Origin of the sequence: Ochrobactrum sp. SFR4, from assembly GCF_019730395.1 — a bacterium.
GTDB lineage: Bacteria > Pseudomonadota > Alphaproteobacteria > Rhizobiales > Rhizobiaceae > Pseudochrobactrum.
On record NZ_JAAPBB010000011.1, the window covers coordinates 1 to 107,734 of the forward strand.

General features: G+C 51.8%; 94 protein-coding genes, 1 tRNA gene, 1 pseudogene and 2 riboswitches. Of the genes and pseudogenes, 59 read left to right on the top strand and 37 right to left on the bottom strand.

The window, feature by feature from the left end; genetic code table 11:
- The first annotated feature begins 345 nt into the window (after window positions 1-345).
- The 3 genes from HBA93_RS13315 (at window position 346) to HBA93_RS13325 (ending at window position 3,973) form a co-directional block, all read left to right on the top strand.
- Window positions 346-489 carry a hypothetical protein gene (locus HBA93_RS13315; RefSeq protein WP_221723589.1) on the top strand — a complete coding sequence of 48 codons (144 nt, stop codon included), beginning with the start codon at window positions 346-348 and terminating at the stop codon, window positions 487-489.
- 1 nt (window position 490) lies between these two features.
- The gene (gene pcaF / locus HBA93_RS13320; RefSeq protein WP_221723590.1) at window positions 491-1,693 is read left to right on the top strand and encodes a 3-oxoadipyl-CoA thiolase; all 1,203 of its coding nucleotides are present in this window, start codon (window positions 491-493) and stop codon (window positions 1,691-1,693) included.
- A gap of 471 nt (window positions 1,694-2,164) precedes the next feature.
- The gene (locus HBA93_RS13325; protein WP_221723591.1) at window positions 2,165-3,973 is read left to right on the top strand and encodes an ABC transporter ATP-binding protein; all 1,809 of its coding nucleotides are present in this window, start codon (window positions 2,165-2,167) and stop codon (window positions 3,971-3,973) included.
- Between the two features lie 68 nt (window positions 3,974-4,041).
- Here the strand turns inward: HBA93_RS13325 and HBA93_RS13330 are convergent, their stop codons facing one another.
- Window positions 4,042-4,887, bottom strand: coding sequence for an IclR family transcriptional regulator (locus tag HBA93_RS13330; protein ID WP_286201928.1), 846 nt, complete (start codon window positions 4,885-4,887; stop codon window positions 4,042-4,044).
- Between the two features lie 305 nt (window positions 4,888-5,192).
- Between HBA93_RS13330 and HBA93_RS13335 the strand changes: the two genes are divergently transcribed.
- From HBA93_RS13335 to HBA93_RS13375, 9 genes are all read left to right on the top strand, one after another.
- The gene (locus HBA93_RS13335; protein ID WP_221723592.1) at window positions 5,193-6,110 is read left to right on the top strand and encodes an ABC transporter permease; all 918 of its coding nucleotides are present in this window, start codon (window positions 5,193-5,195) and stop codon (window positions 6,108-6,110) included.
- Window positions 6,107-7,006, top strand: a complete 900-nt coding sequence (locus tag HBA93_RS13340) for an ABC transporter permease (RefSeq protein ID WP_116088472.1) — start codon at window positions 6,107-6,109, stop codon at window positions 7,004-7,006. Before HBA93_RS13335 ends, HBA93_RS13340 begins: the two co-directional genes overlap by 4 nt.
- 11 nt (window positions 7,007-7,017) lie before the next feature.
- On the top strand, window positions 7,018-8,016 hold the full coding sequence (locus HBA93_RS13345; protein WP_221723593.1) for an ABC transporter ATP-binding protein: 999 nt from the start codon (window positions 7,018-7,020) through the stop codon (window positions 8,014-8,016).
- Entirely contained in the window at window positions 8,013-8,987 is a 975-nt protein-coding gene (locus tag HBA93_RS13350) for an ABC transporter ATP-binding protein (protein WP_221723594.1), read from the top strand. The genes HBA93_RS13345 and HBA93_RS13350 overlap by 4 nt, the downstream gene beginning before the upstream one ends.
- An 18-nt stretch (window positions 8,988-9,005) precedes the next feature.
- Window positions 9,006-10,589 carry a gamma-glutamyltransferase family protein gene (locus HBA93_RS13355; protein ID WP_221723595.1) on the top strand — a complete coding sequence of 528 codons (1,584 nt, stop codon included), beginning with the start codon at window positions 9,006-9,008 and terminating at the stop codon, window positions 10,587-10,589.
- On the top strand, window positions 10,576-11,976 hold the full coding sequence (locus tag HBA93_RS13360; RefSeq protein WP_221723596.1) for a M20 family metallopeptidase: 1,401 nt from the start codon (window positions 10,576-10,578) through the stop codon (window positions 11,974-11,976). The genes HBA93_RS13355 and HBA93_RS13360 overlap by 14 nt, the downstream gene beginning before the upstream one ends.
- A 51-nt stretch (window positions 11,977-12,027) precedes the next feature.
- Entirely contained in the window at window positions 12,028-13,557 is a 1,530-nt protein-coding gene (locus HBA93_RS13365) for an ABC transporter substrate-binding protein (protein WP_221723597.1), read from the top strand.
- Between the two features lie 80 nt (window positions 13,558-13,637).
- Window positions 13,638-14,774, top strand: coding sequence for an o-succinylbenzoate synthase (gene menC, locus HBA93_RS13370; protein WP_221723598.1), 1,137 nt, complete (start codon window positions 13,638-13,640; stop codon window positions 14,772-14,774).
- 261 nt (window positions 14,775-15,035) lie between these two features.
- Window positions 15,036-16,205: a porin gene (locus tag HBA93_RS13375; protein WP_221723599.1), complete on the top strand. Its 1,170-nt coding sequence runs from the start codon at window positions 15,036-15,038 to the stop codon at window positions 16,203-16,205.
- A gap of 31 nt (window positions 16,206-16,236) precedes the next feature.
- On the opposite strand, the gene hutC is transcribed toward HBA93_RS13375, so the two are convergent.
- Window positions 16,237-16,977 (bottom strand): histidine utilization transcriptional repressor HutC, encoded by a 741-nt coding sequence (gene hutC / locus HBA93_RS13380; protein WP_122093188.1) that lies wholly within the window; start codon window positions 16,975-16,977, stop codon window positions 16,237-16,239.
- A gap of 37 nt (window positions 16,978-17,014) precedes the next feature.
- Window positions 17,015-18,388, bottom strand: coding sequence for a formimidoylglutamate deiminase (locus tag HBA93_RS13385; RefSeq protein ID WP_353619361.1), 1,374 nt, complete (start codon window positions 18,386-18,388; stop codon window positions 17,015-17,017).
- 119 nt (window positions 18,389-18,507) lie between these two features.
- Here HBA93_RS13385 and hutI point away from each other — a divergent pair, with 119 nt between their 5' ends.
- The 6 genes from hutI to HBA93_RS13415 all read left to right on the top strand — a co-directional run bounded on the left by hutI (window position 18,508) and on the right by HBA93_RS13415 (window position 25,853).
- Entirely contained in the window at window positions 18,508-19,734 is a 1,227-nt protein-coding gene (gene hutI, locus HBA93_RS13390; RefSeq protein ID WP_221723601.1) for an imidazolonepropionase, read from the top strand.
- Window positions 19,735-19,789: 55 nt separating this feature from the next.
- Window positions 19,790-21,325 carry a histidine ammonia-lyase gene (hutH, locus tag HBA93_RS13395; protein ID WP_121993230.1) on the top strand — a complete coding sequence of 512 codons (1,536 nt, stop codon included), beginning with the start codon at window positions 19,790-19,792 and terminating at the stop codon, window positions 21,323-21,325.
- The gene (gene hutG, locus HBA93_RS13400) at window positions 21,326-22,129 is read left to right on the top strand and encodes an N-formylglutamate deformylase (RefSeq protein ID WP_221723602.1); all 804 of its coding nucleotides are present in this window, start codon (window positions 21,326-21,328) and stop codon (window positions 22,127-22,129) included.
- An 11-nt stretch (window positions 22,130-22,140) separates the two neighbouring features.
- Window positions 22,141-23,814, top strand: coding sequence for a urocanate hydratase (gene hutU, locus HBA93_RS13405; RefSeq protein ID WP_221723603.1), 1,674 nt, complete (start codon window positions 22,141-22,143; stop codon window positions 23,812-23,814).
- 146 nt (window positions 23,815-23,960) lie between these two features.
- Window positions 23,961-25,289, top strand: coding sequence for a YjiH family protein (locus tag HBA93_RS13410; RefSeq protein ID WP_221723604.1), 1,329 nt, complete (start codon window positions 23,961-23,963; stop codon window positions 25,287-25,289).
- Window positions 25,290-25,853 (top strand): HutD/Ves family protein, encoded by a 564-nt coding sequence (locus tag HBA93_RS13415; protein WP_286201929.1) that lies wholly within the window; start codon window positions 25,290-25,292, stop codon window positions 25,851-25,853.
- Here HBA93_RS13415 and HBA93_RS13420 read toward each other — a convergent pair.
- The 5 genes from HBA93_RS13420 to HBA93_RS13440 all read right to left on the bottom strand — a co-directional run bounded on the left by HBA93_RS13420 (window position 25,802) and on the right by HBA93_RS13440 (window position 30,758).
- Window positions 25,802-26,338, bottom strand: a complete 537-nt coding sequence (locus HBA93_RS13420; RefSeq protein ID WP_353619362.1) for a gluconokinase — start codon at window positions 26,336-26,338, stop codon at window positions 25,802-25,804. The two genes, HBA93_RS13415 and HBA93_RS13420, sit on opposite strands and share 52 nt — an antisense overlap.
- Before the next feature lie 30 nt (window positions 26,339-26,368).
- Entirely contained in the window at window positions 26,369-27,385 is a 1,017-nt protein-coding gene (locus HBA93_RS13425; protein WP_221723605.1) for an ABC transporter substrate-binding protein, read from the bottom strand.
- A 97-nt stretch (window positions 27,386-27,482) separates the two neighbouring features.
- Complete coding sequence (locus HBA93_RS13430; protein WP_221723606.1) at window positions 27,483-28,247, bottom strand: ABC transporter ATP-binding protein; 765 nt, start codon at window positions 28,245-28,247, stop codon at window positions 27,483-27,485.
- Window positions 28,247-29,065: an ABC transporter permease gene (locus HBA93_RS13435; protein ID WP_221723607.1), complete on the bottom strand. Its 819-nt coding sequence runs from the start codon at window positions 29,063-29,065 to the stop codon at window positions 28,247-28,249. The genes HBA93_RS13430 and HBA93_RS13435 overlap by 1 nt, the downstream gene beginning before the upstream one ends.
- Before the next feature lie 322 nt (window positions 29,066-29,387).
- Window positions 29,388-30,758, bottom strand: coding sequence for an aspartate aminotransferase family protein (locus HBA93_RS13440; protein WP_121993238.1), 1,371 nt, complete (start codon window positions 30,756-30,758; stop codon window positions 29,388-29,390).
- Between the two features lie 393 nt (window positions 30,759-31,151).
- Here HBA93_RS13440 and HBA93_RS13445 point away from each other — a divergent pair, with 393 nt between their 5' ends.
- From HBA93_RS13445 to HBA93_RS13465, 5 genes are all read left to right on the top strand, one after another.
- A complete protein-coding gene (locus tag HBA93_RS13445) occupies window positions 31,152-31,829 on the top strand; it encodes a GntR family transcriptional regulator (RefSeq protein WP_121993240.1) in 678 nt (225 codons plus the stop codon).
- A 309-nt stretch (window positions 31,830-32,138) separates the two neighbouring features.
- Entirely contained in the window at window positions 32,139-33,599 is a 1,461-nt protein-coding gene (locus HBA93_RS13450; protein ID WP_221723608.1) for an efflux transporter outer membrane subunit, read from the top strand.
- Window positions 33,600-33,627: 28 nt separating this feature from the next.
- Entirely contained in the window at window positions 33,628-34,857 is a 1,230-nt protein-coding gene (locus HBA93_RS13455; RefSeq protein ID WP_221723609.1) for an efflux RND transporter periplasmic adaptor subunit, read from the top strand.
- Window positions 34,858-34,859: 2 nt separating this feature from the next.
- Window positions 34,860-36,836, top strand: coding sequence for a MacB family efflux pump subunit (locus HBA93_RS13460; protein ID WP_221723610.1), 1,977 nt, complete (start codon window positions 34,860-34,862; stop codon window positions 36,834-36,836).
- 295 nt (window positions 36,837-37,131) lie between these two features.
- On the top strand, window positions 37,132-37,827 hold the full coding sequence (locus HBA93_RS13465; protein ID WP_221723611.1) for an outer membrane protein: 696 nt from the start codon (window positions 37,132-37,134) through the stop codon (window positions 37,825-37,827).
- Window positions 37,828-37,906: 79 nt separating this feature from the next.
- Here HBA93_RS13465 and HBA93_RS13470 read toward each other — a convergent pair whose 3' ends face one another.
- From HBA93_RS13470 to HBA93_RS13480, 3 genes are read right to left on the bottom strand one after another with little or no spacing between them, the layout of a single operon-like run.
- Complete coding sequence (locus tag HBA93_RS13470) at window positions 37,907-39,010, bottom strand: ABC transporter substrate-binding protein (RefSeq protein WP_221723612.1); 1,104 nt, start codon at window positions 39,008-39,010, stop codon at window positions 37,907-37,909.
- The gene (locus HBA93_RS13475; RefSeq protein WP_221723613.1) at window positions 39,010-40,392 is read right to left on the bottom strand and encodes a sensor histidine kinase; all 1,383 of its coding nucleotides are present in this window, start codon (window positions 40,390-40,392) and stop codon (window positions 39,010-39,012) included. The genes HBA93_RS13470 and HBA93_RS13475 overlap by 1 nt, the downstream gene beginning before the upstream one ends.
- Window positions 40,382-41,056 carry a response regulator transcription factor gene (locus HBA93_RS13480; RefSeq protein WP_121993247.1) on the bottom strand — a complete coding sequence of 225 codons (675 nt, stop codon included), beginning with the start codon at window positions 41,054-41,056 and terminating at the stop codon, window positions 40,382-40,384. The genes HBA93_RS13475 and HBA93_RS13480 overlap by 11 nt, the downstream gene beginning before the upstream one ends.
- Window positions 41,057-41,278: 222 nt before the next feature.
- Here HBA93_RS13480 and HBA93_RS13485 point away from each other — a divergent pair, with 222 nt between their 5' ends.
- The 5 genes from HBA93_RS13485 (at window position 41,279) to HBA93_RS13505 (ending at window position 45,323) form a co-directional block, all read left to right on the top strand.
- On the top strand, window positions 41,279-42,250 hold the full coding sequence (locus HBA93_RS13485; protein ID WP_221723614.1) for a Bug family tripartite tricarboxylate transporter substrate binding protein: 972 nt from the start codon (window positions 41,279-41,281) through the stop codon (window positions 42,248-42,250).
- Window positions 42,251-42,470: 220 nt separating this feature from the next.
- Complete coding sequence (locus HBA93_RS13490; RefSeq protein ID WP_221723615.1) at window positions 42,471-42,929, top strand: tripartite tricarboxylate transporter TctB family protein; 459 nt, start codon at window positions 42,471-42,473, stop codon at window positions 42,927-42,929.
- Window positions 42,930-42,976: 47 nt separating this feature from the next.
- Window positions 42,977-44,488: a tripartite tricarboxylate transporter permease gene (locus tag HBA93_RS13495; RefSeq protein ID WP_221723616.1), complete on the top strand. Its 1,512-nt coding sequence runs from the start codon at window positions 42,977-42,979 to the stop codon at window positions 44,486-44,488.
- A 129-nt stretch (window positions 44,489-44,617) separates the two neighbouring features.
- Window positions 44,618-44,773 (top strand): hypothetical protein, encoded by a 156-nt coding sequence (locus HBA93_RS13500; protein ID WP_221723617.1) that lies wholly within the window; start codon window positions 44,618-44,620, stop codon window positions 44,771-44,773.
- A 49-nt stretch (window positions 44,774-44,822) separates the two neighbouring features.
- Window positions 44,823-45,323, top strand: a complete 501-nt coding sequence (locus HBA93_RS13505) for a hypothetical protein (RefSeq protein ID WP_221723618.1) — start codon at window positions 44,823-44,825, stop codon at window positions 45,321-45,323.
- A 61-nt stretch (window positions 45,324-45,384) separates the two neighbouring features.
- Here the strand turns inward: HBA93_RS13505 and HBA93_RS13510 are convergent, their stop codons facing one another.
- From HBA93_RS13510 to HBA93_RS13525, 4 genes are all read right to left on the bottom strand, one after another.
- Window positions 45,385-45,750, bottom strand: coding sequence for a hypothetical protein (locus HBA93_RS13510; protein ID WP_221723619.1), 366 nt, complete (start codon window positions 45,748-45,750; stop codon window positions 45,385-45,387).
- Between the two features lie 89 nt (window positions 45,751-45,839).
- Entirely contained in the window at window positions 45,840-46,241 is a 402-nt protein-coding gene (locus HBA93_RS13515) for a hypothetical protein (protein ID WP_286201930.1), read from the bottom strand.
- A gap of 250 nt (window positions 46,242-46,491) precedes the next feature.
- Window positions 46,492-46,567: transfer RNA gene (locus HBA93_RS13520), tRNA-Phe, on the bottom strand.
- A 127-nt stretch (window positions 46,568-46,694) separates the two neighbouring features.
- Window positions 46,695-46,928: a hypothetical protein gene (locus tag HBA93_RS13525; protein WP_121993253.1), complete on the bottom strand. Its 234-nt coding sequence runs from the start codon at window positions 46,926-46,928 to the stop codon at window positions 46,695-46,697.
- Window positions 46,929-47,032: 104 nt separating this feature from the next.
- A riboswitch (glycine riboswitch) is annotated at window positions 47,033-47,118 on the top strand.
- A gap of 147 nt (window positions 47,119-47,265) precedes the next feature.
- On the opposite strand from HBA93_RS13525, the gene gcvT reads away from it, so the two are divergent.
- The 4 genes from gcvT (at window position 47,266) to HBA93_RS13545 (ending at window position 53,211) form a co-directional block, all read left to right on the top strand.
- On the top strand, window positions 47,266-48,381 hold the full coding sequence (gene gcvT / locus HBA93_RS13530) for a glycine cleavage system aminomethyltransferase GcvT (RefSeq protein WP_221723620.1): 1,116 nt from the start codon (window positions 47,266-47,268) through the stop codon (window positions 48,379-48,381).
- Between the two features lie 4 nt (window positions 48,382-48,385).
- Window positions 48,386-48,754, top strand: coding sequence for a glycine cleavage system protein GcvH (gene gcvH / locus HBA93_RS13535; protein ID WP_075656842.1), 369 nt, complete (start codon window positions 48,386-48,388; stop codon window positions 48,752-48,754).
- 3 nt (window positions 48,755-48,757) lie between these two features.
- On the top strand, window positions 48,758-51,562 hold the full coding sequence (gcvP, locus tag HBA93_RS13540; protein WP_221723621.1) for an aminomethyl-transferring glycine dehydrogenase: 2,805 nt from the start codon (window positions 48,758-48,760) through the stop codon (window positions 51,560-51,562).
- 257 nt (window positions 51,563-51,819) lie between these two features.
- Entirely contained in the window at window positions 51,820-53,211 is a 1,392-nt protein-coding gene (locus tag HBA93_RS13545; protein ID WP_221723622.1) for an amino acid permease, read from the top strand.
- A 37-nt stretch (window positions 53,212-53,248) separates the two neighbouring features.
- Here HBA93_RS13545 and HBA93_RS13550 read toward each other — a convergent pair whose 3' ends face one another.
- Window positions 53,249-53,962 carry an LrgB family protein gene (locus HBA93_RS13550; RefSeq protein WP_286201931.1) on the bottom strand — a complete coding sequence of 238 codons (714 nt, stop codon included), beginning with the start codon at window positions 53,960-53,962 and terminating at the stop codon, window positions 53,249-53,251.
- A 10-nt stretch (window positions 53,963-53,972) separates the two neighbouring features.
- On the bottom strand, window positions 53,973-54,377 hold the full coding sequence (locus HBA93_RS13555) for a CidA/LrgA family protein (protein WP_221723623.1): 405 nt from the start codon (window positions 54,375-54,377) through the stop codon (window positions 53,973-53,975).
- A 107-nt stretch (window positions 54,378-54,484) separates the two neighbouring features.
- On the opposite strand from HBA93_RS13555, the gene HBA93_RS13560 reads away from it, so the two are divergent.
- From HBA93_RS13560 to HBA93_RS13590, 7 genes are all read left to right on the top strand, one after another.
- On the top strand, window positions 54,485-55,363 hold the full coding sequence (locus HBA93_RS13560) for a LysR family transcriptional regulator (protein WP_221723624.1): 879 nt from the start codon (window positions 54,485-54,487) through the stop codon (window positions 55,361-55,363).
- A gap of 197 nt (window positions 55,364-55,560) precedes the next feature.
- Window positions 55,561-56,739 carry an acyl-CoA dehydrogenase gene (locus tag HBA93_RS13565; RefSeq protein WP_370637861.1) on the top strand — a complete coding sequence of 393 codons (1,179 nt, stop codon included), beginning with the start codon at window positions 55,561-55,563 and terminating at the stop codon, window positions 56,737-56,739.
- Between the two features lie 99 nt (window positions 56,740-56,838).
- Window positions 56,839-57,984, top strand: a complete 1,146-nt coding sequence (locus HBA93_RS13570) for a CaiB/BaiF CoA transferase family protein (RefSeq protein ID WP_502910115.1) — start codon at window positions 56,839-56,841, stop codon at window positions 57,982-57,984.
- 466 nt (window positions 57,985-58,450) lie between these two features.
- Window positions 58,451-60,043, top strand: coding sequence for a peptide ABC transporter substrate-binding protein (locus tag HBA93_RS13575; RefSeq protein ID WP_221723625.1), 1,593 nt, complete (start codon window positions 58,451-58,453; stop codon window positions 60,041-60,043).
- Between the two features lie 110 nt (window positions 60,044-60,153).
- Window positions 60,154-61,077: an ABC transporter permease subunit gene (locus HBA93_RS13580; protein ID WP_122007586.1), complete on the top strand. Its 924-nt coding sequence runs from the start codon at window positions 60,154-60,156 to the stop codon at window positions 61,075-61,077.
- Entirely contained in the window at window positions 61,070-62,221 is a 1,152-nt protein-coding gene (locus HBA93_RS13585) for an ABC transporter permease (protein ID WP_221723626.1), read from the top strand. Before HBA93_RS13580 ends, HBA93_RS13585 begins: the two co-directional genes overlap by 8 nt.
- Window position 62,222: 1 nt before the next feature.
- A complete protein-coding gene (locus tag HBA93_RS13590) occupies window positions 62,223-63,824 on the top strand; it encodes an ABC transporter ATP-binding protein (protein ID WP_221723627.1) in 1,602 nt (533 codons plus the stop codon).
- A 41-nt stretch (window positions 63,825-63,865) separates the two neighbouring features.
- Here the strand turns inward: HBA93_RS13590 and HBA93_RS13595 are convergent, their stop codons facing one another.
- Window positions 63,866-65,257: an FAD-binding oxidoreductase gene (locus tag HBA93_RS13595; protein ID WP_221723628.1), complete on the bottom strand. Its 1,392-nt coding sequence runs from the start codon at window positions 65,255-65,257 to the stop codon at window positions 63,866-63,868.
- Between the two features lie 166 nt (window positions 65,258-65,423).
- On the opposite strand from HBA93_RS13595, the gene HBA93_RS13600 reads away from it, so the two are divergent.
- Window positions 65,424-66,938 (top strand): aq_1923 C-terminal domain, encoded by a 1,515-nt coding sequence (locus HBA93_RS13600; protein WP_121993264.1) that lies wholly within the window; start codon window positions 65,424-65,426, stop codon window positions 66,936-66,938.
- 63 nt (window positions 66,939-67,001) lie between these two features.
- Here HBA93_RS13600 and HBA93_RS13605 read toward each other — a convergent pair whose 3' ends face one another.
- Together HBA93_RS13605 and HBA93_RS13610 are read right to left on the bottom strand one after the other, a co-directional pair.
- Window positions 67,002-70,499: an ATP-binding protein gene (locus tag HBA93_RS13605; protein WP_221723629.1), complete on the bottom strand. Its 3,498-nt coding sequence runs from the start codon at window positions 70,497-70,499 to the stop codon at window positions 67,002-67,004.
- Window positions 70,499-71,800 carry a metallophosphoesterase family protein gene (locus HBA93_RS13610; RefSeq protein ID WP_221723630.1) on the bottom strand — a complete coding sequence of 434 codons (1,302 nt, stop codon included), beginning with the start codon at window positions 71,798-71,800 and terminating at the stop codon, window positions 70,499-70,501. Before HBA93_RS13610 ends, HBA93_RS13605 begins: the two co-directional genes overlap by 1 nt.
- Window positions 71,801-72,017: 217 nt before the next feature.
- On the opposite strand from HBA93_RS13610, the gene HBA93_RS13615 reads away from it, so the two are divergent.
- The 5 genes from HBA93_RS13615 (at window position 72,018) to HBA93_RS13635 (ending at window position 75,344) form a co-directional block, all read left to right on the top strand.
- Window positions 72,018-73,067: a Tim44 domain-containing protein gene (locus HBA93_RS13615; protein WP_221723631.1), complete on the top strand. Its 1,050-nt coding sequence runs from the start codon at window positions 72,018-72,020 to the stop codon at window positions 73,065-73,067.
- A 189-nt stretch (window positions 73,068-73,256) separates the two neighbouring features.
- A complete protein-coding gene (locus tag HBA93_RS13620; RefSeq protein ID WP_221723632.1) occupies window positions 73,257-74,135 on the top strand; it encodes an MBL fold metallo-hydrolase in 879 nt (292 codons plus the stop codon).
- 3 nt (window positions 74,136-74,138) lie between these two features.
- The gene (locus tag HBA93_RS13625) at window positions 74,139-74,492 is read left to right on the top strand and encodes an ArsR/SmtB family transcription factor (RefSeq protein WP_286201932.1); all 354 of its coding nucleotides are present in this window, start codon (window positions 74,139-74,141) and stop codon (window positions 74,490-74,492) included.
- Between the two features lie 4 nt (window positions 74,493-74,496).
- Window positions 74,497-74,922, top strand: a complete 426-nt coding sequence (locus HBA93_RS13630) for a YeeE/YedE family protein (RefSeq protein WP_221723633.1) — start codon at window positions 74,497-74,499, stop codon at window positions 74,920-74,922.
- A gap of 11 nt (window positions 74,923-74,933) precedes the next feature.
- Window positions 74,934-75,344, top strand: a complete 411-nt coding sequence (locus tag HBA93_RS13635) for a DUF6691 family protein (RefSeq protein WP_221723634.1) — start codon at window positions 74,934-74,936, stop codon at window positions 75,342-75,344.
- Between the two features lie 69 nt (window positions 75,345-75,413).
- Here HBA93_RS13635 and thiD read toward each other — a convergent pair whose 3' ends face one another.
- From thiD to HBA93_RS13680, 10 genes and pseudogenes are all read right to left on the bottom strand, one after another.
- The gene (gene thiD, locus HBA93_RS13640) at window positions 75,414-76,253 is read right to left on the bottom strand and encodes a bifunctional hydroxymethylpyrimidine kinase/phosphomethylpyrimidine kinase (protein ID WP_221723635.1); all 840 of its coding nucleotides are present in this window, start codon (window positions 76,251-76,253) and stop codon (window positions 75,414-75,416) included.
- Between the two features lie 3 nt (window positions 76,254-76,256).
- Window positions 76,257-76,901: a thiamine phosphate synthase gene (gene thiE / locus HBA93_RS13645; protein ID WP_221723636.1), complete on the bottom strand. Its 645-nt coding sequence runs from the start codon at window positions 76,899-76,901 to the stop codon at window positions 76,257-76,259.
- Complete coding sequence (gene thiM, locus HBA93_RS13650) at window positions 76,888-77,700, bottom strand: hydroxyethylthiazole kinase (RefSeq protein WP_221723637.1); 813 nt, start codon at window positions 77,698-77,700, stop codon at window positions 76,888-76,890. Before thiM ends, thiE begins: the two co-directional genes overlap by 14 nt.
- Before the next feature lie 60 nt (window positions 77,701-77,760).
- Window positions 77,761-77,856, bottom strand: a riboswitch (TPP riboswitch).
- Between the two features lie 44 nt (window positions 77,857-77,900).
- The gene (locus HBA93_RS24195; RefSeq protein ID WP_286201934.1) at window positions 77,901-79,184 is read right to left on the bottom strand and encodes a glycerate kinase type-2 family protein; all 1,284 of its coding nucleotides are present in this window, start codon (window positions 79,182-79,184) and stop codon (window positions 77,901-77,903) included.
- 180 nt (window positions 79,185-79,364) lie between these two features.
- Window positions 79,365-80,360: pseudogene (locus tag HBA93_RS24530) on the bottom strand (NAD(P)-dependent oxidoreductase); the annotation flags it as partial.
- 23 nt (window positions 80,361-80,383) lie between these two features.
- Complete coding sequence (locus HBA93_RS13660; protein WP_353619363.1) at window positions 80,384-80,974, bottom strand: RES family NAD+ phosphorylase; 591 nt, start codon at window positions 80,972-80,974, stop codon at window positions 80,384-80,386.
- On the bottom strand, window positions 80,971-81,525 hold the full coding sequence (locus tag HBA93_RS13665) for a hypothetical protein (protein ID WP_122093160.1): 555 nt from the start codon (window positions 81,523-81,525) through the stop codon (window positions 80,971-80,973). The genes HBA93_RS13660 and HBA93_RS13665 overlap by 4 nt, the downstream gene beginning before the upstream one ends.
- A gap of 83 nt (window positions 81,526-81,608) precedes the next feature.
- Window positions 81,609-82,850: an NAD(P)/FAD-dependent oxidoreductase gene (locus HBA93_RS13670; RefSeq protein ID WP_221723639.1), complete on the bottom strand. Its 1,242-nt coding sequence runs from the start codon at window positions 82,848-82,850 to the stop codon at window positions 81,609-81,611.
- Between the two features lie 134 nt (window positions 82,851-82,984).
- Window positions 82,985-83,746 (bottom strand): ABC transporter substrate-binding protein, encoded by a 762-nt coding sequence (locus HBA93_RS13675; RefSeq protein WP_121993277.1) that lies wholly within the window; start codon window positions 83,744-83,746, stop codon window positions 82,985-82,987.
- Window positions 83,747-83,886: 140 nt separating this feature from the next.
- Window positions 83,887-84,960 carry a saccharopine dehydrogenase family protein gene (locus tag HBA93_RS13680; RefSeq protein WP_121993278.1) on the bottom strand — a complete coding sequence of 358 codons (1,074 nt, stop codon included), beginning with the start codon at window positions 84,958-84,960 and terminating at the stop codon, window positions 83,887-83,889.
- A gap of 214 nt (window positions 84,961-85,174) precedes the next feature.
- Between HBA93_RS13680 and HBA93_RS13685 the strand changes: the two genes are divergently transcribed.
- Both HBA93_RS13685 and HBA93_RS13690 read left to right on the top strand, forming a co-directional pair.
- Window positions 85,175-85,603, top strand: coding sequence for an Lrp/AsnC family transcriptional regulator (locus HBA93_RS13685; RefSeq protein ID WP_121993279.1), 429 nt, complete (start codon window positions 85,175-85,177; stop codon window positions 85,601-85,603).
- A gap of 305 nt (window positions 85,604-85,908) precedes the next feature.
- Window positions 85,909-86,055, top strand: coding sequence for a DUF1127 domain-containing protein (locus HBA93_RS13690; protein WP_075656864.1), 147 nt, complete (start codon window positions 85,909-85,911; stop codon window positions 86,053-86,055).
- A 168-nt stretch (window positions 86,056-86,223) separates the two neighbouring features.
- Here HBA93_RS13690 and HBA93_RS13695 read toward each other — a convergent pair whose 3' ends face one another.
- From HBA93_RS13695 to dsbD, 3 genes are all read right to left on the bottom strand, one after another.
- Window positions 86,224-86,661 carry a DsrE family protein gene (locus HBA93_RS13695; RefSeq protein ID WP_286201933.1) on the bottom strand — a complete coding sequence of 146 codons (438 nt, stop codon included), beginning with the start codon at window positions 86,659-86,661 and terminating at the stop codon, window positions 86,224-86,226.
- Window positions 86,662-86,782: 121 nt separating this feature from the next.
- Entirely contained in the window at window positions 86,783-87,415 is a 633-nt protein-coding gene (locus HBA93_RS13700) for a DsbA family protein (RefSeq protein ID WP_221723641.1), read from the bottom strand.
- A gap of 43 nt (window positions 87,416-87,458) precedes the next feature.
- Window positions 87,459-89,348 (bottom strand): protein-disulfide reductase DsbD, encoded by a 1,890-nt coding sequence (gene dsbD / locus HBA93_RS13705; RefSeq protein ID WP_221723642.1) that lies wholly within the window; start codon window positions 89,346-89,348, stop codon window positions 87,459-87,461.
- A 328-nt stretch (window positions 89,349-89,676) separates the two neighbouring features.
- On the opposite strand from dsbD, the gene HBA93_RS13710 reads away from it, so the two are divergent.
- The 6 genes from HBA93_RS13710 (at window position 89,677) to HBA93_RS13735 (ending at window position 96,681) form a co-directional block, all read left to right on the top strand.
- Window positions 89,677-90,336, top strand: a complete 660-nt coding sequence (locus HBA93_RS13710; protein ID WP_022711559.1) for a response regulator — start codon at window positions 89,677-89,679, stop codon at window positions 90,334-90,336.
- Window positions 90,336-91,661 carry an ATP-binding protein gene (locus tag HBA93_RS13715; protein ID WP_221723643.1) on the top strand — a complete coding sequence of 442 codons (1,326 nt, stop codon included), beginning with the start codon at window positions 90,336-90,338 and terminating at the stop codon, window positions 91,659-91,661. The genes HBA93_RS13710 and HBA93_RS13715 overlap by 1 nt, the downstream gene beginning before the upstream one ends.
- A gap of 253 nt (window positions 91,662-91,914) precedes the next feature.
- A complete protein-coding gene (locus tag HBA93_RS13720; protein ID WP_221723644.1) occupies window positions 91,915-92,655 on the top strand; it encodes a hypothetical protein in 741 nt (246 codons plus the stop codon).
- A 45-nt stretch (window positions 92,656-92,700) separates the two neighbouring features.
- Window positions 92,701-93,189 carry a hypothetical protein gene (locus HBA93_RS13725; RefSeq protein ID WP_221723645.1) on the top strand — a complete coding sequence of 163 codons (489 nt, stop codon included), beginning with the start codon at window positions 92,701-92,703 and terminating at the stop codon, window positions 93,187-93,189.
- Window positions 93,190-93,411: 222 nt separating this feature from the next.
- Window positions 93,412-94,659 carry an O-antigen ligase family protein gene (locus tag HBA93_RS24535; protein ID WP_121993286.1) on the top strand — a complete coding sequence of 416 codons (1,248 nt, stop codon included), beginning with the start codon at window positions 93,412-93,414 and terminating at the stop codon, window positions 94,657-94,659.
- 333 nt (window positions 94,660-94,992) lie between these two features.
- Window positions 94,993-96,681, top strand: coding sequence for a thiamine pyrophosphate-binding protein (locus tag HBA93_RS13735; RefSeq protein ID WP_221723646.1), 1,689 nt, complete (start codon window positions 94,993-94,995; stop codon window positions 96,679-96,681).
- A gap of 316 nt (window positions 96,682-96,997) precedes the next feature.
- Here HBA93_RS13735 and HBA93_RS13740 read toward each other — a convergent pair whose 3' ends face one another.
- Window positions 96,998-99,034: an NADH:flavin oxidoreductase gene (locus HBA93_RS13740; RefSeq protein WP_221723647.1), complete on the bottom strand. Its 2,037-nt coding sequence runs from the start codon at window positions 99,032-99,034 to the stop codon at window positions 96,998-97,000.
- Window positions 99,035-99,190: 156 nt separating this feature from the next.
- Here HBA93_RS13740 and HBA93_RS13745 point away from each other — a divergent pair, with 156 nt between their 5' ends.
- The 6 genes from HBA93_RS13745 to HBA93_RS13770 all read left to right on the top strand — a co-directional run bounded on the left by HBA93_RS13745 (window position 99,191) and on the right by HBA93_RS13770 (window position 105,816).
- Window positions 99,191-99,829 (top strand): TetR/AcrR family transcriptional regulator, encoded by a 639-nt coding sequence (locus HBA93_RS13745; protein WP_122093169.1) that lies wholly within the window; start codon window positions 99,191-99,193, stop codon window positions 99,827-99,829.
- Window positions 99,830-99,938: 109 nt separating this feature from the next.
- A complete protein-coding gene (locus HBA93_RS13750; RefSeq protein WP_221723648.1) occupies window positions 99,939-100,541 on the top strand; it encodes an IMPACT family protein in 603 nt (200 codons plus the stop codon).
- Window positions 100,542-101,021: 480 nt separating this feature from the next.
- On the top strand, window positions 101,022-102,260 hold the full coding sequence (repA, locus tag HBA93_RS13755) for a plasmid partitioning protein RepA (protein ID WP_286201937.1): 1,239 nt from the start codon (window positions 101,022-101,024) through the stop codon (window positions 102,258-102,260).
- A complete protein-coding gene (repB, locus tag HBA93_RS13760) occupies window positions 102,257-103,342 on the top strand; it encodes a plasmid partitioning protein RepB (RefSeq protein WP_221723649.1) in 1,086 nt (361 codons plus the stop codon). The genes repA and repB overlap by 4 nt, the downstream gene beginning before the upstream one ends.
- Window positions 103,343-103,672: 330 nt before the next feature.
- On the top strand, window positions 103,673-104,911 hold the full coding sequence (gene repC, locus HBA93_RS13765) for a plasmid replication protein RepC (protein ID WP_221723650.1): 1,239 nt from the start codon (window positions 103,673-103,675) through the stop codon (window positions 104,909-104,911).
- 146 nt (window positions 104,912-105,057) lie between these two features.
- A complete protein-coding gene (locus HBA93_RS13770) occupies window positions 105,058-105,816 on the top strand; it encodes an SURF1 family protein (RefSeq protein ID WP_221723651.1) in 759 nt (252 codons plus the stop codon).
- Between the two features lie 77 nt (window positions 105,817-105,893).
- Here the strand turns inward: HBA93_RS13770 and HBA93_RS13775 are convergent, their stop codons facing one another.
- From HBA93_RS13775 to HBA93_RS13785, 3 genes are read right to left on the bottom strand one after another with little or no spacing between them, the layout of a single operon-like run.
- Window positions 105,894-106,724 carry a substrate-binding periplasmic protein gene (locus HBA93_RS13775; RefSeq protein ID WP_221723652.1) on the bottom strand — a complete coding sequence of 277 codons (831 nt, stop codon included), beginning with the start codon at window positions 106,722-106,724 and terminating at the stop codon, window positions 105,894-105,896.
- A 23-nt stretch (window positions 106,725-106,747) separates the two neighbouring features.
- Window positions 106,748-107,401, bottom strand: coding sequence for an amino acid ABC transporter permease (locus HBA93_RS13780; RefSeq protein ID WP_221723653.1), 654 nt, complete (start codon window positions 107,399-107,401; stop codon window positions 106,748-106,750).
- Window positions 107,398-107,649 (bottom strand): ABC transporter permease subunit, encoded by a 252-nt coding sequence (locus HBA93_RS13785; RefSeq protein WP_286201938.1) that lies wholly within the window; start codon window positions 107,647-107,649, stop codon window positions 107,398-107,400. Before HBA93_RS13785 ends, HBA93_RS13780 begins: the two co-directional genes overlap by 4 nt.
- Window positions 107,650-107,734 lie beyond the last annotated feature (85 nt).

The following is a 107,734-nucleotide window of genomic DNA, read 5'->3' on the forward strand; positions in this document are numbered from 1 at the left end:
GGGGGGGGGGGGGGGGGGGGGGGGGGGGGGGGGGGGGGGGGGGGGGGGGGGGGGGGGGGGGGGGGGGGGGGCGGGGGTGGGGGGGGGGGGGGGGGTGGCGGGGCAGGACGCGAGCGTCGGGCGGCAACGCGCAACCCTGATGAGCCTTATTGCAAGATTCCCGACCGCCTTTGCGAGGCAGGCCGTTTCGGGCAAAAGAGCGGTAGAGGCTGGTATATTTATACCGATGGCAAGCGACAAACCGATCCGGATGTCACCGCGATTATCGAAGCGGCACGGCTTGAGAAAAACATTACGCCGCGCCCCTTCACACCGGATGAAATCATCCGCCAGCTTTTAAAGGCAATGGCCAATGAAGGTGAACAATTGTTGCGCGAGGGCATTGCAACGCGTAGCGGCGATATCGATCTGGTGCTGATTAACGGCTATGGCTTTCCCGCGCATAAAGGCGGGCCGATGTTTGCTGCACAAAATCATAAGGAACACTAATATGAGCGAAGCCTATATTATCGGCGGTGTGCGCACGCCAATCGGCCGTTATGGCGGCGCACTCTCAGCAGTGCGGCCTGATGATATGGCAGCGCATACTATCCGTGAGGCGCTCGCGCATTTTCCGTCTTTGAGCGCAGAGATAATTGATGAAGTGGTGTTCGGCTGCGCCAATCAGGCTGGTGAGGACAGCCGCAATGTCGCACGGATGGCAGTCTTGCTGTCCGGTCTTGGTGAAACGGTACCTGCAACAACGATTAACCGTCTTTGCGGCTCCGGTCTTGATGCCGTGGGCTATGCGGCGCGCGCCATTAAACTCGGCGAGGCCGATATTATCATCGCTGGCGGTGTTGAGAGCATGTCGCGTGCGCCATTCGTAATGCCCAAGGCCGATGCCGCGTTTCAACGGCAGAATGCGGTCTATGACACGACTATCGGCTGGCGTTTTATCAATCCGCAGCTCGACAAAAATTACGGCAGTGAATCCATGCCGGAAACCGCAGAAAATCTCAGCGCTGATTATAATATCAGCCGCACAGATCAGGATGCATTTGCACTGCTGAGCCAGCAACGCGCGGCAGCAGCCATGCAAAGCGGACGTCTGGCACAGGAAATTGCACCTTACACAATCGCAGGGCGCAAAGGCACCAGCACAATTGTTGCTCAGGATGAGCAGCCGCGTGAAACTTCCTTGGAAAAACTGGCCGCGCTTGATACGCCGTTTCGACGCGGCGGCACGATCACCGCAGGCAATGCCTCAAGCGTAAATGACGGTGCGGCAGCGGTTGTTATCGCCTCCAAACAAGCGGTTGAGCGCTACGGCCTGACACCGCTGGCACGGATCAGCGGCATGGCGACCGCCGGTGTTGCACCGCGCATTATGGGCATCGGTCCTGTGCCTGCCACACAAAAACTGCTGCATCGCCACGGACTTACCATGACCGATATCGGTCTGGTTGAGCTGAATGAGGCTTTTGCCGCGCAGGCTCTGGCCTGCATGCGCCAGCTCGGGCTGGATGATGATGCAGCGCATGTCAACCCGAATGGCGGTGCAATTGCGCTTGGTCATCCGCTGGGCATGTCCGGTGCAAGGCTAACCTTAACATCTGCTATTGAACTGCACGCACGAGGTACAAAGCACGCTCTGGCAACCATGTGTGTGGGTGTCGGTCAGGGCATCTCCATGCTGCTCAGCCAGCCCTGACAGTTTTATTACAACCTGACTGGTCATTTCCGGCAGCCTGATAATATTCCGAAGCCTGTGTGAGGCAAAATCTGTTAAAATTTCAAAACAGAACTTTTTTGCCACACTCAGGACTTTGTGAAACAAATTATACATTTTTGCACTTGGCAAAACCGATTGCTCATTTATTGTGCCAACATCTGAAACACTGGCAAGAGGTATGAGATGCGTGTCTATCCATTTCCGTCGGTGCCCGGTGTTCGCGCGGGTGCTCCCAGACTTTAAGTCTTTGGCCCGTGCTACAGGCCAAGGCCTGTCCGCCCTCCCTGAAAGGGCGCTTTCCTAAAATTTTCCGCTTTGCCGCAACACTTAGCTGTTGTTTGTTTTGTCTTCGTTTTCACACATTGTCCGACGCAGAGCCGCTTCGTACTTTTGCTGGAAATGCTTTTAAAGGAACCAGAATCCGACTCTGCGCGGTCTGGTATGATTCATATGACCCGGTTTCGCATTAATTTCCGTGGGCCTGCCTTCCGCAATGTCCTCGGCTACACTTTCAGCCACTGGCGAAGTCAGCCTCTGCGGCTGACACTGATGATAATCGGTATGCTGCTTGCAACAGCCGCAGATGTTTTGACGCCGCTCTATTCCGGACGGCTGGTTGACGCGCTTTCTCTGGGTGGCGACAGCGCATGGTCTGCCGCAGTTCAAGCACTTATCGTCCTGCTCGCACTTGGTGCACTGGCACTGATTACACGTCAGCTGACCTTCTATGTCATCACCGATTTCACGCTGAAAATCATGAGTGACATGGCGGCCAGTTCGTTCCGCAAACTGCAACGCTTCTCCACCGACTGGCACGCCAATGCCTTTGCCGGATCGACTGTGCGCAAAGTCTCGCGTGCAATGTGGGCAATGGATCTGCTGAACGATACGCTGATTATCGCATTGCTGCCATCGCTGCTGATGCTGGTCGGTTCGGTTGCGCTGTTGGCCTGGTACTGGCCGCTCATGGGTGTACTGGTTGCAATCGGCTCTGTGCTGTTCATTGTCTGCACGATTGTGATTTCGCTCGGTTTTGTCGCGCCTGCTGCAACATTGGCTAATAGCTGGGATACGCGCATGGGCGGCGCGCTGGCCGATGCCATTTCGTGCAATGCTGTTGTGAAAGCCTTTGGTGCTGAAAAGCGTGAGGATGCACGACTTGCAAAAGTTGTCACCAAATGGCGCAGCCGTACACGTCGCACATGGCTGATCGGAACTCTGAACGGTTTCATTCAGGGGGCTAATCTGCTGATTATGCGCGGTGTTGTCATTGCTTTTGCGCTTTACTTGTGGAGCCAGGGCAAAGCAACGGCCGGTGATATCACCTTTGTTCTGACAGCGTTCTTCATGCTGCAGGGTTATTTGCGTGATGTCGGCATGCATATCCGCAATCTGCAACGCTCGGTAAATGATATGGAGGAACTGGTACAGATTGAGGCAGAACCTTATGGTATCGCCGACAAGCCGAATGCGCCGGCCATTCAGATCAGCAATGGTGAAATCCGCTTTGACAAGGTGACTTTCCATTACGGCAATCATGAAGCGGCACTCTACCGCGATTTCTCGGTGAAGATTGAAGCCGGTGAACGGGTTGGTCTGGTCGGACATTCCGGTTCGGGTAAGACGACTTTCGTCAAGCTGATCCAGCGTCTCTATGATGTCAGCGGCGGTGCCATTAAGATTGACGGGCAGAATATTGCTCATGTCACGCAGGCATCGCTGCGTTCGCAGATCGCCATTGTGCAGCAGGAACCGATCCTGTTTCACCGGACACTGGCCGAGAATATCGCCTATGCCCGCCCCGGTGCGACACAGGCGGAAGTTGAGGAAGCAGCACGTCTTGCCAGCGCCCATGACTTTATCAACCGTCTGCCAAAAGGCTATGCGACCCTTGTTGGTGAGCGTGGTGTGAAACTCTCCGGCGGTGAGCGTCAACGTGTGGCGATTGCCCGTGCGTTTCTGGCCAATGCACCGATCCTTATTCTGGATGAGGCAACTTCTAGCCTCGACTCAGAATCGGAAGTGCTGATCCAGCAGGCAATGGAACGGTTAATGATTGGCCGTACAACACTGGTCATTGCACACCGGCTTTCAACGGTGCGTGCACTGGACAGATTGCTGGTCTTTGACAAAGGCAAGGTTCTTGAGGAAGGCGATCATGATGCGCTTATCCGCAAACCGGGCGGCATTTACCGCCGGTTGTTTGAACGGCAGGCACTGGAACTGACCAAAGGGCTGGAAGATGTCCTTCCTGAATAAGAAAGCGGGGCCTGACGGCCCCGTTTTCATATGCATCATATAGCTATGCAGCTCAAATATGCGGCAGGCTATTCTTCTGCCCGCGGATCAAAAAATGTTCGCGCTGTATCGACCAGCAATGGCGCGATTTCTTTGCGGACACGATCAACCGACCAGTCAGCCATCGAAACAGAACAGTGAATTGCTGCGCGCGCTTTACCGCTGGACGACTTTATCGGTGCGGCGATACCAATTTCATTGAGCAGGATTTCCTCAACAGAGACAGCAAAACCATCCTGTCGCGCCTGTTCAACAAGGTCTGAAATTTCCCCGCGGTTAACTGTTGTGCGTGGGGTATATTCCGTCACCGGCCAGTTTTTTACAGCATCTTGACGTGCAGCCGCATCCCATGTGGAGAGAATGGCACGGCCACCCGATGTATTCAGCGCCGGATGGGTACGCCCGACCAATGTACCTTCAAAATTGGTACGTTGCACCGGAAGGCGCACCGAGTAAATAATTGATGTGTCACATATTTCTGCCAGATTGAATGATTGCCCGATTTGCTGCTGCAAAGCGAAAAGACGCGGCATAACCTGCGACGTCAGCGGCTCTGCAATGTAATGGGCATAGGCCATATGCAGCCATTGATTTGATAGCCGATAGCGGCGGCTATGATTATCACGGTTCAGCATGCCTTCCGCATAAAGCGTGGCGAGGATGCGCTGAACACTGCTTTTCTCAATGCCCGTTATGCGTACAAGATCAGAAATACCCAAAACAGCATTTCCCTCCCCGAAGGCTTTCAACAGGGTCATCGCTTTTATTAGCGAGCTGATAATTAAAGGATTTCTTTCGCTTTCACTCAATGGGGCACACTCCAGTCGCAAAAAACTCTTGACGCAGAAGGGAAAACTATGGTTCGATATTAACATGCGATCACAAGTATTGCAATACAATACAAAAGGGGAATGCCAATGAAAAATCAAAAAATCTTTGCCGTGGTTTTCAGCACGCCAAATAAGCAGGTAGCCGATATTTTTTAATTCAGCTTTGGCAATGAACGGCTGAAGAATATTTCCGGTTTGCACGGTACCGCGTCTGCATCATTTCGCTTTGATGACGGCATAAGCCGGCAATCCGTTAACAGGTGAAATCCGGCAGTACCCAGCTGATGCGTTCTGCACTGTCACCTCCGGCCACCCCCTCATATCCTAAAACGATTTTGACGGAGCAAAACTTGCTTGGTTTCATCCTCAAGCGGCTCGGCCTTGCCTTACTGGTTGCGCTGACCGTGTCTTTTATCAGTTTCTGTCTGCTCTATCTGAGCGGCGACCCTGCGACGGCTATCGCCGGAGAAGGCGCCAGTGCGCAGGACATTCAGACAATCCGTGAATTCTACGGTTTTGACCGGCCGATGCTTGTCCAATACGCGGACTGGTTGTGGAATGCAGCGCATTTCAACTTCGGACAGAGTTATTATTTTAAACTTCCGGTTGCAGACCTCATTTCCAGCCGGCTTGGCGTGACGATGCGCCTTGGCCTGACTGCTATCGTTTTTGCTCTGTTGGTTGCTGTACCGCTTGGTGTGCTTGCTGCCAAACGCCCGAACTCGCTGACCGACAAGCTGGCGTTGTTTATCTCTGTCGCCGGACAGGCAATGCCGAGCTTCTGGTTTGCCCTTGTACTGATCTCGGTTTTCTCCATTGATCTCGGCTGGCTGCCTGCTTCAGGCGCAAAAACATGGCAACATTTCATTCTGCCGACTGTAGTGCTCGGCTATTATGCCATGCCTGCAATTATGCGCCTCACCCGCGCCGGTATGCTGGAAGTTCTCTCATCCGATTATATCCGCACCGCCCGTGCCAAAGGCTCATCGGAATGGCGGGTGCTGTTCACCCATGCGTTGCGCAATGCTATTATCCCTGTTGTGTCGCTGTCAGCCGTGCAGATGGGTTTCATGCTCGGCGGTTCAATTGTTGTTGAATCCGTCTTTGCCCTGCCGGGTGCCGGACTGCTCGCATGGGAGTCAATCACTCGCAATGATCTGCCGACCGTTCAGGCACTGATCCTGCTTTTCTCCATGTTTTACATCGTCTTCACACTGCTCGCCGACATCATGAATGCCTGGCTTGATCCACGCATGAGGACCTCATGACCACGTTTTCTTCCATACCGACCGCAGAACAAATTCTGGAACCGTCTCCGTCTGCGATTTTGCGCCGCCGTATTTTCGGTCATAGCGGTTTCATGATCGGCACAATCATCGTGGCAGTGATTGCACTTGTTGCAATCTTTGCTCCGATGCTCCTCAAATATGATCCTTATACGCAGGATCTGGTGAACCGTATGGTGCCACCGGAATTCTTAGGCGGTAAGTCCGATCACGTTCTGGGGACTGACCAGCTTGGCCGCGATTATCTCGCCCGTCTGCTGCATGGTGCGCGCGTCTCATTATTTATCGGCCTGTCGGCAGCTCTGATCTCCGGCATTATCGGCACGGCTATGGGCATTGCAGCCGGTTATTTTGGCGGCCGTGTGGATGCGGTCGTAACATTTCTGATCAATGTGCGTCTCGCAATGCCGGTTGTTCTGGTCGCACTGGCCGTTGTCGCCTTGTTTGGCGGCTCATTGACTGTTGTTGCAACCGTGCTCGGCCTGTTACTGTGGGATCGCTATGCGGTGGTCATGCGCGCATCAACATTACAGATCGCGCGACGGGAATATGTCGCTGCATCCTATGCCATCGGCACATCCACGCCGCGCATTCTAATCTCCGAAATCCTGCCTAATCTGATGAACAATCTGATTGTCGTTGCCACACTGGAAATGGCGCATGCCATTTTGCTGGAAGCCGCCTTGTCCTTCTTAGGTCTTGGTGTGCAGCCGCCGACAGCCAGCTGGGGTCTGATGATCTCCGAGGGCAAAGACATGATGCTGTTCGAGCCATGGCTTGTGATGATCCCCGGTGTTGCGCTGTTTGTGCTCGTACTGGCGATCAATCTCATGGGCGACGGCCTGCGCGACATTACCGCGCCGGGCGGACGGAACTGAGGGAAAAACCAATGACTGCTCCTATTCTTAAAGTTCAGGGCCTGACACTGGACATCCCCACCGCCGCGGGCACCCTTCATGCCGTGCGCAACATCAATCTCGAGGTTAAACCGGGCGAGACACTCTGCATTGTCGGTGAAAGCGGCTCCGGAAAATCGCTGACCTCGCTTGCGGTGATGGGGCTTTTGTCATCGGGCATTCAGCGCAATGCGGCTGAAATGAGCTTTGACGGCATTGACCTGCAAAAAGCCACAGCACGGGAAATGCGTGCGCTGCGCGGTAACCGCATGGCGATGATATTTCAAGAGCCGATGACCAGCCTGAACCCTGCCTATACGATCGGCAGCCAGCTGGCAGAAGCATTACGCCTGCATAAATCTGTCAGCAAAGCTGAAGCACTGAAACGCGCCGCAGATCTTCTGCGTATGGTCGGGATAACCTCCGCAGAAAGCCGTCTCAACCAATATCCGCATCAGCTTTCCGGTGGTTTGCGCCAGCGCATCATGATTGCGATGGCGCTGATGTGTGAGCCGGAACTGCTGATTGCCGATGAGCCGACAACCGCGCTGGACGTAACCATTCAGGCACAGATCTTGCGTCTTCTCAAAGACCTGCAGCAGAAAATGGGCATGGCGATGATCCTGATCACCCATGATCTCGGTGTCGTTGCGCGTATCGCTGACAAGGTAGCCGTGATGTATGCCGGTGAACTGGTTGAGGCCGGATCTGTCAGCGAAATCTTCCGCAATCCTGCACATCCTTATACGCGCGGCTTGCTGGACTGCATTCCGATACCGGGGCGCATCAAGCGCGGAGAACGGCTGGGCACAATTCCGGGCATCGTGCCAAATCTGGTCGGCCGTCATACCGGTTGCATCTTCCGCGACCGCTGCCCTGAAGCGATTGAAGCCTGCACCGGCACCATTCCCCAGCGTGATCTCTCCGCTCATCATAAATTACAGTGCGTCCATGCAAACGGCATGCGTCAGCCTGCGGAGACTTTGCTATGAACCAGCCAGTTTTACAACTTCACAATGTCTCTAAGATCTATCAGGTGCGGCAGGGCTTTTTCTCCGGCAAAAAGCCGCTGGCAGCAGTCAGTGATGTTTCGCTGACAGTAGAGCGCGGCTCGGTTCTTGGCCTTGTCGGTGAATCCGGTTGCGGAAAATCAACGCTGGCTAAAATCCTGCTTGGGCTGGAAAAACCAACCCGTGGACGTGTCGAGATCAACGGTGAAGACATCACCAAGCAAAACCGTTTTGAACTGTCCCGCCGTATTCAGCCAATTTTTCAGGACCCTTATTCCTCGCTCAATCCGCGCAAAACCATCCGTCAGATCATTATGGCGCCGCTCGTGGTGCATAGTGTCGGGGATCAGGCATCGCGCGAAAAGAAGGTGAAGGAAATCATGGATGTGGTCGGGCTGCCTTCGCGTATGCTCAACGCTTATCCGAACCAGATGTCCGGCGGCCAGCGCCAGCGTGTCGCTATTGCCCGCGCGCTGATTATGAAACCGGAAATTGTTATCTGCGACGAACCGACATCGGCACTCGATGTTTCCGTGCAGAGCCAGATCCTTAATTTGTTGGGCGATCTGCAGCGTGAGCTCGGTCTGACCTATCTGTTCATCAGCCATAATCTGGCGGTTGTTGAATATCTCGCGACCCGCGTTGCGGTGATGTATCTCGGCCGCATTGTTGAAGAGCGCGAAACTGAAGATATTTTCCGCAATGCCCGCCACCCTTATTCACGGGCGTTGCTGGATTCTGTGCTGACACCGGAACCGGAACTCGGCGTGCCGGACACACAGCTCGGCACAGAATATCCCAATCCGATCAATCCGCCTGCAGGTTGTGCCTTCCATCCGCGCTGCCCTGACCGCTTTACCCCCTGCGATCAGTCCCGCCCTGTCTTGCGGGAAAACGGTAGCGGCTGTGTCGCCTGCCACCTTTATACCAATGCCACTGCATTGCCTGCCTGAACTGATTAAGGAACTGAAATGCAAACCAGTCTTTCCCGTACACAAGTTACTCGCAAGAATGTCATCCGCACCAAAGGTGGTGTCGTAGCCGCACAAAACAGCCGCGCAGCACAAATCGGTGCGGCAGTACTTGCAGCAGGCGGCAATGCGATGGATGCCGCAACCGCCGTTTCTTTCGCCATTGGTGTGCTTGAGCCGTGGATGTCTGGCCCTGCCGGTGGCGGCGCGATGATGGTTTGGGATGCAGCTTCCGGCAAAGCCCATGCCGTGACCTATGCCATGCGTGCACCTGTGGAGCTGAACCCTGCCGATTATCCGCTCTCCGGTGCCGGTAAAAACTCCGATCTTTTCCCGTGGGAAGCCGTGGTCGATGACCGCAATATTATGGGCGCAACTGCCGTTGCAGTACCGGGTGTGGTCGACGGCATCGGTCAGGCACATGCACGCTGGGGCACCATGCCCTGGGCGGAACTGCTGGCTCCGGCAATTAAACTCGCAAAAGAAGGCCTGCCGGTTGACTGGTATGCGGCGCTTGTTATCGCAGGGGCAACCCGTGAACTGGCCAAAGATCCGGATGCAGCAGCACTGTTTCTGGAAGACGGCCAGTGGCCGATGATCAATGGCTGGACAAGCCTGTCCGACAAGCGCGTTGATATGTCCGGTTATGCACCCTCCCTGACCGAACTGGCAGAACAGGGCTATCGCACATTTTATGAAGGCGATCTGGCACAGGCACTGGTCAAAGATGTCCGCGCTAAAGGCGGCTCATTATCCATGCAGGATTTGCGTGATTACCGTGCAACCATTGCTGATCCGCTCAGCTTTAAACGCAGCGATGCGACATTCTATGTCACACCGCATCTGACCGCCGGCCCGACCATGAGACAAGCCTTTGAAGCCTTACCGGAAATCGGCAAAGGTCAGCCGGACTCTCATGCCTATACCGGCTACGCCAAAGCGCTGCGCCATGCCTATCAGCAGCGGCTCGAGAATATGGGTGATGACGGCGAAGTGCCAAAAGCACCGGGCTGCACAACCCATTTTTCCGTCGTGGATCGCCACGGCAATATGGTCTCAATGACACAGACTTTGCTGTCACTGTTCGGCTCAAAAGTCGTTTCGCCTTCCACCGGCTTTTTGCTCAATAACGGCATTATGTGGTTTGATCCGGTACAGGGCAAACCAAACTCCCTGCAACCGGGACGCCAGTGCCTGATGAATGTCTGCCCTGCACTTGGTGAGCAAGGCGAACGCCGCTTCGCCATTGGTGCATCGGGCGGGCGTAAGATTGTCTCGGCCGTTGCCCAGCTTTCCTCTTTCATCGTCGATTCCGGCATGGATATTGAAGGTGCTTTCCATCAGCCGCGTCTCGATATGTCTGCCGCCGATGTCATCATCGCCGATGACAGCCTGCCAGCGGATACAATTGCGGAACTGAATAAAGTCGCGCGCACCGTTACCACCCGCCGCACTGTCTGGCCTTTTGCCTTTGCCTGCCCTGCCGGTGTGATGCGTGAAGGCGATCTGAACTCCGGCTGCACCGAGATTATGTCGCCATGGGGTGATGCAGTAACCGAGGAGGACAGCCATGACTTTGCGTGAGACTGTTATCAGCCGGATCGACACCTATTTCGACAACGGCACGATGAAATCCGAACTGGCCGCTTTGGTGAACTATCCGACAGAAAGTCAGGTACCGGAGAGAAAACCTGTACTGGCAGATTATCTGAACACAGCCATTACGCCGCGTTTGCAAGCCGCAGGATTTGAGATCAAAATCTATGACAATCCGGTGGCTGAAGGCGGCCCGCTGATGATCGCCCATCGCATAGAAGACGCCGCCCTGCCGACTGTGCTGATCTATGGCCATGGTGATGTCATTCATGCGCAGACCGAACAATGGCGCGAAGGCCTGTTACCCTTTGTTTTGACCGAAGAAGGTGATCGTTGGTACGGACGCGGCACAGCCGATAATAAAGTGCAGCATCTAATCAATATCGCTGCTCTTGAAGCCCTGATTGCCGTGCATGGCAAGCTCGGCTTTAACGCCACTATTCTGCTGGAAATGGCTGAGGAAAACGGCTCTCCGGGTTTGCAGGCCTTCTGCGCATCACACAAACAGGAACTCGCTGCCGATGTGCTGATTGCCTCCGACGGTCCGCGACTGCAACCGGACAGGGCGACTGTTTTCATGGGCGCACGCGGCGCAGTCACGGTTGATCTGATTGTTGAAAAGCGCGATGGCGCGCATCATTCCGGCAACTGGGGCGGCTTGCTTGCCGATCCGGCGATGCGGCTTGTACAGGCGCTTGCGACAATCACCGATGAATGCGGCCAGATCCGCATTCCTGAATGGCGACCAACCAGCCTGACCGATAATATCCGCGCGGCACTCCGTGATTTGCCGGTGGATATGGAAACCGGCCCGAGCATTGATAAAGACTGGGGTGAAGCCAGTCTGACCCCAGCCGAGCGGGTCTATGGCTGGAACAGTTTTGCCATTCTCGCCATGACATCCGGCGTGCCGGAGGCACCGGTCAATGCCATCTCCGGCAAGGCACGGGCAACCTGCCAGCTGCGTTATGTTGTCGGCACTGATGCAAACGACATTATACCCGCGCTACGCCGTCATCTTGATCAGCATGGTTATACGGATGTCAAAATCGCCCGTCGCGAGGATGATGATTTTACGGCGACCCGCCTTGATCCGGACCATCCGTGGGCACGCTTTGTCGCGCAATCACTGACAGATACTTCCGGCAACCCACCACATATTCTGCCTAATCTCGGCGGCTCGCTGCCCAATGAGTGTTTTTCGGAAACGCTTGGCCTGCCGACCGTCTGGGTGCCGCATTCCTACCGCGCCTGTTCACAACATGCGCCGGATGAACATGTTCTGAAAACAACCTGCCGTGATGCATTGCGCTGCATGGCAGGGATATTTGCCGATATTGCTGAGGGCAAAAGCCCGCAGCCTTCAACCCGATAACAACAAAAAAATGCCTGACCTTTTTAACCTTGCGTCGAAGTGGAGCGACACATGAGCTTTCATAAGAATTTTGCAATTCTGGCTACCCTTACCGCCAGCCTGTATCTGGGCGTATCCGGTGCGGCACTGGCCGATAAATCGGACGACACCGTCAATATCGCCTTTGCCAAAGAGCTGGACAATCCGAACACCTATTTCAGTTCAGCCCGCGAAAGCACCATTTTCGGCTATGCCGTGTGGGACACACTGGTTGAACGCGACCCGAAAACCCGCGAATGGGTCGGCAATCTGGCTGAGAGCTTCAAATGGGTTGATGATCTGACCCTTGAATTCAAACTGCGTCAGGGCGTGAAATTCCATAACGGCGATGCTTTCGGCGCGGATGATGTTGTGTTCACGCTGAACCATTTCTCCGATCCGAGAACTCCGGTTGCCATGCCGAATACAGTGGCATGGATCAAAAATGCAGAGAAGGTTGATGACCAGACTGTTCTCGTGCATCTGAAAGCACCATTCCCTGCTGCGCTCGATTTCCTTGAAAGCGCCATTCAGATTTATCCGGCAAAATATTATCAGGAAGTCGGCGATGCAGGCTTTTCCAAACAACCAATCGGCACCGGCCCTTATATGGTCGACAAGATCGAGCCGGGCAGCGGCTATACGCTGAAGGCTTTCCCTGACTATCATGACGGTGGCCCGCGCCAGAAACCACAAATCAAAAATGTGGAAGTCCGCAGCATTCCGGATACCAATACGCAGATCGCGGAAATGATGTCCGGTTCCGTGGACTTTATCTGGCAGGTGCCGGAAGATCTGACCCAGAAGCTCAAAACCCGTGACAGTTTCAACGTGGTTCAGGGCGAAACCCTGCGCTTCGGTTACATTTCTATGGATGTTTCTGGTCGTTCCAGCGCCGACACTCCGCTGAAAGATGTGCGCGTGCGTCAGGCAATCAATCATGCGATTGACCGTAAAGCCGTGCGTGATGCTTTCTTCGCGCCTTCCTCGCAGATCATCAATTCCATCTGCAGCCCGTTGCAATTTGGTTGTGAACAGGATGTGACATCCTACAACTTTGACCCTGCCAAGGCCAAAGAACTGCTGAAAGAAGCAGGCTATGAAAACGGCTTTACCACCACGATGTATTTCTATCGTGATAAAGCAGCCACCGAAGCTATGGCGCAGATGCTGGGCAATGTTGGCGTAAAGGTTGATCTGCAGATGCTGAAATATGCAGCACTCGCGGACAAACAGCTCAAAGGTGAGATCCCGATGGGCTTTGTCACATGGGGATCCGGTTCGGTGGCTGATGCCTCTGCCTCGACATCCAAATTCTTTGACGGCTCCGATATTGATGATGTCAAAAATGCGGAGCTAACAGCAACACTCAAGCAGGCAGACACCACCACCGATCCGGAAAAGCGCAAAGAATCTTACAGCAAAGCCCTGCGCCAGATCGCTGATCAGGCCTATTGGGTACCGCTCTGGACCTACACAACCAATTATGTGATGGCAAAAGACCTGAACTTCACTCCGACACCGGATGAGTTCGTGCGCTTTTACGACATGAGCTGGAACTAAGCCTTATGAGGTCGCAGCCTGTGCTGCGACCTCACCGGCACTTTTCGTTTTCCCGCATACAGAAATTACAGAGATCAATCATGTTACTCCAGCCCTCGTCACAACTTCGTCCGAAGATCCGGATCGACAGCGCAGAATTACGTATTGTAGAGCTGAAACTCCTCAACCCGTTTCGCATTTCTACCGGCGTGGCAACCAAAAAAACCTTCCCGCTTTTGATCCTGCGCAGCGGCAATATCGAAGGCTATGCGGAAGGTGTCTGTGATACCCTGCCTGATTATCTGCCGGAAACCACGGTGTCATCCATGATGATGATGCGGGATGTTTTTCTGCCACAGATTATCGGCAAAGAATTCTCGACACCTTATGAGTTAACCCAGATGATGCGGCACTGGCGCGATCACCAGATGGCCAAAGCCTGTGTGGAAATGGCCTATTGGGATTTATGGTCTAAAACCCTCGGTCTGTCGCTGTCCCACGCCCTTGGCGGCACCCGCAAAGATGTTGAAGTCGGTGTATCACTGGGCATTAAGGAAATTCCGGATACGCTCATGGATGTTGAGCGTCATGTTCAGCAGGGCTATCGCCGCATTAAACTGAAAGTCATGCCGGGTCATGATCTGAAGCTTCTGGAAAAAGTGCGCAACCGTTTCCCTGATATTCACCTGACGGTTGATGCCAACTGCGCCTATACGCTGGCTGACCTCGCTTTGCTACGCCAGTTCGATGATTTTGATCTGGATTATATTGAGCAACCTTTGGCATGGGATGATCTGCAGGATCACGCAAAACTTCAATCCATGATGCGTACAGCCATTTGTCTGGACGAATGTATCCGCACACCGGAACTCTGCCGCAAAGCACTGGCCATTGATGCCGGCCGCGTGATCAATATAAAAGTCGGTCGTGTCGGCGGCCATGCCAATGCGCGTCAGATTCACGATATTTGTCAGGCACATGATGTACCGGTCTGGTGTGGCGGCATGCTGGAATCCGGTATCGGCCGTGCCCATAATATTCATCTCTCGACGCTGGAACAGTTCAAGCGTCCGGGCGATACATCCTCTTCTTCGCGTTATTTCGAGCGCGATATTGTGAGTGAAAAACTAGAAACCGAAAACGGCATTATGCCGGTTCCGTCAAACGGTGCGGGTATCGGTGTCACTCTGGACTATGATTTCCTTGAGACCGTGACATTATCAAAAGAAGCATTTTAAGAAGAACCTGATCCGGAGAAGCAAAAATCGTTTTTACTTCTCCGGTATGTTGCAAAACGCTGGCATCGCATAGTTGCTCACACATGCAGGAAGCTGTTTTCTGCCTCTTGTATAAAGTTTTGAGCGTGAAATATCCGGCAATTAATTGCCTTGATACAATTATACAACATATTGATTTTTATAGAAGAAGCCCCCTATTTCTGCGTTGGGAACATAAGCGGTTTCGATGAATATCTTCAGGGTCTAGTTCTGGAGATAAAAATGAAAACAAAATTAATTTTACTTAGTTCCGCCGCAGCTCTGCTCACAGGATCGGCAGCATTTGCCGCGGATCCGGTTGTCGCACCGGAACCTGAAGCCGTTGAATATGTCCGTGTTTGTGATGCTTACGGACAAGGCTATTTCTACATTCCGGGTACTGAAACCTGCCTGCGCATTCACGGCTATGTCCGCTATGATCTCACGGGCGGCGACGATGTTTACGGACGCGGTTTTGAAGCTCGTGACGGCAAACTCTTTGCAAAGAACAACAAGCGTGACACTTATGAAGGTCTGGCTCGGTTCGCCCTGAAATTCAGTACCGCTTCTGAGACCGAGCTTGGCACGCTGAAAACCTATGCGGAAGCACGGTTTCAATGGAAAGACGGTAAGGATGATAAATCTTCCGGCACATTACGCTTCGGCTATATAGAGCTTGGCGGCCTTCGGGTCGGTTTGGATGAGTCCGCTTTTGTTACCTTCCCCGGCTATCTCGGTAATGTCATGAATGATGATGTGATCCTTGCCGGTGGCTACCGTACCGGTTTGATTAGTTATACTGTCACCGGTGAAAATGGTTTGTCAGCCATTCTCTCCGTAGAACAGGGCGGGAATAGCGATATTGATGACGTACCATCCGATTGGGCCGGTGAAAAATGGGGCGCCACAATTCAAGACTACACGCCGCATGTCGTTGGTGGTCTGCGTTATGCACAAGGCTGGGGTTCGCTCACTGCTGTCGCCGCCTATGATGCCCGTAATAAAGAATGGGCAGGAAAAGTCCGCGGCGATCTGAATGTCACCGATCAGTTTTCCGTCTGGGCAATGGGTGGTTATAAGTCCAACAAGGATAATTATATCAATGTTCTGAATGATGATAATCAGGTCATCGGCCAGATTCGCGCCGTCAGCAGCTTCTACGGCACATGGGGCGGAGACTGGGCAGTATGGGGTGGTGCAGCCTATAAGCTGACCCCGCAGGCAGTCCTGAATGCCCAGCTTGCCTATGATGCTTCCAAAACATTCGCCGCATCAGCAAATGTATCATACGAATTGGTGCCCGGATTTGCGATCACACCGGAAGTTTCCTACACCAAATGGAAAGATGAAAAATCCATCCAGAACGGCAAAAATGCAGTTCAGGGTATGATCCGTTTCCAGCGCAGTTTCTGATAATTGACGGCGGGCGCAATCCCGCCGTTTTCTACCCTTGGGATGGTGCAAAGCGGGCAACCAATGCATGGCTGTCACCACTATAGGTCAGGCGTACATAGGTCACGGGTTGTCCGGCATTCCATGTCTGGCGCTCGATCACCAGACAGGCCGCACCTGCCGGAATACCCAGAATTGCTGCTACATTTTCATCAGCAGCCACTGCGCGGATTGCGTGTTGCGCATTGCTCCACGGCACACAGGCCACCAGCCACGGGCTTGGCGATTGTTTGGAAAAATCCGTTTGAGCTGCATCCGGCACTGCCAGCAGATTAATGATGCGCTCTTCCAGCGCAAAAACCCGCTTGCCGGCATAATGACGGCAGGTCAGCTCAATCAGCGGAGTATTGCGTTCAATCTCGAGTTTCTTGCCGTCAGCTGCCGTGCTTTTACGGCTCACGGATTTCTGCAATTCGTAGCGATAAGGCAGATCCAACTGCTCGACTTCATCACGGATATCATGAATTTCCAGCACCGCCGCCTGCGACTGCGGTTTGGACACAAAACTGCCGGAACGGCGCTTGCGCTCGATCATTCCGGCTTTTGCCAATTGTGTCAGCGCTTTATTTACGGTCATGCGGGAGCAGGAATATTGCTCGGTCAGTTCGTGTTCAAAAGGAATACGATAACCGGGCTGCCATTCACCGGAAAGAATCCGGTTTTCAATATCATCCAGAATCCGCTGATGCAGGGATAAAGCCTGTTCACTGTCTCCGGATGAGATATCCTGCATACTTTGTTTTACCCGCTTTTCGTCAATATTGACTGGCTCAGTTTTCCAGAAGTTCATGTAAAACTTTACGGAAACCGCTCTCTGCCTTTTCATGCAGGTGATGACGGCCGTTTTCAACCTGTTTTACACCGCGCACCCAGACATGCGCCGGTTTGGCGCGGCCTGCAAAGATCATACCATCCAGCACCATATCCCCTTTCGCATGGGGAAGGCGGCTGACATCCAGTGCTACAAAATCTGCTGACGCACCGGTTTTCAGCCCCTGCCCGCGCACACCCATAGCGATATTGCCACCTTCAAGCGCACCGTCAAACAGCGCACGACCGGTTGAACCTTCCGCAACTGCCATCACATTACGTGCGCGATGTTTTAGGCGCTGCGAATATTCAAGCTGGCGCAATTCATCACCCAAACCAATCAGCACATTGGAGTCTGAACCAATACCGAATTTGCCGCCTGCCTGCGTGAAGACTCCGGCATTAAACGTGCCGTCACCGAGATTGGCCTCAGTCACAGGGCACAGACCGGCGATCGCACCGACTTTTGCCATGCCTGTTGTCTCGTCATCGGTCATGTGGGTGGCGTGGATCAGACACCAGCGATCGCTCAAATCTGCACTATCCAGCAGCCATTCAACCGGACGCTTGCCGGACCATGCAATGCAATCTTCAACTTCTTTAACCTGCTCGGCCACATGAATATGCACCGGTGTTTCCGGCAACATTTGTGTAACGATTTTCAGCTCATCCGGCGTCACAGCACGCAGGCTGTGTGGCGCAACACCCAAAACCGCGCCGCCCATATTTTTCAGTGCAGTGTCGCAGCCGTCCAGCAGGCGCTGATATTGGTCTATACTATTGATAAACCGGCGCTGGCCTTCATTTGGAACTGCACCGCCAAAAGTTGAATGAGCATAGAAGACCGGCAACAGTGTGAGGCCGATGCCGCTTTTATTGGCCGCTGATGCAATACGTTTGCCCATTTCGGCCACATCCGCATAAGGCGCACCGTCACGGTCGTGATACAAATAATGAAACTCACCTACGCGGGTGAAGCCATTTTCCAGCATATCCACATAGAGGCGTAGTGCCACGGCTTCCGCCTGTTCCGGTGACATAGTCAGGGCAAAGCGATACATCACATCGCGCCAGCTCCAGAAACTATCGGCAGAAGGCCCGCGCTTTTCAGCGAGTCCGGCCATTCCATACTGGAAAGCATGGCTGTGCAGATTTGGCATCCCCGCGATGATCACCCCATGGCGCTCATCGCCCGATTGCGCCTGCGCGCCGCTTTCAATGCTTGTAAATTTTCCGGCTTCAACCGTCAGGCGGACATTCTCAGCCCAGCCGCTTTCCGACCCGTTATTCAACAGAGCCTGTTGCGCATGGATGACATATTTTTGCTGAAGCACGGTTCTCTCCTCCTGAATCCGGTTTCTGCAAACAATGCAGAACCTGTGCAAAAATTTCCTTTGCCATTTTTTAATATGTATATACATTATAGCCGGAGAGGGGAAGTGGGAAAACACTCATGACAAAAGATACGCTTAACAATAGCGGCCATATTTTCACCCGTGCGCGTGTTGCGACGCTGATTGAAAATGCGGATGGTCTCGGCCTGATTGAAGATGCGGCAATAGTGGTTGAACAGGGCAAAATTGCCTATGTCGGCCCGCAATCCGAAATGCCTGCGCTCTATGCGGATTATCCGGCAACCAATTGCGAAAACCGGTTGATTACCCCCGGTCTGATCGACTGCCACACACATCTGATTCACGCAGGCAACCGCGCCCATGAATTTGAGCTGCGCCTCGAAGGCGCATCCTATGAGGAAGTTGCCAAAGCTGGCGGCGGTATTGTTTCTTCCGTAAAAGCGCTGCGTGCGGCCAGTGAAGATGATCTGGTACGTGAGAGCCTGCCGCGCCTCGATGCCCTGATTGCTGAAGGCGCAACAACCGTTGAGGTTAAATCCGGTTACGGTCTCGATACGGAAAATGAAATCAAATCGCTGAAAGCAGCCAGACGTCTGGCACTGGAACGTGATGTTGCGATCCGCACTACTTTCCTCGGTGCTCATGCGCTGCCGCCGGAAATGAACGGCGACAAGTCAGCCTATATTGATGTGATTATCAATGAGATGCTACCTGCCATCGCCGCTGAGAAGCTCGCCGATGCAGTCGATGGTTTCTGTGAAGGGATCGCCTTTCTGCCGGATGAAATCGCCCGTGTTTTTGATGCTGCAAAGGTGCATGACCTGCCGGTCAAACTCCATGCAGATCAGCTTTCCAACCTGCATGGTGCCAAATTAGCCGCCTCCTATAATGCGCTTTCTGCCGATCATGTGGAATATACTGATGCGCAAGGTGCGCAGGCGATGGCCAAGGCCGGTACTGTCGCAGTGCTGTTGCCCGGCGCCTATTATTTCATCCGCGAAACCCAAAAACCACCGGTTGAAGCCTTCCGCCGGGCGGGTACAAAAATGGCATTGGCTACCGATAATAATCCCGGTACATCCCCGCTGACCTCCCTGCTTTTGACCATGAATATGGGCGCAACCCTGTTCCGCCTCACTGTCGATGAATGCATTGCCGGTGTGACCCGTGAAGCTGCCCGTGCGCTCGGCATTCTGGCTGAAACCGGCACGATTGAAGTCGGCAAACATGCTGATCTGGCGATCTGGGATGTGCAGCGCCCTGCAGAACTTGTCTATCGCATTGGCTTTAACCCGCTCTGGAAGCGGGTTTTCCGCGGCAACTGAAAATTTATCCGAACACTCACACGTCATTCACATACACCTGAAGAAAGTATCCTCCATGAGCATTATTCTTAAACCAGGTTCCGTCCCGCTTGCCACGCTCGAAGATATTTACCGCAACGGCACCATTGCCCGTCTTGATCCGTCTTTTCATGCGGGCATTGCCAAATCCGCAGCCCGCATTGCGGAAATCGCCGCCGGTGATGCGCCGGTCTACGGCATCAATACCGGCTTCGGTAAACTGGCTTCCATCCGTATCGCCCCTGAAGATGTGGCCACACTCCAGCGCAATCTGATCCTGTCCCATTGCTGCGGTGTAGGCGCGCCTCTGGCTGAAAATATTGTGCGCCTCGTCATGTCGCTCAAACTGATTTCGCTTGGTCGCGGTGCATCCGGCGTACGTCCTGAGATCATCGCGCTCATCGAAGCCATGCTTGAAAAGGGTGTCATTCCGGTTATTCCGGAAAAAGGTTCCGTCGGTGCGTCCGGCGATCTGGCACCGCTGGCACATATGGCTGCGGCCATGATCGGCGAAGGTGAGGTTTTCTATCAGGGTGCACGTGTTTCCGCTGCTTCCGCATTGAGCAAAGCCGGTCTGACGCCGGTTGTTCTGGCCGCCAAAGAAGGTCTCGCCCTGATCAACGGCACGCAGACTTCTACCGCTCTGGCACTGGCCGGTCTGTTCCGCGCCCATACAGCCTTGCAGGCAGCTCTGATTACCGGCGCTCTGTCGACCGATGCTGCCATGGGCTCCACCGCACCGTTCCACGCAGATATTCATAGCTTGCGCGGTCATAAAGGCCAGATCGATACCGGCGCGGCTCTGCGCAAATTACTTGAAGGCTCGATTATCCGTGACAGCCATCTGGAAGGCGATCAGCGCGTGCAGGATCCGTATTGCATCCGCTGCCAGCCACAGGTCGATGGTGCCTGTCTAGATCTGCTGCGTCAGGTCGCGGTTACGCTTGAAATTGAAGCCAATGCGGTCACCGATAATCCGCTGGTGCTTTCCGATGATACAGTGGTCTCCGGCGGTAACTTTCATGCCGAACCGGTGGCTTTTGCCGCCGACCAGATTGCGCTGGCAATTTGTGAAATCGGTGCCATTGCCCAGCGTCGTATTGCACTGCTGGTTGACCCTGCCCTCTCCTTCGGTCTGCCTGCGTTTTTGGCGAAAAAGCCGGGTCTCAATTCCGGTCTGATGATTGCCGAAGTCACTTCCGCAGCTCTGATGTCGGAAAACAAACAAATGTCCCATCCGGCCTCGGTCGATTCAACACCGACTTCCGCCAATCAGGAAGACCATGTGTCGATGGCCTGCCACGGCGCCCGCCGTCTGCTGCAAATGACCGACAATCTTAATGCAATTATCGGCATTGAAGCCCTGACCGGTGCCCTTGGCGTAGAACTGCGCGGCCCGCTGGAAACCAGCCCTGAACTGAAAGCGGCAATCGCCGTGCTGCGCACCAAAGTGCCGACGCTCGAGGTTGACCGTTATATGGCTGATGATCTGGCTGCCGCTGCGGAAATCGTGGCTGACGGCTCGCTGAATGCAGCTATCACGAGCGGTATTCTCCCTGCACTGGAGGCCTAAATGAGCGCGTTTGAAGTTCATCAGGGAACCTCGCCGGTCATTCTCGGTCTGCCCCATACCGGCACGGAAGTGCCGGAGGATATTTGGGCGCGCCTCAATGACAATGGCCGCATTCTTGCCGATACGGACTGGCATATTCACAAGCTCTATGACGGGCTGCTGGATAATGTGACGACAGTGCGCGCCACTTTCCACCGCTATTGCATTGATGCCAATCGTGATCCGGCGGGTGTGAGCCTCTATCCGGGGCAGAACACAACGACTCTGATACCGGAAACGGATTTTGATGGTCTGGCGATCTGGAAGGACGGTGAGCAACCGGCTGAAGCCGATATTGCAGATCGCATCAGCCGTTTTCACAAGCCTTATCATGAAGCACTGGCGGCTGAAATCGAGCGTGTAAAGGCCATTCACGGCATAGCCATTCTCTATGACTGCCACTCGATCCGCTCGCATATTCCGTTTCTGTTTGAAGGCACTCTGCCGGATTTCAACATCGGAACGGATAATGGCAAGACCTGCGCGCCGGTCATTGAAGCAGCAGTCTTCGGTGTAGCGAAACAGGCTGAAGGTTACACGTCCATCCTCAACGGCCGTTTCAAAGGCGGCTGGACAACGCGCCATTACGGCCAGCCGGAAACGGGCATGCATGCCATTCAAATGGAACTCGCGCAATCGACACATCTGGCAACTGAAGCCGTGCCATTTACCTATGACGAGGCCAAGGCAGCCGGATTGCGCAGCCATCTCAAAAACATTTTGCTGCAGCTTGAAACCGCCGCTGCCAATCTCAAATCTAAATAAGGGAACATTCGATGAATAATCCGCGTCACAATGAACGTGAAATCCGTCCTGCAACCGGCACGGAAATCACCGCCAAAAGCTGGCTCACCGAAGCGCCGATGCGCATGTTGATGAACAATCTGCATCCCGATGTTGCCGAGCGCCCGCATGAGCTGGTGGTCTATGGTGGTATCGGTCGCGCCGCCCGTACATGGGCAGATTTTGACAAGATTGTTGCCAGCCTGAAAGATCTGGAAGGCGATGAAACATTACTGGTACAGTCCGGCAAGCCGGTCGGTATTTTCCGCACCCATAAAGATGCGCCGCGCGTTCTGATCGCCAATTCCAATCTGGTGCCGCATTGGGCAAACTGGGATCATTTCAACGAACTGGATAAAAAGGGACTGGCTATGTATGGCCAGATGACCGCCGGTTCGTGGATTTATATCGGTGCGCAGGGCATTGTGCAGGGTACCTATGAAACCTTTGTCGAAGCCGGTCGTCAGCATTTCGGTGGCAATCTCAAAGGCAAATGGATTCTCACCGGCGGCTTAGGCGGTATGGGCGGCGCGCAGCCGCTGGCGGCTGTGATGGCCGGTGCCTGCTGTCTTGCAGTTGAGTGCGATGAAACCCGTGCGGATTTCCGTCTGCGTACCCGCTATGTCGATGAAAAAACCCACAGCCTTGATGAAGCGCTGGCACGTATTGATGCGTGGACAAAAGCCGGTGAAGCCAAGTCGATTGCGCTGATCGGCAATGCGGCAGAGATTTTCCCTGAACTGGTGAAGCGCGGCGTTAAGCCGGATATCGTCACTGACCAGACTTCTGCGCATGATCCGGTACATGGCTATCTGCCGATCGGCTGGAGCGTTGCTGAATGGCGTGCAAAACAGGAAAGCGACCCGAAAGGCGTTGCAAAGGCAGCGCGCGCCTCGATGAAAATTCAGGTCGCCGCGATGGTTGATTTCTGGAATATGGGCATTCCGACCCTCGATTACGGCAATAATATCCGTCAGATGGCGCTGGAAGAAGGTCTGGAAGACGCATTTGCCTTCCCGGGCTTTGTGCCTGCCTATATCCGCCCTCTGTTCTGCCGTGGTATCGGCCCGTTCCGTTGGGCAGCACTCTCCGGCGATCCGGAAGATATTTACAAGACCGATGCCAAGGTCAAGGAACTGCTGCCGGATAATAAGCATCTGCATAACTGGTTAGATATGGCGCGTGAGCGCATTGAATTTCAGGGTCTGCCTGCCCGTATTTGCTGGGTTGGCCTTGGTGACCGCCACCGTCTCGGCCTTGCCTTTAATGAAATGGTCAAAAACGGCGAACTGAAAGCACCGGTTGTGATCGGCCGCGACCATCTGGATTCCGGTTCTGTGGCTTCGCCAAACCGCGAAACAGAAGCGATGAAAGACGGCTCTGATGCTGTATCCGACTGGCCGCTGCTCAATGCCCTGCTCAACACCGCATCCGGTGCCACATGGGTATCGCTGCATCACGGCGGCGGCGTTGGCATGGGCTTCAGCCAGCATGCAGGCATGGTGATCTGTGCTGACGGTACCGATGATGCTGCCCGCCGCCTTGAGCGCGTGCTGTGGAATGACCCTGCAACCGGTGTGATGCGTCATGCCGATGCCGGTTATGACATTGCAGTCGACTGCGCCAGGGAACAGGGTCTGCGTCTGCCGGGCATTCTCGGCAATTAAAATCTGATTACAAAGGCAGCCTGCGAGGAGGCTGCCTTTCTTTTTCACATTTCCGGCTTTGGGAGAGGCCGTAACAGACAAGGGCAAAACAGCTTCTGAGATTACGGAATCTCCTTCTGCATGAATAACAATAATCAGGGGTCATCATGTCAGATATAACTGTTGGCAGCAGCGGCGGTTCGCGCGGCTCAGCTGCATTCAAACTGATCTTTTTCAGTTTTCTCGGTATCTTTTTCTTCTTCGTTCCGGTCACCATCGGCGGAAAATCCACAATCCTGCTCGACCATGCTGCGACAGCAGTTGCGGTGCAATTGCGTCCTGTCGCACTGACCTTCGTCTGTCTTTTGATTGCCTATGGTGCGCTCAGCCCGTTTATCCGTGGCACATGGAACAAAAACCTGACGGAAAGCATTTTCTCCGTGCTGCGTGTGCTGGGGTTGGTACTCACCGGCATGTATCTCGCCGGTGTCGGGCCGGAACTGCTGTTCACACCGGATATGCTGCCGTTTCTCTTTGACAAGCTTGTCCTCTCCGTCGGCCTGATCGTGCCGATTGGCGCCTTGGCGCTGGCGTTTCTGATCGGTTACGGATTGCTGGAATTTACCGGCGTCATCGTACAGCCGGTAATGCGTCCGATCTGGCGTACACCGGGCTGGTCAGCCATTGATGCGGTGGCTTCTTTTGTTGGCAGCTATTCGCTGGCACTGCTGATTACCGACCGTGTATATCGCGAAGGCAAATATACCGCGCGTGAAGCGGCAATTATTGCCACCGGCTTCTCGACGGTTTCAGCAACTTTTATGATTATCGTCGCCAAAACGCTTAATCTGATGGATGCGTGGAACCTGTATTTCTGGACAACCTTCTTTGTGACCTTCATCGTTTCCGCAATTGCTGCGCGTCTCTGGCCGCTGGCACAAATGGACCATCCGGAAACCCGCGACACACCGCTACCGGAAGGTAAGTCCCGCTTGGCAACCGCGATCAATGTCGGTCTCGAACAGGCTGAAAAAGCGCCGCACATTCTGCCGATGCTGCGTGCAACTTTTATCGATGGTCTGCGCATGGCTTCGATGATCCTGCCAAGCATTATGGCCGTTGGCCTGCTGGGTCTGCTCGCCTCGAAATATACGCCGCTCTTCGACGTGCTGGGGCTGGCGCTTTATCCTTTCACATGGCTGGCACAATTGTCGGAGCCAATGCTGGCAGCGAAATCCGTGGCAGCCGGTCTTGCTGAAATGTTCCTGCCTGCCATCCTGCTGAAAGATGCCGATGTGGCGCTCAAATTCGTAGCTGCAGTGGTTTCTGTCTCGCAGGTACTGTTTCTCTCGGCATCCATTCCTTGTGTGCTGGCAACTTCAATTCCGCTCAAATTCCGTGATCTGATTGTGATCTGGTATATCCGCACAGCGCTCAGCATTCTGCTGACAGCGCCGGTGGCGCTCTGGGCGGTTTCCAACGGCTGGTTACAATAAATGCAGCTTCTCAAAAATCATCAGCACCGCCGGATGCCGTGGAAAAACGGCGGCGGTGTTACCGTTGAAATTGCGGTTTTTCCAGAGGATGCGTCAGTCGATAATTTCGACTGGCGTATCAGCACCGCAACGGTAGCCGGTGACGGGCCGTTTTCGGTCTTTACCGGCATCGACCGCACTTTATCCGTGCTTGAAGGCGACGGGATTACCCTGTCCGTCGAAGGTCTGGCAGATCAGGAACTGAAAGGTGAAACACCGCCTTTCTCCTTCCCTGCCGACAGTCCGACCAGTGCGAAATTGCTCGGCTCAGCCATCACCGATCTGAATGTGATGACACGGCGCGGGCGCTTTACGCATCAGGTCAGCCGTTATGGGGTTACAAAACCTGTCAGTCTGTCTTTGAGCGGAACAACCGTGCTGGTCTTCTGCAGCAAAGGTACTGTGCAAGCCGGAGGTACACAGCTTGAGGCCAATGATTGTCTGCGGTTTGAGCACTGCAACAATACAGAACTTCAGCTTTCCGGCAATGGCACAGTCTTTGTGATTGTGCTCAATCCGGCCTGATCTTCCAGCCATGTTTTGCAGGTTGCAAGCATCGTGTTCACGGGCTGGTCGCAGGACAGTAGCAATGTCACCGGTTCACCTTGCGGGATTTCAAAACTGGCCAGTTGCGAAATGAGTAAAGATGCGGGCATGAAATGCCCGTGTCTCGCCTGCATTCTCGCAGCAATAATGTCAGGGTCGCAGATCAGACAGATGAAATATAACGGCTCACCGGTCTGCTCACGCAGCAAATCCCGATAAGACTTTTTAAGCGCGGAACAACTCGCCACCGCGCCCTCTGACTGGTTTGAAAGAGCCGCTGCAATGGCTTGCAGCCAAGGCAGGCGATCCGCATCATTGAGTGGCTGACCGGCCTGCATTTTCGCAATATTGCTTTGCGGATGCAGATCATCCCCCTCAATAAAGGACAATCCCAGAACCTGCGCCAAAGCTGAAGCCAGTGTTGATTTGCCGGAACCGGAAACGCCCATCACTATAATTCGCACCGGTTCCGCCTCTCTGCTCAAATGCTTGTATTAAGGCAGGAAATCATTGGTAAAATAGCTCGAAAAGTCCGGTTTTTCCTGCAACACGGCACCTTCTTTATCATAGAGAATGCCTGCCTTAAACAGGAACTCACCCAAGGCCAGCATGGTTTCCGGTCGCATTTTACCGATTGTACCGTTACTATCGCGCAGGAAATGCCCGTCATTCAGAGCTTTCAGCGAGGCGCGGATGAGCTTGTCATCGGTCAGCACATCCTGATTACCGCGAATGAGAATATCGGCTGCTTCATCGGGATGATCCGCTGCAAAAGCAAATCCGCGTTGCGTGGCACTTAAAAATTCCTTTGCCGTTTCCGGATTGTCTTTGAGATATGTGCCGGAGGAAACCAGAAGGGTGGTATGCTGATCCGGTATACCGTAATCCGAATAGCGGAACGCCCGCTGCTTCACACCTTCCAGCTCGTTTTTCACCCCTTCCCATGTGGCGATTTCCAGCGTGAAATCCACGGCACCATTGGCCAGCGCCTCATAGGCCGAGGTGCCCAGTGTCACAATTTCAAACTCACCTTTGCCACCATCGGCACGGATCAGGGTTTCAATCAGCTTGCGCTCCCAATTGGAGCCGAAACCGGCATAGGTTTTGCCGTCGAGATCTTTCGGCGACTGAATATCCTGCCGGTCATCCATAAACACCAGGCGACCGGTTTCGTGCTGCACCACGGCATAGGTGCCGACAAGATCAGCACCCGCAGTGCGCTGCGCAAACAGGCCGGTAGAGCCGACAATACCGAAATCCGCCGCACCATTGGCAACCAGCAATCCGGCCGATGTGTCGGAATAAGGCAGGATCGTTACATCCAGTCCGGCGTCTTTGTAAAAGCCCTGATCGCGGGCAATGAACATGCCGATATGATTGGTATTCACCGTCCAGTCGAGGGCGACAGTCACCTTCGCCGGATCTTTGGCAAATGCAGTTATTGGTAAAACGCTCATCGCGCCAGACAGAGCCAGTGCGGAAAGCAGGCGACGACGGTTCAAAATTGCCATGGTCATATCCTTATGAATAAAGCATTTCCAGCAAAAGTGGAAACCGGTTTTGCGTAGGATAATTCGTAAAAACAAACAGTTAGAGCGGTTTCAACATTTAAGTCATAGCTGGAACCGCTCTTAGTAGGAGTTCAAGAATTTCAGCTTCCAGTGCGGCAGCTTTTTCCAATGCGGTTTTGTGCAGTGAACCCCGTCTGGGGCGCGGCAGATCGACGGTCACCTCATGCACAACCCTGCTTGGTCGCGCCGACAACACATAAATTCGGTCTGAGAGATACACCGCTTCGCGCACATCATGGGTGATCAGCAAAGCCGTCCAACGATAGCTCTGCCACATGCTTTCCAGCCAGTGCTGCATTGAAGCACGGGTCAAGGCATCAAGCGCACCAAATGGTTCATCCAGCAGCAGCATTTTACGTTGCTGAATAACGGTTCGCAGCAAGGCTGCCCGCTGGCGCATACCGCCCGATAATTCCGCCGGATAAGCCTGCTCGAAACCGGCAAGGCCGAATTCCTTAAACAGCGGTTCGGCTAATTTGCGGGCATCCTTGCGGCTCATGCCCTGCACTTCCAGCCCCGGCGTGGCATTATCAATCATCCGCCGCCACGGCATCAAAGCATCACGCTGCGGCATGAACGCAAAGGCATCGCCTGATTGTGCTAATGGCGCGCCGTCAAAGATGATGCGCCCCTGCGAGAGCTGTTCCGCACCCGTCAACAGATTGAAAATTGTAGTTTTTCCGGCTCCTGACGGCCCCAGAACCGAGACAAACTCGCCCTCCGCCACATGCAGCGAAATATCCCGTAGCACCTCCAGCGAGCCGAAAGATTTAGCGACAGATTGCAATTGCAGACGTGTCATTACTCTGCACCCCGCTCTGTTTTCAGCCACGGGGCGATCCATTTTTGTATCAGAAAAGTCAGACCAAACAGGCTTAATGTCAGCGTCGCGCTGATGAATACCGCTGCCAGCACCAGATCAGGCCGGAAATTGTTTTTAGCATTAAGAATATAAATGCCTAAGCCTTTGAAAGCACCCGCATATTCAGCAAATATCGCACCAACGACTGCATAGGTAATTGAAATGCGTAGGCCTGCGAAAAAATAAGGCAAAGCTGACGGAATGCGCGCTAACCGGAAGATCGTCCATCTGCCTGCACCCATTGATGACAGCAAATGCTCTATCTCTTTATCTGTCGAGGCATAGCCCTGCACCAGTGCCACCAGCATAGGGAAAAAGGTGACTAGAGAGACCAGCAGAATTTTCGGCAACAGACCAAAGCCAAACCACAGTACAATCAGTGGTGCAATGGCGATCAGCGGCAGGGTCTGGCTAATGATGAAAACCGGAAACAGCGCTCGCCGCAGCCAGATATAGCGGTCAATCAAAACGGAGAGCAGACAAGCGGTAATCACGGAACAGCTGAACCCAATCAGCGAGGCACGGATTGTCGGCAGGGTATTATCCCATAAAGCCTGACGATGCAGAAACATCTGCTGCAAAATCCGGCTCGGTGCCGGCAATACGGACGGTGCAATACCGGACAGCGCAACATAGCTTTCCCAGAACAAAAAGACTGCACCGACAGACAAGATTGCAGGAAGAACTCTGAACAGATGAGCCGATGACTTGCGTACAGATTGCGGGCAATCTGCAGCGGCAGTTTGATAAACAGACATGATAAAATTCCGGTGACAAGAATACGGGTGAAACTTGCAAAGAAATTCTTCAGGTCAGCCGGAAATACGCCGCCGGAATTACAGTGACAAAAGAAGTGGAAATTTGTGCGCCAGAAATCATGGTCCGCCTCGCTCCGCTAGTATTACCCAGATCAGCTTTAGAGTCCGCCAGTTTGACACTAGCATCTCAGCCCCGGCACTACGGAGCCCCCCTGTGGATGCGCGAGATTAAGCACATATTGCAGTCGTTTGAAAGAGCATAAATTAAAACGGCGCATGTGATTGCTCACATGCGCCGTTTCATGAGATCTGTCAGAACAGATTATTTCTTCACTTCAGCAGCCACTGTATCCAGTGCCTTGGCAAAAGCGCCGACCATTTCATCAACCTGTTTTTCATTGATGATCAGCGGCGGGCAGAACGCAACAGTGTCCAGCATGTTGCGGCAGATAACACCGTTGTTGAGCAGCGCATTATTTGCCATCAAACCGAGATTACCGGCTTTTTCAAGCGGTTCTTTGGTCTGCTTGTCAGCAACAAGTTCAACCGCTGCGATCAGGCCTTTACCGCGGACTTCACCCACCAACGGATGATCAGCCAGTTCACGCAGACGCTTCTGCATATGTGCACCGACGTTGCGGGCATTATCGACCAGATTATTTTCTTCAATAATCTTGATATTTTCATTGGCAACAGCAGCAGCCACCGGATGTGCACCGCCGGTATAACCATGGCCGAAAGTACCGATACGGTTGCTTTCATCAGCCAGAGGTTCAAACACCTTATCATTCACCAATAGTGCCGAAATCGGCAAGTAAGAAGAAGATAGCTGCTTGGAGAACACCATAATATCCGGCTGCATTTTGAAGGTTTCTGTACCGAACATATTGCCGGTACGGCCGAAACCGCAGATTACTTCATCCGCAATCAGCAGAATGTCGTATTTCTTCAGAACAGCCTGAATTTTACCCCAATAGCTGTCCGGCGGCACAACAACACCACCGGCACCCATGATCGGCTCACCGATGAATGCGGCAATCGTTTCAGGGCCTTCTGCAAGGATCATCGCTTCCAGATCAGCAGCCATACGGTCTGTGAACTGCTCTTCCGTTTCGCCCGGCAGCGCTTCACGCCAGTAATGCGGGCAGGATGTGTGCAGAATATTAGCAATCGGCAGATCAAAGGACATCTGGTTTGCAGGCAGACCGGTAAGGCTTGCTGCAGCAATGGTCACACCATGATAGCCGCGCTTACGGCTGATGATCTTTTTGCGCTGCGGCTGACCGAGTGCATTGGAGCGGTACCACAGCATTTTAATCGCGGTATCATTGGCCTCGGAGCCGGAATTGGTGAAGAACGCCTTGCTCATCGGCACCGGTGCCATGGTCACCAGCTTTTCTGCCAGATCGATCACCGGACCATGCGATTTATGGCCGAAATTGTGATAATAAGGCAGTTTCTGCATCTGTTTGGTGGCAGCATCAACAAGACGCTGTTCCGAGAAGCCGACACCTACGCTCCACAGACCGGCCAGACCTTCAATATAGCGCTTGCCATTGTTGTCCTCGACATAGATCCCGTCACCTTTTTCAAGGATCATCGGTCCGATTTCCTGATGACGACGCGCATTCGTGTAAGAATGAAGGTGATACTGAATGTCACGCGCTTCAGGTGAATTCGGCTGCTTATCCATAGTTCCCTACCTGGTTTTACTCCAGAACGGCCTGATCTCCCGAACAGGATACCGTTCATCGCTTTGCTCGGCGCAGCTTTTCACACAAAAACATTGCTGTTTTTTGCTTAAAACTACTCTGAAATTTCTCCGTTGAAGCGATGATCTGAAATAAAATCCCGCCTCCCATTTGATGCATCATGTTTTTTATATAATAGTTTGTCAAGCATATCGCCGCGTCCAATTTATTGTTGCGACAGGCCTGATAAACAGCGTAATCAATAACACTGCCGTGATTATATTCATGGTTATGATGAGTCATTTTATTCAGAACATTTCCGGCAAAACAGGGCCGGATTTGGAGTGAGATCATAAAAACAGAACAGTTCGCTCACTGCGGGGGACATATCTTGCATGAATGGCATTTCAGAACTTCAGACGCTTGAACACCATAATCTCGGCGAAATCGTCTATCGCAAACTCTCTCAGGCGCTGATGCGCGGACAATTTGCACCCGATACGCGGCTGACCATTCGTGAACTGGCAGCATCACTGGGAACCAGTGTCACGCCGGTGCGCGACGCATTGCTGCGACTTATTCAGGACGAAGCGCTGATTCAGAAAACACCGCGGGATATCCGCGTACCGGTGCTGGATCAGAAAAAATATGAAGAAATCCGTTCCATCCGCGTGCGTCTTGAAGGACTGGCCGCCAGACAGGCCGCACAACAGGCAGGTAAAAAGGACATCGCCCGCCTGTGGAAACTGGTCGAAGATAATGACAAGGCAATGAAAAAACAGCTCTGGGGCGATGCCTTGGCGATGAACCATATTTTTCATTCGGCCCTGGTGGAAGTCGCGGCCATGCCGGTGCTCAATTCCATCATCAACCGGCTGTGGCTGCAAATGGGGCCACTGATTGCCGATGCCTATAAACATGGCGGACGTGCAATGATTGATGACCATTATAAAATTGTGCAGGCAATAGAAAATCGTGATGCAGATGCAGCGGAAGCAGCAATCGCCCATGATATTCTGACAGCCAGTGACCTGATTATCAGTCGCATCCGTTTACACAGTCCGGACAGCTGATCCACAGTCTTATCAGGCATAACGATTTGCCCCGGCAAAATCCTGACAATTCATTTGCCGGTTATGCACAATCAGCGGATTTATTATTACAAATCGTTAAGCTTGGTAAAAAAATGGTTTTCTTGCTTTTTTTCATCGCCAAGCTGTGACAAGACTGCAAACACGGCATGACAGCCGGTGTTTGTCAGGAGCGTATCTATCTCTCCGGTGTCTTGATTTTATCGCATTGTTGCGCACATCCGGTAAAAATACCGGGCGGGTGCGGCAATGCTCCGGCTGTTATTTATATTTCAGGGATATTGCCATTTCATGACTGTGCTGTTTTTGCGTCTGGCAACGTTGAGCATAACGCTTCCGGCTCTCGCGTCCTGTGTCGCTGTCGGCCCCGACTATCAGACTCCGTCCACTTTATTGCCTGCTTCATGGAGCGGACAAAAATCTGCACCAGCCAAACCGGCGCAGCTTGCACAATGGTGGAAACGCTTCAATGATCCGGTGCTGGACAATCTCATCGGACAGGCTGTGCAAGGCAATAATGATGTTGCACTGGCAAAAGCCAAAATCCGCGAAGCTCGTGCATCCTATCAACAAGCAGGCGGCGCGTTATACCCTGTGCTTGACGGCTCAGGCAGTGCGAAACGTTCCAAGAGCGGCGACAGCGGTGAAAGCACCGGTCTCACTGCCGGTCTGAACACCAGCTGGGAGCTTGATCTTTTCGGTGCAAATCTCCGCTCCGTTGAAGCCGCACGCTATGGTCTGGATGCTGAGCAGGAAAATATGCATGCGGTTCTGGTTACCATGATCGGTGACATTGCCAGCAACTATGCGGAATTGCGCGGATTGCAGGCACGCATTGCGCTGACTGAACGCACCGTAAAATCTCAGCGTAAAACCGCTGAACTGACCCGTGCACGGTTTAATGCCGGTGATATTTCTGAAGTTGATCTGGCTAATGCAGAAGGCCAGACCAGCAGCACGGAAGCGCAAATTCCGGAACTGAAAACCGCCTATGCCAAGAGCCTGCATCGCCTGTCGGTACTGACCGGTCAAGCGCCGACTGCGCTGACCGCTACGCTTGAGAAACCGAAACCGGTTCCTGCGGTTCCGGCGATCGTGACAGCCGGTATTCCCGCTGATCTGCTGCTAAACCGCCCTGACTTACGCGTTGCAGAGCGTAATTATGCGCGCTCCACAGCTGTGATCGGTCAGAGACAGGCAGCGCTCTATCCGAGTGTCAGCCTCACCGGTAATATCAGCACCGCGGGTGCGCGGATCGGCGATCTCGGAAAAGGCTCGACAATCAGCTGGGGTTTTGGCCCGAGCCTGACCGTTCCGCTGTTTAAAGGCGGGCAACTCAATGCCGCGGTCGATGCTGCGAAAGCCAGTCGCGATCAGGCCTTTATCAGCTATCGCAAGGCCATTCTTACCGCTTTGGAAGAAGTGGAAAATGCCAGTGTGTCACTTAATCAGCGGCGTATTCAATATGCCAAGACACAAAAAGCCGTGCAATCTTACCGGCGGGCAACGGAGCTTTCCCGTGCGCTCTACCAGAGCGGCTCAACAAGTTTCCTTGATCTGCTGACATCCGAGCGTTCACTCTATTCGAATGAAGGCAGCCTGATTCAACTCAGGGTCAGCCTGTTGCAGGACTATATCAACCTGCAAAAAGCACTGGGTGGCGGCTGGGACGGAACCATTATAACGGACAAAGCTGAAATTCAGGACGGCTATACAGGGCCGCATCTCGTAACCCAAAAAAGAATACCCTGATATGAAGATTCAGGCTGATGAGGTATAGATGAACGGTAGTTCCAAAAAGAAACGCGGTTTTGCTAAAAAATGGCTCTTCTGGTTGCTTGCAATCGCAGGACTGGCTGCTGTTCTCTATTACTTCACTGCGGATTATTTCAAAACTGAAACCCCGCAGATCATGACTTATACAGTGCGCAAGGGTGATATTGAAACCACAGTCCTTGCCACCGGCATTCTCAAACCTGCACGACTGGTGGCAGTGGGTGCACAGGCTTCCGGCCGTGTGCTGAGCCTCAATGTTAAAGCCGGACAGCTGGTGAAAAAAGACAACCTGATTGCCCAGATTGATGCCACCACCCAGCAGAATGATCTGCGGAAGGCGAAAGCGGAAGAAGTCCGCAATCAGGCAGACCGCGAAGATAAAATCGCCCAGCTGGAGCTAACCAAACAAGATCTGACCCGCCAACAGCAGATGGTGTCGCGCAATGCAATTTCGCGCGCCGATTATGACAAGGCCGTCAAAGCCGTTAAATCTGCCGAAGCGCAGATCGCATTAAGCGATGCGCAGATTGTAGTCTCGAAAATTGCCGTTGAAACGGCTGAAGCCAATCTCGGCTATACGCAAATCCGTGCGCCGATTGACGGCACAATTCTGGCAACTGTTGTGCAGGAAGGCCAGACGGTTAATGCTGTGCAATCAGCACCGACCATTGCTATTATCGGCCAGCTCGACACCATGACTGTTGAGGCCGATATTTCTGAAGCCGATGTTGTAAATGTCAAAGAAGGACAGGATCTTTACTTTACGATACCCGGCCAGAGTAACAAGCGTTACACAGCTAAATTGCAAATTCTGGAACCCGCGCCGCAATCCATCGTCAGCGACAAGAGCTTTGGCGGTACCAGTGCGGCCAGCAGCAGCACCAGCACAGCCTCGGCCATTTATTACAAGGGCATTTTTGACATTGCCAATCCTGACGGCGTGCTGAAAACCTATATGACCGCTGAAATTCATATTATTCTGGGGCAGGCTGATAATGTTTTGCTGATCCCTTCCACCGCGCTTTCCGAACCGGATGAAAAAGGCAAAATCACGGTGCGGGTGATGGAGCCGAACGGAACTATCAGCGAAAAACCGGTCGAAACCGGCCTGAATGACAAGGTGATGGTTGAGATCATCTCCGGTCTGAAAGAAGGTGAGAAAATCGTAACCGGAGATGGTGCCGGCGGACCTGCAGTTCCGCGCAGCCGTCGTGGCCGCTCCATAAGGTTCTGATGATGGATAAGCCGTTAATTACCTTAGAGCATCTTTATCGCCATTATCCTTCAGGGGACGGTTTCACCACTGTGCTGAAAGATGTCAATCTGACAATCGGCCATGGTGAAATGGTGGCGATTGTCGGTGCTTCCGGCTCCGGCAAGTCCACTCTGATGAATATTCTGGGCTGTCTCGACAGACCTTCTGAAGGCAAATATTTCATCTCGGGACGAGAAACTTCCGACCTTGATGCCGATGAACTCGCCCAGCTGCGGCGCGAGCATTTCGGCTTCATTTTTCAGCGCTATCATCTGCTTAATGAGCTGAGTGCTGTCGGCAATGTTGAAATTCCCGCAATCTATGCCGGTCAAAACCGTGAAGACCGGCAGGAGCAGGCCGTTCACATACTCGACCGGCTCGGCATGGGAGACAGGACTCATCACCGCCCCGGCCAGCTTTCAGGCGGTCAGCAGCAACGCGTTTCTATCGCCCGTGCGCTGATCAATAATGCCGATGTTATTCTGGCCGATGAGCCGACCGGTGCTCTGGACAGCCACAGCGGTGAAGAAGTTCTCAAAATTCTTGAGGAGCTGCATCGCGAAGGCAAAACGATCATTATTGTGACTCATGACCGTAATGTCGCCGCACGCGCGCAGCGAGTTATTGAAATCAGTGACGGGGAAATTATCTCCGACACCACCCGTGATGACAAGGCTGCAACCGCGCAGGCACCTGAGAGCGATATTGCGACTACTACGAGTGCAGGCAAAGGCGGACACTCATCGCTGGGCACATTGGCCGACCGTTTCAGCGAAGCTTTTTTAATGGCACTGCGCTCGATGAATGCGCACCGGCTGCGCACTTTTCTGACAATGCTTGGTATTATTATCGGGATTGCTTCGGTTGTTTGTGTTGTGGCACTCGGCAAAGGCTCACAAAAGCAGGTGCTCGACCAGATCAGCAGTCTCGGCACCAATACGCTGGAAATTTTCCCCGGACGCGGATTTGGCGACCGTATGTCTGCCCGCATTACCACTTTGACGATTGATGATGCAAACCAGCTTGCCAAACAACCCTATATTATGGCTGCAACGCCAACGGTTTCCACACCGGCAACAGCGCGTTTTGGCGGCGTGGAAGCAAATGCCCTGATTAACGGCGTCAGCGACCAGTATTTTGTCACCCGTGGCAGTAAGATTGCTGAAGGGCGCTTTTTTGACGAGCAAAGCGTTCAGGATATCGCGCTGGATGCGGTAATTGACGAGAATACGCGCAAAACTCTGTTTGCAAATTTCCACGGCAGTCCGGTCGGTCAGATTGTCATTCTTAAAAATGTGCCGGTCAGAATTGTCGGTATCATGCAGCCGGAACAGGGCGGTTTTGGCTCCAGTGAAAACCTGTCCATCTATCTGCCCTATACCACAGTGCAGACCCGTATGACCGGCTCACGCGTTTTGCGCAGCCTCACACTGCGCATCAGCGATGACACATCTCCTGAGCTGGCAGAAAAGGCTGTCACGGCTTTTCTGATCCAGCGACATGGCGAAGAGGATTTCACGATCCTGAACACCAATGATATCCGCAAAACTATCACCAGCACCACACAGGCACTCACATTGCTGGTCTCAGCCATCGCGCTGATTTCATTGCTGGTTGGCGGTATCGGCGTGATGAATATTATGCTGGTTTCCGTGTCAGAGCGGATCAATGAAATCGGTGTGCGGATGGCTGTCGGCGCAAGGCGCAGCGATATATTGCAGCAGTTTCTGATCGAAGCTGTGCTTGTATGCCTGATCGGCGGTTTTCTGGGCATCATGGTAGCTATGGGCTTCGGCTGGTTGTTCAGACAATTCAATACGCCGTTTGAGCTGATCTATTCGCCATTCTCAATCATCGCCGCATTTATCTGCTCAAGTCTGATCGGTATTTGTTTCGGCTTCCTGCCCGCGCGCAATGCCTCCAAGCTTGATCCGGTGGCCGCTCTTGCCCGCGACTGATTTTCCGCGATCACCTTTGCTTGCAAAGGTGATCCTGCAATCATCATTCGCCGATCATCACTTCAAAAAATGAAAATTTCACAAGATTTTTTATATAATAAAAAATCAAGATCCCAAAATATGTAAATATAATTATTCTGGTAAAAATATATATTCTATATTTTTACCATGAATTTAAATCTTATCGTCTGGAAATAAACAAAATAAATCAATGGTTTGAGTTGTATTTTTACTACATTATTTTGATTGAATTGAAAATATATTTAAATCTCATGCTTTCAAAAGGAGACATTGCGTGAAAAATAAATTTTTACTTTTAACTGCTGCGATTTTCATTTCCAATATCCATATTTCTCATGCAGCCGATGTCGTTTACAATAGTCCTGAAGCCCCCGCCTATGATGAAGCCTCCATCTGGGGCGGCGCCTATATCGGCGGTCAGGTCGGTTATAATTGGGCAAAATCCAAAGTCAGCTTTGATAATAACGATAGCTCAATAAATGCCAGCCCTGCCGGTTTTATCGGCGGTATTTATGCCGGTTATAACTGGGAATTTTCCAATGCTTATCTGTTTGGTATTGAAGGCGATATTAATTATGCGGATTTAAGCAAGACAACTGTGTTAACCGGCCCCAATAATGAAATTACTTTTACGCCGCGGGTTGAGTTCGAGGGGGCTGTTCGTGCCCGTTTCGGTGTCAATTATGAGCGCTGGCTGCCTTATATTGCCGGTGGTCTGAGTGTGGCAAGAGTAAAGGATACATTTACCATTCAGGATGCAAGAGTACGCGATTCTCTTGAACAGACTGATACCCGTATCGGTTTTACAATCGGCGCAGGTGTTGATTATGCACTGACCAATAATTTGTTGTTACGTGCTGAATATCGCTACGCAGATTACGGTAAAAGAACGCTTGGCGATGATGATGACGGCGTCCGGGGCAAGCTGACAACCAACAATGTTCGTCTTGGTATAGCCTATAAATTCTGAGAATTAGCCCCGGAATCTTCGCAAGAAGATTCCGGGGCTTTAATCCGGTGCTGTCATGGAATTAAAGCTGACGCAGAGGTCAAGGCTCCGGTGAAGATGGCAACATTGTATCACGCCAGTCACCGATAAAACGCTGCCTGCGCATCTGATCCTGCGCCGCGAGCAAGGAAGGTCCGATCCGTATCGGCCTGCCAATACCCGATGTCAGCAAAGAAGCCGGCGCATCAATATCAGGTGGCGGCACGCCATCCCACGGAAAAGAGATACCTTCCTGTAAGGCAACAGCTTTTCCTTGCGGTGAAAGCAGATAATCGAGAAAGTCTTCTCCGAGACGGTAGTTTTTTGCATAACGCGGCAACAAGACACCCCTGCTGAGAATATGTGTATAATCCCGCATCATTGTAATACGCAATTTGGGGTTCCGCTTTTGCGCGGCATAGGCATAAGAGCCCAGAATATTATAGCCGATATAAAGCTCGCCCTTTTCCAATCTGCTGAGCACATCATTATTGCAACAATATAATGCGCTCTCTGTCCGACTCATACTTTCCAGCAACCGCCCGTAGGTCGCTGATGCCTGCTGCGCATCAAGAAAAGCAAGCAAATAGCCTATGCCGGATGTCCGCAAATCATAGGTACCGACACGGCGGAAATAATAATCATTTTTCCTGCGCAGCAGATCGGCAAGTTCGCCATGTGTTTCGGCCATCTCATCCGGCGCAACATAATCGCTGTTATAAACCAGAACCGCCGGTTCAAAAGTGAAACCATAAACTTCATTGCGCCACTCAGTCCACTCAGGAACATTGATCGTATATTGTGACTGATAGGATCGGGCACATCCGTCATTGGCGAGTTTCACCAGATGATCGACCGAAGATGATAAAATAACATCCGCAAAGGATGTCTTAGCCATGCAGGCCGCATCCGCATCTTCGTAAAGATCATTGGTTACACGATCATTATAGGCCACAGCTATATCCGGTCTTTGCCTTTGAAAATCCCTGATTAAAGGCGCAATCGCCGCTGTATCCATTGCTCCGCTGATTTGCAGGCGCTCTGTTTCCGGTTTTAGCGCAGGAAACAGACTGAATGTCCCCTCGGAAGCACTGACAGGAGATGCAACACTTGTCACAAACCAAACGGCCAGCACAAATAATCTCAAGGCCTGATATTTGCTCATCATGTGTCCTGCCCCAGCGGAATATCCAGAATGACACAGAAATTGCTATGCGCGGTTTTCTCCCTGAAGCGGATCAGACCGCTATGGGCGGTTGCAACTTCCGAAGCGATGGCAAAGCCCAGACCGGAATTACCCTCATGCGGTTTCGACGTCATGAAGCGCTCAACAACATGATGCCATTTTTCAGGCGGGATACCATCCCCGTCATCAGAGACTTCCACCAGAGCACGGCCGTTTTCTGCGGCAACCCTGACCGCAAGTTCGGCCTTACTGCCATGGCGCAGGGCATTATCGATAATATTGGCAATTGCCTCGCGCAGACTGACAATATCCCCCGCTACCGGCACTTGCTTTTGCGCAGCCTCGAATGACACCACAATATCAGGATTAACTGTCACCGGCACCGCCATGCGGAAAGCCTGTCTGGCAACAATGACCAGATCTGTCTTTTCCAGATGCACTGTCCCTGCCCTGTGAATGACCATGGCATGGTTGAGTAATTGTCCTGTCAGTCTTGATAATTCCGCGATGCGAACGCGCATACGTTGCAGGGAATGTTGCGCATTTGCCGGCAGAGTTTCGGTTTCCAGCATATCCGCCTGTGCAGCCAGAGCTGTCAGCGGCGTGCGTATCTGATGTGCCGCATCGGCAATAAAGCGCTGCAGAAGTATCACCCTTTGGTCAAGCCGGTTCATAAAATGATTGATCGAACCGATAAACGGCTTCATCTCGGTCGGTATATCAAGATCAAGCGGGGTCAGATCCTGCGGATCACGTTTATGCAGCGCGCTGCCAAGCGCCGCCACGGGTTGCAGCGAATAGCGTATTGCCAGAATTCCGGCGATCAGCGCCAGAAAACTCATCAGAATAACGAGCAAAATAGCACGGCTGGTAATTTCCTGTGTCAGCACATTTCTGGCTTCAGTCGTTTGCGCCACCAGCACATATGCCCATCCGGATAAAGGCGGATCCGACAAAACACGGGAGACAACCACCAGACGCACAGGCGTGTCGCGATAAACATCATTGAGAAAAACAGGCCCCGTCCGCGCCGCAGTATAATCAATATAACCGGCCAGATCGCGATAACCCGTCAGAGTTTGCCCTTCCGTATCAATCAGGCGGTAAAAGATACGGTCTTCCTGTGAAAATCCCAGCAATTCAAAGGCCGAAACCGGAAGACTTGCATTCAGCTTGCCATCCTCGATGGACAGGCTGCCGGCCATTTGCAAAGCAGCACCGAGCAGCAGCCGGTCATAGGTCTGGCTGGCAGCACTGCGCCCGTAATACCGTGCAGCGGTGATAAGCAATGCCGCGCCGATAATCAGAATAATCGTGACCCGCAGAACCAGCCTGCCAAAAAGCGAATGCTCACGTGCCATTATCTGCGACCATCTGGTAGCCGATGCCCCGCTGCGTAATGATCCTGACGCGCGCTCCCTCAATCTTTTTTCTCAGACGGCTGATATAAAGCTCAACAGCATTGCTGTTCACCTCTTCATCAAAACCGTAGAGATGATCCATCAACTCACCCTTACTGAATAACCGCCCGGGTCTTGAGAGCAGCAATTCCAGTATTGCGATTTCACGCCTTTTCAGCTGAATTTCTTTTGTACCAACCGAGACCGAACGGCTTTGCCGGTCAAGAATAAGGTCGCCGCAGGTGATAAGATTTGTGGCACCACCGTTTTTGCGACGTAACAGCACCCTGATACGGGCTTCAAGCTCACGAAAATCAAAGGGCTTCACCAGATAATCATCCGCGCCGATATCCAGCGCACCAACACGGTCTTCAACCTCGGAACGCGCCGTCAAAATCAGCACCGGCGTCATATTACCGGTCTTACGGATATGTTTCAGTATCTCGAAACCGTTCATGCCTGGCAGCATAACGTCGAGAATAACCAGATCATATTCGGTAAAGCCGAGAATTTCAGCAGCCGCAGCGCCGTCTGTTTGCCAGTCAATCAGGTGACCGGTTTTTTGCAGACGCTGGCTGATTGCCTCCCCGACATCAGTTGTGTCTTCCACCAAAAGAATACGCATGATGCCGAGTTAACATGAGAAAAGCGCAGTACACAAGAACACGAAAATCTATTTTCGGTGACAGTCTCATGACAGGTTCATATGGAAGTTTCGCCCGATCACAGACTGGGAGGAATGTCTGTGATGCCGGTTACTGCGGTCTCCGCACCGCGATGTAAAATTGCCGGTTGTCGTTCAGATGTTGCGAGGAGCCGCCAGGAGAGCGGATGAGAGGGAGCGCATATGAAATATCTGTTTATTGGTGCACTGGCCGTTACCGGAGTGGCTTTCACTGCGGGCGCAGGTGCTCAGGCTGAACCGTCAAAGCCGGAATGTCTCGCGGGGGCGAAGCCAGGCGGCGGCTTTGATCTGACCTGCCGTCTGGCAGCAAATGCACTGCTGGCAACAAAAACAATCAATAAACCAATGGCTGTCACCTATATGGAAGGCGGCGTCGGTGCGGTTGCTTATAATCATGTCATCAGCAAACGCGCAGCCGATAATAATATGATCGCAGCAGCCTCCACCGGCTCGGCACTGCTGATCGCACAGGGCAAATTCGGCAAATATGATGAAAGTTCAGTCCGCTGGCTTGGTGCTCTCGGCACAGATTACGGTGTGCTGGTTGTGGCAGCAGATTCCCCTTATAAAAACCTTCAGGAGCTGATTGCCGCCTATAAAGAGAACCCTTCTGACTTTGCCATTGCTGGCGGCGGTGCTGTCGGCTCGCAGGACTGGATGAAAGGTTCGCTGCTGGCTAAAAATGCAGGTCAGGATCCGAAACAAATGCGCTATGTCGCGCTTGAGGGTGGCGGCGCGGTACTGACTGCTCTGGAAGGCGGTCATGTCAAAGTCGGCGCCGGTGATGCTGCAGAAATGTCGAAGCATCATGCCGCAGGTAAAGTGCGCATTCTTGCGGTGATGGCACCGGAGCGTCTGCCGGGTGATCTCAAAGATGTTGCAACGGCTCGCGAACAGGGCGTTGAAATCGACTGGCCGGTCTGGCGCGGTTATTATGTCGGCAAGGATGTTTCTGACGCCGATTATAAATGGTGGGTCGATGCTTTTGCCAAAATGGCAGAAACACCGGAATTTGCGCAGGAGCGTGAAGCGCGCGGCCTTTATGCCTATACTCAGATCGGGCAGGCTTTTGACGATCAGGTTAAAGCTGATGTAGCACGCTTTAAAACACTGGCCAAAGAAGCAGGTATGTAAGCGCAGCTTTGCAGGTGGCGCGACCTCCATTCCGTGCCGCCTGCATGGTGCTCTCGGCCCTGACTAATCCCGCATTCTGTGCTTTTGCCAGTATAGCAGGATCAATCCGTTTCACTTCTACACTTTTCTGGCTGTGTCCGGATATGCATCAGCATCTTCGCAAAGCCATAAGCAAATTATGCGGCAACCGCCTCACCGGCGGCGATGCAGGAGGCAGTTTATGTCCGAAAACTCAGTAAATTCAAAACGTACAGGGCTTATTTATGCGGCCTGTTTTCTGGTGCTGGCCGTGGTTTACGGAATTGGCGGCAGCCGCATTGACTATGCTTTTGCTTCAGATCCTCTCGGGCCACGGGTAGTGCCGGTCATACTGGCAGTCATTCTCGGACTGTTATGTTTCTTTTATCTCAGAAATCCGGGCGAGGCGGAAGATTTTCCGCGCGGAGCCACATTGCTGCGGGTGCTGGCTGTGCCTCTGACACTGGTTGTGGCCGTACTGCTGCTTGAAATCGCAGGTTTTCTGCTGACTGTTTTCTTCATCGTCACCGTGATTGCCGCCCTGTTTGGCGCACCGCTGAAATTTGCACTGGCAGGTGGCGCCCTGCAAGCCCTGCTCTGGTGGTTTGTGTTTTCCTATTTGCTCGAAGTCTATCTGCCCAAGGGCATTGTTTTTGGCTGATTGGCCGTATCTCAGCCGGCCATTTTTCCGCCGAAAGGAATTTTCACATGAATCTTGATTATCTCTGGAACGGTTTTGCCGTTGCCCTGACAACCCAAAATCTTCTCATCGGCCTGATCGGCGCTTTTATCGGCACCATGGTCGGTGCCCTGCCCGCCATCGGTCCCATTAACGGCATCGCTCTGCTGCTGCCGATTGCCTATACAATGGGTCTGCCGCCGGAAAGTACAATGATCCTGCTGGCAGCCATTTATTGCGGCGCAGAATATGGTGGTCGTATTTCCTCCATCCTCCTCAATGTACCGGGTGATGCCGGTGCAGTGATGACTGCGCTGGACGGAAATCCGATGGCGCGTCAGGGACGTGCCGGTGAAGCGCTTATGCTGTCCGGACTGTCCTCATTCGTAGGCGGTATGATCGGCGCAACAGGGCTGGCACTTTTTGCACCACTGCTATCCGGTATTGCGATCGGCTTTGGTCCGGCCGAATATTTTGTACTGATGGTATTTGCCTTTGCCACACTCGGTTCCATGGTCGGTTCACAACCTGCCAAAACATTGATCGGCTGTGTGCTCGGCCTGATGCTGGCAACTGTCGGTCTCGATGCAACCTCCGGCGCCTATCGCTTCACCTTCAACGAGCCGGAACTCGGCGATGGTATTGAATTTGTGGTGCTGGTAATTGGTCTTTTCTCGATCTCGGAAGCATTGCTCATTCTGGAAAATCAAGCCAGGGGCCACACTGTCATCCGCAATATGGGACGTATGTTTGTCCGCTGGAGCGATGTTGTGCGCTCAACCGGCGCAACATTGCGCGGTTCTTTCATCGGCTTCATCGTCGGCGTTTTACCAGGCACCGGCGCATCCGTTTCCAGTGCTGTTTCCTATACAACTGAAAAACGTATCTCCGACACGGAGGGTACTTTCGGGAAAGGCGATGTCCGTGGCCTTGCAGCTCCGGAAGCGGCGAATAATGCAACAGCCTGCGGTGCCTTTGTGCCAATGCTGACGCTGGGTGTACCGGGATCAGGCACGACTGCCGTTATGCTCGGTGCGTTGATGCTGTATAATATTCAGCCGGGCCCGATGCTGATTGCCGAACGTCCTGAAATTGTGGGTGGTCTGATTGCCTCCCTGTTCATCGGCAATATTCTGTTGCTGTTACTCAACCTGCCGCTCGTCAATATATTTGCGCGTCTTCTGACTCTGCCGAACTGGATTCTGGTACCCGGTATCCTCATCCTCTCGATTATCGGCGTCTATTCCAGTCATGCATCTGTCTTTGCTGTGCTGCTGATGCTTGCAATCGGCATGGTCGGCTGGCTGCTGCGTAAAGCGGGCTTTGATATGGCGCCGATTATTCTGGGTTTTGTGCTTGGCAATATGATGGAAGTGAACCTGCGCAATGCACTGGCCATTAGCGGCGGAGATATCTCCATCCTGTTCCAGAGCAAAATCTCGCTGATCCTCTGGATACTGGCCGCCGCCGTGGCAGTTGTTCCCGCCGTTCTCGCCCGCAGGGCACGCCAGAAAAAACGTCTTGCTGCCGAAACAGCCTGATTACGCAGTTTCAGAACAACAAGAGGGGGAGCAGATTTGCTCCCCCTCTTCATTTTCATAAGGCTTTGTCATTTTTTTATGTTACGGATTACTGGCTCCGGCAATTACAAATCCTTTGAAGAGAGTTTCATGTCACTGACTGATATTGTGTTTATCGTTATTCCGATTGTTGTCGCGATGCTTATTGCCCTGTCAGTCAGTACAGGAAAATTGCGCAGAGAATATTATTGGGCGGTTATTCCTCTGGCTGCTGTTGCGATGACAACCCTGCTGATGACGGCATAAATTATTACTGCCGGCTCGAACACATCAGCAGGATATTTTCGGATAAGTGATGCTCTCAATATTCTCTGTCATCGTTCTGGGGACATTATATTTCTCGGTTCCTAAACCACCAGCACCGGAAGTGTGCAGTGCAGAAGACGGGGACCGTGCTTTATCTGAAACACAGATAGAAGCATGGACGCTGCAGACCGCAAAATGCTCCTGCTTTATCTCTCTGCCAGGCACCGAGCAGAGTGAATTTTCAATGGTGGTTGTCAAAGCGACACCAGACCAGACGGTGCCGCTGTTATCTACCATGCTATCCGTTGCTGAAGAATTTCCGGACAATACCGGGAATTGGCCGGTGCAGATCAATGATATGCCGGTAAATGCAGAAGCCGCGCCTCTGGCCGGCACCCTGACCGTTGAGCTGAACGGGGAAACGGACTGGATCACCAGACTATCAAAAGCGAAAAGCCTCAAAATCGGCCCATATCATTTTGCATCTGATAAATCGGCAGCAGCAATGGCCGCACTGAGAGCCTGTTACTCTTCCCTGAAGGGCAAGTAAAACAGAGCAGACTTAAAATCTGCCCCGTTTTCGTATCGTAACTATGCAAAACAGACAGGAATTACTGTTTTGTCAGGGCTTCGTATTGTGCGCAATGGGCTGCAATTGTTGAGCCTGTGGCGGTCGCAATCTGTTCAATTGAAACAGGTTCAGTGCCGTCATAGCTGTTGCCATTGGCGCCTTCCGCTTCGTACTTATCGCTTTCAGCTGAATCTGCAGCAACCGGCAGGGCTGCAATGATTTTCTCATAACCGGCCGTCGCATCAGCGGAAATATGACCGTTTGCAACGCAATATTTGATCAGGCCAAGCTGGTTGCGTGCAGAATTATAGAGCTTGTCGCTGTCAGCATCAGCAAGTACAGCTGAAGACAGGACCGGCAATTGAATTATTGCAGCAGTGAAAACGGCTAAAAGTTTTGTATTCATAAGAGAACCTGTTTCGTTTGTTTCATATAACGGAAAGGATCAGAGAAAACCTGTGGCATCCTGGGCCACGGACAGAATTAGTGGCAAACTTACTGGCCGCTTTTCCGTTTTGCCATCATTTTACCCAAAGTGACCTGCCCTTTATATTGATCACAAACAGCCGCAACATCGACATTGTTTGCAGCAGCAAGGTCATCGAGTGACTGTTCGTCACCCTGAAGATAAGAAATGCCGTCACGGCCTTTCTGCTCATGAAGCTCTGCTTCATCTGAACTTGGCAGTTCGCCGTAAATTTCATCAATGCCGACTTTGAAGTATTTTTCAGAATCAGCCTCCAGCAGACCTTTACCGCTGCAATAGGCAATGATTCCAAGATCATTGCGCTTTTCCAGATAGGACGGATCGCTGTTGTCCTGCGCATAAACTACGCTGCTGGCGATTGAGGCAAGCAGTGAAAAAGCTAAGATAGCAAAAATACGGTGCCGGTTCATGATCGACCTTTGTTTGCATATAAATTTAGCATAACCTTAAGTAAAGAAAGAAGATAATCTTAAGAATATACTTTCTATTCGCTCTTTGCGCTTTATCTGTAATAAAAGTCAATGCGATTTTATACTGAGAATCGCAGGATATTGGTTGATTTGAAGAATTTTTGCTGATGATAAAAACAAAACAGCACCGAAGATGCAAAAACGAAGCCGCTTTGTGCGTTTATCTGTCATCAATTTTTTGAAAAAATAGTGGTGCCCGGAGACGGATTTGAACCGCCGACACGCGGATTTTCAATCCGCTGCTCTACCAACTGAGCTATCCGGGCATCCCTGCAAGCCTGTCCGGCCAGCGTGACGGTGTTGGTGTCCGTCTGATGTGAGCGCTTTATAGCATTAAAATTTTGCCTGTCCAGCACCCTGAACAGAAATTATGCAGCGAACAGGTAATTATTTTCAAAAAGCCCGATTTTCCTTGATTTTTAAAGGATATTTTCTTTTGAAAACTCCCGCACTCAACTCAAAATCGCACAAATCCGCTGCCTCGCAGTTGAAAAACAGATGTGAATCACCCGAATCCGCATGTTGAAAATTCTCACCCGCGGTTTTGACAGCGCAGAAAATTCCATACGTCTTATATTGTGCATTCTGTGTCGCTGCCGAAACCGCGTTTTTCAAAAGACGCGACATTCAATCACTGCGCAAAGAGCCGCATTATAATAATTCCAGATGACTTCACCAGTCAGCTGCGATAAAAGGCACGCATGTCGAGGAGAGGATCATATCCTGATTCCTGTTTGTCTGCGGGAGAGTGCCGGTAACGGCCACCGAAGGGGAAATCGCCCGAAATCTCTCAGGTACCAAGAACCGCAGAAAAGCAAGGCAACTCTGGAAAGTCGGGGGAAACCCCGCGCCGAAGGTGTAAGTAAGCCTCAACAGGCTTGCGAGTCTCTCAGGCTTCCGACAGAGGGGTACATCATGGCTTTCCGCTTTTGCGGAAGGCGGACGTGTGTCTCTGGAGTGAAAAATGGGCGATACATCTTCTTTAAAAACGCTTCCGCTGGAAGAATTACATATTGCATCCGGTGCCCGTTTCGGTGGCTTTGCCGGTTGGAACATGCCGCTGACTTATCCGCTTGGCGTGATGAAAGAGCATGTTCATACACGTGAACAGGCTGGTCTGTTCGACATCTCACATATGAAACTCATTGAAGTTTCAGGCAGCGATGCTGCCGCTTTGTTTGCAAAGCTGTGCCCGATTGATGTCACCAAACTCAATGAAGGCCAGTCGAAATATACGTTCCTGATGAATAATGACGCAGGCATCATTGATGACCTGATCGTGACCCGTCTGGGTGACGAACGTTTCATGATCGTCGCCAATGCCGGTAATGCTACCATTGATATTGCGCATTTCCAAAAAGGTGCTGCAGGTCTCAACTGCACCGTTACGCCGCTTGACCGCGTTCTGCTGGCCATTCAGGGCCCGCAGGCTGCGGATGTTATGAAGAGCATCGCATCTGATCTCGGTTTCAGCGTTGAAGAGCTGAAATTCATGCACGGGTTTGAGCCAAAACAGGGCTGGTTCGTTACCCGCTCCGGTTACACCGGTGAAGATGGTTTTGAAATTGCCGCGCCGCTCAACGATGCACCGGCACTGGCGAAATCTCTGCTGGGCGATGCCCGCGTTGCATGGATCGGCCTTGCCGCCCGCGACAGCCTGCGTCTCGAAGCCGGTCTCTGCCTGCATGGTCAGGACATCACTGAGACCATTGATCCGGTTTCTGCCGGTCTGACATGGGCAATCACCAAAGCTGTGCGCGAAACAGCAGCCTTCCCTGCCGCCGCTAAAGTTCTGGAACTGATTGCTAACGGTCCTGAAAAGCGCCGCGTCGGTATCAAGCCGGAAGGCCGTCAGCCGGTTCGCGCCGGTACCAAACTGTTTGATGAAGCCGGTAGTGAAGTCGGTGAAATCACTTCCGGCGGCTTCGGCCCTTCAGCCGGTTTCCCTGTTGCCATGGGTTATGTCAGAGCCGATCTGAAAGAACCGGGCACACGTCTTTTTGCGGAAGTCCGCGGCAATAAAGTGCCTGTAGACGTCCATACACTTCCATTTACCCAACCTCGCTATCACAAAGGATAATCGCATGCCTAAAATCTTTTTTACCGAAGATCATGAATGGCTCAGCGTTGAAGGCGACATTGCAACTGTCGGCATCACCAACCACGCTCAGGAACAGCTCGGCGACCTCGTTTTCGTAGAACTGCCTGAAGTTGAACGCGTTGTGGAAAAAGGCGAAGCCATTGTTGTGGTTGAGTCTGTAAAAGCTGCATCTGATGTGTATGCACCGCTTAACGGTGAAGTCATTGAAATCAATGAAGAACTGAACGGCAACCCTGCGCTCGTCAACAGCGCGGCAGAAGGCGAAGGCTGGCTGTGGAAGATGAAAATCTCCGACGCAGGTCAGCTCGAAGGTCTGCTCGACGCTGCCGGTTATCAGGCACTGGTTGGCTAAATCATGGCATCATCATCTCTTCCTTTTGTAGAGCGCCATATCGGCCCTCGCGCCAGTGAACAGCAGGAAATGCTGTCGGCGCTTGGTCTGCCGTCGCTGGACGCTCTCATCAGTCAGGCAGTGCCGCAGTCAATTCGTCTTGACCGCGCACTCAACCTGCCTGCTCCGCTTGATGAAGCCGCAGCTCTCAGTGAACTGTCCGGCATTATGGGTCGTAACGTGGTTGCCAAAAGCTTCTACGGTGCGGGCTATCACGGCACCCATGTGCCGCCGGTTATTCAGCGCAACCTGTTTGAAAATCCGGCATGGTACACAGCCTATACACCGTATCAGGCTGAAATCAGTCAGGGTCGCCTTGAACTGCTGTTCAACTTCCAGACACTGGTGACAGAACTGACCGGTCTGCCGGTTGCCTGTGCATCGCTGCTGGATGAAGCAACTGCTGTTGCTGAAGCTGTTGGCATTGCCTATCGCCATCACCGCGAAAAACGTCCGAAAATGGTGATTGCCGGTGAATTGCACCCGCAGACACTGGATGTTTTGAACACCCGTGCAGAACCGCATGGCATGATCATTGAAGTTGGCGGCGAAGTGGATACCACAACCGCTGCGGTGATCATTCCCTGGCCGGACACACGCGGCGTTTACGGCGATTTCACCCGTATTATCGCCAGCGCCAAACAGACCGGTGCTCTGGTTGTGGCCGTTGCCGATCCTCTGGCACTGACCATCACCCAGTCTCCGGGCTCATGGGGTGCCGATATTGCTGTCGGTTCCATGCAGCGCTACGGCGTGCCAATGGGCAATGGTGGTCCTCACGCTGCTTATCTCGGTGTGAAAGAAAACCTCACCCGTATCATTCCGGGCCGTATCGTCGGTCAGTCGCTCGATGCGCATGGTCGCCCTAGCTATCGTCTGGCGCTGCAGACCCGCGAACAGCATATTCGCCGCGATAAAGCGACATCGAATATCTGTACCGCTCAGGCACTGCTGGCCAATATGGCTGCATCTTATGCAATCTGGCACGGCCCGAAAGGCCTGCAGGCTATTGCTGATGCTGTTCATGCGATCACCGCCCGCTTTGCAGCCTCGCTGAAAGCTGCCGGTTTTGAACTCGCCGGTGAGCAGCTGTTTGATACAGTGACTGTAACGGTTAAAGGCAAAGCACAGGATTATGCTGACAAGGCTCTGGCAGGCGACCGCCTGATCCGCGTCATTGATGCTGATACTGTGTCTGTCACTTTCGATGAAACCTCGCTGGAAGATGATTATCTGGCTCTGGTTGCATTGTTTGGTGCGAAGCCTGTTGAAAAAGCAGCCCGTCTGTTGCCGGATGCGCCGCGTGACGAACATTTCCTGACACAGGCTGCATTCCACAGCTATCGTTCAGAAACCGAAATGATGCGTTTCCTGCGTAAGCTGGCAGACAAAGACTTGGCGCTTGACCGTGCGATGATCCCGCTCGGCTCCTGCACGATGAAGCTGAATGCTGCTGCCGAAATGATGCCGGTCTCATGGCCGACCGTCGGTGGTCTGCATCCTTTTGCACCACAGGCGCATCTGGAAGGCTACAAAGTTCTGACCGACAATCTCGAAGCCTGGCTTTGCGAAGTGACCGGTTTTGACGCTGTATCCCTGCAGCCGAATGCCGGTAGTCAGGGCGAATATGCCGGTCTTCTGGCAATCCGCCGCTATCACCGCGCCAATGGCGATGAAAACCGTAATATCTGCCTTATCCCGTCTTCCGCACATGGTACCAATCCGGCCAGTGCGCAGATGGCAGGCATGAAAGTGGTTGTTGTCAACTGTCTCGAAGACGGTGACATTGATGTGGCCGATCTGAAAGCCAAGGCAGAACAGCATCGCGATACGCTGTCGGCGCTGATGATCACCTATCCGTCCACACACGGTGTGTTTGAAGAAACCATCCGTGAAATCTGCACAATCATTCACGCGAATGGCGGTCAGGTTTATTTCGACGGTGCGAACCTCAATGCGCTCGTTGGTCTGGCTCGTCCGGCCGATATCGGTGCTGACGTTTGCCACATGAACCTGCATAAAACTTTCTGCATTCCGCATGGCGGCGGCGGCCCGGGCATTGGTCCGATCGGCGTTGGCGCACATCTGGCACCATTCCTGCCGGGTCATGTGAATGCAGGCAGCGACAATGCGGTTTCCGCTGCACCATTCGGCAGTGCGTCTATCCTCGTTATCACATGGATGTATATCCGTATGATGGGCGGCGCCGGTCTGAAAAATGCAACGGAAGTGGCCATTCTCAATGCGAACTACATTGCTGAGCGCCTGAAGGATCATTATCCGATCCTTTATACCGGTGCGAACAATCGCGTTGCGCATGAGTGCATCGTTGACACCCGCGTGTTGAAAGACAAAGCCGGTGTGACCGTTGAAGATGTTGCCAAGCGTCTGATCGATTACGGCTTTCACGCGCCGACCATGTCATGGCCGGTTGCCGGTACGCTGATGGTTGAACCGACTGAATCCGAATCCAAGGCTGAAGTGGATCGTCTTTGCGACGCTATGATCTCCATCGCTAAGGAAGCGGCTAAGGTCGAAGCCGGTGAGTGGCCGCAGAATGACAATCCGCTGGCGAATGCACCGCATACCGTTGCAGACACCATGCTCGACGACTGGAAGCATCCGTATTCCCGCAAGGAAGCAGCCTTCCCTGCGAAAAATATGGATCCGGCTTCCAAATACTGGGCTCCGGTATCACGCATCGACAACGTAGGCGGCGACCGCAATCTGGTTTGCTCCTGCCCGCCGATGGATGCATACACAGACTAAAACAATCAAAAAGGCCCTGATGAAAATCAGGGCCTTTTTCTTTTACCGACACGTCATAGCACCGCCCTATGCGACATTAGTCTAACCTCATGCAAATTTTGCTTTCCCTTGAAAGCACACAGGAGTAATCGCTCAGGGTGTTTGCCAGCGCTGCGGAATCAGCGCGCGCCGGCAAAGCATGCAGAAAACAAAAACAGAATATTTTCTTGGATTTAGGAGGGAAAATATTCTGGCAGATGAATTGTGAGGCATACTGAATGGATACTGCATCGGGGCAGCCGCATTCCCGCGAGGAAGAACCGCACCTAGCCCGTAATCTGAAAAACCGTCATTTACAGCTGATCGCCATCGGCGGCGCTATCGGTACCGGCCTTTTCATGGGCTCCGGAAAAACAATTTCACTCGCAGGACCTTCGATCCTGCTGGTCTATGCGATTATCGGCTTCATGCTGTTTTTCGTCATGCGCGCTTTGGGCGAGCTGTTATTGTCCAATCTGAATTATCGCTCTTTCGCCGATTTCGCCGGTGATTATCTCGGATCATGGGCGCAGTTTTTTACCGGCTGGACCTATTGGCTGTGCTGGATTGTAACCGGTATTGCCGATGTGGTTGCCGTTGCCGGCTATATGTCGTTCTGGTTCCCTGAACTGGCATTATGGGTGCCGGCTCTTGGTCTGATCGTCGTTCTGGTCGCGTTGAACCTGCCAAATGTGCGCAATTTCGGTGAAATCGAATTTTGGTTCGCACTCATCAAGATCGTAGCAATCGTCGCGCTGATTATTACCGGTGTTGTCATGCTGACATCCGGCTATACATCACCAAACGGTACAGCAGCTTCTGTTACCCATTTGTGGGATCAGGGCGGCTTCTTCCCGAATGGTTTCTTCGGCTTTGTCGCCGGTTTCCAGATCGCGGTTTTCGCTTTTGTCGGTATTGAACTTGTTGGTACAGCAGCCGCAGAAACTGAAAATCCGGAGCGCAATCTGCCAAAGGCGATCAACTCGATCCCTGTGCGTATTGTTCTGTTCTATCTCGGCTCGCTCTTCGTCATCATGACTGTGATGCCGTGGAATCAGGTTGACCCGTCAAGCAGCCCGTTTGTGGCCATGTTCTCGCTCGCAGGCCTCGGCATTGCCGCGCATGTGGTGAACTTCGTGGTGCTGACCTCTGCGGCTTCCAGTGCGAATTCCGGAATTTATTCGACATCGCGTATGATTTTCGGTCTCGCAAGCTATGCGCTGGCACCAAAAGCTCTCGGCAAACTGAACCATCGTAAAGTGCCGGTCAATGCGTTGTTCTTCTCCTGCATATTCCTGCTTGCAGGTGTTGTACTGCTATATGCAGGTCAGAGCATTATTGAAGCTTTCACAATTGTGACCACAATCTCGGCACTGCTGTTTATCTTTGTCTGGTCGATCATTCTAGCATCTTACGTGCAATATCGCCGTAAGCGCCCTGATCTCCATGCAAAATCAAACTTCAAAATGCCGGGCGGTTATGCTGCCATCATTATGGTATTTGCGTTTTTCGCCTTCATTCTCTGGGCACTGGCACAGCAGGCTGACACGGCGCAAGCGCTGCTGATCACACCGGTCTGGTTTGTCCTGCTCGGCGTGATTTATTTCCTCATGCGCAAGAAAAGCGTATAAAAGCATTAAAAACCCGCCTTAACCGGCGGGTTTTTTATTACAGCAAAATCCAGCGGATCATCGGTGCGGCGAAAACATTGACGAGGCCGACCAACACCATCACCAATCCGGCAATGGTGCCTTCTTCCTGACCGATCTGCTGTGCTTTGGCCACGCCTGCGCCATGGGCACCCATACCAAACAATGCACCACGGGCAAGCCCCGATTTCAACGGCAGGAAGCGTAATAAAGTATCACCGAGTGCTGCACCGATCACACCGGTAACAACCACAAACAAAGCTGTCAGATTCGGAATACCGCCGATATCTTCCGACAAGGCCATCGCAAAAGGTGATGTCACCGAGCGCGGCAGCAGGCTGAGGCGCAGACTGCCATCAAGGCTAAGCAGACTTGCCAGGCCCCATGCCGAGAAAATAGCCACAGAACTGCCAACCAGAACGCCAAACATCAGCACCGGCCAATATTGCCGGATTGTCGCTCTCTGCTCATAAATCGGCACCGCAAAAGCAACCGTTGCTGGTCCCAACAGCATCACAAGCCAATGGGTGGCACTGTTATATTCGGCATAGGACGTGCGGAACAGTAAGACAGCAGCGATCAGCAAAACCGGCGCGGCAATGAGTGGTGAGAACCAGACTCGCGGCCAGCGGCGATAGAGCTTCTTCGCCAGCACATAGAACAGGATTGTTGCTGCTGACCAAAGCATCATCATCCACAGTGCAGGTGTTAAATAACCTTCTAACCCGCTCATGATGAATGCCTCATTTTCGCAAATGACGGCTCAGACGCAAACCTGCTTCAACGGCCAATGCGGTAGAAATCATCACGATAACAGTACCAAGCAGAATAACAGCCAGAATTTTCAAGCCCAGCAGCCCGAAAAACTCATGGTGATCGAGCACGGCAAGAACTGCAGGGATAAAGAACAGCAACATTTCTGCCAGATACCATTGCGCACCGCGGCGTACAGTCAGCAGATTCATGCCGCCGGTCATCAGCAATATAAATAACAAGAACAGACCAACCACACTGCCGGGCACCGGCATATGCGTTACTCTGACAATACCCTCACCCAAAGCCCAGAAACCGGCGATCAATGCGATCTGGCCGATCCGGCTGCTTTGCACCCAATGACGGACTCCTCCCGACAGTTGAGCTGGAGACATTTTATGGCACTCTTTTCATGCAAAATTACTTTCCTCCCTTATACGCGAAGATCAATCATGATAAAAATGAATTGATTGAATAGAATTAAGTCCTAAAAGGAATAGTGATGGAACTGCGCACGTTACGGATATTTACGGAGGTTGTCCGGCAAGGCGGTTTCACGCAGGCCGCTAAAACGGTCTTTCTGACCCAATCTGCCGTCAGCAAAGCCGTGCGCCAGCTTGAGGATGAACTGGGCTTAACCCTGCTCGACCGTAACGGCCATAAATCGGTGATGACTGATACCGGAGAAGTGGTATTCCAGCGCGCTCTGCGTATGCTGGCAGAGCAGGACGATCTGAAAACCGAACTGGCGGAACTGCAGGGACTGACCAAAGGCGTGCTACGGCTTGGGCTGCCGCCGATCGGCAGTGACGCACTATTTGCACCAATGTTTGCAATTTACCGTCGTCTTTATCCCGGCATTGATATTCATCTTGTTGAACATGGCAGTAAAAAACTCGAAGATATGGTGCGCGACGGTGAAGTGGATCTCGGTGCATCCCTCTTGCCTGCGCCGGATGAATTTGACTGGCAAAATGTCCGCAAAGAGCCGATTGATGTGCTGATCCCTGCTTCGCACCCGCTGGCCGATCAACCGATTATTCCCTTGAAACAATTACAGGATATGCCGTTTATCCTGTTTGACAGTGCCTTTGCGCTCAATCCGATCATTCTCAATGCCTGCCGTAGTCAGGGTTTCACACCATCCATTGCCGCACGTTCCAGCCAGATTAATTTTATCATCGAGCTGGTTTATGCAGGGCTTGGTATCGGCTTTCTTCCGCGCCTGATTGCCGAGCAGCGGGTGCGCGACGGTGTCCGCCATATCACCCTCACCGAACCGGACCTTTCATGGGATATGGCATGGGTGTGGCGGCGCGGCGCTTATCTGCCTCATGCGGCGCGTGCATGGCTGGAACTGGCCGCGCGTTTTCAGCACTGATAAAGGCTGACAGGCATTTTCATCAGGAAATTCAGGCTCGTTTCTTCCGAACCTCCTGATAAAACTGAACTTACCCAAGGTGTGTATTACCGAGTTGATGCGCAGAATTCATGACTAAAGTGCAAATAAGGGTTTGCAGTTTTAGGGTAGTCGTCTGAGAATGAGCCAAATTTATCGGGAGATAGTAAATGAGTGACATGACAAAATTTTCATGGAGCGATCCGTTCCTGCTCGATGATCAGTTGTCTGATGATGAACGCATGATCCGCGATTCCGCTGCGGCTTTTGCCAAGAGCGAATTGCTGCCGCGCATTGAAGAAGCCTATCTGGAAGAAGCTGTACAGCCTGAGCTGTTCCGCCTGATGGGGCAGGCCGGTCTGCTCGGCGTGACATTGCCGGAAAAATACGGTGCGGCTGAGGCCAATTATGTTTCCTACGGTCTCGTTGCCCGTGAAGTTGAGCGTATCGACTCCGGCTATCGTTCGATGATGAGTGTACAGTCCTCACTCGTGATCTACCCGATCTTTGCCTATGGTTCAGAAGAGCAGAAAGACAAATATCTGCCGGGCCTGGTCTCCGGCGAACTGATTGGCTGCTTTGGCCTGACCGAACCGGATGCCGGTTCCGATCCTGCAGGCATGAAAACCCGCGCAGAGAAAACCGCGACCGGCTACAAGCTGCACGGTTCGAAAATGTGGATTTCCAACTCCCCGATCGCCGATGTATTCGTGGTCTGGGCAAAGTCGGTTGCCCATGACAACCAGATCCGTGGTTTCGTGCTTGAAAAAGGCATGAAAGGTCTGAGCGCGCCGAAGATCGGCGGCAAACTTTCGCTACGTGCATCCGTCACCGGTGAAATCGTTATGGATGGCGTGGAAGTCGGCGAAGATGCGCTGCTGCCAAATGTGTCCGGCCTTAAAGGCCCGTTCGGCTGTCTTAACCGCGCCCGCTACGGCATTTCATGGGGCGTGCTGGGTGCGGCGGAAGATTGCTGGCACCGTGCGCTGCAATATGGTCTGGATCGCAAGCAGTTCAACCGTCCGCTGGCGCAAACACAGCTTTTCCAGAAGAAGCTGGCTGACATGCAGACAGAAATCACGCTCGGCCTTCAGGGCTCGCTGCGTGTTGGCCGTCTGATGGACGATCATAAATTTGCACCGGAAATGATTTCGCTGATGAAGCGCAACAATTGCGGTAAAGCGCTCGACATCGCCCGTCAGGCACGTGACATGCATGGTGGTAACGGTATTCAGATCGAATATCACGTGATGCGCCATTCACAGAATCTGGAAACAGTGAATACCTATGAAGGTACCCATGACGTTCACGCGCTGATCCTCGGCCGTGCGCAGACCGGTCTTCAGGCATTCTTTTAATAACTGATAATCGCCCGCTTTCTCAGCCTGTACCGGTACGGATTATTTGTCCGGTACAGGCGCGATGGAAGCGGGTTTTTCATATCCGGAGCAAATCTGATGCAGGCGCCGCTGGAAGGCATTAAAGTCGTTGAACTGGCACGTATTCTTGCAGGGCCGTGGATCGGCCAGACATTGGCGGATCTCGGCGCCGATGTCATTAAGGTAGAAAGCCCTGAGGGCGATGATACCCGCCAATGGGGGCCGCCTTATATTGACGACGGTGCAGAACAATCTGCAGCCTATTATCATGCCTGCAACCGTGGAAAACGCTCGATCACCTGCGATTTTCGTGAAGATGCGGGGCGTGAAACCGTTATCAAACTCATCAAAGACGCCGATATTGTCATCGAGAATTTCAAACTTGGCGGTTTGCAGAAATACGGCCTTGATTATGACTCTCTGAAAGCAATCAATCCCCGCCTGATCTATTGCTCAGTCACGGGTTTCGGCCATGACGGACCTTATGCAGCCCGCGCCGGTTATGATTTCATGATTCAGGGCATGAGCGGCATTATGGATATTACCGGCGATCCGAAAGGTGAGCCGCAGAAAATCGGCGTGGCACTGGTTGATATTATCACCGGTCTTTACGGCGTTATCGGTATCCAGTCGGCACTGTTACATCGACAGGCCACCGGTCTCGGACAACATATTGATATGTCGCTGTTTGATTGCATGACCGGCGTTCTCGCCAATCAGGCAATGAATTTCCTCGCCTCCGGTGTAGCACCAAAACGTCTCGGTAATGCCCATCCGAATATCGCGCCTTATCAGACATTGCCGGTGAAAGACGGCTATTTCATTATTGCCTGCGGTAATGACGGGCAGTTTGCCAAGCTCGCCGGTGCTCTCGGACTGTCTGAACTGGCCGTCGATGAGAAATTCCGCACCAATGCCGCGCGTGTTCGCAATCGTGATGAACTGACAGCACTGCTAGAAGCAAAGACCAGTCTCTGGCTGCGGGATGATCTGCTTGCGGCACTGGAAAAGCTCGCAGTACCGGCAGGACCGATCAATACGATTGCCGATGTGTTCAGCGATCCGCAATTTATCGCCCGTCAGATGCGGGTGGATAATCAGGGCGTTCCGGGGCTGCGCACGCCGCTGAAATTCTCCAATGCAGAGCTGAAAACAGGTCTGCGCTCCCCGCGTTTAGGTGAGCATACAGAGGAAATTCTGGCGGAATTAAACGCTCAAAAATAAGCCAAAAACAGTACTTCAGAAGGCCGCTTTCAGCGGCCTTTTTATTGACTGATCATCCGGCAGAACAGGCGATGACATGTTACCGTTACAAAACTGACTCGTGATTTGGTTGATTTGCCTGCAGAATGAAGGTCTTGTCCGCTGAAATGACAGGGTTTTTATCCACATAAAGACAGATTTTTTTCATCAGCCACATTTATTGTATTTTACTTAAGTTACCAATGTTGATAAAATATTTTATCCTATTGAATAATATGATTTTCTGGCATTTTGTTTTAGTTTCGTTCTTTGTAATAAAATTTTAGAATTAGCCAATAATATTGCTAGAAATAACAAAGTTTCTCTTTTGTTTTAAAATAATCTCCTTCAACTAAAGGCGTAAGGCTGAGAACTGAAAATAGATATTTGACTCTGCCTGAAAAACACATACTAGAATCCGGCTCTGTACTTTAACAGGGAGGGTTATATGTATCGTAAAATTTTGCTCGCAGGTGTCTGCGCACTCACACTGACCGGCGCTTTTGCCGGTGCTGCTGCCGCTGAAGTCGTTCTGAACCGTGGTAACGACACCGATCCGGCAACACTGGATCATCACCGCACATCCACCGTTTCCGAAGGCCGCATCATGGCCGATCTCTATGACGGTCTTGTCCGTCAGAGCGCCAAGGGCGGTGCTATTGCTGCAACGGCAAAATCCTGGGACATTTCCGAAGACGGCCTGATTTATACTTTCCATCTGCGTGACGATGCCAAATGGTCAAACGGCGATCAGGTAACAGCCAAAGACTTCCTGTTCACATTCCGTCGTATTATGGATCCTAAAACCGCTGCCGGTTATGCCAGCATGTTATTCCCGATCAAAAATGCCGAAGATGTCGTTGCCGGCAAAAAACCGCTTGAAGATCTGGGCGTTGAAGCGGTCGATGATCTGACCCTCAAAATCACCCTGAAAGGCCCGACACCGTATTTCCTTGAACTGCTGACCCACCAGACCGGCCTGCCAATGCATCAAAAAAGCGTTGAAGAAAACGGCGATAAATTCACAACACCGGGCAAAATGGTCACCAATGGTGCCTATCAGCTGGTCAGCTTTACGCCAAACGACAAAATCGTCATGAAAAAGAATCCGAACTTCTATGACGCCGATCAGGTCAAGATCGATGTTGTTAACTGGATTCCTTTCGAAGACCGCGCCAGCTGCATGCGCCGCTTTGAGGCCAAAGAAGTGCAGATCTGCTCCGACGTGCCATCCGAACAGATGGATTATGTGAAGAGCAAACTAGCTAAAGAATTCCGTATTGCTCCATATCTCGGCTCCTATTATCTGCCGGTTAAAGGCAAGGTTGCCGACAGCAAGCTGAAAGACCCGCGTGTTCGTGAAGCCATCTCCATGGCGATTGACCGTGAATTCATGGCAGAGCAGGTTTGGCAGGGCACTATGCTTCCGGCCTATTCTGTGGTTCCTCCGGGCATTGCCAATTATGTTGAAGGCGGCGTGAAGGCTGAATATGCCGATAAAGACATGCTGGAGCGTGAAGATAAAGCCAAAGAGCTTTTGAAAGAAGCCGGTGTTGAGCCGGGTAGCCTATCAATCGAACTGCTCTATAACACATCCGAAAACCACAAAAATACAATGGCTGCGATTGCGGATATGCTGAGCAATATCGGCATCAAAGCAACACTCAATGAAACTGAGGGCGCAACCTATTTCAACTTCCTGCGTGAAGATGGTCCTTTTGACATTGCCCGCGCAGGCTGGATCGGCGATTATAATGATCCGCAGAACTTCCTGTTCCTGACCCAGAGCGATGTCAGCTTTAACTATTCCAAGTGGAAGAACAAAGACTACGATGCTCTGATGGCTAAAGCTGAAGCCACAACAGACCTGAAGGCTCGCGCAGAAGTTCTCGCCGATGCAGAACGCCTGTTGCTGAAAGAAACAGGCGTTATTCCTGTGCTGTATTATTCATCACGTTCATTGGTCTCCGAGAATATCGAAGGCTGGTATGACAATCTGCTGGATGCACACGCAACCCGCTGGCTGTCACTCAAACAGTAAGTATTTTTACTGGCAGGCTGCATAATCACCTATGCAGCCTGTTGCATATCAAACTATTTTAACTTTGCCGCAGCCATTGTTTTTATGAAGGCTGCAGTCAGGAAAATTATATGTTGAGCTATACGCTGCGGCGGCTGGCCAGCGCGATCCCGACGATATTTATCATCATCACGCTGACCTTCTTCATGATCCGGCTTGTTCCGGGCGGCCCGTTTGACCTTGAGCGCCCGATTGACCCGCTGATCCTCGAAAACCTGAAAAAAGCCTATAATATGGATGCGCCTTTATGGCAGCAATATCTGATTTATTTAGGCAATCTGCTCAAAGGCGATCTGGGGCCAAGTTTTGCCCGTCGTGACTTTACGGTCAATGATCTGTTTGCATCAGGTTTACCGGTTTCCATTCTGCTCGGTGGTCTTGCACTTACACTGGCAGCCATCCTCGGCACTCTGCTCGGTGCGCTTGCAGCACTGCGCCAGAATTCATGGCTCGATTATACGATTGTTGCTGTAGCAACATTCGGCATTACCACCCCCAATTTCGTTGTCGCACCGCTGCTTAGCCTGTTCTTCGGTGTTATTCTCGGCTGGGTACCTGCCGGTGGCTGGTCATCAGCCAATATGCTGTATTGGATATTGCCGATCACCACACTGGCACTGCCGCAGGTCGCAGTGATTGCCCGCTTAGTGCGTGGCTCCACCATTGAAGCTTTACGTGCCAACCATGTGCGCACAGCCCGTGCCTATGGTCTGCCTGCCCGTATTGTCGTTGGTGTTCATGCATTACGTGCGGCCCTTCTGCCTGCCGTTTCCTATCTTGGGCCGACAGCCGCAGCTCTTCTCACCGGTTCGGTGGTAGTGGAAACCATTTTCGGTATTCCGGGCATCGGCCGTTATTTCGTGCAAGGCGCATTGGGGCGCGACTATACACTGGTGATGGGCACTGTTGTGGTCATCTCGGTCTTTGTCGTGCTGTTCAACTTAATTGTTGACCTGATCTATGCTTATCTTGATCCGCGGGTGCGCTATGACTGATATCTCAACCAATCTGCCGTCTCACGGCGCACCGGAAGGCAACACTGCTGTTGCCGGCCGCTCACTCTGGCAAGATGCATGGATCAGACTGCGCCGTAACCGCGCTGCCGTGGCCAGTGCTGTTGTCCTGATTTTCCTGTCGCTGATCGGGATTTTCGGGCCGATGGTCAGCCCGCATCCTTATGAGAAAATCTATCCGCAATTTGTACGTGTGGCACCAAGCATTGAAGCTTACCCGCGTGCGGATACCATTATTCCCGGCCTTGAGCGGGAAATGGCGCGCGCCCGTCTTAAAGGCGGAGAACCGGAACTATCCGGTTCAAAACTGACTGTTGATGTCACCTCAAGCGCAGGTCGCGAGCTGGATGAGCGATTACTGCGCTATTTCGAACGTTCCGATCTGTTCAGCAATCCGAAACTGGAACTGGCAACCGACAAGCTGAGCGGCAAACTCTCACTTGATGTGGCACGGAATTATTTCTTCTTCGGCACCGACAATCTCGGCCGCGATATGATGACCCGCACCTTTATCGGTGTGCGTATTTCTCTCGCGATCGGCCTGCTGGCTTCCGTGATGGCACTGGTTCTCGGCGTCAGCTATGGCGCGATTTCCGGTTATCTCGGCGGCCGTGCCGACAATATCATGATGCGTATTGTCGATATTCTCTATTCCCTGCCCTTCATCTTTTTCGTTATTCTGATGCTGGTGTTCTTCGGGCGGTCGATTATCATCATCTTCATTGCCATCGGTGCAACGGAATGGCTGGATATGGCCCGTATTGTACGTGGTCAGACCCTCAGTCTTAAACGGCAGGAATTTGTGCAGGCGGCAGAAGCTCTTGGAGCTACGCGACGAGGCATTATCACCCGTCACATCATTCCGAATGCGCTGGGGCCGGTGATTGTTTTCGTTACCCTGCTGGTACCGAAAGCCATTCTGCTCGAAAGCTTGCTGTCCTTCCTCGGCCTTGGTGTTCAGGATCCGATGACATCGCTCGGCCTGCTGATCTCTGAAGGGGCGCAGAATATGCGTGGCGCTTCATGGCAGCTGATTTTCCCTGCAGTCACCCTGACACTCATTCTCTTTGCGCTGAACTTCCTGGGCGACGGCCTGCGTGACAGCCTTGATCCGAAGGACCGTTAAGATGGCAGAAACAGTACTCTCTGTACGCGATCTGCGCGTGACATTTGAAACCAATGACGGGCCGGTTCATGCGGTACGCGGTATCAGCCTTGATGTGAAATCCGGTGAAACCGTCGCGATTGTCGGTGAATCCGGCTCCGGCAAAAGTCAGACGACCATGGCGATCATGGGATTGCTATCCTCAAATGGTAAAGCGACCGGTCAGGCACTCTATCGTGGTCAGGATCTGGTCGGCATGTCCGACAAAGAGCTGAATAAAATCCGTGGTGCCAAAATCACCATGATTTTTCAGGAACCGATGACTTCGCTTGATCCGCTGTATAAAATCGGCGACCAGCTGGCCGAGCCTTTGCGTTTTCACCGTGGTATGAACAAAGCGCAGGCACGTCCGCGTATTCTGGAATTGCTGAAACTGGTTGGTATTCCTGAGCCGGAACGTCGTATCGACAGCTATCCTTATGAACTATCCGGTGGCCAGCGCCAGCGCGTCATGATTGCCATGGCACTGGCGAATGATCCGGATATTCTGATTGCGGATGAACCAACCACCGCTCTGGATGTGACCATTCAGGCGCAAATTCTGGAGCTGCTGGCCGATTTACAGAAGCGTCTCGGCATGGCCATCGTTTTCATTACCCATGATCTGGGAATTGTGAAGCGCTTTGCCGATCAGGTTTGCGTCATGCGCTCCGGTGAAGTGGTAGAAAGCGGCACAACGGAGAAAATCTTCTCTGCGCCTGAGCATGCCTATACGAAAATGCTGCTGGATGCAGAGCCGGAAGGTACCAAGGCAGCACCTCCCGCAACTGCACCCTTGCTGATTGAAGCAGATGATGTATCTGTCACCTTTAATCTGGCAAAAGGCTGGCTGAAACCGCAAACCTATTTGCGGGCTGTGGACGGCATTTCACTCAATCTCAGACAGGGACAGACGATCGGTATTGTAGGGGAATCCGGCTCCGGAAAGTCCACCCTTGGCCGTGCTATTCTGCGCCTGCTGAAATCAGACGGACGTATTGCCTATCTCGGCAAAGAACTGCCGACAGACCAGCAGGAAATGCGCCCGAAACGGCGCGAATTGCAGCTGGTATTTCAGGATCCGTTCGGCTCGCTCAGCCCGCGTATGACAGTAGGGCGGATTATCACCGAAGGGCTGCTGATCCACGAGCCGGAACTTTCAGCCAAAGAGCGCGATCAGCGTGCCGGTGAAGCACTGAAAGAGGTTGGCCTTGAGCCTTCGATGCGCAATCGCTATCCGCACGAATTCTCCGGTGGTCAGCGTCAGCGTATTGCGATTGCACGTACGATGATCCTGAAACCGAAAGTGATTGTGCTGGATGAGCCGACCAGTGCACTTGACCGCTCAGTGCAAAAACAAGTCGTCACTTTGCTGCGTGATCTGCAGGAAAAATACGGCCTGTCCTATCTGTTTATCAGCCATGATCTTGCGGTTGTCCGCGCCCTCTCCGACTATATTCTGGTGATGAAAACCGGAAAAGTGGTTGAAGAAGGCCAGACCGAGCAGATTTTTGATGCACCGCGTGAGGATTACACTAAAGCGCTGATGCAGGCCTCGATGAGTGAGAAACGCTTCGGAGCGTAAAATTTTAAAGGCCGGAGTTGAAGCTCCGGCCTTTTCCATTATCAGTCCAGAACTTTACTCGGATTGAGAATATTATTCGGATCAAGCGCCGCTTTCAGTGTCTTCAAAACCTGTAATTCGGCAGCGCTCCGGCTGTAATGCAACCAGGGTTTTTTATGCAGGCCAATACCATGTTCAGCTGAAACCGAGCCTTTGAATGAACGGATAATGTCATAGACAATATCTTCAACCGCGCGGTCATTCTCAGTAAAATCCGTATATTTCGTAATATCAATATGGAAATTACAATCACCGACATGGCCGAAAAACAGACTGGTTATGCCCGGATAACGGTTCTGCAGTGCTGCCTGAATGGCATCAACGGCTGCGCCAATCTGCGTTTGCGGTACAGATACGTCAAAGCCGATACACGGGCCTTCATGGGTCATGATTTCTGCAATCGCATCACGCATTGTCCAGAATTCTTCGGCCTCACGATGGGACTGTGCAATGGCGGCATCGGCAATCCAGCCCTCTTCCAATGCGTGCTCCAGAACAGACTGAAATAGTTCGGCCTCGGTATCAGGCTCTGCGCCCTGCATATCCATCAGCACATAAAGCGGGTAGCCCTGCTCCAGTGGTGCGCGGGCATATTTTGCAGCAGTTTTATAATAATCACCCCACATCGCTTCAAAAGCACTGACACGGCCGGAAAGACGCTTTTGCGCATAATTCAGCAAATTCAGGGCATTCTCAAAATTCTCAAGCGCAACAACCGCCGCATTGGCACCACCCACACCCGGACGCAACCGCAATACCGCACGGGTCACAACGCCCATTGTACCTTCCGCACCGATAAACAAATGTTTCATGTCCAGCGCGGCATTGTTCTTCGGCATTTCATTCATCATGCTGAGAATTGTGCCGTCTGCCAGTACCGCTTCCAAACCCAGCACCAGATCACGGGTCATGCCATAGCGGATCACCCGATTGCCGCCCGCATTGGTGGAAATATTGCCGCCGATCTGGCAGGAACCGCGCGCGCCCAGATCCAGCGCAAAATTCATACCTGCATTGCGCGCTGCTTCCTGAATATTCTGCAAAATTACACCGGCCTCAACAATCATAGTTCCGGCCTGCGCATTAATTGTCTCAATGCGGTTCATATTGCGTAAGGATAACAGCACACAATCCTGAACCGGCACCGCACCACCGGCAAGGCCGGTCAGTCCGCCCTGCGGAACAACTGCGATACGGTGTTCATTACAGAGTTTCAGAATTTCAGAAACAGTTTGTGTATCCCGCGGCAAAACCAGAGCCAGCGGTGTACCGCCCTGCTCGTCGCTCCAGTCACTCAGATGCGAAATATCAAGATCAGAACCAATTTGAATGTCTTTACCGAGAAGACCGGATAGTTTTTCCAGCAGTAACTGCCGGACAGAAGCGCTTTGCATTTCATTCCCCTTGATTTGTGAGATTATGTTTATTGGAATTGGCTCTGAATTGTTATAGGGATTTACAAAATTATTACGCTTCAGGTCGTTCTGTTTTTTAATAAGTTCGGCAGCAATCATCCTGCGGTCAAAATTAATATTGCCCGTCTTTTTACTGAGGTTACTCATGCCATTGAATATGTCCCGCTCTGCTTTTGCCAAAACTTTCGTTCTGACTGCTGTGATCGCGCCGCTTTGGGCAGGCACTGCACTGGCATGGACGGGTGATGATGTTGCAAAGCGCCTGCAGGCTCTGCTCAAAGAACAAATGGTGGAGCTGACATTCTCCAAAGCAGAAACCGATGGCAAAAATGTCATTCTGCATGATGCAAAAGCACAGCTTGCTCTGCCTAAAACTTCGACTGATGAAACAGAAGAAGTGGAAAAGGACGAGAAAGACAATGCCCCTGTTAATCTCGGCAAGATTACGCTGAGCAATATTACCGAGGGTGAAGGCGATGTTTATCTCGTTGAAAAAGCTGCATTTGATGATGTCAAAATCGTTGAAGACAACAGCGTTTTCACCACCTCTGATATCCGCTTCAACAATGTTAAACTGACCAAAGATCCAAAAACCGATCTGCTCGGCCGTATGCAATATGCCGAAAGCTTTCATGTCGGTGCCATTAGTGTCACAGTGGAAGGCAAGCCGGTTTTTGAAATGAACGGCGTACATTTCGCGCAGGAACCTTTCAGCAAAGAAAAAGCCAGCAATTACAGCTGGGGCATTGAAGCGCTGAAAGTTGACCTTGAAGAAGCGAACCGCATCGATCAGGAAAAGAAGAAAAAAGAAGCCGCTGAGTTTCAGAAATCTGTAGAGGAAGCCGCGAAAGCGGCAGAAGAAGCTGCGCAAGAAGCAGCAGATGCTGCAGAAGCGGCCACTGAAAATGCTGCTCCGGCAACCGATGATGCAACACCTGCTGATAAAGCAGATGCTGCAGTTGAAGCCGATACAAATACAGATATTGCAACAGACAATACTGACGAGACTGTTGAAGAAAGCAGCACCGCGGAAGAACTGGCAGAAGATACCGGTGACATGGATATGGAAGCAATCCGTGCGCTCGGACTGGAAAAAATTCATCTGACCATGAATGGTAAGGGCACCTGGTCACCTTATAGCGGCGAATATACTGTCGATCAGATGACCCTGAGCGGTCAGAATATCGGTACTTATAATTATAAGCTCGCTATGGGCGGTTATAACCTGAAATTCATCAAAGCCGTGCAGGATCTGCTGACCAGTGTGATGGAAGACGGTGGCGACAACACTTCCATGCAAATTGCAGCCGTGGGCATGTTGCAGAACCTGTCTATCAGCAATATGGAATTGCGCTACGATGATGCAAATTTCTTCGGTAAGGTGCTGGATTATCAGGCAAAAGAACGCGGTATTACCCGTGAAGCTCTCGTGCAGGAAATGAAAGACCAGCTGCAGATCGGCGTTGCTTATTTTGAAAATGAGCCGCTCGTTGTTGAGGCCGCTAAGGCTATGGGCGAATATCTGGATGCGCCGAAATCAATCAGCTTTAAAATCCAGCCTGAAAATCCGGTGACCTTCGGTATTCTGACAGCGGTTGGTATGGCTGAGCCGAAAAAACTATGGTCTGTGCTTGGCGTTAAAGTCGAAGCCAACAAATAAAATACAAATCAAACAAAAAGCCTGCATCTCCGGATGCAGGCTTTTTTGTATCTTCATTGCGTATCAGAGCTGATGCAGACGCACATCCGGATACACATCCTGCGCAATCTCGCATAAATGCTGGTGATGGGTCAGATAAATCACCTGCCCCTGACCGGCCATTTGTGTGAACAGCCGGAAAGTTTCCCGCGCGCGGTCATCGTCAAATGTTTCCATAATATCATCGGCGATAAACGGCATCGGACGGCGCGACACAAATTCATAATAACCGGCGATACGCAAAGCCAGATAAAGCTGAAACCGCGTGCCCTTAGACAGTTGATCCGCCGTTTTTGAACTGCCATCAGCAGCCACAGCAATCAGAATTTCACTGTCCTTGTCGGTCTGCGTTGTCAGCTGGCGATAACTGCCCTGACTGATCGCGGCAAAAGCCGCCGAGGCCTGCGCCATCATGGATGAGCGATGCTGGTCGCGATAAAGGCGCAAAGCCTGTTCCGCCGCACTGATGCCAAAGCGCAGACGTAGATATTGTTTCGATTTCTCTTCAATCTCCAGCAATAAGGTACGGCGCTTTTCATCCAGCTTTGCAGCACTGTCATCACCGGCCTGCGCCTCACGCAAAAGCTGCTCAGCCTGCATTTTCAGGCGGTATTGCTCCTGTTTATGCCGGTCCTGTGCCTCATCCTGTTCACGCAGACCCAGCAATTGCTCTTTGAGCGCAGCACTATCGGCTTGCGCCAGCAGGTCTTCGGCTACTGCCGGATGTGCAAGTTTCAGCAAATGAGTAATCGTTTGCTCTTCATCCGTCAGCATTTGTTCCAGCTGCGCTTTTTTAGCACCGGCCTGAATTTTAAAACCGGCATCTTCCAGCGTATCCGCCTGCAATTGCGTGAGCATTGCCTGCTTTCTGGCATTCAGCTCACTGGCTTTCTGGTTCAGTTGCAGCCTGAGCTGTTCCGCTTCCGCCAGACGACCTTGCAGCTCTTGCAGTTTTTTGTGTTCTTCCTCTGCTTTACGAATGCGCTGCGCGCTATGCATAGCAAGCTCAGCGACCGGAATACCCTCACCCGCCGATGTCTGCACAGGCAGACCAAGACGCTTCGCCAAAGCTTCCGTCTCACGGCGATAGGCTGTCTGATCGTCGTGCATCGCATGGATACGTTGCGCCAGATCATGACTGCGCTCCAGTGCCGGTGTCAGTTCTGCCGTCAAGTTCAGAATTTCCCGCACTTCATCCAGCGCCGGAACTGCATCCGCCTGCCCCAGCCATGTGGCCTGACAAGTGCTTGCCCAATCATTCTGCCACTGCGTATCCTGCGCCTGAACCTCATCAGCATTTTTAAGGCGAAGGCGCAATTCCTGCTCCCGCTCCGCCAATTCGGTCTGCAAACCGGCATAAAGCTGAAAACTGTCATGCAGAGTGACGGCCTGCGTCTGAAGTGCACTCAAACCAGTTTCCGCAACAGCCACACCCGTTTGTTGTAATGCAGTGGTCAGATCAGCTTCCGCCTGCCTGATCTGTGCCAGTTTTTCATCACGCAACCGGCAGGCACGTAAAAACAACTGACGCTTCTGCAGTAACGCCTCACGCTTTTCCATCCAGCGCAATAAACTGCCTGCGGATAGGTTCTCTTTGCAGGCCGGTACAAGCTGTTGCTGCCACATGGCGAGACGTGCTTCTGCCGCCTGCAATTCGGCCTGCGCCGCGGCACCGGAATTTTGAAGATGCAGATTCTGTGCCTCAAGCACAGCAAGCCGTTCCCGTAATTGCATGGCGCGGGCAAATTCTGCAGCCTGTGTCAGCCTGTTATGCACGGCCTGATCGTCTTGCGTCAGATATTGCTCAAACGCATCTGCACTTTCACTGCTCAGCATTTTACGATGCTGCTGCCATGCGGCATTGCGATTTTGGCGCAGTTCCGCGGCCTGTTCCTGCGTAATCACCAGACTATTTTGCTGCACAGCTTGTAATTGCGCGCGCAATTGCACCATTTCATCAGTGTTTTTGACCTGATTATCCTGTGCCTGTTGCCAGCGGTTGTGCAGAGCCTGCATCTCCCGCCCTGCTGCTTCCACTTCTGCACCATCCGGCACTGCCAAGGCGGCAAGTAGTTGCAGATCAGTCTCAAAATCATGCTGACGGTAAGGCAGCGCCTGCCAGATTTCCCGTAATTGCGCTTCTTCTTCGCGTGCAGCCTGATCAGCCAGCCGCAAGGAACTACTCAAGTCCTCACCGCGCAAACGGTTCAGCAGATCATGCAGGTAGCGCATTGATGCAGGATCGTAATGTGCCTGCGTGATGCCGCTTTGCTTCAACTTATCCTGCGCAAGTTTCAGCCGTTCTTCCGCAGCAGCCAATTCCTTGCCGGTCATTTGCAAGGCCGCCATAATACCGGAGCGTTGTTCAATCAGACTGCGCAATGCTGTTTCTGTCTGAATTTTAATGAGCAATGTGCGGGGATCAGCCTTGATATCCCGCCCCAGACGGATCAGCAGCACCTCAATTTTATTCTGCTCAGCACGCAACGCAGCTTCCCGCTCCGGCAAATCCTTCTCTGCCGTCACAAATCGTGCCTGCAAATCCTGTAACTGTCCGGCAGTGCCGGCGAGGTTCAGCGCATTTTCATCAGGATGGATTTCCGCAATTTCCCGTTCCAGTCGCGCTATCTCTGCCGAGTGATTTTCAACACGAACGCGCAGTTCCGCATCATCAATCATCAATCGCGGCAACTCATCGGCAAAACCGGCAGGCACCGCCGGAATATCTGTAAAAGCGGCCAGTTCTTCACGCAGCCGATGCAGCCGGTGATAATGCGGCAATGCATTGAGCATGGCCTCAATCTCAGCAATACGGCCTCTTATTTGCCCATGCGCAGTCAGAGCCTGCTGATATTCAGCCTCAGCCTGCCGGAAACTGTCGCTCAATTTGCCATAGCTTTGCGCCGAGCTTTTCGCATCCAGCTCGGCTTTTGCAGCTTCAAGCTCTTTCAATTGTGCATTGAGATCAACCAGCCCGCCGCTGCGCGCACCGGAACGATAAAACTGATCAGCGCGGCTGCGCAGCAAATTGAGATTCTGACTGATACCCGCGAGACCGGCACTGGCCGAAAACAGCAACTCACCAAGATTACCCTTGCTGGCAAGGATCGCATCGCCGCCTTCTTCCAATGTGTCATCGTCCAGCGAGAACATCATACGATAGGCATTGCGATCAATATCACCTAATTCGTCAGAAATCAGTGTATCCGGTAAAGCGCGGCCTGCATCATCCTGCAGGCTGTTGACACGAGCCTTGGTGCGCACCAGTTCCTGCGTGATACCCTGTAACTGCAGGGAAGCCCCGATTTTCATCGCTGAATAGGAATGCAGAAAATCATAACGGCTCTTATGCTCAATACCGAAGAGCAGATCGAGCAGCGCCGAAAACGTGGTTGATTTTCCTGCTTCATTCGGCCCGTAAATAATATGCAAATCGGGTTTGCCCTGATCTGCCGCACCAAAATCCAGCACATGGTCGGTAAAGCGGCCATAGCGGGTGAGATCCAGACGATTAATCCGCATTATGCCTGTTCCTCTGCCTGCGCGGCCGCACTCAATTCTGCCAGCACATCCTCGCTGCCCTTTTGTAATAAGAGAGCAATCAGTGCCTGCGCCTGCGTTTCATCTCCGCCGAACATATTGCGGATTTCCGCAGGTAATTTTTTCACCAACGCATCCATTTGCTCTGCGAGGCCGCTCTGAAACTGAACATTGGCAGCCAGTTCATCGCTGATCAGCCTGCCCAGTTCATGCAGCGGATCAGCTGTAAGAATGGCATTTTGCTGGTGAGCTTTACGCGGCGGGGTACATTCAATCTCCAGCTTTTCAATCCAGCAATCGCCGGTTTGTGCTGCTTTGTCTTCTGCTTCCGTCAGCAGCAGATCATGATCACGACGCATTTGCCATGCCAGAGCTGTCGAACCGGTCAGATGCAGACGGGCAACCAGATGTTCACTGGCCGTCGCTTCACGCTTGGCTTCCAGCGCCTCATGCACTGCCTGAACAAGTGCGCGCCAGTCCTCACACTCTGTGACATCGACATGCACACGCTCAAATTGCGCTATTGACGTCAGCCGCTCTTCCGTATGAACGATGCCGCTATCATCAATAGTCACAAGTGTTACGGATTTCACTCCGGCCTCATTAATATCCCGCCCCTGCGGATTACCGGCCATCACGACTGTACTGTTATACGCACTTGTCGGCACATAAACCGCCCGCTTGTGGATGTGCCCCAAAGCCCAGTAATGGAAACCGTGCGATTGCAGATCAGCCACGCTGACCGGTGCATAAAGATCATGCCCTTCGGCACCGTTGAGGCTGGTATGCATCAGCCCGATATTGACGGCACCGCTGACCGGCAATCCGTAATTGGGCAACAAGCTGTCCGGCGCATGGGATTTGGCAAAACTCAGACCATGAAACACCACCGGCTGCTCATGATCCGGTGCAGTTACTGTAATCACACGGGCCTTGCGGTCGAAAATCTGCACCCGTTCCGGCAGGATCAGCTCTTTGGTAATTTTCGACAGCGCATCGTGATTGCCGCGGATAATAAAAACATCAATACCTGCCTGATCCAGACGCCGCAGCTGCTCTGCCAGAAAACGTGCGGTTTTCATTGAAGTCTGATCACCGTCATAAAGATCACCGGCAATCAACAGCGCATTCACGCGCTCGCTGAGTGCCAGATCGATAATGCGCTCAAAAGCACGACGGGTCGCATTACCGATCAGCGTCGCAAGTTCCTGATTACGCAAAGCCAGTGAGCGCAGCGGTGAATCCAGATGGATATCTGCCGCATGAATGAAACGGTAGGTCAAATCAGCTCCTGAAAAATCAGGTTAAAGTCGTTGCGCTGACTATGCGACGGGCCGGTTACAAAAATCAATGCAATGGCGCATTTTATAAGTGCATAGCGCAGTATGTTCATCTGACAGAATAAATTCTTGTAAATCATAGGATTTTCTTGCCGAAAACACTTACAATTGAAAAATCCCGTTCCTATATGCAGACAAAGCACTTTTTCAGGAGACACATATGTTGCGTGCCACCTCTCGTTTAGGCCAGTTCACAATCGCATTGGGACTGGCGCTCGTTGTATCGCTTTCGGCGATGGATATTGCCGATGCCAGACGGGCGGGCGGTGGCGGCTTTGGCAGCCGTGGCAGCAAGACCTATCAGGCGCCTGCGCCAACCCGCACAGCACCAAACACTGCAGCACCGATTGAGCGTTCGATGACGCCAAATACCGGTGCGCAGACACGTCCGGCACAGGGTGCTGCGGCAGCGAATGCGGCAAAGCCTGGCTTCTTCAATAATTTCGGTCGTTCCATGCTCGGCGGTCTGCTGGTCGGTGGTCTGATCGGTATGCTGCTTGGCAATGGTCTCGGCGGTATGGCCGGTTTCCTCGGCCTGATCCTGCAGGTTGCTCTCTTCGCCGGTCTGGCGATGCTGGCTATGCGCTTCTTTGCGAACCGCAATAAAACTGCAACGGCTGCTGCCGGTGCCGGTTCTGCACGAACAGCACAGAATTTTGGCAATCAGTTCGGCAAGCGTGATGCGCAGGCACAGAACACCAATGCGCGCTCATCCACATCTGTTCCGTCAGCCGGCTTCGGTGCGGGAGCAAGTGCTGCTGCCGCAAACATGATGCAGCCTGCTGTGGAAGAGAAGCCACTGACTGTCTCACAGGAAGATCTCGAGCATTTCGAAAAAATGCTGACCGAAGTTCAGACAGCCTATGGTCAGGAAAATTACGGTACCCTGCGCCAGCTCGCAACACCGGAAGCTATGTCCTACCTCGCCGAAGAACTCGGTGAAAACGCCACCAACGGTCTGCGTAACCATGTCAGCGAAGTGAAATTGCTGCAGGGTGACGTTTCAGAAGGCTGGAGCGAAGAAGGCAAAGACTACGCCACCGTTGCCATGCGGTATGAAAGCGTTGACTACATGGCAGACCGTGACACCGGCGAATTGGCCGAGGGCGAAAGCACTGATATTTCGGAAAGCGTTGAAGTCTGGACATTCGTACGCCCTGCCAATGGTCGTATCGAAGACTGGAAACTCTCGGCAATTCAGGCTGCATAAGCATCTGACATTACTTCTTATTTCGTATAGAAAAGCCGCCTTGATCTTCAGGGCGGCTTTTTTCATAGGGAACTTATGGTTCCTATGAAGCGTTACGGGTTTGAAAATCAATATTACAAATAAATTTTTATGATTGCATTTTTTTGCAATCAATTATACTTAATTAAAAATATAGAAAGCAGGTATGACATGCAAAAACCAGACATTGCCACATTTTATGATCAGCGCACCGGCTCCATGCAATATGTTGTCGCCGATCCTGAAACACTGGATTGCGTGATTATTGATCCGGTGCTGGAATATGATGAAAAATCCGGTCAGACGGCCACTCATCACGCCGATGAGATGCTGGATTATATCGCACGCCGCAGCTACCGGCTGGTACATATTCTCGACACGCATCCTCATGCTGATCATCTTTCTGCCGCTCATTATCTGCATACCCGCACCGGCGCGCCGACAGCAATTGGCGCGGAAGTGAAAAAAGTCCAGAAAATCTGGTCTGAGCTGTATAACTGGCCGGACCTTGCCTGTGACGGCTCGCAATGGGATCATCTGTTTGAAGACGGTGAGACATTCAAAGTCGGCAATCTTGATGCACGGGTTATTCACTCTCCGGGGCATACGCTGGCTTCGATTACCTATGTCATCGGCGATGCAGCCTTCATCCACGACACATTATTCATGCCGGACGGCGGCACCGCACGCGCCGACTTCCCCGGTGGCGATGCAACCGCACTATGGAACAGTATCCAGACCATTCTGCAACTGCCGGAAGATACCCGCCTTTTCACCGGTCATGACTACCGGCCGAACGGTCGTGAAGTGCGTTGGGAATCCCGTATTGGTGAGCAGTTACAGGATAATATCCATCTCAGCCGCTATCGTGATGAGGACAGTTTTGTCACGGCACGTCAGGCGCGGGATGCAACTTTACCAATTCCGAAACTGATGCTCCATGCCTTGCAGGTGAATATTCGCGGTGGGCGTCTGCCTGAGCCTGAAAGCAACGGACAGCGTTATCTCAAAATTCCTCTCGGCCGTTTTGACGGCGCACCTTGGGAATAAGCCATGAGCACTCTTATCGATGACACCGACCTGACGATGGCCACGGCTCCCGATGCCGCTGAACTGCGCGAACAGGTCAACGAAGCCTCGGCCTTCCTGAAAAAGCTGTCCAATCCGGACCGCTTGCAGGTGGCTTGTGCATTGGTTGAAGGTGAAAAATCCGTGCGGGAACTGGAGGATATGCTGGGTATTCGTCAACCCGGCCTTTCCCAACAACTCGCAGAGCTACGCACAGCCGGTTTTGTCAGCGCCCGCAAGGAAGGCAAAGCCGTATTTTATTCTCTTGCAGATGAACGGGTGAAAATCTTCATCCGTACAATGCATCAGCTGTTTTGCGCTCCGGATATAAGGACATAACATCATGGAAAATTTCACCCCATGGTCTGCTCTTGGCGGCGGATTGCTGATCGGGCTTTCGGCCGTCTTGCTGATGTTTTTTGAAGGGCGAATTGCCGGTATCAGCGGTATTGTCAGTCGGCTTTTCCCGCCCTATGGCGATAATCGCTTTTTATCCCGCGCAGGCTTTGTACTGGGGTTGCTGATTGCCCCTTTCCTTTACTTGCTCTTCAGCGGTCACACACCGGTCATCAGTGTTTCTTCTGATCCGGTGCTGATGATTGTTGCCGGTTTACTGGTTGGTTTCGGCGCGGTTCTGGGTAGCGGTTGCACATCCGGTCATGGCGTATGCGGAATTTCACGGCTATCCCCGCGCTCCCTCCTCGCAACTGCACTGTTCATGGCAACCGGTTTCATCACCGTCTACATCATGCGCCATCTGATCGGGTAAAGGGGATAGCAATGTCATTTCTGATCAATCTTATTATTGGCCTGATCTTCGGGCTTGGACTGGTGATCTCAGGTCTTGCCAATCCTGAAAAAGTACTGAATTTTCTGGATATTACCGGTAATTGGGATCCGTCATTAGCTCTCGTCATGGGCGCAGCAGTTGTCACCACATTCATTGGCTTTCGCATGGCTTTTACCCGCAAGAAACCGGTCTGCGCTATAAATTTTGATGTGCCTGCCAACCGCAAACCGGACAGATCACTGGTTATTGGTGCTATTTTGTTCGGTATCGGCTGGGGATTTGGCGGCATTTGCCCGGGGCCAGCGATTACCACAGTCGGTTTGGCTGCAACCGGCACATTGATCTTTGTTCCGGCGATGATTGCCGGCATGCTAATTGCCCGTAAAGTCAAGGCTTCCTGAAAAATCAGGAAGCCTTCATTCGTCGGCACTTTTAAAGTGTCAGAGCGACCTTTGTGAGCCAAATATGATTCACAGCGCTCTGATTTGGTCAATAGCGTGAAATACGGGGCCATGGCCGAGTGAGCGGCCGGTCTCATCTTTCATACCCACTTCAAGTCGGTGTGCGGCACTGATTGCCCGCAACAGATAGGCTTTCGCCTCGCGCACCGCATCCGGCAATGAATTGCCTTTCGCTAATTCAGCAGCCAAAGCACTGGAAAGCGTGCAGCCTGTGCCATGCGTATCGGGCGTTTCAACACGCGGCGCTTCAAACCACAGATTATATTCCGCGCTTAGAAGCAGATCAGGGCAATGCTCTCCCGTCATATGCCCGCCTTTCATCAGCACAGCCTTACAACCTTTAGCCAGCAAAGCCTGACCCTGACGCTCCATATCCTCACGGTTTTCAGCTACAGGCACGCCAAGAATAGCGGCTGCTTCCGGCAAGTTGGGCGTCAATAAGGTTGCCAGCGGCAGTAGTTTTTGCGTGAGGCTTTCCACCGCCTGCGGGTCGAGCAACGCCGCCCCGCCTTTGGCAATCATCACAGGATCAAGCACAATCTGCAAATCCGGCTGTTTAATCAGCTGCTCCTGCAAAATCTGCGCCACACAATCGGAAATCTGCGCATTCACAATCATGCCGATTTTAACCGCATCAACCCGCACATCGCTGAAAATCATTATGAGCTGCTGCGCCACAAAATCTGCCGGCACAGCAAAAACACCGGAAACGCCCTGCGTATTCTGTGCTGTCAGTGCGGTTAATGCCGCCATGCCATACGTATCGCGGGCAGCGAATGTTTTCAGATCAGCCTGAATTCCGGCTCCGCCCGACGGGTCAGAACCGGCAAGGGAAAGAACATTTTTCATTGCCTATCCCTTTGCAGCACGAAAACCGGCGATTGCCGCATGGAATGCACGTGCTTCCAGTTCAGGATCATCCTGACCACAAATTGCTGAAACAACAGCCAGACCATTAACACCGGTTGCCAGCACATCATCCACATGCGGCAGTTTAATGCCACCAATGGCGACCGCAGGCAGTCCATTATGGGAGTAAACCCGCTTCAATCCGTCAAAACCAATGGAAGGCGCGCAATTCTTTTTGGTTGCTGTCGGGAAAACAGGACCAATGCCGAGATAATCCACCACAACACTATCCGCTTTGGTGGCCATTTCTGCAGTCTGTACAGACAGACCAAGGATCATATCCGGCCCGATTTTAGCACGCACCTGCTCCGGCGAACCGTCATGCTGGCCGATATGTAAACCATCAGCGCCGACAACAATCGCAACCTCAACATTGTCATTGATAATCAGCTTGGCATTGGTACCTTCAAGCGCTGTTTTTAGCGCTTTGGCCGTTTCAAGCATCTCCTGCTGGCTGGCATCTTTGTCACGCAACTGCACCATTGTGGCACCGCCACGCACAGCTGCAATTACGGTTTCCACCATGCCAAAACTGCCGCAAAGCTCACGGTCGAGAACGAGATAGAGCGACAAATCAAACTGTTTCATAGAATCGTACCTTTGCCTGAGACTGGAATTGTGCGGGTGTGAGCGCATAAAGCGCATCGATAAAGTGAATTTGGAAACTGGCTGGCCCCTGCGCCTGCAATGCCGCCTGTTCTCCGGCCACCGCATACATGGCCAGAGCGGCTGCGGTCGCTTCCAAAGCGGAAGCCTTATGAGAAGCAACGAACGCACCGGTCAGGCAGGTCAGCGCACAGCCAAGTGCTGTCACTTGCGGCATCAGCGCTGAGCCGCCGTCAATACGCAAAGTGCTGTGGCCGTCGGTCAACAGATCATAAGCGCCGGTCACTGCAACAGTGCATTGATACTGCTGTGCCAGTTGTTGTGCCGCATGATGCGCACTACCGGCATCATCGCCGCTGTCTGCCCCTTTGCCCCGTGCGGAAAAACCTGCAAGGGTCAGAATTTCAGACGCATTACCGCGAATAATTGTTGGTTTCAGCGCCAACAGGGTCTGCGCCGCTTCTCTGCGGAAAGTGGAAGCAAAATGAGCTACGGGATCAAAAACCCACGGAATATTATGCGCATTAGCGGATGTGATCGCCGCAATCATCCCCTGCACCCAAAGCGGAGAGAGCGTGCCGATATTAATCGTGACCGCACCGCAGAGTTTGGCAAATTCTCCGGCTTCTTCCTGCGCATGCAGCATGGCAGGAGAAGCACCGGCAGCCAGAACCACATTGGCGGCCGTATTCATCGCTACGAAATTTGTGATGCATTGTATGAGAGGTTTCTGGCGTCGCATGGTTTCCAGCACAATGCCGAAATCCGGTAGATCTTTCATATCAGCCCTCCGCCACGGTGAGGGTCTGATACAGGGTGCCACTATTTCGCCTTGCGATAAGCGCCCTTTAATCTGACTCCCTCCGCCGGCATTATCCGGTTCAGGTTCAAAGGGTACTTCTCAGCCGGTATCATCCGGGCGCCCCTGTCTTTGATCGCTATTATGGCAGAGCAGGCACTACCTGTCCACCACCTGAAAGATTAGCTGATTAATATGGCACGGAAATCATTGACATTTGTACCGGTCGGCCCTGTCACAAACAGATCGCCACTTGCATGGAATGCGCTCCAGCTGTCATGCCCTGCAAGATATTGCTTCGCATCCAGCCCCAGCTCTGTCATGCGTTGAATTGTGCCTCCATCCGCGAAAGCACCGGCATTATTTTCCGAACCGTCTATGCCATCAGTATCCGCAGCCAAAGCGTGAATATTCTCAGAGCCAGCAATATTCAGCGCCAATGCCAGCATGAATTCACTGTTGCGCCCGCCTTTACCGGCTTTAGCACCGGAACCGAGCGTTACCGTTGTTTCGCCGCCGGACAACAACAACAAAGGTTGTCCTGCCTGACGATTACGCGCCTGATATTGTGCCATTGCCCCATGCATCAGTGCGATGTCTTTTGCTTCACCTTCAATCGCATCGGAGAGAATGAGTGTTTCAACGCTCTGTTCTTCAGCCAATCTTGCTGCGGCAGCCAGTGACTGTGCTGCACTGGCGATAATATGGTGGCTGTGGCGGGCAAATATTGCATCATCCAGCTGCGGTGCATCGGCTGCAGCGCTTTGTAAATGTGCCATGACCGTTTCCGGTAATTGCATCTTGTAATGGTCAATATATTTCAGCGCATCATGACGGGTTGCGCGATCGGCAATCGTCGGCCCTGAAGCGATCAGCGCCGGATCATCCCCCGGAATATCAGAGACAATCAGGCTGACCATACGGGCAGGCCCTGCAAGAGCAGCAAGCCTGCCACCTTTAATCGTAGAGACATGCTTACGGATAGCATTCATCACGCTGATCGGCGCACCGCTGGCAAGCAAAGCGGCATTGACTGCCTGCTCATCCGCCAGTGTCAGTCCCTCCGGTGGCGCAGGCAACAGAGCCGAGCCGCCGCCGCAGATCAATGCCACCACCAGATCGTCTTCATGCAAGTCTTTCAACGCAGCTTTCAACTGTTTTGCTGCTTCCAGTCCCGCTTCATCCGGCACCGGATGTGCGGCTTCCAGCACTTTAATAAAACCGCATTCCGCTCCATAGCCATAGCGAGTAACAACCACGCCCCGTGGCGCAGGATTTCCGGCCTCAACCCATAAAGTCTCAAAGGCTTGCGCCATTTGTGCAGAGCCCTTACCGGCGCCGATGACGATGGTTCTGCCCTTTGGCGCTTGTGGTAAATAGGGTTTGAGACAATGCAGCGGATCAGCCGCCTGAACCGCAGTGTCAAACAGGGATTGCAGGAATTGCCGTTCCTGCCCCTGTTTCAGTTTAATCTGTGCCCGTCCGATGCCCTGCGGCAACTGGCTGCCGCCATCGCTGTAACCGGCAGGTATTGCCCCCGCCGCATTGATGACACGGCGCTCGGTAATCGCTGCGAATATCTGATCAACCGCCTGTTTAGCCCCTGCAAGTCGTGACGGGTGGTCGGTATCTGCCGCCGCATGTGGCAGTAACAACATGGCTTCCGGATATTTTTTAGCCAGCGGTAAGTAAGGCGCTAGCGGCCCTGACAGCACGCCGTTTTTTTCAAACAGGTCAGCATCCACCGCAACATTGCGGATATAACCGCTCTGCATCAGACGATCCAAAGCCACAATATCTACGAGCTCACCACGGTCATAATTGATAACCATAGCACCCTCATTCATTGCAGACAGTACCGTATGGCTGACCAGTCCCTGATTGCTGTAGCGCCCTGTCTCCTTGTTCAGCGCGCCAAGCCCCAGATGCACACTCAGCACATCAGCATTTTGCGCAGCGGTTTCGGGTGTTGATGCATAGGCATAGCCCTGACTTTCAATCCACTGACGATGATGTTCGCGGGCATAAATAGTGACATGCATAGCAAAGGCTTTCGCCAGTTTTGCCACTTCCATGCCAATATTACCGCTGCCGAGAATGGCAATCTTGCGGCCTTCAAGTCCGAAGCTCGGGAAACGCGCCAAATCGCGGCCGGTATCAAAGCTACCTTCCAGTACCTGTTTATATAGAGTGGCGGTGTCCAGATCGGGACGAAACTGTAGAAGCGCTTTCAGCACCATTTGCGCGGTAATACGGCTGTTGATGCCCGGTGTATTCATCAAAGGGGATTTGCCGGAAACCCATGATTGTGATTGCATGTTGCCGGTGCCTGCACCAATGCGTACTCCACCCTCAACAAACAGGCATTGCGGCGGAATGCGGGTGGCAGCAGCAATAACCGCATCATATTGCCCCTGTCCCGCAGCCGCGATCAGCTCTTCTTCAGTGCTGAGATCAGGGCAATAGAAAAAATGTAATTTTCCGGCTGTGAGTGCCGAGACTGCCTGCAAAGCATGATCGTGAAAGACCGCGCCTTTGTCTTCGATGTAGCGGCGAATTTCATTCCATTGATGCTTGCCATGTGCATCAAGACGCAACTCCAGATGATTCGTGATGAGGATTTTGGCAGTTTTGTCCGGCATGGCTTCAGTTCCCTTATAATTATTCAGTACGGGGCAATACCCAGATTATAATGATTGGCAATCTGCCAGAACCAGTCTTTGTCGAGATCTTCCTGTCTCTTTTGGATTGTTAGGTGTTCTGCACAATGATCGAACAGAGCATAACAAAGCTGCTCGTCATCATGGCGGGCATAATAAGCAATGCCATCGATATTTTCCGGATGATCATGCAGCGCCTTTGACCAGTGTTGCGCAGTGTCATAGGGCAAACCGCTATGCAGAATCTCTGCCGTTGCACCAAGAATGGCAAGCCCGCGTCCTGCAAGTTTGGCCAGTTTCAACGAAGCCATCAGCTCCAGCACTACATGTGCTTTCTTTTGCAGAATCTGTAAATCAATCAAACTCCGCCCGGGTTCGCGTAAGAATGTTTCGGCAAAAGCACCCTCGCGTGCAGCGGCTGTATATAGCACGCCATAGGATGCATCCGGCGCGTTGAGCCTGCCCATTCTTGAACGATCAAAATAAACAGGCTCAAAGGCAGCAGTATAGAAACGATAAAGCTTACTTCCCGCAGCCAGAGTGATCAGCTCAGGCTGTCGGGAAGCCAGATTATGTGGTGGCTGCGGCCCGCTCACGCGCCTTGCAAACCATTGAGCCGTGCAGCTTCCAGCACCGCTTCTGTTTCACCGCGACGCAGCAACTCAATCGGTTTTTTGCCGTTGAGGCGTTCATCAGGCCTGCTCAGAAAGTTCAGCAAAAACCAAGGACTGGCACTGCCAAGCGCCTGACGCACAGCTTTCAGTCCGGCAACAATGCTGCCATCATTGAGAAACTGGATTGTCGGATAGGCACGGCGGTTACCGGGTCCCGGAACTGCAAGCAATGAACCATCCTGTACGCGTTTATCCACGGCCTGACGGGAAATACCCTGTAATAACAGGCGTACCTGTTCCAGCGTATAGGCACCGCCCGCCGCCCGCAGATCCTGCTGAGCGATCTCAACACCACGCAGCAAGGCCAGAGCACGAGCATCCGGCTGGTATGCGTCTTTGGCAACCGCTTTACCTGCAGTTAACGGCACAGTCTGACGCTTCGCGCGACTTGTCGTAGCGCGTGACTTTGCTTTTGCTGCAGGAGATTGCCGTGCTCTCTCAGTCTTCGGTGTATTCTGCGTTGTCTGTACCATTTTCATCTCCTGAACTTAAAGATGATACTGCACAGGCTGGTTGTCAAGCTTGCTGTTGTTGTCAAGGTTGACAAGGTTGCATCTTACATGAAACGACTTGCAGAATATGACTCTGCCGGAATGAACGGTTTTTCTCCCGTCATCAGCTCTGCCAGCAACCGGCCGGATGCTGGCCCCAGTGTCAGACCATGATGGGCATGGCCAAAATTCATCCACAATCCCGGCTTGTTTGGCACCTGACCGATAACCGGACGCATATCCGGCATACAAGGACGCAGGCCCAGCCATGGCTGTGCCTCAACCGGTTTGCCTAATGACGGTAATACTTTACGCGCGCGCTTCTCGGCGCGATCCAGCAGGATACGATTGGCCGGTGCATCCGGCGCAGCAAATTCAATTCCGGTTGTCAGGCGCATACCCTGACGCATCGGCGCCATGACATAACCGCCTTCAACCTCAACAACCGAGTGATTGAGAGTCGTATCATCTTCCATCGAAAAATGCAGATGCGTGCCGCGCTTAACCGCCATTGGCAGTTTGATGCCAGCCTGCTGGTAGATCAGATGTGACTGCGGCCCCAAAGCTACGACAACATTGCGTGCTGTGACCTGCTCAGATGCACGGACAGACCAGCCATCACTCTGCTGCTGCAAAGTTGCAGCATCGCCATGCAGAAACACGCCGCCGCGCTGTGTAAACAAAGCTGCATAGGCCTTGACCAGCCCCGCTGGATCGCTCACCGTTTTCGGGTCGAGCCAATGAACAGCACCGGCAATATTGCGCATGGATGGTTCTGTTGCTGCAAAACCGGTACTGTCGAGCACTTTATAATTCAGACCAAAGCGATCCAGCGATGGCAGGTTTTTCACAAAAGCATCGAAAACCTGCTCACTGCAAAACGCCTCCAGCCAGCCTTTGTCCTGCACCAGATTCTGACAACCAGCCTGTTCAATCAGAAAATCATGTTCAGTCACGCTGGCTTCCACAAGCGGCAGCATGTCAGCCGTTGCTTTTGCCAGGCCGGCCGGTGAAGAATGACGCCAGAACTGAAACAGCCATGGTGCCAGCTTCGGCATATAGGCCAGATCATAACGCACATCTGTACGGTTATTCAGCCCGTATTTAATCAGATTGGCGAGCCCGCGCGGAAATGAATAAGGAATAACACTGGAGCGTTCAATCAAACCGGCATTGCCATAACTCGTCCCCTCACCTGGGTCTTTTTTGTCAATCAGACAAACGGCATGTCCGCGAGCCTGCAAGTGGAGGGCAGTGCTGACACCAATAATGCCTGCACCCAGAATGATTGTATCGAATTTACGCATGTTATGGCCGGATAATACGGGTCATGACTACAGGCCGGAACGTTTCGACCAACAGCTTGCCACGAAGGAACAGGATTAAGACAATGAGCGCGCAAGGCTGCGCGCTCATCAAATGGTTTTAACAACCGCTGCAATCAATAAATATCGAAGTCGAAATACTTCTTCATAATCTTGTCATAGGTACCATTTTTGCGGATACCGTCAATTGCCGCATTGAACTGGGCTTTTAGATCATCATTACCCTGCTTCAAAGCAATGCCGGTTTCTGTTTGTGTGCCCGGCACATCTTCCAGAATATGGCAGCAGCTTCCGGCTTCAGTCTTCAGCCAGTCAACGACAGGGAATTTGTCGGAGATCATTGCATCCAGACGGCCGGTCTTCAGATCCGCATTGGCTTCATCGGCGCTCACATAGAGTTTAACCTCAGCACCGGCTTTAGCCAGCACATCTTCCGCGTAAATCGCCTGTGTTGTGCCGCCCTGCGCACCAATTGTTTTGCCGGAGAAGCTTTCCGGCTTCACATCTTTAATCGGGCTGTCTTTTGGAACCGCAACAGCCAAAGGGGTGGAGTAATATTTATTGGTAAAGTCGATCTGTTTCTTGCGCTCTTCGGTAATGCTCATCGATGCGATAACCGCATCAAATTTGCCTGCCTGCAAGCCCGGAATCATACCATCCCAATCATTGGCAACGAGGGTGCACTTGGCTTTCATTTCTTCGCAAAGAGCATTGGCGATATCAACGTCAAAGCCCTTCAGCGAACCGTCAGCATCAACAAAGTTGAACGGAGGATAAGCACCTTCAGTGGCGATACGGATTTCTTTCCATTCTTTTGCGCCCGCCGATGTCGCAATAGCAGCCAGTACCAGACCGGCGAATAAAACTGATTTACGCATAGTTCCCTCATTATGTCGTGAAAATCATTCTCCGCGGGCAGCTAAACAGAAAAACGGGGCAAAGGAAAGCCCTTGCCCCGTTTCTCATTTCATCAAGATATTCTGAATACGCATCATGTAGATACGTATTCATCCCGCCATTAAGCGTAAACTTTACCGAAGCGGTTTGCGAGGAACTTATCCAGCGCAATATCTTCCTGCTTCATGAAGCCCTGTGCAGGGATGCTGCCGTCAGCAAGCATATCAACTACAGCGCAGATAGCGGAAGCAGTGGTAACCTGAATACCGGTCATTTCCAGACCATCCTGAGTCTGGTTGTAAACCTTATTCGCATAAGTTTCCTGAGTCAGGCGACCGTCTTTGTAGCCGGTTACGGTTACGAAGATAACGATAACATCCTGCTGGGTGCCCGGAACTGCGGTTTCAAGAATATCCTTGAATACATCGCGGCGGTGACGCAGGCCGAGGTCGTTCAGCAGAGTTTTGAAGATGTCGCAATGGCCAGGGTAACGGATGGTGCGGTAGTTCAGGGTGCGAACTTTACCTTCGAGAGTTTCAGCCAGAGTGCCGAGACCACCGGAAGTGTTGAAAGCTTCGTACTGAACGCCTTCGAGCGAGAATTCTTCGCGCTCTTCCATAGCAGGAACCAGTGTCAGCTTGCCGTTTACGATGGCTTCACATGGCTCGATATATTCGTTGATAACGCCGTCCGTGCTCCATGTCAGGTTATAAGTGATGGAGTTGGTCGGGAACTGTGGCAGAGCGCCGACGCGCATGCCGATGGATTCCAGCTTGTCGAATTTCTTGGCCAGATCGTAAGCAACGATCGAGATGAAGCCCGGAGCCAGACCGCACTGTGGAATGAAAGCGGTTTTAGCGGTTTTCGCCAGTTCTTTAACGTGGCGTGTGCTTGCAACGTCTTCAGTCAGGTCGAGGTAATGAACGCCGGCTTTTGCAGCTGCATCAGCAATACGGATTGTCATCTGGTAAGGTGCAGCGCTGAGAACAGCAAATTTACCGGCCAGAACAGCTGCCAGTGCGCTTTCATCAGCAATATCAACAACCTTCGTTGTGATGTTCTTTTTGCCGGCAAGCGCTTTCAGCTGCTCTTCCGCACGGTCTGTTACCGTTACATTATAATCACCGGTGTTACCCAGAAGCTGTGCAATTGTTACACCGATCTTACCGGCACCAACGACGACGACGTCTTTCATGACTGACCCTTTATTATATTGCCTGAGTGCCACTGCCTGTGCTTGCGCAACAAGAAAAATGTAACACTTTAATAATACTGTATTATTTCCGGGAGGTTTGATTCAGTCCCGAGAAATGATGGCATAGAGTCGCAGAATTTTCGTCAAAAAGAAGTATCTAAAATGACGGAATGACGCTATATATTTGAACGAAGTGACGTTAACGAGGTTCAAAATGACGACGAAAGCCGATATGGCCCTGATTGCTCTTTTACGCGAGAATGCCCGCGCATCGACAGCAACTCTTGCCAGACGGCTCGGCGTTTCCCGTACAACGGTTCAGAGCCGTATCGACCGGCTGGAAAAACGCGGCATCATTACCGGCTATACCGTTAAACTGTCTTCAGAACATGAAAGCCATCTGGTGCGCGCGCATGTACTGGTTACAGCCCTGCCGAAATTTTCACCAAAGGTTGAGATCGGTCTCAAAACCATGATGTCTGTGCGATCCGTTCATTCGATCAGCGGCAATTTTGATATGATTGTTATTGTTGAAGCGCCATCAATCGGTGAGCTCGACAGTGTGCTCGATCAGATCGGTGCACTGGAAGGTGTTGAACGCACCATGTCTTCTATTATTCTCTCTACACGTATTGAGCGGTGAAGTCATTTCAGACCCGTTAAACCGGATCAGTTTCCCTCAGTCCTGCATAGCTATGCGCGCTGCCCTCAAAAAAGCAGGTCTTATCTGAATTTCAGGGGGATTGTGACCGCTTCAGGGCTGCACTGAGCGCTTTTGCGGCAAGTTTTTCACTTAAAATGATGATTATGACAATTTAATGCCTGACGGAGCGTTTTCCCAATCCGAATAAGCAACGCTGCTATGCAAATTTGTCTCTGCTCATTTCGGATCATTAGGGCTATATACAACTCAACAAACAACGACATAAAATTTTCTAGGTGAGAAACATGAACCTGATCCGCTCTTACAACAACTGGCGCCGTTACCGCAGCACAGTAAACGAACTGAACCGCCTCTCAACCCGCGAACTGAACGATCTCGGCATCCTGCCTGCAGAAATTCCGTTTGTAGCTCGCAAGGCAGCTCAGCGCTAATAAGAATTACAGAGATATCAAACCTGAGCCTCCCTCCTCCTCCCAACTCAGGTTTGATCGAAGACCGGTCTCCCTCCTCCCAACCGGTCATTCATCGTAACGCCCGATGCTCCTCCCAGCATCGGGCGTTTACTTTTTTAGCAACCTGAATTTGCTGATCTTCAACACTCAAAGATGGATATAGGCAAAGCCCTGTATTTGCAGATATGCAAGTTCTGCAACGCCGCTTGGCACCACATCATCCTCTGAAAGACGATACAGGCTTTTAATATCGAGATTACGCGCGCGCATAGTATTGGCGCAGGCCAGAAAACGAACACCCTGTTCGCATAAATTATCAAAACGCTTTTTTAGATTATCATCGGCTTCCGCAATCTGAAACAGATCCAGACCCGCGCCGTGGCAGACAACACGGATGGTAAAAGCCGGTTTTGATTTACACCCCGCAGATAAAGCCTGCACATGATTGGTCAGGGATGTGAGTAATGCCGCCATATAGGCTTTTGTTTCATCTGGGGCGGCATTTATATAAGCACCATTATTATGGTAAACGACCCGCTGTTCGCCGGACTTGCTATAGCGATTATGTGTCAGCGGATCACTCATCATAAAACTCCGGTCAAAGAACCACGACTTTCAAGCCATTCGCGCTTACAGGCAATATTGGCAGTACCAGTAAATTTCAGAGCGATTTTATACCAAAGGGTAGTAAAACCGCGCTGCCTTGTTATTTCGCCGCTTTCTCACGGGCGCGGGCATCAGCCACTGCCATTTTGAATCCGTTATAATCCAGTGCCATTGCCCGGAACGGGCCGATCAGATGCGTTGGCGTGCCTTCAACACCGATCGATTCCGCCTGCGACATGACACGTTTCAGCTGCGCAGTGATTTTACCGTTGTTTTTGTTCAGATCAGCCTGCAATTGCTGCATATCAATACCGGAGGCTTTAACCGCGTCGAGCATCATTTTTTTAGACACTTTACCGCCCGGAATTGACATCAGTGCTTTATGAACGACTTCATATTTACCCTGATATTGCGCTGCCAGTGCCAGCTGGGAGCCATAGACCGACGATTCCGTCAGGATCGGCCACTCTTTATAAACAAGACGAATATTCCCGTCTTCTTTGACAATACGCGCCAGATCAACACCGGATTTTTTGCAGTAAATGCAGTTATAATCGGTGAAAACGACAATGGTCAGATCGCCTTTGGGATTGCCGCCGGCAGGCGCTTCCGGATCATAGAGAATCCCGTTGACATCAACCTCCTGTGCAAACGCATCATGCTTGCTGCTCAGCAGAAAAGCAGTGCTCAGCGTAATACCGGATGAGAGTTGAAGGAACTGGCGGCGTTGCATACGCTTCTCCTGTAAGGCAATAGGTAAATAAGGTTGGGGCGGCTCAGAGGCCGAGCGCCTGAAGACGATTGTCCAGCTTGTCCGGTGTCAACTCGCCAATGATGCGATTTTGCGTTTGTTCTTTTGCAGTTTGTGCCTCAAGGAACATCAGCGTTGGTGGTCCGACAACGTTAAAACGCTGCATCAGATCACGGCTGGCATCATTATAATCGGTGATATCCGCTTTAATCAGCGTGAGATTGCCCAAACGGCCTGCATATTCCGGCTTTTTCATCACTTTTTCATTAGTCTTACAGGTTGTGCACCAGTCTGCCGTGAAATCCACCAGCACCGGTTTACCTGTCGCAATCGCCTGATTGAGTACCTGATCATATTCAGCCGAAGTTTTAACAATCCTGACCGGCTGAGTCGTTGCAGTCTGTGCAATCTGTTGGGTGCTGCCCTGTAAAAAGCCCAATGGTTGCCACGGATCCGTTGAACCGCCTGCAAAACCGACCATCAGTAAGGTGCCGTAGATCAGAGCGGCAATACCGGTAGTTTTTTCAAGGCGCATCCATGCGGTGCTTTTAGCGTTCAGGCGGTCAAACACACCGAGGAAAACACCGCAAGCCAATGCTGTGAGCGCCAGCAACAACATTGCATTTTCATCAGAGAGCAGGCGCAGGATCATGTAGATCGCCAGTCCCAGAAAGACGACGCCGAAAATCTGTTTGATTGTGTTAAGCCACGGGCCGGATTTCGGCAGATATTTTGCGCCAAATGTACCAAAAACAATCAGCGGTACACCCATGCCCAGTCCCAGAGCGAACAGAGCAGATGCACCGCGTACCGCATCACCGGTCTGCGCAACATAGAGCAATGCAGCGGCAAGCGGCGGGGTCACACAAGGCCCGACAATCAGCGCAGAACCAAAACCTAACACCAGAGCGCCGCTGATCGCGCCGCCTTTGCCGGATGTGTTGCGGCTGAAGAAACTTGTCCAGCCTTGCGGCAGTTGCAATTCATAATAACCGAACATTGAAAAAGCGAGTGCGACAAACACCAATGCCATAAACCCAAGCGCATAAGGTGTTTGCAAAGCGGCCTGCAAATTATAGCCGGACCAGGATGCGGCAAAGCCAAGCACGGCATAGGCTGCAGCCATCGCTACGACATAAGCCGACGACAAAACAAAGCCGCGGCCGGATGACAGTTTTTCACCGGATTTTGCCAGCATTCCTGAGAGGATCGGAATCATCGGGAAAACACAGGGCGTCAGCGCCAGAAGCAAACCAAAACCAAAGAACCCGGCCAGCATGAAGGCGAAATTGGAACCAAGCCATGCCGTTACTTCTTCCGTGCTGACATCGGTGAGGCTTGCAATCAATCCGGTTTCAGCCGGTGCTGCGGTTTCCTGCGCAGGTGCGGTATCATCGGTCAGTGACAAATCAGGTGCAGCAAGTTCCGTTTGTGACAGGCCTCCCAGACCCAGTGCCACTTTGGAAAGCGCCAGTGTTTGCAGATCAAGCGAACGTGTCACCGGCGGATAACAGATACTGTCTTCCTCACAGCCCTGCCAGCGCACCAGAACATGTCCCTCTTTCGGCAGTGCATTTTCAGACACCTGTGCAAAAGCGCGGTTATACAAAACTTCGGTGCGGCCGAAATTCATGTCATCCTTGATGACACCTTCACTGACATCAGCAGGAAGTACTGTGCGGTCCGGTTTTTCGACCTGTATCTTGTCGCGATACATGTAAATTTTAGGCGCAATATTCCATTGGAATTGCAGCGCGTTTTTTTCATCACGCGTGACACTCAGTTGCATAACCTCTTCAGCGGAGCGCATGGTTTGCGCAACAGCCTGAATGCCGGTCACAGGTGTAAAGGCAGCAGATAATACGATGCTGAAAAAAAGCAGACTGAAAAGCTGTCGGTAAAAATGTCGGATCATATTATCCTGCAAAAACTAAAGCATGTCGCAGCTAAATGAATTCATTTAGCGTTCGCGAACATGCGACAAATGAAAGAAGCCAGAGCGAGTGCTATGAGTGCCATTAAACACAACACGCTCTGGAATCTTGTATGCGATACCATAATAAAACACCCGAATATCACACAGATAGGCGGATGCCTGTTATAATGTCCATACTATCTTATGACCTTAAGTCAGCCTTAAGGCAAAAAAGTCAGTCTTGCAGATAATAGACCGCAAAAGTTAAGCGGAACAATATTGATGGTTAAAGTGCATTCCTGAAAGCGGGAATGTTCCGGAGAATAAGATGCGGGTTTTGGTAGTGGAAGATGATCCTGTTTTGTCCAACGGCCTTAAAGTCGGGCTGGGTCTGACAGGCGCAACAGTGGATCAGGTCGCTACCTGTGCAGATGCGCTGGCCGCATTAGCTTGCTCACGCTTTGATGCAATTGTGCTGGATCTGATGCTGCCGGACGGCTCCGGCCTTGATGTTTTGAAGAAAATTCGCGCCGATAAAGATCAGACGCCGGTTTTATTGCTGACAGCGCTGGACGAAACGGCAGACCGTATTACGGGTCTGGACAGCGGTGCTGATGACTATATGGGCAAACCGTTTGATCTGGATGAACTTGCGGCGCGGGTCAGGGCCATTGCACGCCGTGGTGCAGGACGTGCCCGCGCGGTCATGATTGCCGGTCATGTCGAACTCGATCCTTCAAGCCTCAATGCAAAAGTGAAAGGCGAACGGGTACCGCTGTCACGCAGGGAATTTGCCGTATTGGCTGCTTTGATGGAAAGACCCGGAATTATCCGCTCCAAGAGTGATATTGAAGAAAGACTCTATGGCTGGCAGGAGGAAGTGGAAAGCAATACTGTAGAAGTGCATATCCATAATCTGCGCAATAAGGTCGGAAGGGATGCTATTGAAACCGTGCGCGGCCTCGGCTACCGGATGCGGGTAACATAATGACATCTCTGCATAAAAGACTTTTCATCATTCTTGTAACTGCCACAGGCATTATCTGGGCCTGTGCTGTTGCATGGACCTATTTCAACAGCCGCAATGAACTGGAAAAAGTGCTCGACACACGACTGCAGGAAGCCGCACGCATGGTGCATTCCCTGCTCGGCAATGCTTCCACGGGTATGAACACAACCAAAGCCATCAGCCTGCCGCATGAACATGGCAGCTATGAGCGCTATCTTTCCTGCCAGATATGGTCACTGGACGGAGAACTGGTCGGCAGTTCAACAGGCGCTCCTGATATTAAAATCACCGGCAATAGTACCGGTTTTTCCAATGAAATTGTCCAGGGCGAATTATGGCGCGTCTATACAATCGTTGACCCCGCGAAAGGTGTACGGATTATCGTTGCAGACCGGCTGGCATTGCGTGACCGTCTCGTCAGCGATCTGGTCAAAGGGCTTCTTGCCCCTGTTATTCTGATCCTGCCTTTGCTTGGTTTCTTGATCTGGGTCAGTCTCGGCCGTGGTCTGCGGCCGTTGCATGAACTGGCAGATAAAGTCCGGCAAAAAGACGCGGATGATATGCGCCCGTTAGAGGCAGAGAATATCCCCTCTGAGGTCAAACCGCTGGCGGATGCTCTGAACGGGTTGTTTATTAAAGTGGAAGCCGCCCGCCGTCATGAGCGCGAGGTGACTGCTTTTGCCGCTCACGAATTGCGCACACCGCTCGCAGGTCTCAAAACACAGGCGCAGATTGCACTGGCCGCGGCTGATCCGGCCATTAAAGAAGGTGCTTTGCAGCAAATTCTGCTTTCCGTTGACCGCACCACGCGTCTGGTGCGTCAGTTACTGGCGCTTGCGAAGCTGGATTCGGATGCCTCACCGGTTACACCGGAAAAGGTTAATCTCGGACAACTGGTCGAAGAAATTATCGCGCAGAACACTGTCGCCGGTCGCAAAATCAATAATTATATTGATCCGTCTCTGTATGAACACAATTTGCAGACGGATCGCCACAGTCTGACCCTGATCCTGCGTAATATCTATGAAAACGCTACACATTATTCGCCAGCGGAAGAAACCATCCGTTGGGAAAGCCGGAAGAATGGTAGCGGTATTGTGGTACGCGATTGCGGCAATGGTGTTGCAGAAGAGGAAATTGCGCTTCTGACCACCCGTTTCTATCGCGGAAGCAATAAAAGCCAGACCGGTACCGGTCTGGGCCTGACAATTGTAGAAACAGCGGCCAAAAGGCTGGGCATCAGCTTTGCCTTGCGCAACCGCACAGACAGACAAGGTATGGAAGCAGAATTACGCTGGGCGTGAACCTCCGCTTAAGACACAGAAAAGACTGATCCCAGAGCATAATTCCTTAAACCTGGATCAGTTTAAGGTGAAGTTATGCTCCAATTTTAAAGTGTTAGAGTGAGTTTTGTGTGCCAAGTATGGCACACGGCGCTCTAGTCAAAATTAAACTTGCGATACATCTTTTTATTGCGCTTAGGCAGTGAACCCTGTTTATTCCATCCGAAGTTTGTAAAATTACGATCAAAACCAAATAATTTTGGAGCTGACATTAATGAAATATCACAATATCGCGCTTGCCTGCAGCCTGTCCCTGCTTGCCGCAATGCCGGCTTTAGCAGCCTCAGAGAAATCGCTGTTCAATGCGGATGATGTTAATCGCGATGTTGTACCGGCCGGCACACCGGCCGCATTTGAGGTTGCTTTCCCGAATGCGCAATTCAGCGAAGCAAAGCGCAAAATCGGTAAAAACACCTTCAGCTTTGTTCCTTTAGCATTCATTCCCCTCTCCGACACTCAGGTTGCACTGGTCAGCACCGGCGCCAGCGACTGCACCAGTCAGGCATGTTCAGGCTCAAACAGTGTGCATTATCTGGAGCATTCCGCAGGAGAGCCACAATATCCGTTTACGCTTAAAGGCGAGTGGCTCAATGTCGGTATGAGCGGCGTTATGGGTAATCCCGCAAGCCGCTGGGGCTGGAGCAAAGATATTGCGGACGCACCGGTTCTCTACACTGAAGCAGGCGGGACATGGCAGGGACGCTCCTGTACATTTGCTATCCTGACAGAACTCACCGCCAAAGAACCTGTCGAGATCGCGCGTATCCCGCTGCATATGTCCGATGCCAGCAGTGAAGATAAAGCCGTCAGCTTTGATGGTGAGATTGTTGCAGCAGACAAAGGTCAGAGTATCACCGTTTCTTACAGCGGATCAGAGAACTTTCAGGAAACCTACAAACGCGGTGCTGACGGGCGTTTCCAACTCGAAGGCAAAAGCCGCGTTCCTGAATGCTAATCTCTGCACTCATTTTCAGTCACAATATTGCTAAAAGGCAAATAAATGTTTGAAAAATCGTCTCAAATTCTTCGCTCTGTCATTCTGGTTGCAGGCGTCATGGCGGCCGGTGCTGCCGCCGCTGAAAAACCGGCATCACCGGAATGGGCTGTAAAAGCAATCAGCGCCTTGTCGGATGCAGACCTTGTGGTAACCTCGGCAGCCGGTAAAGCTTTTTTGGAAAAACTGAAACCTGAAGGGGTCACTGCCTGTGATGCGCCTATTGAAAATCGTCCGGATTTCGACAAGCTGTGCTCGTGGGCTTTAAACAATGAAGAGTCAGACTTCGATATTCTGCTCGGCATCAAAGACGATAAAATTGTAAGCTTTGTTTCTTCTTTCACACCGGAGAAAGATGACGTTTGGACCTGCGAAGCTACGAAGAAAGACGTACCGGAAAGCGACCTGAAAACCTGCAACATCCGCTCTGCGGATGAGAAAAGCCGGCAACATTGGGCAGAAAGCTGGGAAAGCTTTCTCAATTCCATTAATTAATTTTGTGGCTATCAAATGAAACAGGAAACAGGAAGCGATCTTATATTTCGCTTCCTGAATATAATGAATAAATCTCGAAAGACAACGACAGAATTAGCTACAGCTAAAATCCAATTTCAAATTATAAAATTTTAAAGAATTCTTCTTATACTTGTATATAGTTTACTTCTGCTTCAAAAATGTGCTTTAAGCGCATCGCATCTCACCTTGAAAGGATAATCAGTGAACCGGACAGGCAGAACTATCCTGTTTACGCTGATTTTCCTGCTGTTCTGGGTCACAGTGACACCATTTACAGATTTACGTGATCCTACGGTTCTGTTTGCGGAAGAACAGGGCAACAGCCTTCAGCAAATTATTTCCCTTTCCCTGTTTTTCATCGCATGCCTGTTTTTGCTGGCAAATTGGCATCTCGCGCTGAAAATGCTCTCGCCTTTACTGATAATCCTGCTGTGCTGGCAGTTCATTACGGTTTTTACATCTGAGTATTCGGACATTGCGTTTCGCCGGTATATTTACAGTATAACGGTCATCGCCATGGCTATGGCATGGGCCATCTTGCCGGAGAATACGCAGCATTTCCAAAGAATGCTGAAATATCTCTGCCTGTTTATCTTGCTGCTGTCTTATTTCGGCGTGATTTTCATGCCGGCAGTATCTATTCATAACACAGCTGAAGTGCTGGAACTCGTGAATGCCGGATCGTGGCGCGGACATTTTGCACATAAAAATATTGCCGGCCCCGCAATGATCGTGCTGATTATTTATAATCTGTATCTGCTGCGAAAAGACGACTTTATGATACCGGCTCTGAATATTGTTCTGGCCGTTATTTTCCTGATTTTCTCCAATAACAAAACCTCAATCGGCCTGATCGCCATTGCTTTACTCGTGGCGCAGTTGATCCGCAGTGTCCGTTTATTGCCGCTGCAATTTCTGATTTTTATTATTCCCGTCGGATTAATGGCCGTCCTGACTGTCGGAACGGTTTTGAACCCGTCGATAGCAGACTTCGTCAGCGGCCTGATCGCAGACCCGACATTTACAGGGCGTACTGATATCTGGAAATTCACCTTCGAACAGATAAGGTTACATCCGTGGATCGGCTTCGGCTACGATACGTTCTGGAATATGTCATATCTGGTAAATGGCGGCTACGAGATAGAGACCTGGGCAGCAAGGGCCGGCCATGCCCATAATGGCTATATTAATCTGATGATGACAACAGGACTGATCGGCGTAGCGCTTTTTGCTGTCTGGATGCTGTTTTGCCCGCTTCTGGATTATCATCGCGCTCAGAAAACCGGTAATGATCCGGCACTCGCTATCATGTATCTGCGCATCTGGGTCTTCATGATGCTCTATGCCAATCTGGAGTCGCCGTTCTTTGCCCCGCGCGGGCAGGTCTGGTTTTCACTGCTGGCAGCGGTTTTTGCCCTGCGCCTTCATGCACGTGTCAAAGCCCGTTAAATCTCAAAAATTCCGCTTCATCTGCTGATTTTCAGCCGCTTTCCGGCCAAATGATGAATAAGCTGCACAATGTGATTACTATTCATCACAAATGATTGTGCTTGTTGTTGACTAAGCTCAATTTTCAAACTGTATTTCTGTGATCTTATATCCGTGGGAGACGGATTAGGAACATGCCGCGAAAAACCGAAAAACGGTTGTTTGATACCGGCATGCAAACAAAGCCGGAGCACTTTGTGCTCCGGACGGCAGTTAACCGTAAACAAGGTGTCCGGGGGGATGCCGGTACGGTTATGGTCACTGCAGGCGAACATTATTGAGGAAATGTCGGCTATGAATCATAAAAATAATCACCGGACAGGCGGAGAGATCCTGATTGATGCTTTGCGCATCAATGGCGTGGACAGAGCTTTCTGCGTACCGGGTGAAAGTTATCTGGCAGCTCTGGATGCATTACATGATGCAAAAGAGGATATTGAGCTGATTGTCTGCCGTCAGGAGGGCGGTGCGACTTATATGGCGGAAGCCTATGGCAAACTCACCGGCAAACCGGGAATTGCATTTGTCACCCGCGGACCGGGGGCAACCAACGCATCTGTAGGTGTGCATACGGCATTTCAGGATTCCACCCCGATGATCCTGTTTATCGGGCAGGTCGCCAGCGATCAGGTTGAACGCGAGGCCTTTCAGGAAGTGGATTATCGCCGCATGTTCGGCCAGATGGCCAAATGGGTGGTACAGATTGACGATGTTACCCGCATTCCGGAATTGGTGTCGCAGGCATTTCACCGTGCAGTCAACGGTCGTCCGGGCCCTGTTGTAGTGGCGCTGCCGGAAGATATGCTGACCGCCCATGCCAGTGTCGCCGATGTTCCGTCCCATAAAAAGATCGAAATCTCTGCAGGTACGGAACAATTGCAGGAACTGGCTGATCTGCTGAAACAGGCAGAGCGTCCTGTGGTCATGCTCGGCGGCAGCGGTTGGAATAAACAGGCTGTAGCCGATGTGGAAGCCTTCTGCGTAGCAAATAATCTGCCGGTAGCAACATCATTCCGCTGTCAGGATCTCTATAATAATGCGCTGGCTAACTATGCTGGTGAACTTGGCACATCGGCAAGCCCGAAACTGATCCAAAGCATTAAAGACAGCGATCTGTTGCTGGTGATCGGCGCACGGATTGGTGAAATGACCAGTGCAGGCTATACAATGGTCAATATTCCGGTGCCAAACCAGAAACTGATCCATGTGCATAGCGGCGCGGAAGAACTGGGACGCGTCTATTACCCTACCCTGCCGATCAATGCGACAATGGCTGCTTTTGCCAAGCAGTTGCACGGTCTTGGCAAGATCGGTTCTGATAAATGGGCATCATGGACAGCTGAGCTGAACAGGAATTACAACGATAATCTGCAACATGCACCAATTCCGGGTGATGTACAGATGGGCGAAATCATGCAGTGGATGCGTGCAAATCTGCCTGAAGATACGATTATGACCACCGGTGCCGGTAACTATACCGCCTGGCCGCATCGTTTTTACCAGTATAAGACATTCCGCACCCAGCTCGGTGCGACCAACGGCTCAATGGGCTATGGTGTGCCGGCAGCGATTGCTGCCAAACTGACTGACCGTGACCGCACTGTCATCGCATTTGCGGGCGACGGCTGCTTCCTGATGAATGGTCAGGAACTGGCAACAGCGATGCAATATGATGCACGCGTGATCTTTATTGTCGTCAATAATGGCATGTATGGCACCATCCGCATGCATCAGGAACGCACCTATCCGGGGCGTGTTTCCGGTACCGGCCTCGCTAATCCTGATTTTTCAGCGCTGGCACAAGCCTATGGTCTGCATGGTGAAACAGTTGCAGCCACGGACGAATTTGTACCGGCTTTTGAACGTTGTGTTGCCTCCGGTAAACCGGCGCTGATTGAAATCCGGATTGATCAGGAAGCGATCACACCGAAAATGAGTCTGAGCGCGATGCGTGAACAGGCTCTGGCCGCGCAAAAAGGCTGACCTGTCTTTATCCGGCTTAGTAATTGCCCCCTCCCCTTCCGACAAGAAGGGGAGGGGGCAATTTTTTTAAGGGTCTTTTTATCAAAGCCCTCCCCTCTTTGAGAGACTAGAGCGGTTTACGTCCAGATTGGATCATAGCGCTCGCTCTAGATTCTTTATTTGGTCGCATTATCACTGCCGTCAAGTTGATCCAACTTGACTGTAAAATGCTCTAGAGCATGTCGCGGAAAAGTGGGCACCGGTTTTCTGGTAACGACATGCGTAAAAAACAAAGAGATAGAGTGAGTGTAGCGGATACAATTAAACGCGACACGTTCTAGATATCTTTCATCAGGCGCAGCGCATCATAAATCGCGGCATGGGTGTTGCGTGCGGCAACAGCATCGCCGATACGATAGAGCTGATAGCGGCCGCTCTCGTTTTTATCGGCTTGCTGTACGTTTCCGGCGATCAGATCATCATAATTGACTGATCCCAGATTTCTGGACTGCGGTTTGAGCTCAAAATACAAATCATCCAGCGGTCTTGTACCGTGATTAATCACAATCTGATCATGATCTTGCTGTTTATCCACGCCGCCATAATCGCTCCCGATATGTGCCGTGAGGCTATTGCCGTTTCGGGAAACTCTATCAAGACGATAGGTCACGGTGAAAGTTACACCGTCTTTCTGCAGACTCCGCATATAAGGCACGAGGTTCATCGCCATGATTTCCGGCGCAAAACTGCGGTCAGGTGTCATAACCTCCACTTTTGCCCCTGCTTTTGCCAGCATTTCTGCCGCCTGCAAGGCCGCATGATCGCCCGCATCGTCAAAAATCAGCACATTGCTGCCCGCTTTGACATCACCGGAGAGAATATCCCATGCGGAAACAACAAGATCATTGCCCTCAGGAAGCATTTCAACATGCGGCATACCACCGGTGGCAATAATCACGACATCAGGGTTTTCGGCATCAATTTCTGCCTGCTCTGCCCATGTATTGAAACGGAATTGCACACCGAAGCGTTCGCATTGCGCTAGTCGCCAGTCAATAATGCTGATCATCTCACGACGGCGCGGTGATTGTGCTGTAAGACGGATTTGCCCACCTGCCCTGTCAGCGGCTTCAAAAACCACGACCTCATGGCCACGCTCACCGGCAACACGGGCTGCCTCCATACCGGCAGGTCCCGCACCGACAATAACAATCTTCTTCCGTACCGGTGCTTTGCTGATCGTGTGCGGCATGGTCAGTTCACGCCCTGTCGCCGGATTATGGATGCAATAGGCTGCACCGCCCTGATAAATCCTGTCGAGGCAATAATTTGCACCGACACAAGGGCGGATATCTTCTTCCCTGCCCTCAATAATTTTACGTACAATATGCGGATCAGTCATATGCGCGCGGGTCATTCCCACCATGTCGAGTTTGCCGGAGGCAATAGCATGGCGCGCTGTTGCAACATCCGGAATCTTAGCTGCGTGAAAAGTCGGGAAGTTCGTGGCCGCACGAATTTCTCCGGCAAAATCCAGATGCGGAGAGCCGGCCATACCCTGAATAGGAATAAGATCCGTCATTGCCGGATCAGTATCAATATGACCGCGCACCACATTGAGAAAATCAATCATACCGCTGTCTTTAAGGCGGCGGGAAATTTCGATCCCCTCTTCTGCCCCGTGTCCGCCTTCCATCATCTCATCACCGGTGTAGCGAATACCGACAATAAATTCCGACCCCACCCGTTTGCGGATTTCTGTCAGCACATCAAAGGTAAAGCGCAGACGATTATCCAATGAGCCGCCATAGGCATTGTCGAGATCGTTGGTTACCGGTGACCAGAACTGCTGGATCAGGTGGCCATAAGCCTGCAATTCAATACCATCGAGACCAGCTGCTTGCATGCGCTCTGCCGCATCACCAAAGTCTTTGATAATCCGTTCAATATCCCAGTCTTCGAGACGTTTCGGAAAAGCGCGATGTGCCCCTTCCCGCTCATGAGACGGGGTGACAGCTGGCAACCAGTCACCTTTATCCCAGCGGGTACGTCGGCCAAGATGTGTGAGCTGGATCATCACCGCCGCGCCGTGCTCATGGCATTCATCAGCTAAGGCCTTCATCCACGGCACAACTTCATCTTTATAAGCAAGCACATTATTGAAAACCGGCGGACTGTCACGCGAAACAGTTGCCGATCCCGCTGTCATTGTCAGTGCCACACCAGCCTTTGCGCGTTCCACGTGATAGGCGCGATAGGCATCTTTTGGCATACCATCCTCAGGATAAGCAGGCTCATGGGATGTTGTGATAATACGGTTGCGAAGCCGCAAATGTTTAAGCTGATATGGCTGTAAGAGCGGATCATTATGCATGGTATTCCCCTTTTTTGAGGAAGCCTAATTAAAATGTACATTACTGTCAATTTTATATACAGCAGTGTACATTTTATCGCAGGTACAGTAACCTTATAAAATAGGCAGGCGATAAATATCTGATTAAACAGAATTTTACTCTGTGCGGGAGAACAGATGACAACAATTGCAACGGATACAGACAGCGGCTGGCGTGGTTCCAAAGAACTTTGGCTGGGCGCTGCTTATCAGGTATTGCTGGAAAGCGGGGTTGATAATGTCCGGATTCTGACGCTGGCCAAAATGCTGAAATTATCACGCACCAGTTTCTACTGGTTTTTTAAAGACCGCGAGGCCTTACTTGAAGCGCTGTTGCAGCTTTGGCAGGAAAAGAACACCACTGCCCTGCTCCGGCAGGCCGGTACAGATGCACAAAGCCTGAGCGAAGCCACCCTCAACTTGTTTGACTGCTGGCTTGATCGCGATGTTTTTGACAGCAGCTTCGAACATGCTGTGCGCAGTTGGGGTGTACAGTCACCTGCTGTCGCGCTGGCTTTAAGTGAAGCTGACGCTACCCGGCTTGAAGCCATCAAATCCATGTTTATTCGTCACGGTTGTGAGCCTCTGCTGGCGGATGTCCGCTCAAGAGCACTTTATCTGACCCAGATCGGTTATATCAGCCTCAATACAAATGAGGATGTAGCAGTACGAATGCAGCGTGTGCCGTCTTATGTCGCAATATTCTCCGGCACCCTGCCCTCTGCCCGTGAGCTTGATCAGTTTCATCAGCGCCATTCTTACAGACATCACCTGTAACAGATTTGGCGCTGCCGGCATTATCTGCTATCAGAACAATCGCAATATACGCTCCGTTTAAAACGATGCGCATTGCCAGACAGCATTCATCCGCAGAAATTGAGACGCCATGTTTACGCTAGCAAAACGAGAAGTTTTTGAGCAGGAAATCAAACGAAGCCGTTTTCTTGCCATTGCACTTCCCGTTGCAGATGAAGAGGCTGCAAAAGATTTCATTGCGCGTGAATCTTATAGTGATGCCAATCATAATTGCTGGGCGTGGCGTATGGGGCAAAATTATCGTTTCAATGATGATGGTGAGCCAAGCGGCACAGCGGGCAAACCAATCCTGCAAGCTATTGACGGATTGGAACTCGATAATGTTGTGGTGCTGGTCACGCGATGGTTTGGCGGAACATTGCTTGGCAGCGGCGGTCTGATCCGTGCTTATGGTGGCACCGCAGCTTTATGTCTGCGCGCTTCCGAGCTGATTGAGATTATCCCCACTCAGACAAGTTATATCCGCGCACATTTTTCAGAGCTGGCTTTAATTAAAGCGCGCCTTTCAGGTATCGAACATCTGACAATCACATCAGAGGAATTTCACAATACCGGAGCGGATTTGCGCCTGGAAATTCCGTCACAGCAAAAAGACACAGTGCTGCGTATGCTCACAGATATAACGGCAGGCAGAATTCAGATTGCTGACAAGGCAGAAGATCTGAGTTTCTAAAACCGGTCAATCGTGTTGACAGCTGTCAACCGGATCACAGGTCAGGCGCAACTGCAATCTGACAAGCATTCAAAACCACCAGCATTCTCAGCCCGTCACTCACATAAAAACATCCCAAAACAGATATTTCATATTAGATGCGAGAAAGCCTTTATACTTTCCGGGCAATGAAAACTGCGTTGCAGATCGGTTAATATTCGTTAACTATAAATAATTTGACTTTCCTTGCAGGATTTTACACTCTTCTAACGAAAAATTACAAAATCTTGCCGGTTTACCGTTACTCGCCATCGCATCTGTTATTTGCGTTTTCCAGTGTTGATTTAAGCACTTGCGTTAACAGATTAGTAATTTTGTCCGAATCGTAGCATGATGGGCAAAGAAAAGCAGTGGTTTATGACTATACACGGCCAGTGCGCATAAAGGTTGAATAAATTGACGACGAATTGGGCAGATATTGTTGCTGATGCACAGCAGCATTTGGCAAGCACAAGCAAAGCCGCAAATGCGCCTTTGGCGGCAGACCGCGCGATAGCTGCGGATGCAGAGCTTTTATCTGCACAGTTACAGGCAATGCGCGAGCGTCTGTTTGCTCCTGCATCCAACAAGATCCTGCGCAAATTCAGCAGCAGTGAAGCAGCCAAGCTTATTGGCGTTTCCGACAGCTATCTGCGTCAGCTATCCATTGCAGGCGAAGGTCCGCAGCCGGAAACCGGCTCCGGCGGACGCCGTCTCTATACGCTGGAAGATATTAATGCGCTGCGCCATTTGCTGACCGAGCAAAATGCCAATAAGAGCCGCAACTATCTGCCATGGCGCGACGAAGAACGTGGGGAGCATCTGCAGGTCATTGCTGTCACCAATTTCAAGGGCGGCTCAGGCAAAACCACAACCACCACCCATCTGGCGCAGCATCTGGCTCTGTCCGGCCTGCGCGTCTTGGCGGTTGATCTCGATCCGCAGGCATCCATGTCTGCATTGTTCGGTTATCAGCCTGAACTGGATCTCAGCGGTAATGATACCCTCTATGGTGCTATCCGTTATGATGAGGCACAGCGCCCTCTGCGCGATATTATCCGCAAAACCTATTTTGACGGTCTCGATCTTGTGCCGGGCAATCTGGAACTGCAGGAATTTGAACATACCACACCGCGTGTTCTCGCAGAGCGTCGCGGCCCTGCCGCAGATATGTTCTTCACCCGTGTTCAGGCTGCTTTGCAATCGGTTGCGGACGATTATGACGTCGTTGTTTTGGACTGCCCGCCTCAACTCGGCTTCCTGACTTTGTCTGCACTATGTGCAGCAACATCAGTGATTGTCACCGTGCATCCGCAGATGCTCGATGTTGCTTCCATGAGCCAGTTTCTGTTCATGACCTCCGATTTGCTCTCAGTGGTACGTGAGGCCGGCGGATCTCTCAATTTCGACTTTCTGCGCTACCTGATTACACGTTATGAGCCAAATGACGGTCCGCAAGCGCAAATCGCAGGTTTTCTGCGCGCCCAGTTTGGTGAACGTGTGCTCACAGCACCAATGGTCAAATCAACAGCTGTTTCCGATGCGGGCCTGACCAAACAAACACTTTACGAGGTTGGCCGTGAAAATTTCAGCCGTGTTACTTATGACAGGGCGATGGAGTCGTTGACAGCTGTCAACGGTGAGATTGAAGCACTGATCTATTCCGCCTGGAACCGTCCGGCGAGGGGAGGCAAGGCATGAACAGCTCAAGCCGCAAAAATCAGCTGAAAGCTCTGTTCGGTGCGCCTTTACCGGCAGCAACTGAGCAACAAATCCCTGAAATTTCAGTCTCATCATCACAAACCGAAGCTCCGGCATCAATGCCGGAAAAAGCACCCGATCCGCTTGTACGTCCCTCAGCCAGCCGTTCCGGTGCCGTCAAAGCTATGGGTTTGTCTCTGGCTGATATGTCGCGTGAACTCGAGAATGCCAAGCAACTCTCTGACAGCCTTGCCAAAGGCGATCAGGTTGTTGAACTAGATGCCTCCCTGATTGATGCTTCTTTTGTTGAGGATCGCCTGACCCGTCAGGAAACCGATGATCCGGAGTTTCTCACTCTGGTGCAAAGCCTGCATCAGCATGGCCAGCAAGTACCTATTCTGGTACGTCCGCATCCCGATCATGCAGGGCGTTTTCAGGCCGCCTATGGTCACCGCCGTATGCGTGCTGCAGCCCGTCTCGGATTACCGGTAAAAGCACTCATCAAACCTCTGACAGATGCAGAACTTGTTCTTGCCCAAGGTAAAGAAAACAGCGAGCGCCGTGATCTGTCTTTCATTGAACGTGCTTTATTTGCTCAGGCTTTAGTTGAACGCGGTTTTGAACGATCAACTGTTCAGGATGCACTGTCGCTGCATAAAGCGGAAATGACACGTTTCCTGCAGGTTGCAGCAGCCATTCCGGAACTGATCATCCGTGCAATCGGCCCTGCACCAAAAGTCGGAAGACCCCGCTGGATGCAGCTGGCAGATATTTTACGCGATAAGTTACAGCTCAAACAAGCGCAGCGCATTATCACTGAAAACGACTTCAAGAATGCTGAAACGGATCTCCGCTTTCAGCATCTGCTGCAGAAGCTCACAGTGACTGAGAAACAGGAGCCCGGCAAACCGGCAGAACAAAAGCTGCAAACACGCAATGGCGAAAGTCTGGGCCTGTTACGCTTACAACAGGGCAGGGCGCAGTTTGATCTGCAACGCCACGATGCGGAAGGTTTTGCCGAATATCTGGCCGGTGAAATGGCTGAACTTTATGAAAGATTTCAGCAGACGAAAAACGGATAAATCTATCCCCGTCTTTTCTCTGTGCGTTAGTAATGCGTATCAGGCGTTGCAAATAATTTCAGAAGTAACAGACTGAAATTATCAACAACATAAATGAAGGAACCACACGGTTTATGGAGTGAGAAGGGCGCTACCAGATCAAAAGCCCCGAAAACGACAAAACCAGTTTTAACAGATAGGAAAAAACGGCAAGAAAAAAGGCCCCCTGAACGTTACCGAACCGGAAGCCCTCTTTCGATGTAGCAATTAGAGAGAATCACTTTCGCGATCAAAAGTCAAGAGTCGGCAATGTTCCGGCAGTGTTTTTGCTTGCCTCAAATGAGGTAACAAATGACTGAGCATTTTGCGACGTCCCCGTTTGGCGGGCGAATGATGAATGCTGCGCATTTTCTGAGTTACGAAAAACTTCGGCAACAACAGAAAGAATTGCGTCAGAAACAGAGTGAAACTGAGCAGGATCATCACAGCATTGATCGCTGGAAGCTGTTGCGTGCTTTAACAGAAGCCCGTGAAGCCTATCAGCTGTCTTCGCGCACGATTGCTGTTCTCGAAGCTCTGCTGAGTTTCTACCCCGATAAAATACTCGACAACCGTGTCGCGCTGATCGTCTTTCCGTCCAATCACGAGCTTTCCATGCGCTTGCGCGGAATGTCAGCACCGACAATCCGCCGGCATATTGCCATTCTGGTTGAACTTGGTTTCATTTTGCGCCGTGACAGCCCCAATGGTAAGCGTTTTGTACGCCGTGACAGCAATGGTGGAATTGCCATGGCCTTCGGCTTTGACCTGTCACCACTGACATTTAAAGCAGCAGAAATTGAAACCCATGCTACTGAATTGCGTGAACAGGCACGTATCCGGCAGCAATTGCGTTTCAACATTACCATTCATCTCCGGGATATTTCCAAAACCATTCTGGCTGCCCTCAGTGAGGGACGAGCAGGGGACTGGAATGCTCTTTATGATCAGTTACAGGCACTTTCCGGCCGCGTTGAACGCAACGGAACGCTTGATAATTTAGGAAAACGCGAACAGGCTTTGAGCATTTTGCGCCATAACGTGGAAAATCTTTATCTTTCAAAGGTTTCAGAACAAAAAATGAGCGGCAATGTATGCGAAAATGAGCACCACATTCAGAATTCAAATATAGAATCTTTTGATAACAAACAGGTTCAAAAGCACGAAAACAATAAACCGGAGCCAATATCAAAAAATATGCGACGAAACCCTGATTTATATACTCGGACACTAACCCCTGATCTTCAGGAAATTTTACAACATTGTCCGCAAATCAGCCATTACGCACAGCATGGTATTCATCAATGGCGTGATTTAATCCTTACAGCAGGGCATATTCGTTCGATGCTCGGGATTACAGCTTCTGCATGGCAAAAGGCTTGTGAAATTATGGGAGAGATCAATGCAGCGATTACACTTGCAGCAATCCTTGAACGCTCAGATAAAATACGCTCTGCCGGTGGATATTTGCGAAAATTAACCCAGCAGGCAGAACACGGCCAATATTGCGTAAAACCGACTTTACGCGCCTTATCAAATACAAAGCACTAGAATAATGACCATGGTACCGACACACTCCGTTTTTATAACAGCAGCACGTTCAAACTCTTGTGCGCAACATAAATTCTTATTTGCCTGAAGACGGATAAGGCATAGAGACAATCTGCATCACACACAGGCATAAAGAAGTTAAACTCATGGCAGAAAATCAGACCCGTTCACCCGGATCAAAACACAAGAAAATCGTGCTGATTTCTCTGATTGCCGCTCTGCTAATCACCGGCCTGAGCGCTCTTGGTATCTGGCAGGTCAAGCGTTTAAGCTGGAAACATGATCTGATTGCCCGTGTCGAGCAAAATATCAATGCGGCCCCTGTGTCAGCCCCCGATATAAATACATGGCAAAATGCTGATAAGAAAGCTTATGAATATCGCGCTGTAACGCTCTCCGGTCATTATCTCAATGATAAGGAAATTGCCGTCGGTGCACTGACAGAGCGGGGCTCCGGCTATTGGATTGTCACGCCTTTTCTGCGCGATAACGGCGAGACCGTCTTTATCAATCGCGGTTATGTTGCAAGTGCCAGGCGCGATCCTGTGAACCGCACAAGCGGTCAGATTGAAGACGAAACAACAGTCACCGGCCTGCTACGCCTGACAGAGCCGAAAGGCTTTTTCCTACGCCAGAATGAGCCGGAAAAGAATATCTGGTATGCCCGCGATATTGAGGCTTTTACTAAACATGCTGATGTGAAGAATGTGCCGGATTACTTCATTGATGTGAATGGTGCGCAAAACCGTGCCGACCGGCCTGAAGGCGGTCTGACAGTGGTTAAATTTGCAGACAATCATCTGGTCTATGCACTGACGTGGTTTTCACTGGCATTGATGGTTTTAGGCATGGCCATCTTCCTGATCCGGTATGAAGGCAAACCCAAATCGGAAGACGATGATTAAATTATATAATAATATCAATTAGTTAAATATAACTCCCCCGCTGACAAGAAAAGCAGGGGAGTTATCAATAAACCCTGTTATTTAATCAGGCGGGCTTCACCGACATCAGCAGCACTCTCTGACAGGCCGTATTGTTTGAGAATTTCAATCATACGACCGGATTTATGCAGCTCTTTGACTACATCATCAGCAGCAGCAAGCAGATCCGGATTGTTCTTGGAAAGCGGCAGACCGGCCTGCGCCGGATAGACAGAGCTTTGTACACGCTCGTCTTTTTCTGAAACTTTAATCTGAACATCTTTCAGCGCACCGCCTTGCTGCGCGGCAGTACCCACGGCAACACCATCGATAGCGATTTCGATACGACCGGCTTCCAGATCCTGATAAAGCGCAACATAGTTGTTATAGAGGCTGAGTTTATCGCCGAGAATGGCTTTCAGCTCATTGACCCAGAGATAGCCCTGTACGGTTCCGACATTGCGGCCTTCAAGCTGGGCTACTGTGGTTACGCCTTCCTTGGAATAGAGACCCATCTGATCGAGATAGAGCGGAGCGGAAAGATTGACCACTTTCTGACGCTCATCGGTGCGGTAATAATTGCCGATAGCAATATCTGCACGACCGGAAACAACAAACGGAATGGCTGTTGCATATTCAACCGGTGCGATTTTGATTTTCAGGCATTCTTTGGCAGCAATTTCCTTGACGATTTCACCATCCACCCCGCTGAGATCGCTCTCGCCTTTAGGAATGGAGAAGGGCGGGAAAGTCGGCGCTGCAATGGTCAGATAACCGGCTTCAACAGTAGTGATTTTATGCTGCGGCGTACAATCCTGTGCAAAAGCAGCACCTGCCAGAAAAGTGCTGCTAAGACCGGCAGCTAGTGTGAGTGCAAAAAACTTATTCATGATTTCCCCTTTTTATTGTTTATTTAATGCTGCGCACGGGCTTCGATGACGCCGACAATCAGCGTCGCCGGAATGCAAATGAGCAGGTAGAGAAGACCAGCCAGTATCAGGGCTGGCAGGTATTGGAATGTATTGGTTCCAATTTCATAGGCGCGGGCTGTCAGCTCCGGCAGGGCAATGGCAAAACACAACGAAGTGGTCTGGAAAATCAGGATCGCAAAGCCGAGCAAAGCCGGAATAGCGATACGCAGACCTTGGGGCACAACGATAAAGCGCATCATATCCAGCGGTGTCAGACCGATCGCCTGCGCTGCCTCACGCTGTCCTGCGGGGACAGATTGCAGACCGGCACGGATGATCTCACTGGTATAGGCACCGGTTGTCCAGCTCAGAGCCACAATACTGGCCGACCAGGAGGTCAGTGTCAGACCGGCAGAAGGCAGGCCGAAATAGGCAAATTGCAGCAGAACCAGTGATGGTGCGCCACGCCCCACTTCAACCAGTGTCAGTGCTGCCCAACGTGTCGGTTTTGCATTTGACATCACCCCGAGTGACAGAAAAAAGCCCAGCGGAATACCGATCAGCAGGCTCATGCCGGTGATAATCAGGCTGATACGCAGACCACTGAGCATTTGCGGCAGCCAGTTATGAAATTGTTCCGCCAAAACCGGGATCATCGGGACACCTTCTTTCGCATGCGTGCATCAATCTCGCGCGACATCCATGCAACCGGCAGGCTGAGGGCGATATAGAGCAGGGCGACAAAACTGAAGACCTCAAGACCGCGATAGGTCGCCATGGATGACTGGTTGGCATAGAAGGTCATTTCAGAAACGCCGATTGTTGAGGCAATCGCAGAATCTTTCAAAAGACCAATGGCATAGGTTGCCATTGCCGGCAGGGCGACGCGGATGAGCTGCGGCATGATCACATTGGACTTGTCCCGTTTTATTTCCGCCTCTTTATCTCGTTTCGGCGGTTATCTGTTCGAATTGAGCGGGCGATATTCC

Excerpts from the sequence above, each read along its gene's own strand:
- HBA93_RS13590 (WP_221723627.1), top strand. The coding sequence starts at position 62,223 with ATGGCAGAAACAGTACTCTCTGTACGCGATCTGCGCGTGACATTTGAA.
- HBA93_RS13620 (WP_221723632.1), top strand. The coding sequence starts at position 73,257 with ATGCAAAAACCAGACATTGCCACATTTTATGATCAGCGCACCGGCTCC.
- HBA93_RS13595 (WP_221723628.1), bottom strand. The coding sequence starts at position 65,257 with ATGCAAAGCGCTTCTGTCCGGCAGTTACTGCTGGAAAAACTATCCGGT.
- HBA93_RS13720 (WP_221723644.1), top strand. The coding sequence starts at position 91,915 with ATGAAATATCACAATATCGCGCTTGCCTGCAGCCTGTCCCTGCTTGCC.
- HBA93_RS13615 (WP_221723631.1), top strand. The coding sequence starts at position 72,018 with ATGTTGCGTGCCACCTCTCGTTTAGGCCAGTTCACAATCGCATTGGGA.
- HBA93_RS13315 (WP_221723589.1), top strand. The coding sequence starts at position 346 with ATGGCCAATGAAGGTGAACAATTGTTGCGCGAGGGCATTGCAACGCGT.
- HBA93_RS13745 (WP_122093169.1), top strand. The coding sequence starts at position 99,191 with ATGACAACAATTGCAACGGATACAGACAGCGGCTGGCGTGGTTCCAAA.
- HBA93_RS13715 (WP_221723643.1), top strand. The coding sequence starts at position 90,336 with ATGACATCTCTGCATAAAAGACTTTTCATCATTCTTGTAACTGCCACA.
- HBA93_RS13630 (WP_221723633.1), top strand. The coding sequence starts at position 74,497 with ATGGAAAATTTCACCCCATGGTCTGCTCTTGGCGGCGGATTGCTGATC.
- gcvP (WP_221723621.1), top strand. The coding sequence starts at position 48,758 with ATGGCATCATCATCTCTTCCTTTTGTAGAGCGCCATATCGGCCCTCGC.
- HBA93_RS13500 (WP_221723617.1), top strand. The coding sequence starts at position 44,618 with ATGTCACTGACTGATATTGTGTTTATCGTTATTCCGATTGTTGTCGCG.
- HBA93_RS13455 (WP_221723609.1), top strand. The coding sequence starts at position 33,628 with ATGAACGGTAGTTCCAAAAAGAAACGCGGTTTTGCTAAAAAATGGCTC.
- HBA93_RS13725 (WP_221723645.1), top strand. The coding sequence starts at position 92,701 with ATGTTTGAAAAATCGTCTCAAATTCTTCGCTCTGTCATTCTGGTTGCA.
- repB (WP_221723649.1), top strand. The coding sequence starts at position 102,257 with ATGAACAGCTCAAGCCGCAAAAATCAGCTGAAAGCTCTGTTCGGTGCG.
- HBA93_RS13685 (WP_121993279.1), top strand. The coding sequence starts at position 85,175 with ATGACGACGAAAGCCGATATGGCCCTGATTGCTCTTTTACGCGAGAAT.
- HBA93_RS13675 (WP_121993277.1), bottom strand. The coding sequence starts at position 83,746 with ATGCGTAAATCAGTTTTATTCGCCGGTCTGGTACTGGCTGCTATTGCG.
- HBA93_RS13605 (WP_221723629.1), bottom strand. The coding sequence starts at position 70,499 with ATGCGGATTAATCGTCTGGATCTCACCCGCTATGGCCGCTTTACCGAC.
- HBA93_RS13505 (WP_221723618.1), top strand. The coding sequence starts at position 44,823 with ATGCTCTCAATATTCTCTGTCATCGTTCTGGGGACATTATATTTCTCG.
- HBA93_RS13710 (WP_022711559.1), top strand. The coding sequence starts at position 89,677 with ATGCGGGTTTTGGTAGTGGAAGATGATCCTGTTTTGTCCAACGGCCTT.
- dsbD (WP_221723642.1), bottom strand. The coding sequence starts at position 89,348 with ATGATCCGACATTTTTACCGACAGCTTTTCAGTCTGCTTTTTTTCAGC.
- HBA93_RS13365 (WP_221723597.1), top strand. The coding sequence starts at position 12,028 with ATGAGCTTTCATAAGAATTTTGCAATTCTGGCTACCCTTACCGCCAGC.
- HBA93_RS13425 (WP_221723605.1), bottom strand. The coding sequence starts at position 27,385 with ATGGCAATTTTGAACCGTCGTCGCCTGCTTTCCGCACTGGCTCTGTCT.
- menC (WP_221723598.1), top strand. The coding sequence starts at position 13,638 with ATGTTACTCCAGCCCTCGTCACAACTTCGTCCGAAGATCCGGATCGAC.
- HBA93_RS13485 (WP_221723614.1), top strand. The coding sequence starts at position 41,279 with ATGAAATATCTGTTTATTGGTGCACTGGCCGTTACCGGAGTGGCTTTC.
- HBA93_RS13330 (WP_286201928.1), bottom strand. The coding sequence starts at position 4,887 with ATGTTAATATCGAACCATAGTTTTCCCTTCTGCGTCAAGAGTTTTTTG.
- gcvH (WP_075656842.1), top strand. The coding sequence starts at position 48,386 with ATGCCTAAAATCTTTTTTACCGAAGATCATGAATGGCTCAGCGTTGAA.
- HBA93_RS13635 (WP_221723634.1), top strand. The coding sequence starts at position 74,934 with ATGTCATTTCTGATCAATCTTATTATTGGCCTGATCTTCGGGCTTGGA.
- HBA93_RS13340 (WP_116088472.1), top strand. The coding sequence starts at position 6,107 with ATGACCACGTTTTCTTCCATACCGACCGCAGAACAAATTCTGGAACCG.
- HBA93_RS13570 (WP_502910115.1), top strand. The coding sequence starts at position 56,839 with ATGCAGGCGCCGCTGGAAGGCATTAAAGTCGTTGAACTGGCACGTATT.
- HBA93_RS13475 (WP_221723613.1), bottom strand. The coding sequence starts at position 40,392 with ATGGCACGTGAGCATTCGCTTTTTGGCAGGCTGGTTCTGCGGGTCACG.
- thiD (WP_221723635.1), bottom strand. The coding sequence starts at position 76,253 with ATGAAAAATGTTCTTTCCCTTGCCGGTTCTGACCCGTCGGGCGGAGCC.
- HBA93_RS13585 (WP_221723626.1), top strand. The coding sequence starts at position 61,070 with ATGACTGATATCTCAACCAATCTGCCGTCTCACGGCGCACCGGAAGGC.
- HBA93_RS13410 (WP_221723604.1), top strand. The coding sequence starts at position 23,961 with ATGTCAGATATAACTGTTGGCAGCAGCGGCGGTTCGCGCGGCTCAGCT.
- HBA93_RS13435 (WP_221723607.1), bottom strand. The coding sequence starts at position 29,065 with ATGTCTGTTTATCAAACTGCCGCTGCAGATTGCCCGCAATCTGTACGC.
- HBA93_RS13350 (WP_221723594.1), top strand. The coding sequence starts at position 8,013 with ATGAACCAGCCAGTTTTACAACTTCACAATGTCTCTAAGATCTATCAG.
- hutC (WP_122093188.1), bottom strand. The coding sequence starts at position 16,977 with ATGCAGGATATCTCATCCGGAGACAGTGAACAGGCTTTATCCCTGCAT.
- pcaF (WP_221723590.1), top strand. The coding sequence starts at position 491 with ATGAGCGAAGCCTATATTATCGGCGGTGTGCGCACGCCAATCGGCCGT.
- HBA93_RS13355 (WP_221723595.1), top strand. The coding sequence starts at position 9,006 with ATGCAAACCAGTCTTTCCCGTACACAAGTTACTCGCAAGAATGTCATC.
- HBA93_RS13575 (WP_221723625.1), top strand. The coding sequence starts at position 58,451 with ATGTATCGTAAAATTTTGCTCGCAGGTGTCTGCGCACTCACACTGACC.
- hutU (WP_221723603.1), top strand. The coding sequence starts at position 22,141 with ATGAATAATCCGCGTCACAATGAACGTGAAATCCGTCCTGCAACCGGC.
- HBA93_RS13325 (WP_221723591.1), top strand. The coding sequence starts at position 2,165 with ATGACCCGGTTTCGCATTAATTTCCGTGGGCCTGCCTTCCGCAATGTC.
- thiE (WP_221723636.1), bottom strand. The coding sequence starts at position 76,901 with ATGAAACAGTTTGATTTGTCGCTCTATCTCGTTCTCGACCGTGAGCTT.
- HBA93_RS13700 (WP_221723641.1), bottom strand. The coding sequence starts at position 87,415 with ATGCAACGCCGCCAGTTCCTTCAACTCTCATCCGGTATTACGCTGAGC.
- HBA93_RS13460 (WP_221723610.1), top strand. The coding sequence starts at position 34,860 with ATGGATAAGCCGTTAATTACCTTAGAGCATCTTTATCGCCATTATCCT.
- HBA93_RS13545 (WP_221723622.1), top strand. The coding sequence starts at position 51,820 with ATGGATACTGCATCGGGGCAGCCGCATTCCCGCGAGGAAGAACCGCAC.
- HBA93_RS13415 (WP_286201929.1), top strand. The coding sequence starts at position 25,290 with ATGCAGCTTCTCAAAAATCATCAGCACCGCCGGATGCCGTGGAAAAAC.
- hutG (WP_221723602.1), top strand. The coding sequence starts at position 21,326 with ATGAGCGCGTTTGAAGTTCATCAGGGAACCTCGCCGGTCATTCTCGGT.
- HBA93_RS13360 (WP_221723596.1), top strand. The coding sequence starts at position 10,576 with ATGACTTTGCGTGAGACTGTTATCAGCCGGATCGACACCTATTTCGAC.
- HBA93_RS13680 (WP_121993278.1), bottom strand. The coding sequence starts at position 84,960 with ATGAAAGACGTCGTCGTCGTTGGTGCCGGTAAGATCGGTGTAACAATT.
- hutI (WP_221723601.1), top strand. The coding sequence starts at position 18,508 with ATGACAAAAGATACGCTTAACAATAGCGGCCATATTTTCACCCGTGCG.
- repC (WP_221723650.1), top strand. The coding sequence starts at position 103,673 with ATGACTGAGCATTTTGCGACGTCCCCGTTTGGCGGGCGAATGATGAAT.
- HBA93_RS13445 (WP_121993240.1), top strand. The coding sequence starts at position 31,152 with ATGAATGGCATTTCAGAACTTCAGACGCTTGAACACCATAATCTCGGC.
- HBA93_RS13375 (WP_221723599.1), top strand. The coding sequence starts at position 15,036 with ATGAAAACAAAATTAATTTTACTTAGTTCCGCCGCAGCTCTGCTCACA.
- thiM (WP_221723637.1), bottom strand. The coding sequence starts at position 77,700 with ATGAAAGATCTACCGGATTTCGGCATTGTGCTGGAAACCATGCGACGC.
- HBA93_RS13565 (WP_370637861.1), top strand. The coding sequence starts at position 55,561 with ATGACAAAATTTTCATGGAGCGATCCGTTCCTGCTCGATGATCAGTTG.
- gcvT (WP_221723620.1), top strand. The coding sequence starts at position 47,266 with ATGGGCGATACATCTTCTTTAAAAACGCTTCCGCTGGAAGAATTACAT.
- HBA93_RS13550 (WP_286201931.1), bottom strand. The coding sequence starts at position 53,962 with ATGAGCGGGTTAGAAGGTTATTTAACACCTGCACTGTGGATGATGATG.
- HBA93_RS13515 (WP_286201930.1), bottom strand. The coding sequence starts at position 46,241 with ATGAACCGGCACCGTATTTTTGCTATCTTAGCTTTTTCACTGCTTGCC.
- HBA93_RS13775 (WP_221723652.1), bottom strand. The coding sequence starts at position 106,724 with ATGAATAAGTTTTTTGCACTCACACTAGCTGCCGGTCTTAGCAGCACT.
- HBA93_RS13525 (WP_121993253.1), bottom strand. The coding sequence starts at position 46,928 with ATGTCGCGTCTTTTGAAAAACGCGGTTTCGGCAGCGACACAGAATGCA.
- HBA93_RS13785 (WP_286201938.1), bottom strand. The coding sequence starts at position 107,649 with ATGCCGCAGCTCATCCGCGTCGCCCTGCCGGCAATGGCAACCTATGCC.
- HBA93_RS13665 (WP_122093160.1), bottom strand. The coding sequence starts at position 81,525 with ATGGTACAGACAACGCAGAATACACCGAAGACTGAGAGAGCACGGCAA.
- HBA93_RS13470 (WP_221723612.1), bottom strand. The coding sequence starts at position 39,010 with ATGAGCAAATATCAGGCCTTGAGATTATTTGTGCTGGCCGTTTGGTTT.
- HBA93_RS13560 (WP_221723624.1), top strand. The coding sequence starts at position 54,485 with ATGGAACTGCGCACGTTACGGATATTTACGGAGGTTGTCCGGCAAGGC.
- HBA93_RS13735 (WP_221723646.1), top strand. The coding sequence starts at position 94,993 with ATGAATCATAAAAATAATCACCGGACAGGCGGAGAGATCCTGATTGAT.
- HBA93_RS13750 (WP_221723648.1), top strand. The coding sequence starts at position 99,939 with ATGTTTACGCTAGCAAAACGAGAAGTTTTTGAGCAGGAAATCAAACGA.
- HBA93_RS13625 (WP_286201932.1), top strand. The coding sequence starts at position 74,139 with ATGAGCACTCTTATCGATGACACCGACCTGACGATGGCCACGGCTCCC.
- HBA93_RS13555 (WP_221723623.1), bottom strand. The coding sequence starts at position 54,377 with ATGTCTCCAGCTCAACTGTCGGGAGGAGTCCGTCATTGGGTGCAAAGC.
- HBA93_RS13780 (WP_221723653.1), bottom strand. The coding sequence starts at position 107,401 with ATGATCCCGGTTTTGGCGGAACAATTTCATAACTGGCTGCCGCAAATG.
- HBA93_RS13600 (WP_121993264.1), top strand. The coding sequence starts at position 65,424 with ATGCCATTGAATATGTCCCGCTCTGCTTTTGCCAAAACTTTCGTTCTG.
- HBA93_RS13695 (WP_286201933.1), bottom strand. The coding sequence starts at position 86,661 with ATGAGTGATCCGCTGACACATAATCGCTATAGCAAGTCCGGCGAACAG.
- HBA93_RS13510 (WP_221723619.1), bottom strand. The coding sequence starts at position 45,750 with ATGAATACAAAACTTTTAGCCGTTTTCACTGCTGCAATAATTCAATTG.
- HBA93_RS13450 (WP_221723608.1), top strand. The coding sequence starts at position 32,139 with ATGACTGTGCTGTTTTTGCGTCTGGCAACGTTGAGCATAACGCTTCCG.
- HBA93_RS13345 (WP_221723593.1), top strand. The coding sequence starts at position 7,018 with ATGACTGCTCCTATTCTTAAAGTTCAGGGCCTGACACTGGACATCCCC.
- HBA93_RS13480 (WP_121993247.1), bottom strand. The coding sequence starts at position 41,056 with ATGCGTATTCTTTTGGTGGAAGACACAACTGATGTCGGGGAGGCAATC.
- HBA93_RS13670 (WP_221723639.1), bottom strand. The coding sequence starts at position 82,850 with ATGCGTAAATTCGATACAATCATTCTGGGTGCAGGCATTATTGGTGTC.
- HBA93_RS13740 (WP_221723647.1), bottom strand. The coding sequence starts at position 99,034 with ATGCATAATGATCCGCTCTTACAGCCATATCAGCTTAAACATTTGCGG.
- HBA93_RS13690 (WP_075656864.1), top strand. The coding sequence starts at position 85,909 with ATGAACCTGATCCGCTCTTACAACAACTGGCGCCGTTACCGCAGCACA.
- hutH (WP_121993230.1), top strand. The coding sequence starts at position 19,790 with ATGAGCATTATTCTTAAACCAGGTTCCGTCCCGCTTGCCACGCTCGAA.
- HBA93_RS13770 (WP_221723651.1), top strand. The coding sequence starts at position 105,058 with ATGGCAGAAAATCAGACCCGTTCACCCGGATCAAAACACAAGAAAATC.
- HBA93_RS13490 (WP_221723615.1), top strand. The coding sequence starts at position 42,471 with ATGTCCGAAAACTCAGTAAATTCAAAACGTACAGGGCTTATTTATGCG.
- HBA93_RS13430 (WP_221723606.1), bottom strand. The coding sequence starts at position 28,247 with ATGACACGTCTGCAATTGCAATCTGTCGCTAAATCTTTCGGCTCGCTG.
- HBA93_RS13440 (WP_121993238.1), bottom strand. The coding sequence starts at position 30,758 with ATGGATAAGCAGCCGAATTCACCTGAAGCGCGTGACATTCAGTATCAC.
- HBA93_RS13580 (WP_122007586.1), top strand. The coding sequence starts at position 60,154 with ATGTTGAGCTATACGCTGCGGCGGCTGGCCAGCGCGATCCCGACGATA.
- HBA93_RS13495 (WP_221723616.1), top strand. The coding sequence starts at position 42,977 with ATGAATCTTGATTATCTCTGGAACGGTTTTGCCGTTGCCCTGACAACC.